Source organism: Mycobacterium sp. M23085 (assembly GCF_045343915.1).
Taxonomy (GTDB): domain Bacteria; phylum Actinomycetota; class Actinomycetes; order Mycobacteriales; family Mycobacteriaceae; genus Mycobacterium.
This window is the reverse complement of record NZ_CP174280.1, coordinates 173,015-288,357: the sequence shown is the minus strand read 5'-3', so window position 1 is coordinate 288,357 and position 115,343 is coordinate 173,015. Positions and strand designations below refer to the sequence as shown.

Annotated in this window: 95 protein-coding genes and 4 pseudogenes (2 of these 99 running past the window's edge); 66 read left to right on the top strand and 33 right to left on the bottom strand. The window is 67.5% G+C overall.

Going from position 1 to position 115,343, the window contains the following annotated elements; translation table 11 throughout:
• The 9 genes in view from ACIUM1_RS01310 to ACIUM1_RS01270 are tightly spaced (at most 32 nt apart) and all read right to left on the bottom strand, a layout consistent with a single transcriptional unit that may run on beyond the window.
• A protein-coding gene (locus ACIUM1_RS01310) for a DUF3329 domain-containing protein (protein ID WP_406815516.1) crosses the window boundary here: on the bottom strand, positions 1–635 show its 5' portion. The gene continues 109 nt to the left of window position 1, outside the view; only the first 635 of its 744 coding nucleotides appear in the window; its start codon is at positions 633–635; the stop codon falls past the left edge of the window.
• A 32-nt stretch (positions 636–667) separates the two neighbouring features.
• On the bottom strand, positions 668–1,927 hold the full coding sequence (locus ACIUM1_RS01305) for an MlaD family protein (protein ID WP_406815515.1): 1,260 nt from the start codon (positions 1,925–1,927) through the stop codon (positions 668–670).
• A complete protein-coding gene (locus ACIUM1_RS01300; protein ID WP_406815514.1) occupies positions 1,924–3,135 on the bottom strand; it encodes an MCE family protein in 1,212 nt (403 codons plus the stop codon). The genes ACIUM1_RS01305 and ACIUM1_RS01300 overlap by 4 nt, the downstream gene beginning before the upstream one ends.
• The gene (locus ACIUM1_RS01295; protein ID WP_406815513.1) at positions 3,132–4,247 is read right to left on the bottom strand and encodes an MCE family protein; all 1,116 of its coding nucleotides are present in this window, start codon (positions 4,245–4,247) and stop codon (positions 3,132–3,134) included. The genes ACIUM1_RS01300 and ACIUM1_RS01295 overlap by 4 nt, the downstream gene beginning before the upstream one ends.
• Entirely contained in the window at positions 4,244–5,299 is a 1,056-nt protein-coding gene (locus ACIUM1_RS01290) for an MCE family protein (protein WP_406815512.1), read from the bottom strand. The genes ACIUM1_RS01295 and ACIUM1_RS01290 overlap by 4 nt, the downstream gene beginning before the upstream one ends.
• Positions 5,292–6,347 (bottom strand): MlaD family protein, encoded by a 1,056-nt coding sequence (locus ACIUM1_RS01285; RefSeq protein ID WP_406815511.1) that lies wholly within the window; start codon positions 6,345–6,347, stop codon positions 5,292–5,294. The genes ACIUM1_RS01290 and ACIUM1_RS01285 overlap by 8 nt, the downstream gene beginning before the upstream one ends.
• On the bottom strand, positions 6,344–7,912 hold the full coding sequence (locus ACIUM1_RS01280; protein ID WP_406815510.1) for an MCE family protein: 1,569 nt from the start codon (positions 7,910–7,912) through the stop codon (positions 6,344–6,346). The genes ACIUM1_RS01285 and ACIUM1_RS01280 overlap by 4 nt, the downstream gene beginning before the upstream one ends.
• A 23-nt stretch (positions 7,913–7,935) precedes the next feature.
• On the bottom strand, positions 7,936–8,799 hold the full coding sequence (locus tag ACIUM1_RS01275; protein ID WP_406815509.1) for an ABC transporter permease: 864 nt from the start codon (positions 8,797–8,799) through the stop codon (positions 7,936–7,938).
• A 1-nt stretch (position 8,800) separates the two neighbouring features.
• Entirely contained in the window at positions 8,801–9,643 is an 843-nt protein-coding gene (locus tag ACIUM1_RS01270; RefSeq protein WP_406815508.1) for an MlaE family ABC transporter permease, read from the bottom strand.
• A 304-nt stretch (positions 9,644–9,947) separates the two neighbouring features.
• Between ACIUM1_RS01270 and ACIUM1_RS01265 the strand changes: the two genes are divergently transcribed.
• From ACIUM1_RS01265 to ACIUM1_RS01245, 5 genes are all read left to right on the top strand, one after another.
• Positions 9,948–10,547, top strand: a complete 600-nt coding sequence (locus ACIUM1_RS01265) for a TetR family transcriptional regulator (protein ID WP_406815507.1) — start codon at positions 9,948–9,950, stop codon at positions 10,545–10,547.
• A 53-nt stretch (positions 10,548–10,600) separates the two neighbouring features.
• On the top strand, positions 10,601–10,882 hold the full coding sequence (locus ACIUM1_RS01260; RefSeq protein WP_406815506.1) for a phosphoribosyl-ATP diphosphatase: 282 nt from the start codon (positions 10,601–10,603) through the stop codon (positions 10,880–10,882).
• Positions 10,883–10,884: 2 nt separating this feature from the next.
• Positions 10,885–11,739 (top strand): ATP phosphoribosyltransferase, encoded by an 855-nt coding sequence (hisG, locus tag ACIUM1_RS01255; RefSeq protein WP_406817891.1) that lies wholly within the window; start codon positions 10,885–10,887, stop codon positions 11,737–11,739.
• 130 nt (positions 11,740–11,869) lie between these two features.
• Positions 11,870–12,382 carry a DUF4126 domain-containing protein gene (locus ACIUM1_RS01250; RefSeq protein WP_406815505.1) on the top strand — a complete coding sequence of 171 codons (513 nt, stop codon included), beginning with the start codon at positions 11,870–11,872 and terminating at the stop codon, positions 12,380–12,382.
• Positions 12,379–13,749, top strand: coding sequence for an FAD-containing oxidoreductase (locus ACIUM1_RS01245; protein WP_406815504.1), 1,371 nt, complete (start codon positions 12,379–12,381; stop codon positions 13,747–13,749). The genes ACIUM1_RS01250 and ACIUM1_RS01245 overlap by 4 nt, the downstream gene beginning before the upstream one ends.
• 21 nt (positions 13,750–13,770) lie before the next feature.
• Here ACIUM1_RS01245 and ACIUM1_RS01240 read toward each other — a convergent pair whose 3' ends face one another.
• Positions 13,771–14,667 carry a RecB family exonuclease gene (locus ACIUM1_RS01240; RefSeq protein WP_406815503.1) on the bottom strand — a complete coding sequence of 299 codons (897 nt, stop codon included), beginning with the start codon at positions 14,665–14,667 and terminating at the stop codon, positions 13,771–13,773.
• A gap of 74 nt (positions 14,668–14,741) precedes the next feature.
• On the opposite strand from ACIUM1_RS01240, the gene trmI reads away from it, so the two are divergent.
• Positions 14,742–15,587, top strand: coding sequence for a tRNA (adenine(58)-N(1))-methyltransferase TrmI (gene trmI / locus ACIUM1_RS01235; RefSeq protein ID WP_406815502.1), 846 nt, complete (start codon positions 14,742–14,744; stop codon positions 15,585–15,587).
• A gap of 18 nt (positions 15,588–15,605) precedes the next feature.
• On the opposite strand, the gene ACIUM1_RS01230 is transcribed toward trmI, so the two are convergent.
• Together ACIUM1_RS01230 and ACIUM1_RS01225 are read right to left on the bottom strand one after the other, a co-directional pair.
• Positions 15,606–15,905: a DUF503 domain-containing protein gene (locus ACIUM1_RS01230; protein WP_406815501.1), complete on the bottom strand. Its 300-nt coding sequence runs from the start codon at positions 15,903–15,905 to the stop codon at positions 15,606–15,608.
• Positions 15,906–16,063: 158 nt separating this feature from the next.
• A pseudogene (locus ACIUM1_RS01225) lies at positions 16,064–16,636 on the bottom strand (hypothetical protein); the annotation flags it as partial.
• A gap of 318 nt (positions 16,637–16,954) precedes the next feature.
• Between ACIUM1_RS01225 and arc the strand changes: the two are divergent.
• Positions 16,955–18,784 (top strand): proteasome ATPase, encoded by a 1,830-nt coding sequence (gene arc / locus ACIUM1_RS01220; RefSeq protein ID WP_406815500.1) that lies wholly within the window; start codon positions 16,955–16,957, stop codon positions 18,782–18,784.
• A gap of 90 nt (positions 18,785–18,874) precedes the next feature.
• Here arc and ACIUM1_RS01215 read toward each other — a convergent pair whose 3' ends face one another.
• Positions 18,875–19,471, bottom strand: a complete 597-nt coding sequence (locus ACIUM1_RS01215) for a hypothetical protein (protein WP_406817890.1) — start codon at positions 19,469–19,471, stop codon at positions 18,875–18,877.
• Positions 19,472–19,711: 240 nt separating this feature from the next.
• Here ACIUM1_RS01215 and dop point away from each other — a divergent pair, with 240 nt between their 5' ends.
• The 11 genes from dop to ACIUM1_RS01160 all read left to right on the top strand — a co-directional run bounded on the left by dop (position 19,712) and on the right by ACIUM1_RS01160 (position 31,816).
• Entirely contained in the window at positions 19,712–21,220 is a 1,509-nt protein-coding gene (gene dop / locus ACIUM1_RS01210; RefSeq protein WP_406815499.1) for a pup deamidase/depupylase, read from the top strand.
• Positions 21,221–21,338: 118 nt separating this feature from the next.
• On the top strand, positions 21,339–21,533 hold the full coding sequence (locus tag ACIUM1_RS01205; protein WP_066860430.1) for a ubiquitin-like protein Pup: 195 nt from the start codon (positions 21,339–21,341) through the stop codon (positions 21,531–21,533).
• On the top strand, positions 21,530–22,420 hold the full coding sequence (prcB, locus tag ACIUM1_RS01200; RefSeq protein WP_406815498.1) for a proteasome subunit beta: 891 nt from the start codon (positions 21,530–21,532) through the stop codon (positions 22,418–22,420). Before ACIUM1_RS01205 ends, prcB begins: the two co-directional genes overlap by 4 nt.
• The gene (prcA, locus tag ACIUM1_RS01195; RefSeq protein ID WP_406815497.1) at positions 22,417–23,187 is read left to right on the top strand and encodes a proteasome subunit alpha; all 771 of its coding nucleotides are present in this window, start codon (positions 22,417–22,419) and stop codon (positions 23,185–23,187) included. The genes prcB and prcA overlap by 4 nt, the downstream gene beginning before the upstream one ends.
• Positions 23,188–23,396: 209 nt before the next feature.
• Positions 23,397–24,755 (top strand): Pup--protein ligase, encoded by a 1,359-nt coding sequence (pafA, locus tag ACIUM1_RS01190; protein WP_095577084.1) that lies wholly within the window; start codon positions 23,397–23,399, stop codon positions 24,753–24,755.
• Between the two features lie 69 nt (positions 24,756–24,824).
• Positions 24,825–25,853 carry a helix-turn-helix transcriptional regulator gene (locus tag ACIUM1_RS01185; RefSeq protein WP_406815496.1) on the top strand — a complete coding sequence of 343 codons (1,029 nt, stop codon included), beginning with the start codon at positions 24,825–24,827 and terminating at the stop codon, positions 25,851–25,853.
• Entirely contained in the window at positions 25,850–26,815 is a 966-nt protein-coding gene (locus ACIUM1_RS01180; protein WP_406815495.1) for a helix-turn-helix transcriptional regulator, read from the top strand. The genes ACIUM1_RS01185 and ACIUM1_RS01180 overlap by 4 nt, the downstream gene beginning before the upstream one ends.
• Before the next feature lie 99 nt (positions 26,816–26,914).
• Positions 26,915–27,205, top strand: coding sequence for a Sec-independent protein translocase subunit TatA (gene tatA / locus ACIUM1_RS01175; RefSeq protein ID WP_406815494.1), 291 nt, complete (start codon positions 26,915–26,917; stop codon positions 27,203–27,205).
• Between the two features lie 44 nt (positions 27,206–27,249).
• Positions 27,250–28,206 (top strand): twin-arginine translocase subunit TatC, encoded by a 957-nt coding sequence (tatC, locus tag ACIUM1_RS01170; RefSeq protein WP_406815493.1) that lies wholly within the window; start codon positions 27,250–27,252, stop codon positions 28,204–28,206.
• Positions 28,196–31,006, top strand: a complete 2,811-nt coding sequence (locus tag ACIUM1_RS01165; protein ID WP_406815492.1) for a DEAD/DEAH box helicase — start codon at positions 28,196–28,198, stop codon at positions 31,004–31,006. Before tatC ends, ACIUM1_RS01165 begins: the two co-directional genes overlap by 11 nt.
• Positions 31,007–31,069: 63 nt before the next feature.
• A complete protein-coding gene (locus ACIUM1_RS01160) occupies positions 31,070–31,816 on the top strand; it encodes a DUF4333 domain-containing protein (RefSeq protein ID WP_406815491.1) in 747 nt (248 codons plus the stop codon).
• Here the strand turns inward: ACIUM1_RS01160 and ACIUM1_RS01155 are convergent, their stop codons facing one another.
• Positions 31,817–32,797: a 5'-3' exonuclease H3TH domain-containing protein gene (locus tag ACIUM1_RS01155; RefSeq protein WP_406815490.1), complete on the bottom strand. Its 981-nt coding sequence runs from the start codon at positions 32,795–32,797 to the stop codon at positions 31,817–31,819.
• A gap of 183 nt (positions 32,798–32,980) precedes the next feature.
• Between ACIUM1_RS01155 and ACIUM1_RS01150 the strand changes: the two genes are divergently transcribed.
• From ACIUM1_RS01150 to ACIUM1_RS01130, 5 genes are all read left to right on the top strand, one after another.
• Positions 32,981–34,108, top strand: a complete 1,128-nt coding sequence (locus ACIUM1_RS01150) for a M24 family metallopeptidase (protein WP_406815489.1) — start codon at positions 32,981–32,983, stop codon at positions 34,106–34,108.
• A gap of 34 nt (positions 34,109–34,142) precedes the next feature.
• Complete coding sequence (locus tag ACIUM1_RS01145; protein WP_406815488.1) at positions 34,143–36,473, top strand: alpha/beta hydrolase-fold protein; 2,331 nt, start codon at positions 34,143–34,145, stop codon at positions 36,471–36,473.
• 127 nt (positions 36,474–36,600) lie between these two features.
• Positions 36,601–39,543, top strand: a complete 2,943-nt coding sequence (locus ACIUM1_RS01140; RefSeq protein ID WP_406815487.1) for a glycohydrolase toxin TNT-related protein — start codon at positions 36,601–36,603, stop codon at positions 39,541–39,543.
• Positions 39,540–40,067, top strand: coding sequence for an Imm61 family immunity protein (locus tag ACIUM1_RS01135; protein ID WP_406815486.1), 528 nt, complete (start codon positions 39,540–39,542; stop codon positions 40,065–40,067). The genes ACIUM1_RS01140 and ACIUM1_RS01135 overlap by 4 nt, the downstream gene beginning before the upstream one ends.
• A 368-nt stretch (positions 40,068–40,435) precedes the next feature.
• Entirely contained in the window at positions 40,436–40,729 is a 294-nt protein-coding gene (locus ACIUM1_RS01130) for a hypothetical protein (protein ID WP_406815485.1), read from the top strand.
• A 64-nt stretch (positions 40,730–40,793) separates the two neighbouring features.
• Here the strand turns inward: ACIUM1_RS01130 and ACIUM1_RS01125 are convergent, their stop codons facing one another.
• Positions 40,794–41,204, bottom strand: coding sequence for a F420-dependent biliverdin reductase (locus ACIUM1_RS01125; RefSeq protein WP_406815484.1), 411 nt, complete (start codon positions 41,202–41,204; stop codon positions 40,794–40,796).
• Positions 41,205–41,239: 35 nt separating this feature from the next.
• On the opposite strand from ACIUM1_RS01125, the gene ACIUM1_RS01120 reads away from it, so the two are divergent.
• Genes ACIUM1_RS01120 through ACIUM1_RS01105 form a run of 4 tightly spaced genes read left to right on the top strand, consistent with a single transcriptional unit; the run spans position 41,240 to position 44,685 of the window.
• Entirely contained in the window at positions 41,240–41,989 is a 750-nt protein-coding gene (locus ACIUM1_RS01120) for an SDR family NAD(P)-dependent oxidoreductase (RefSeq protein ID WP_406815483.1), read from the top strand.
• Between the two features lie 49 nt (positions 41,990–42,038).
• The gene (gene cbiE / locus ACIUM1_RS01115) at positions 42,039–43,205 is read left to right on the top strand and encodes a precorrin-6y C5,15-methyltransferase (decarboxylating) subunit CbiE (protein ID WP_406815482.1); all 1,167 of its coding nucleotides are present in this window, start codon (positions 42,039–42,041) and stop codon (positions 43,203–43,205) included.
• Complete coding sequence (gene cobM / locus ACIUM1_RS01110) at positions 43,202–43,957, top strand: precorrin-4 C(11)-methyltransferase (RefSeq protein ID WP_406815481.1); 756 nt, start codon at positions 43,202–43,204, stop codon at positions 43,955–43,957. The genes cbiE and cobM overlap by 4 nt, the downstream gene beginning before the upstream one ends.
• Positions 43,957–44,685 (top strand): cobalt-precorrin-6A reductase, encoded by a 729-nt coding sequence (locus ACIUM1_RS01105; protein ID WP_406815480.1) that lies wholly within the window; start codon positions 43,957–43,959, stop codon positions 44,683–44,685. The genes cobM and ACIUM1_RS01105 overlap by 1 nt, the downstream gene beginning before the upstream one ends.
• Before the next feature lie 2 nt (positions 44,686–44,687).
• On the opposite strand, the gene sigC is transcribed toward ACIUM1_RS01105, so the two are convergent.
• Together sigC and ACIUM1_RS01095 are read right to left on the bottom strand one after the other, a co-directional pair.
• Positions 44,688–45,242 carry an RNA polymerase sigma factor SigC gene (gene sigC, locus ACIUM1_RS01100; protein WP_406817889.1) on the bottom strand — a complete coding sequence of 185 codons (555 nt, stop codon included), beginning with the start codon at positions 45,240–45,242 and terminating at the stop codon, positions 44,688–44,690.
• A gap of 165 nt (positions 45,243–45,407) precedes the next feature.
• A pseudogene (locus ACIUM1_RS01095) lies at positions 45,408–46,049 on the bottom strand (DUF2275 domain-containing protein); the annotation flags it as partial.
• A gap of 176 nt (positions 46,050–46,225) precedes the next feature.
• Between ACIUM1_RS01095 and ACIUM1_RS01090 the strand changes: the two are divergent.
• On the top strand, positions 46,226–47,899 hold the full coding sequence (locus tag ACIUM1_RS01090) for a PPE domain-containing protein (RefSeq protein WP_406815479.1): 1,674 nt from the start codon (positions 46,226–46,228) through the stop codon (positions 47,897–47,899).
• Here ACIUM1_RS01090 and ACIUM1_RS01085 read toward each other — a convergent pair.
• From ACIUM1_RS01085 to cobG, 3 genes are read right to left on the bottom strand one after another with little or no spacing between them, the layout of a single operon-like run.
• The gene (locus ACIUM1_RS01085; RefSeq protein WP_406815478.1) at positions 47,874–49,352 is read right to left on the bottom strand and encodes a precorrin-2 C(20)-methyltransferase; all 1,479 of its coding nucleotides are present in this window, start codon (positions 49,350–49,352) and stop codon (positions 47,874–47,876) included. The genes ACIUM1_RS01090 and ACIUM1_RS01085 overlap by 26 nt on opposite strands.
• Positions 49,349–49,975, bottom strand: coding sequence for a precorrin-8X methylmutase (locus ACIUM1_RS01080; RefSeq protein ID WP_406815477.1), 627 nt, complete (start codon positions 49,973–49,975; stop codon positions 49,349–49,351). The genes ACIUM1_RS01085 and ACIUM1_RS01080 overlap by 4 nt, the downstream gene beginning before the upstream one ends.
• A gap of 45 nt (positions 49,976–50,020) precedes the next feature.
• Positions 50,021–51,115, bottom strand: coding sequence for a precorrin-3B synthase (gene cobG / locus ACIUM1_RS01075; protein WP_406815476.1), 1,095 nt, complete (start codon positions 51,113–51,115; stop codon positions 50,021–50,023).
• Positions 51,116–51,613: 498 nt separating this feature from the next.
• Here cobG and ACIUM1_RS01070 point away from each other — a divergent pair, with 498 nt between their 5' ends.
• The 9 genes from ACIUM1_RS01070 (at position 51,614) to ACIUM1_RS01030 (ending at position 61,895) form a co-directional block, all read left to right on the top strand.
• On the top strand, positions 51,614–52,429 hold the full coding sequence (locus tag ACIUM1_RS01070) for a tryptophan 2,3-dioxygenase family protein (RefSeq protein ID WP_406815475.1): 816 nt from the start codon (positions 51,614–51,616) through the stop codon (positions 52,427–52,429).
• Positions 52,430–52,554: 125 nt separating this feature from the next.
• Positions 52,555–53,382 (top strand): ABC transporter permease, encoded by an 828-nt coding sequence (locus ACIUM1_RS01065; RefSeq protein ID WP_406815474.1) that lies wholly within the window; start codon positions 52,555–52,557, stop codon positions 53,380–53,382.
• 11 nt (positions 53,383–53,393) lie between these two features.
• On the top strand, positions 53,394–54,149 hold the full coding sequence (locus ACIUM1_RS01060; protein WP_406815473.1) for an ABC transporter ATP-binding protein: 756 nt from the start codon (positions 53,394–53,396) through the stop codon (positions 54,147–54,149).
• Positions 54,149–55,156: an ABC transporter substrate-binding protein gene (locus ACIUM1_RS01055; protein ID WP_406815472.1), complete on the top strand. Its 1,008-nt coding sequence runs from the start codon at positions 54,149–54,151 to the stop codon at positions 55,154–55,156. The genes ACIUM1_RS01060 and ACIUM1_RS01055 overlap by 1 nt, the downstream gene beginning before the upstream one ends.
• 11 nt (positions 55,157–55,167) lie before the next feature.
• Positions 55,168–56,259 (top strand): LLM class flavin-dependent oxidoreductase, encoded by a 1,092-nt coding sequence (locus tag ACIUM1_RS01050; RefSeq protein WP_406815471.1) that lies wholly within the window; start codon positions 55,168–55,170, stop codon positions 56,257–56,259.
• A 41-nt stretch (positions 56,260–56,300) separates the two neighbouring features.
• Positions 56,301–56,975 carry an alpha/beta hydrolase family protein gene (locus tag ACIUM1_RS01045; RefSeq protein ID WP_406815470.1) on the top strand — a complete coding sequence of 225 codons (675 nt, stop codon included), beginning with the start codon at positions 56,301–56,303 and terminating at the stop codon, positions 56,973–56,975.
• A 47-nt stretch (positions 56,976–57,022) separates the two neighbouring features.
• A complete protein-coding gene (gene cobN, locus ACIUM1_RS01040; protein ID WP_406815469.1) occupies positions 57,023–60,598 on the top strand; it encodes a cobaltochelatase subunit CobN in 3,576 nt (1,191 codons plus the stop codon).
• 31 nt (positions 60,599–60,629) lie between these two features.
• Positions 60,630–61,019 carry a PPOX class F420-dependent oxidoreductase gene (locus ACIUM1_RS01035; RefSeq protein ID WP_406815468.1) on the top strand — a complete coding sequence of 130 codons (390 nt, stop codon included), beginning with the start codon at positions 60,630–60,632 and terminating at the stop codon, positions 61,017–61,019.
• 12 nt (positions 61,020–61,031) lie between these two features.
• Entirely contained in the window at positions 61,032–61,895 is an 864-nt protein-coding gene (locus ACIUM1_RS01030; RefSeq protein WP_406815467.1) for a type 1 glutamine amidotransferase domain-containing protein, read from the top strand.
• A 3-nt stretch (positions 61,896–61,898) separates the two neighbouring features.
• Here the strand turns inward: ACIUM1_RS01030 and ACIUM1_RS01025 are convergent, their stop codons facing one another.
• Positions 61,899–62,606 carry a dienelactone hydrolase family protein gene (locus ACIUM1_RS01025; RefSeq protein WP_406815466.1) on the bottom strand — a complete coding sequence of 236 codons (708 nt, stop codon included), beginning with the start codon at positions 62,604–62,606 and terminating at the stop codon, positions 61,899–61,901.
• A gap of 73 nt (positions 62,607–62,679) precedes the next feature.
• On the opposite strand from ACIUM1_RS01025, the gene ACIUM1_RS01020 reads away from it, so the two are divergent.
• The 3 genes and pseudogenes from ACIUM1_RS01020 to lnt all read left to right on the top strand — a co-directional run bounded on the left by ACIUM1_RS01020 (position 62,680) and on the right by lnt (position 67,870).
• On the top strand, positions 62,680–63,216 hold the full coding sequence (locus tag ACIUM1_RS01020; RefSeq protein ID WP_406815465.1) for an FxsA family protein: 537 nt from the start codon (positions 62,680–62,682) through the stop codon (positions 63,214–63,216).
• Between the two features lie 158 nt (positions 63,217–63,374).
• Entirely contained in the window at positions 63,375–64,907 is a 1,533-nt protein-coding gene (locus ACIUM1_RS01015) for an amidohydrolase (protein WP_406817888.1), read from the top strand.
• Between the two features lie 331 nt (positions 64,908–65,238).
• Positions 65,239–67,870: pseudogene (lnt, locus tag ACIUM1_RS01010) on the top strand (apolipoprotein N-acyltransferase).
• Here the strand turns inward: lnt and ACIUM1_RS01005 are convergent.
• Entirely contained in the window at positions 67,848–68,183 is a 336-nt protein-coding gene (locus ACIUM1_RS01005; protein ID WP_007770897.1) for an RNA polymerase-binding protein RbpA, read from the bottom strand. The pseudogene lnt and the gene ACIUM1_RS01005 overlap by 23 nt on opposite strands.
• Before the next feature lie 172 nt (positions 68,184–68,355).
• On the opposite strand from ACIUM1_RS01005, the gene ACIUM1_RS01000 reads away from it, so the two are divergent.
• The 3 genes from ACIUM1_RS01000 (at position 68,356) to ACIUM1_RS00990 (ending at position 84,373) form a co-directional block, all read left to right on the top strand.
• Positions 68,356–68,706 carry a hypothetical protein gene (locus ACIUM1_RS01000; protein WP_406815464.1) on the top strand — a complete coding sequence of 117 codons (351 nt, stop codon included), beginning with the start codon at positions 68,356–68,358 and terminating at the stop codon, positions 68,704–68,706.
• 406 nt (positions 68,707–69,112) lie between these two features.
• Positions 69,113–81,655, top strand: a complete 12,543-nt coding sequence (locus ACIUM1_RS00995; RefSeq protein ID WP_406815463.1) for an SDR family NAD(P)-dependent oxidoreductase — start codon at positions 69,113–69,115, stop codon at positions 81,653–81,655.
• Positions 81,656–81,727: 72 nt separating this feature from the next.
• On the top strand, positions 81,728–84,373 hold the full coding sequence (locus tag ACIUM1_RS00990) for a sugar epimerase family protein (RefSeq protein WP_406815462.1): 2,646 nt from the start codon (positions 81,728–81,730) through the stop codon (positions 84,371–84,373).
• A 6-nt stretch (positions 84,374–84,379) separates the two neighbouring features.
• On the opposite strand, the gene ACIUM1_RS00985 is transcribed toward ACIUM1_RS00990, so the two are convergent.
• The 7 genes from ACIUM1_RS00985 to ACIUM1_RS00955 form a co-directional block, all read right to left on the bottom strand.
• Positions 84,380–84,820 carry a hypothetical protein gene (locus tag ACIUM1_RS00985; protein ID WP_406815461.1) on the bottom strand — a complete coding sequence of 147 codons (441 nt, stop codon included), beginning with the start codon at positions 84,818–84,820 and terminating at the stop codon, positions 84,380–84,382.
• 14 nt (positions 84,821–84,834) lie between these two features.
• On the bottom strand, positions 84,835–85,530 hold the full coding sequence (locus ACIUM1_RS00980) for a hypothetical protein (RefSeq protein ID WP_406815460.1): 696 nt from the start codon (positions 85,528–85,530) through the stop codon (positions 84,835–84,837).
• Positions 85,527–85,655, bottom strand: a complete 129-nt coding sequence (locus ACIUM1_RS00975; protein WP_406815459.1) for a hypothetical protein — start codon at positions 85,653–85,655, stop codon at positions 85,527–85,529. Before ACIUM1_RS00975 ends, ACIUM1_RS00980 begins: the two co-directional genes overlap by 4 nt.
• A 15-nt stretch (positions 85,656–85,670) precedes the next feature.
• The gene (locus tag ACIUM1_RS00970; protein ID WP_406815458.1) at positions 85,671–86,471 is read right to left on the bottom strand and encodes a CbbQ/NirQ/NorQ/GpvN family protein; all 801 of its coding nucleotides are present in this window, start codon (positions 86,469–86,471) and stop codon (positions 85,671–85,673) included.
• Positions 86,468–87,997, bottom strand: coding sequence for a nitric oxide reductase activation protein NorD (locus tag ACIUM1_RS00965; protein WP_406815457.1), 1,530 nt, complete (start codon positions 87,995–87,997; stop codon positions 86,468–86,470). Before ACIUM1_RS00965 ends, ACIUM1_RS00970 begins: the two co-directional genes overlap by 4 nt.
• Before the next feature lie 149 nt (positions 87,998–88,146).
• Positions 88,147–88,794, bottom strand: a complete 648-nt coding sequence (locus tag ACIUM1_RS00960) for a hypothetical protein (protein WP_406817887.1) — start codon at positions 88,792–88,794, stop codon at positions 88,147–88,149.
• Positions 88,795–89,114: 320 nt separating this feature from the next.
• Positions 89,115–89,714 (bottom strand): TetR/AcrR family transcriptional regulator, encoded by a 600-nt coding sequence (locus tag ACIUM1_RS00955; protein WP_406815456.1) that lies wholly within the window; start codon positions 89,712–89,714, stop codon positions 89,115–89,117.
• Positions 89,715–90,166: 452 nt separating this feature from the next.
• Here ACIUM1_RS00955 and ACIUM1_RS00950 point away from each other — a divergent pair, with 452 nt between their 5' ends.
• Complete coding sequence (locus ACIUM1_RS00950; RefSeq protein WP_406815455.1) at positions 90,167–90,793, top strand: hypothetical protein; 627 nt, start codon at positions 90,167–90,169, stop codon at positions 90,791–90,793.
• A 50-nt stretch (positions 90,794–90,843) separates the two neighbouring features.
• Here the strand turns inward: ACIUM1_RS00950 and ACIUM1_RS00945 are convergent, their stop codons facing one another.
• Positions 90,844–91,518, bottom strand: a complete 675-nt coding sequence (locus tag ACIUM1_RS00945) for a hypothetical protein (protein WP_406815454.1) — start codon at positions 91,516–91,518, stop codon at positions 90,844–90,846.
• Between the two features lie 79 nt (positions 91,519–91,597).
• On the opposite strand from ACIUM1_RS00945, the gene ACIUM1_RS00940 reads away from it, so the two are divergent.
• The 5 genes from ACIUM1_RS00940 to ACIUM1_RS00920 all read left to right on the top strand — a co-directional run bounded on the left by ACIUM1_RS00940 (position 91,598) and on the right by ACIUM1_RS00920 (position 96,760).
• A complete protein-coding gene (locus ACIUM1_RS00940; protein WP_406815453.1) occupies positions 91,598–93,103 on the top strand; it encodes a carboxylesterase/lipase family protein in 1,506 nt (501 codons plus the stop codon).
• An 18-nt stretch (positions 93,104–93,121) separates the two neighbouring features.
• Positions 93,122–95,146, top strand: a complete 2,025-nt coding sequence (locus ACIUM1_RS00935; RefSeq protein ID WP_406815452.1) for a phosphotransferase — start codon at positions 93,122–93,124, stop codon at positions 95,144–95,146.
• Positions 95,147–95,647: a gluconokinase gene (locus ACIUM1_RS00930; protein ID WP_406815451.1), complete on the top strand. Its 501-nt coding sequence runs from the start codon at positions 95,147–95,149 to the stop codon at positions 95,645–95,647. It begins immediately after the preceding gene.
• Between the two features lie 159 nt (positions 95,648–95,806).
• Complete coding sequence (locus ACIUM1_RS00925; RefSeq protein WP_406817886.1) at positions 95,807–96,151, top strand: TA system antitoxin ParD family protein; 345 nt, start codon at positions 95,807–95,809, stop codon at positions 96,149–96,151.
• A gap of 30 nt (positions 96,152–96,181) precedes the next feature.
• Complete coding sequence (locus ACIUM1_RS00920) at positions 96,182–96,760, top strand: zeta toxin family protein (protein ID WP_406815450.1); 579 nt, start codon at positions 96,182–96,184, stop codon at positions 96,758–96,760.
• Between the two features lie 34 nt (positions 96,761–96,794).
• Here ACIUM1_RS00920 and ACIUM1_RS00915 read toward each other — a convergent pair whose 3' ends face one another.
• Positions 96,795–97,850, bottom strand: coding sequence for a DoxX family membrane protein (locus ACIUM1_RS00915; RefSeq protein WP_406815449.1), 1,056 nt, complete (start codon positions 97,848–97,850; stop codon positions 96,795–96,797).
• 101 nt (positions 97,851–97,951) lie between these two features.
• Here ACIUM1_RS00915 and pncA point away from each other — a divergent pair, with 101 nt between their 5' ends.
• Positions 97,952–98,512 (top strand): pyrazinamidase PncA, encoded by a 561-nt coding sequence (pncA, locus tag ACIUM1_RS00910; protein ID WP_406815448.1) that lies wholly within the window; start codon positions 97,952–97,954, stop codon positions 98,510–98,512.
• On the top strand, positions 98,512–99,312 hold the full coding sequence (locus tag ACIUM1_RS00905) for a ketosteroid isomerase family protein (RefSeq protein WP_406815447.1): 801 nt from the start codon (positions 98,512–98,514) through the stop codon (positions 99,310–99,312). Before pncA ends, ACIUM1_RS00905 begins: the two co-directional genes overlap by 1 nt.
• Positions 99,313–99,322: 10 nt before the next feature.
• Here the strand turns inward: ACIUM1_RS00905 and ACIUM1_RS00900 are convergent, their stop codons facing one another.
• Positions 99,323–99,673, bottom strand: a complete 351-nt coding sequence (locus tag ACIUM1_RS00900; protein WP_406815446.1) for a DoxX family protein — start codon at positions 99,671–99,673, stop codon at positions 99,323–99,325.
• 169 nt (positions 99,674–99,842) lie between these two features.
• Here ACIUM1_RS00900 and ACIUM1_RS00895 point away from each other — a divergent pair, with 169 nt between their 5' ends.
• The 5 genes and pseudogenes from ACIUM1_RS00895 (at position 99,843) to ACIUM1_RS00875 (ending at position 105,020) form a co-directional block, all read left to right on the top strand.
• Positions 99,843–100,838: a sigma-70 family RNA polymerase sigma factor gene (locus ACIUM1_RS00895; protein ID WP_406815445.1), complete on the top strand. Its 996-nt coding sequence runs from the start codon at positions 99,843–99,845 to the stop codon at positions 100,836–100,838.
• Complete coding sequence (locus ACIUM1_RS00890) at positions 100,828–102,153, top strand: ABC transporter substrate-binding protein (protein WP_406815444.1); 1,326 nt, start codon at positions 100,828–100,830, stop codon at positions 102,151–102,153. Before ACIUM1_RS00895 ends, ACIUM1_RS00890 begins: the two co-directional genes overlap by 11 nt.
• Before the next feature lie 60 nt (positions 102,154–102,213).
• Positions 102,214–103,118, top strand: a pseudogene (locus ACIUM1_RS00885) (carbohydrate ABC transporter permease); the annotation flags it as partial.
• Positions 103,119–103,125: 7 nt separating this feature from the next.
• On the top strand, positions 103,126–103,947 hold the full coding sequence (locus ACIUM1_RS00880; protein WP_406815443.1) for a carbohydrate ABC transporter permease: 822 nt from the start codon (positions 103,126–103,128) through the stop codon (positions 103,945–103,947).
• Between the two features lie 2 nt (positions 103,948–103,949).
• On the top strand, positions 103,950–105,020 hold the full coding sequence (locus ACIUM1_RS00875) for an ABC transporter ATP-binding protein (RefSeq protein ID WP_406815442.1): 1,071 nt from the start codon (positions 103,950–103,952) through the stop codon (positions 105,018–105,020).
• Between the two features lie 77 nt (positions 105,021–105,097).
• Here ACIUM1_RS00875 and ACIUM1_RS00870 read toward each other — a convergent pair whose 3' ends face one another.
• Positions 105,098–105,385: a DUF3349 domain-containing protein gene (locus tag ACIUM1_RS00870; RefSeq protein ID WP_406815441.1), complete on the bottom strand. Its 288-nt coding sequence runs from the start codon at positions 105,383–105,385 to the stop codon at positions 105,098–105,100.
• 220 nt (positions 105,386–105,605) lie between these two features.
• Here ACIUM1_RS00870 and ACIUM1_RS00865 point away from each other — a divergent pair, with 220 nt between their 5' ends.
• The 10 genes from ACIUM1_RS00865 to ACIUM1_RS00820 all read left to right on the top strand — a co-directional run.
• A complete protein-coding gene (locus ACIUM1_RS00865) occupies positions 105,606–106,439 on the top strand; it encodes a DUF3097 domain-containing protein (protein WP_406815440.1) in 834 nt (277 codons plus the stop codon).
• Between the two features lie 91 nt (positions 106,440–106,530).
• A complete protein-coding gene (gene efeU / locus ACIUM1_RS00860; RefSeq protein ID WP_406815439.1) occupies positions 106,531–108,141 on the top strand; it encodes an iron uptake transporter permease EfeU in 1,611 nt (536 codons plus the stop codon).
• Positions 108,101–109,354, top strand: coding sequence for an iron uptake system protein EfeO (gene efeO, locus ACIUM1_RS00855; RefSeq protein WP_406815438.1), 1,254 nt, complete (start codon positions 108,101–108,103; stop codon positions 109,352–109,354). Before efeU ends, efeO begins: the two co-directional genes overlap by 41 nt.
• A 104-nt stretch (positions 109,355–109,458) precedes the next feature.
• Complete coding sequence (locus ACIUM1_RS00850) at positions 109,459–110,673, top strand: Dyp-type peroxidase (protein WP_406817885.1); 1,215 nt, start codon at positions 109,459–109,461, stop codon at positions 110,671–110,673.
• Between the two features lie 163 nt (positions 110,674–110,836).
• Positions 110,837–111,370 (top strand): OsmC family protein, encoded by a 534-nt coding sequence (locus ACIUM1_RS00845; RefSeq protein ID WP_406815437.1) that lies wholly within the window; start codon positions 110,837–110,839, stop codon positions 111,368–111,370.
• A 23-nt stretch (positions 111,371–111,393) separates the two neighbouring features.
• Positions 111,394–112,449, top strand: a complete 1,056-nt coding sequence (locus ACIUM1_RS00840; RefSeq protein ID WP_406817884.1) for an acyl-CoA dehydrogenase family protein — start codon at positions 111,394–111,396, stop codon at positions 112,447–112,449.
• Between the two features lie 10 nt (positions 112,450–112,459).
• Complete coding sequence (locus ACIUM1_RS00835) at positions 112,460–113,089, top strand: RNA polymerase sigma factor (protein ID WP_406815436.1); 630 nt, start codon at positions 112,460–112,462, stop codon at positions 113,087–113,089.
• Positions 113,086–113,355 carry a hypothetical protein gene (locus ACIUM1_RS00830; protein ID WP_406815435.1) on the top strand — a complete coding sequence of 90 codons (270 nt, stop codon included), beginning with the start codon at positions 113,086–113,088 and terminating at the stop codon, positions 113,353–113,355. The genes ACIUM1_RS00835 and ACIUM1_RS00830 overlap by 4 nt, the downstream gene beginning before the upstream one ends.
• Positions 113,352–114,266 (top strand): formate/nitrite transporter family protein, encoded by a 915-nt coding sequence (locus tag ACIUM1_RS00825; protein ID WP_406815434.1) that lies wholly within the window; start codon positions 113,352–113,354, stop codon positions 114,264–114,266. Before ACIUM1_RS00830 ends, ACIUM1_RS00825 begins: the two co-directional genes overlap by 4 nt.
• Before the next feature lie 210 nt (positions 114,267–114,476).
• A protein-coding gene (locus tag ACIUM1_RS00820; protein WP_406817883.1) for a purine-cytosine permease family protein crosses the window boundary here: on the top strand, positions 114,477–115,343 show its 5' portion. The gene runs 735 nt beyond the window's last position; 867 of the gene's 1,602 nt are visible here — the first part of the coding sequence; it begins with the start codon at positions 114,477–114,479; its stop codon lies off the right edge, out of view.

Sequence of the window (115,343 nt, the reverse complement as noted above, 5' to 3'; positions counted from 1 at the left end):
GTCTGGTCGATGAAGAGCAGCACCACCACCCTGTCGGCGGATTCGGACTGGATGGCCGAGTCGACCACCACGCCGTGCGCGGTCGCCTTGTTGTCGATCAGCAGCTGCCGGAGCTTGACGCTGGACTGGGTGTACATGTCCTTGAATTCGCCCGTCGCGCCGTCGAGCACCTGCTTGAAGTTGTCGTCGACCTTGTTCGAGTCGATGCTCGTCAGCACCTGCGCGTAGCCGACGGCCGTCTGTTGGGCCTGCTCGCCCGCCACCTTCAACTGATGGTCCTGCCATTGCCGCCACCCGAGAAACACCGAAATGGTAAGCGAGGCAATAAGTAACGCCGGCAGCGCGCCGCGACGCAGATACCGTCGCCAGGGCCGCCCGGCGCGCCCGGTCTCCGGGCGCTTGCCTTTGAGCAGCACGCCGCCATCGTCCTCGTTGTCATCGTTCTGGTCGTCGTCGGCCCGCTCGCCGTCCTCGTCGGTGGCCGGGTCGTCGGCCGAGTCCCCAGCTGCGTCGGCGGATTCGTCGGCGCTCGCCACCTCGGCGTCTTCGCTTGCAACGTCCGGTGTTTCGGCGCCCGATTCCGTGTCGGTGTTTTCGGCTTTCGGGGTCTTCTTGGTAGTCACGACCACGATCATCTCCTAAAGGTCGGTTCGGCGGGTGCGGGGCCTCAGTGCGGCGGTTCGATCGGCAGCGGCGGACCGCCGTAGGGGGTGGGAATCGTGTAGCGGCCCCGCGGAGTCGGATCGGTCCGCTGGCCCAGGTTCGCGCCGGGCGGCGGTCCGGCGGTGTCGTCGCCGCCCGGTCGGGGCGCGTTCTTGGCGCCGCGGATCGAGACCGCCGGGTCGTCGTCGCGGCAGTAGGTGTACATGAACGGCTCGTAGTAGTCGGCGGCGGAGGAGGCATGCGCCGGCGTGCCGTAGTCACACACGTAGCGGGGATACAGGTCGGCCGTCGCCCAGACGCCGTTATCGTGAAAGGCGCTCGTCACCGCATCCAACACCGACCCGCGGTAGTCGGGGAACAGCGCGTTGAGCGCGGGGACGCGCAGATAGAACAGTTGCGACATGGTCGCCATGCTGCCCAGCAACTGCACCATGGTGTCGGAGTTGTCCGCGAACAGGTTGTCGACGGCCGAAAGGGTGCGCGGCGTCTGCTGCGTCAACCGTCGATAGCCGGCCTGCATTCTGGCGACGCCGGTCAGCGTTTGATTGAGTTCGGTTGCGGTGGCGCCCAATCCACTGTTCTTGTCGCTCGCCAGGGTGAGCACGACGCGACTGGTCTTGATGATGCTGGTGGTTTGGGGCAGCACCGAATCAAGCGTCGAGAGCAGGAACGTGCCGCCGTCGACGACGGCGGTCAGCTTCGCCGGACCCTCCCTGCTCAGGCTCAATTCCTTCTTGATCAACTCGATCTTGTGCGGATCCACCTGGGCCAGTAGCCCGTCGGCGTCACCGAGCAACTGCGCCAAGCTGACCGGGACGGTGGTGTGGTCTGGGGCGATGATGCTGCCGTCGTGCAGATACGGACCGGCGTCGGACGCGGCTTCGAAGTTGATGTACTGCTCACCGGCCGGCGAGAGCGCCGACACGTGCACGACGCTGTTCGCCGGGACCCGCACCGTCGAGGCGATGCTGGCGACGGCGTTCACGCCGTTGTCGGTGATCTGCAACGACTCGACGCGGCCCATGCGCACGCCGCGCAGTGCGACGTCCTGATTGGGCAGCAGGCCACCGGATTCGGCCAACTGCACGGTGACCCGGTAGGACGAGGCGAAGGGCTTCACCCGCAACGCGCCGATCAGCAGATAGGCGGTGGCCACGACCAGGACGAGTGCCAGGCCTGCCACCGACAGCCAGACCTGGTGCCGGTGACCGGTGCGCACCGCGCGGACGAGAACATTCGCGGAGTCGGCGAAGGCGCCGATCATGGTTGCGGTCCCGGTGGCGGTGCGGCCGGCGCAGGCCCGGGGGCGACGTCGATTTGACCCGGGATGTTCGGGTCCGGGATGACCGGAACCTGTGGCGAGTTCGGCCCCCGGCTGACCACGCGTTCCTGCAGCCGCCACAGGGTGTACTTGAGGGTGCCGACCAGCAGGTTCACGTTGTAGTGGTGCGGTCCGTGCAGCCCGATGTCACCGGGGAACCCGATATCCGGGAGCGATCCGAGCATGATTTTGTCCACGCTGACATTCACCGAAATCGAGTTCCCCGCAGTGGATTTGACCAACGCGGGGATCAACCGGTTTATCGATAGCCAGCTGGTATCGGGGCTCATCGCCACGTCGTTGGCGGCCCCGGCGATGGTGTTCAGGTCGCGGATCATGCTGCGGCCGCTGGTGTCGGTTCCGCCGATCGACGGGAACCTGGCCAGCAGCCGGGAGGTGTCACCCACCTGCACCGCCAGGTTGGAAAGCTGACTGGTGTTGTCAGCCAGCGCCGACGTGGCGGGGCCGGCGGCCGTCATCAGGTCAGTGATGGTCTGGTTCTTGGCGTCGAGTTGGTCGGCCAGGCGCGACAATTGGGTCAGCGCGTGCGAGATCTGATCGGAGCGGGCATCCAACGTGCCGAGCAGCTCGTTGGATTTGCGGATCATGTCGCCGAACGCCTGGCCCTGGTCACCGGTCGCCTTGCCGAAACCGTTGATGATATTGGTGAAATTGCGGACCGCCCCGCCGTTCACCAGGATCGCCGCCGAGCTCAGCACCGACTCGACGGTCGCGGCGGCCGCGGTCGAATCCAGCCCGATGGTGTCGCCGTCGCGCAGCAGCGGCGTGTCCGCGGGATCGCCGGCCGGCGGTTTCAGTGCGACGAACACGTCGCCCAGCGGTGTGGCGGTGCGCAATTCGGCGGTGCTGCCCCGCGGCAGCTGCACGCCGTCCCGGATGCGTAGCCGGGTGACCGCGGTGTAATTGCGTGCGACCATCGATTCGAGCTGCCCGACGTCGGCGCCGGCGAGTTTGACCTTGGCGTTCATCGGTAGGTTGAGCGCGTTGGAGAACACCGCATTCAGCGAATACCCGCCCGAGCCCAGCCCAGGGGCCGGAAGGGGCAGGCTGGCAAGGCCATTCGTTGCGCATCCCGCGGTGACCAGCGCCGCGGCCACCGCCATCAGCATGCCCCGCGCGCCCGTGATCATTTCTGCCCCATGGCGGCCATGCCGTCCAGCACATACGTCAACCCGAAGTCCGGACCGAAGTCCTGGATGGTCCCGGTGCTGCAGCCCAGTTGCCGAAGGCCCATCAGGTTGCAGATCTCTTTGGTGTACTGGCTGTCGAAGAGCAACCGGTCCGTGAGGAAGCGGGCGCGTACGCTGCCGTTGGCCCGGTCGATCATGTTGTAGGCGTTGTCGGCCACCAGCGGAGCCAGATCCAGCAGTTCGGCCAGGTCACGCCGCTGGTCGGTGACCGTCTTCAGCGTGTCATTGCCGTGCAGGACGGCCTGTTTGACGTTGTCCCGGTTTTCGTCGAGCAGGTCCCCGGCGCGCTGGATCAGTTGGTCGAGTTTGTGTCCGGTGCTGCCGCTGCCGAGGTCTTCGTCGGCCATGATCTGGCTGACTTGGTGGATGGTGGAGGCGAATTCGCGCAACTTGCCGTCGTTGGCCGCCACGGCATCGAACAGCGTGCTGATGTTTTTGACGATCGTGGTGATCTGCTCGCGGGTCGCCGCCCCACCGTCGCTGGACAGCCGCAGCGCCTTGGACAGCTCACCCAGCGCCGCCTTGATCCTTGCGCCGTTTCCGTTGACCACCTCGGTACCGCCGTTGAGCACGTCGGCGATCGGTCCACCGCCGTGGCCGTCACCCTCGAGCGACTTGGTCACCTTGTCCAAAACGTTGAGGACGCTGCTGAATTCGACGGGCGTCTTGGTCCGGGGCAACCCGATGGTGTCGTGGTTCTCCAGGACCGGCCCACCGCGATACGGAGGAGTGAGCTCGATCTGGCGGTCGGTGAGAATCGAGGTCGACACCGTGACGGCCTGCGCGGTGGCGGGCACCTTGACGTGCCGGTCGATGGTGAATTCGACTTCGACATAGCCGCCCTTGGCATTGATCTTGGTGATCTTGCCCACCGGCATGCCCAGCACCGCCACCTCGTTGCCTTCGTAGAGGCCTGAGGCGCTGTCGAACTGGGCGGTCACCGTGATCGCGTCCTCGTCGGAACCCAGGGTCCACCAGCCGATGCCGACCGCCGCGGCGATGACCACGACCGCGGCGACGACGGCCAGCGCCTTGGCGCCCAGCCCCCTCATTTGCAGTCCTTGAAGTACTGGATCATGCCGAACTGCTTGGCGCGGCCGCTGATTGCGCACATCCACGAGTCGATCAGTGGGACGTTGGGGGCGTTGAAGTTGATCGCGTTGCCGTCGCCGGTGAGGTTGGCCGCCTCGCGGAAGAAGATCGGGCTGGTCTGCAGCATGCTGTGCAGCAGGTCGTCGTGTTGGGACACCAAGTTGGTGAAGTCGCGCATGTCCTTGATCAGCGCGTCCAGGCCCGAGCGGTCGTCGATCACCACCTGGCTCATGGTGTCGACGAGGCTGGACAGGGACTGCATCATCGCGTGGAAAACGACCCGCCGCGCGACGAATTGGCCAAGCAGGTCCTGCCCCTGGTCGACCAGGGCGCCGATACCGGCCTGCTGGCGGCGCAGCGTGTTCGTCACCTGCTCGGTGCTGCGGAGCAGCCGCCCGAGCTGGTCGCGCCGTACCGCGATGATCGAGGAAAGCGTGTTGATGTTCGTGATCGCCTGCGGCACAACGGCGGGCAGGCCCTGCAGTTGCTTGCCCAGCACCGCCAGCGACTGGGCGAACCTGTCGGAGTCGACCTGCTCGAAAGTGGTGGTGGCGTCCTGCAACGCGGCCTGCAGGTCGTAGGGCACCTCGGTGTGCGCCAGGTCGAAGGTATTGTCGGGCAGCCGCGCCGGGCCATCGGGTTGCAGCGCGAGGTAACGCGAACCCAGGATGGTGGTGACCCTGATCTGCGCCCGTGAGTCCTTGCCCAGCTTGATGTCGTCGCGGACCTTCAGCCCGGCCTCGACATGGTCCCCGGCGAGTTTCATGCTGGTCACGTTGCCCACCGGGATGCCCGCGACCACGATCGGATTGCCGGCCCGCAGCGAGGCCGCTTGCAGGAACTCGGCGGTGTAGTGCCGATAGCCGGCGCCGATCGTATGCACCAGCAGCATGACGCCGATCACCACCGCGACCACCGCGACGGCGATGAACCCCAGCCAGGTCTTGTTGTAGCTTTCCAGCGGACGCTTCTTCAGCGCCGAAAGCCGATGCGTTACCGACGCCTCAGCCATCGACCGTGCTCCTGCAGCGCGGGGTGTGCCAGGCCCTGTTTCCCGGTGTGACCGCGTTGATGATGATGGGCACCACATCGTTGAGCCCGGGGAAGAACCCCATGAAGTTCACGTCGCACACGTAGGCGTTGCCGTAGGCGCCCTGATTGCCCACTCGCGCAAGGCCTTTCAGCAGCAACGGGATGTTGTCGCCGAAGAAGGCCACCTGGGGTTCGACGTCCATGATGTGCTTGGTGACACCGGGCTGACGATCGATGAATTCGCGCAGTGCCGGGTACACGTCGGTTGCCGAGGACGACAACCGGTTGGTCACCCGGGCCAGCGAACCGACCGAGGCGACCAGGTCCGCCCGCCGCCGGTCGAGCTCGCCGACCACGCTGCGGGTCTGGCTGATCACCCCGTCGAGATTGTCGTTCTGCTGGGCGAGGTTGCCGACCACCTTGTTCAGGTTGGTGATCACGTTGCCGAGGGCTTGGTCGCGGCCGGCGAAAGTTTCCGTCAGCGTGGAGGTTTGGCCGACCAGTGTGGTGAGTGACGAGGTGTCGCCCTGCAGCGAGGCGATGATGCCCTTGGTGAGGTTGTCGGCGTCGTGCGGGTTCAGCAAGCTGAACAACGGTTCGTAGCCGTTGAGCAGCGTGGTCACGTCGAAAGAGGGCTCGGTGCGCTCCAGCGGGATGGTACTGCCCGGCGGAAGCAGCTGCGGACTGCCCTCTTTGCCCAAGGACAGTCCGAGGTAACGCTGCCCGACGATGTTCTGGTAGGTCACCGACGCGAGAGTGTTTCCGAACAGCCGCTGCTCGGACTGCACCACGAAGGAGACCTTCGCCAGTTTGCCGTCCAGTTCCACCTTTTCGACCCGTCCCACCCGCACCCCGGCCATGCGGACGTCGTCACCTTCACGAAGCCCGTACACGTCGGTGAACACCGCCGAATACCTGGCGGTGTCGCCGGCCACGTCACGCCGCAGGCTCACATACACCAGCCACGTCAGCGTCAACGAGACGATCATGAACAGGGTCAGGGCGATGAGGGGGCCGCGAAATTTCACTTGGCCTCCCCGGGCGGGTGAGCTAATGACACGGTGGTGCCGCGGGCGACCGGTCCCAGCAGCAGCTCGGTGGCTTCGGTGGCGGGCGCTCCGGTGATCACGCTCAACATGCTTCGTTCGTATTGGCTCCCAACGGGTCCCACGTTGCCTCCGAAGGAGGCTTGTGGGATCCACGGGGCCTTGGGTGCCACCGGCGCGACCCACGGTTGGTGCTCTTGCGGCGTCGCCGGCGCACCGGGCGAGGGGTTGTCGGGATTCGCGCTGCCGGGCACCGGCGGTGACGGTGTGATCCCCGGGGCCAGCGGTGGATTGGGATCGGTCAGGTTGGGAGTGGGGTTGATCAGCGGTGGGCCCACCGCGACGAGGTTTCCGTCCGGGCCGATCACCGTGCCCGGCGGCGGTGCCAGGTCCTTGGGCGGGTGATAGTTCTGCGGCAGCAGCACCTCGGGCAGATCGGGCCGCACCGGAATCAGCGGTGCGGTAAAGCAGCTGGGGCCCTTCAGTTCCCCGTAATGCGGGCAATCGGCGCGCGTGTAGGTGGAACTGGGCGTGAAGGTCAGCATCGCGCGCATGTTGCCCAGATTCGTCCGGGGGTTCCACACCTGTTCCATGAACTGGTTGGCCAGGTTGTCCAGCTTGGCGACGGCCGGCACGAAATTATTCGACTTCTGCGCCAGGATGCCGAGCACCGGCGTGAAATCGGTGGTGATGCGCACCAGTTGGTCGATGTGGTTGTCGAAGGACTGGCGCGTGGTGCCGACCGTATAGTCGGCGCCCGACAGCAGCGAGGTCAGCTGCCCGCGGGTCTCGGCGAAGGTCCGCATCGGCTCGACGGCCTGATGCAGGGCATCGAGGAGATCGGGCGCCGTCTGGGCGAGCCCGGTCGTCGCGTCCAGCAGCGCCGACACCGTCGACGGGCCTTCGTCGGTACTGACAATCGAATTGAGTTGATCCAGAAGCCGATTCAGTTGCGCGCCGGCGTTCAACAGGGTGACGCGGCGGTGGTCGGTGGCCGCGCCCAGCGCCGCCAGGATTCCCACCGACCTGTCGTCGCGATCGCGCCCCGCGGCGGCGAGCAGGTCACGTAGCTTGCTGACCGTCGTCTGGAACAGGACGGTCGGCAGCCGCTTGTCCTCCACGATGTGGGCGCCGTCGCGGATCTTCGCGACCGGGGCCCCTGAACTGTTGGGGCCCACCAGTTGGACCGACGAGACGGCGAAGACGTTACTGGGCACCACCCGTGCGGTCACGTTGGCCGGAATCGACTTGGCGTACTGCTCTTTGAGGTCGATGTGGACATAGTTGGGCATGCCATGCGCCGCCGGCACGACGCCGTTGACCATTCCGACCAGGACGCCGTGGTATTTGACGTCGGACTTCTGCGGGAGGCCATCGCCCACGTTTACCAGGTCGGCAACCACCCGGACGTAATCGTCCAGCCTGCCAGTGGATTTGACCAACATCGCGGCGGTGACCAAGGCGCTGACCACCACGACCGCAATGCCGATGCCGAACAGCTGCCGGTCGGAGGGGCCGCGTCCGTCCAGCTCAAAGGAGTTGGGCATGTCCCACCGACCTCGCCACCGGACTACCCACCGAACCTTGCGCCGGAGTCGACGCCCCACAGCGCCATGGTGAGCAGCATGTTCACCATGATCACCACGGTGATGCTGGCCCGCATGCCGTGCCCTGCGGCGACGCCGACGCCCTCGGGCCCGCCGCCGGCGTAAAACCCGTAGTAGCACTGGATCGTGGACGCGATCCACACGAAGATGACCGCCTTGATCAACGAGTAGACGATGTCCTGGCCGGCCAGCATCAGGGTGAAGTAGTGCAGATAGGAACCTGTCGAACCGCCGCCGCCGATTTCGACCACGAGTTGTGTGCTCAGGTATCCGATCGCCAGGCATGCGGCGTACAGCGGGACGATCGCGACCACCGAAGCGATCAGCCGGGTGGTCACCAGGTAGGGGATCGGGCGGATGGCAATCGATTCCATCGCGTCGATCTCCTCGGCGATGCGCATGGATCCCAGCTGGGCGGTGAAGCGGCAGCCGCCCTGCATGGCGAACGCGAGCGACGCCATCAGAGGAGCCAGTTCGCGGGTGTTGACCAATGACGAGACAAACCCGGTGGCGGGCCCGAGCCCGAGCAGATCGAGGAAGTTGTAGCCCTCGATGCCGACGAGGGCGCCGACGGTCATGCCGAGCACCACCGCCACGCCGGCGGTGCCGCCACCGACCACGATCGAGCCGTTGCCCCAGGTGATGTTGGACAGCAGCCGCAGGAACTCGGCGCTGTACTGGCGCAAGGCGAGTGGCACCGCGACCAGCGCGCGCACGAAGAAGACGAGCAGGTGCCCGAGCCGGATGATCGGTACCCTGCCCCGACGGTAGAGCCGAAGGAGCGGCACCGAAATCGGTGCGAAGGGTTGATAAGCCGAGGCCGTCACTTCACAGCCCCGTCCTGGGCGACAACATGATGTAGAGCTGGCTGATGGCGACGTTGACGATCATCAACAGCAGGATCGCCTCGACCACAGCGGCGTTCACGGAGTTCGCGACGCCGGTCGGTCCGCCCTTGGTGGACAAGCCCTTCTGGCTCGACACGATGGCCACGATGGCGCCGAACACGATCGCTTTGAGCAGCGCCAAGACCATGTCACCGGTCGTCGCGAACGACGCGAATGTCGACACGAAGCTGCCCGGCGCCCCGTTCTGAAAGTAGACATTGAACATGTAGCTCGCGAAGAAACCGGCGAAGCACACCACGCCGGTGAGCGCCACACCGATCATCACCGCCGCGGCGAAGCGGGGGACGACCAGGCGGCGGATCACCGAGACGCCCATCACCTCCATCGCGTCGGTTTCTTCGCGCATCGTTCGCGACCCCAGGTCGGCGGTGATGGCCGAACCGACCGCCGACGCCATGAGGACCGCGGCCACCAGCGACGCACCTTGCCGGATGACGGCGAGCCCGCTGGCCGCCCCGGCCAAGGACGTGGCACCGACTTGCCCGGCCAGCAACGCGAACTGGATCGACAGCGTCACGCTGATCGGCAGCGACACCAGAATCGTCGGCAACACGGCGGTGCCGGCCATGAACGCGCCCTGCCGGACGAACTCCTGCCACTGGAATCGCCCGGTCACCAGGTCGTAGCAGAAATATTGAGCGGTTCGCACACCCAGAACGAACTGCTCGCCTACCGTCGTCAGCGAGGCAACCGGGTGACGTTTGACGTAACCGACGGACCAGTTCCGGATGGCGGTGACGCCATCAAGCTGTGTCGTCGTCATAGCGGCGTGACCTGCCGTCCGCCCAGCAAACCCACAGCATAGGTCATCGCGTACCAGCTACCGCTTTCATCGGCCCTCTTCCCACCCCTGAGTCCCGAGTGCCGAGCAGAAGACATTGTGCGGCGTCGAACCCTATTCTTATTAAAATAGTGTCAACAAGCCCAAAGATTCTGCAGCTCATCGGTGTGTGCTGCATCACATTAGCGTACTTGATAGGGACTTTCAATAGTGTAGAGTCACTCATCTGAGTTCGCCGGTAAACGGCGTCGCGGGGTTCTAATGTCGGATTGACGAAGGTGATGGCATGCCCTCAGCAAACATATCGTTGCGTGACCGACGCCGTGCTGAGCTGCTTTCACAGATTCAACAGACCGCCCACCGGCTTTTCGCGGAACGCGGCTTCGAGGCGGTGACGACCGAGGACATCGCCGCGGCCGCGGGGATCTCCATCAGCACCTATTTCCGGTACGCGCCCACCAAGGAGGGGCTGCTGGTCGATCCCGTCCGGGAGGCGGCCGCCGAAATCGTGGGTACCTACAGCGCCAGACCGCCACATGAGTCGGCGGTCGAAGCGTTGATTCAGCTAATGGTCACGCACGCCACGCATGCCAGCGAGGTTGACAACCTCGATGCGTGGCGTCACGCCGTTGCGACCGCCCCCCACCTATTGAGCAAATCCGTGCTGATCGGCGAAACGGTTCAGGACAAGCTGATCGAGCAGGTCGCGCATCGGATGGGCGTGGATCCGATGGTTGACGTTCGACCGGCGTTGTTAGTCCACACCAGTTTGGCCACAGTGCAATTCGTCCTCGACGGGTGGCTGGCCTCCGACATCACCGCGCGACCGCCATTGCACGTGCAGTTGGAAGAAGCGCTGCGAATCACGCTCGCCGGGTTCGACTGACCGGCGCCGAGAAACGTTCCGAGCTAAACCGCCGTGACTTTGCTCGCCGCCGCGTGAAACAATCGCTGGCCGTGAAGACCTTCGAGGATCTGTTCGCCGAACTAGGCGAGCGCGCCCGTACCCGGCCGGCCGGCAGCGCCACGGTCGCCGCGCTGGACGGCGGCGTGCACGGCCTGGGCAAAAAGATTCTCGAGGAAGCCGGCGAAGTCTGGTTGGCCGCCGAACACGAACCCGACGAGGCGCTGGCCGAGGAGATCAGCCAGTTGCTCTACTGGACGCAGGTGTTGATGGTGGCGCGCGGACTGACCCTCGACGACGTGTATCGGAAGCTATGACCATGCTGCGCGTTGCGGTTCCCAACAAGGGCACGCTGAGCGAGCCGGCCAGCGAGATCCTCGCTGAGGCCGGCTACCGGCGACGGACCGATACCAAAGACCTGACCGTCATCGACCCGGCCAACCAGGTCGAGTTCTTCTTCCTGCGGCCCAAGGACATTGCCATCTACGTGGGTTCAGGAGAGCTCGATTTCGGCATCACCGGCCGGGACCTGGTGGGCGATTCCGACGCGCCGGTGCGCGAACGGCTGGCGCTCGGATTCGGCTCGTCGAGTTTCCGTTACGCCGGACCGGCCGGGCGCGACTGGGAGATCGCCGATCTGGCCGGCAAGAGGATCGCCACCGCCTACCCGAACCTGGTCCGAAAAGACTTGTCGCGACGCGGTATTGAGGCAACCGTCATCAGGCTCGACGGCGCGGTGGAGATCTCGGTACAACTCGGCGTGGCCGACGCCATCGCCGACGTGGTCGGATCCGGGCGCACCCTGAGCCTGCACGACCTGGTGGCCTTCGGTGAACCGCTGTGCGATTCCGAAGCGGTGCTGATCGAGAGCGACCAGAGCAGCAAGTCCGGCACACTAGCGGCGCGCGATCAACTGGTAGCGCGGATCCAGGGCGTGGTGTTCGGCCAGCAGTACCTGATGCTCGATTACGACTGCCCCCGCTCGGTGCAGGACAGGGCCACCGCGATCACGCCGGGACTGGAATCGCCCACCATCGCACCCCTGGCCGATCCGAACTGGGTCGCAATCCGCGCGCTGGTGCCACGTCGGGGCGTCAACGAGATCATGGACGAGTTGGCCGCGATTGGCGCCAAGGCGATCCTGGCGTCCGACATCAGGTTTTGCCGGTTCTGATCCGGTTCTGATTACGCACCCGGTGCAATCCCCGCTGCTGTGTTAGCGTCCGCCTCAAGGACTGCCCAGGGTGGCGTGTGAGCCGTCCCCGGTTCGGTCGCCGGCTGTTCGTCTCCCAGGAGGGTCTACCGTGACACACGCACTTCTTGTCTTGCTGGCTCTGCTGATTGGTGTGGTGGCCGGCCTGCGGTCGCTGACCGCGCCCGCCGTCGTCGCCTGGGCCGCCTTCATCGGCTGGATCGATCTGCACGGCACCTGGGCTGGCTGGATGGCCAGCATCATCACGGTCATCGTCTTGACCGTTCTCGCCGTCGGTGAACTGGTCAACGACAAGCTGCCCAAGACGCCGGCGCGCACCGCGCCGCCGATCTTCGCGGCCCGGATCGTCACCGGTGGGCTCGCGGGTGCGGCCCTTGGCGCCTGGCCGCATTGGACGTTCACCGCGCTCGGCGCCGGCGTCATCGGCGCGGTACTGGGCACCCTCGGCGGCTACCACGCACGCAAGCGGCTGGTCGCCGCGACGGGCGGCAAGGACTTGCCGATCGCATTGCTCGAGGACGCCGTAGCGATCCTGGGCGGGTTCGCCATCCTTGCGGCGACGGGCCACGTGTTGACCGAGTACCTGCTCTCGGCCGTTAAGTGACAGAACACTTCGATGCGATCATCGTCGGCGCCGGGCAGGCCGGCCCGCCGCTGGCTGGCCGGCTGACCGCAGCCGGCCAGCGCGTCGCGATGGTGGAGCGCAAGCTGATCGGTGGCACCTGCGTCAACACCGGATGCATCCCGACCAAGACGCTGGTGGCCTCCGCGCACGCCGCGCATCTGGCGCGCCGCGGCGCGGAATACGGCGTCGGGACCGGCCCGGTCACCGTCGACATGGCCAAGGTCAAGGCCCGCAAGGACGAGATCATGCTGGGCGACCGCAAGGGCGTCGAGGATTGGCTCGAGGGCATGAAGGGCTGCACCGTTTTTCGAGGGCACGCGGTCTTCCAGGATCCGCACACGGTGCGGGTCGGCGACGCTGCGCTGCACGCCGACCGCGTCTTCCTCAACGTCGGCGGACGTGCCGTGGTGCCCGACATCCCGGGCCTGTCCGACGTCGAGTTTCTCACCAACGTGTCGATTCTCGAACTCGACACGGTGCCAGCACATCTCGTCATCCTCGGGGGCAGTTACATCGCGCTTGAGTTCGCGCAGATGTACCGGCGGTTCGGGGCGCGGGTGACCGTCGTCGAACGGGGACCGCGGCTGGCGTCGCGCGAAGACGAGGATATCTCGGCCAGCGTCGAAGAAATCCTGCGGGCCGAAGGCATCGATGTCATCGTCGGCGCCGACGATATGCGAATAACCAAGAGCAGCAACGGTTTCGAGTTGACCCCTCGCGAAGGCGCCGCAACCGTCGACGGCAGTCACCTGCTACTGGCGGTGGGCCGGCGCCCCAACACCGACGACCTGGGGCTGGAAGCGGCCGGGGTGCGGACCGACGCCCGTGGCTACATCGTGGTCGACGACCAGCTCAAGACCAGCGTCGATCACATCTGGGCGATGGGCGACTGCAACGGCAAGGGCGCATTCACCCACACCTCCTACAACGACTTCGAGATCGTCGCCGCCAATCTCCTGGACGGCGACCCGCGCCGGGTGAGCGACCGCATCACCACCTACGCGCTTTACATCGATCCGCCGCTGGGGCGTGCCGGCATGACCGTCGATCAGGTCCGCGCGTCGGGCCGCAAGGCACTGGTTGGCAAGCGTCCGATGACCAGGGTCGGCCGGGCGGTGGAAAAGGGTGAGACACAAGGCTTCATGAAAGTCGTGGTGGACGCCGACACCCGGCAGATCTTGGGCGCCGCCATCCTCGGTGTCGGTGGTGACGAGGCCATTCACGGCATCCTGGACGTCATGTCGGCCAAAGCGCCCTACACCACGCTGTCGCGCACCATGCAGATCCATCCCACCGTCAGCGAGCTGATTCCCACGATGCTGCAGGAGCTGACGCCCCTCGATTAGGAGCGAGCGCGGAGCCGGTCGTCAGGCCGCCGGTTCGCTCGGATGCGAATCGGTCTGCGCGCCAAGAGCTTCCGGCCACCCGGGGTAGGGCGGCGGGGTGCCGCCGTAAAGCGGGCAGTGCTGCTGGTGCGGACACCAGTCACACAACCGCGACTGAGTGGGGCGGAAATCGCCGGACTGCCCGGCGGATTGGATCGCCCGCCAGATCGCCATCAGGGTCTTCTCGAACCGCAGCAGCTCATCGTGGTCCGGCGTGTAGTCGAGCACCTGGCCGTCGGCCAGATAGATCAGCCGCAACCGGGTGGGCGGCACGCCGCGCGAACGCAACAGTGCCACCGCGTAGAACTTCATCTGGAACATGGCCTTGAACTCGGCCAAGGCCCGGGCGGCCGGCGGCGCCTTGCCGGTCTTGTAGTCGACCACCCGCAGCTCGCCGGTGGCGGCGACATCGATCCGGTCGATGAAGCCGCGCAACAGCGTGCCGTCGGCGAGTTCGACCTCCACCCGCTGCTCGCAACACTCCGGGTTGAAGCGGGTGGGGTCCTCGAGCCGGTAGTACCCGGCCAGTAGCGCCTGCGCCTCGGCCAGCAGCTGGGTGCGCTGCTCCGGAGCCAGCTCGGCGGTGATCTCGGGTGAAGCTTCGGTGATCTGCTCCCACGCGGGTTCCAGCAGCGACATCGCGGTGTCGGGGCCGCGCCGCTCGGCGGGCAGGCCATAAAGCTGCTGCAGGGCGGCGTGGACCAGCGAACCGCGCAGCTGCGCGGCAGACGGCGCCTCCGGCAACCGGTCGATGGCCCGGAACCGATACAGCAGCGGGCACTGCTTGAAGTCCGCGGCCCGCGACGGCGACAGGGCCGGGCGGTACACCTGTTCCGCCGGGCGCTGTGCCGACTCGGGCGCCTCCGGCTGGACGATCATGTGGGCAGCCTAGGACTGGGCACCGACAACCCCCAAACACCTGCTGCGGCGAGTCGACTGGCACGCTAGACCGCGTGTCCGTAACCGGCCCGTTCACCGAGGGCGAGCGTGTCCAACTCACCGATGCCAAGGGCCGGCACTACACGGTCGTGCTCACCGCGGGCGCCGAGTTTCACACGCACCGCGGGGCGATCCCGCACGACGCGCTGATCGGGCTGGAGCAGGGCAGCGTGGTCAAGTCCAGCAACAACGCCGTCTACTTGGTGATGCGTCCGCTGCTGATCGACTACGTCATGTCGATGCCCCGCGGGCCCCAGGTGATCTACCCCAAGGACGCCGCCCAGATCGTGCACGAGGGCGACATCTTCCCGGGCGCGCGGGTGCTGGAGGCCGGCGCCGGCTCCGGCGCGCTGACCTGTTCGCTGCTGCGCGCCGTCGGGCCCGAGGGCCGGGTGACTTCCTATGAGCAGCGCGCCGACCATGCCGAGCACGCCGAACGCAATGTGTCGGTGTTTCACGGCGGCCAGGCACCCGGCAACTGGCAGCTGATCATCAGCGACCTCGCCGACTCCGAGCTGCCCGACGGTTCCTTCGACCGCGCCGTGCTCGACATGCTCGCGCCGTGGGAGGTGCTGGAGTCCGTCGCGCGACTGCTGGTCCCCGGCGGCGTGCTGATCATCTACGTGGCCACCGTCACCCAGCTGTCGCGCGCGGTCGAGGCGCTGCGGGCGCAGCAGTGCTGGACCGAACCGCGGTCCTGGGAGACATTGCAACGCGGCTGGAACGTCGTCGGTCTCGCGGTCCGGCCGCAGCATTCGATGCGCGGGCACACCGCCTTCCTGATCTTCACCCGGCGCCTCGCGCCCGGCGTGGTCGCGCCCGTGCCGCTGGGCCGTAAGCGCGAAGGTCGCGACGGATAGCTGGTCGCCACCATCGGGCTAGGCGAGGTCCTCGCTGCGCACCAGAGAGCGTCGCACCGACAGCAGCTCGAACTCGGGATGGGCGGCCACCAGCCGCTCGGCGGCGTCCAGGACGTCGACGGCGTGGCCGCGGTCGCCGGACACCGTCGCGACGCCGATGCCCGCTCGCCGATACAGCTCATGCGAACCCGTCTCGGCGGCCGACACGCTGAACTTTCGCTGCAGCTCCGCCACGACGGGACGGATGACCGACCGCTTCTCTTTCAGTGACCGAACGTCGCCGAGTAACACGTCGAACTCGAGCCAGCCGATCCACATGCCGCGGGTCAACCCGGTGGGGTTTGCTCGGGGGCCGGCTCCGGAGCCGGGGCGGCAGGTTCCGGGGCGGGAGGCGGCGGCGGTGCGGGCGGCGGAGCCGCTGGCGGTGGCGGTGGCGCTGCGGGCGGCGCTGCGGGCGCCGGGGCGGGCTCGGGCGGTGGCGGCGCGGGCGGCGGGCCCGGTGCAGGCGGAGGCGGGGCAGCCCCCGAAGTGGGGGCCGTCGGTGACTTCCCCAGCGCCAACAGCATTTCGGCGGTGTGCCGGGACAGCTGCCAACCGCCTTGGAAAGGGGTGAATTCCATCGGGAAGGTGAAGTCGGGGTTGTTCGCCTGGGCGGTGTGCACGGCGATGGTGGCCTGCACGTTCGACGGGTTCTTGTCCGACCACGCGATGTCCCTGGCGTTGAAGGTCATGGGCAGATAGCCGTTGTCGCGCAATGCGTTGGTGAACTTGTCCAGAGTCCCCGCGCTCTCCGGCGTCGCTCCTTCCACCAGGTTCACCTTGCTGGTTCCCGGAACGTTCGGGTCGGCCAGCCTGGTGAGCACATCGGTGAGAGCTTCGGGCGGCGGCAGGGGAGCCGTGACCGGCGCAGCAACCTGGCTCGACGAGGCCGGTGGCAGCGAAGAGGTGGCCGACGAATCACTCTTCGGGTGCGGCGACGAACATGCCGCGAGCCCGGCCGCCACCAGGGCGGTGGCGGCGCCGAGCGCTACGGACAGTGGCCGGTGCATCCAGTCGGTCGGCCGGCTAGGCGGCTCTGGCCACTTCGCGAAGGAAGGGCGTCGCTAAGGTCAGGCCGATGGGTGCAACGGAAGTCACATCGACGGCTGGGGCTGCGACGGCGACGCGGGTCGAGCCCGTGGCAAGGCTTTTTGGGGTCACTCTGCCACCTCCCAAGGCCCTTTCGATCATCACGATTAGTGGCCGAGATTACCAGCGTGACGAAAATCTTAACTTTTCGTGGGTATTTGACTACGCACATCAATCGGCAATCGCCGGTAGCTTTGAAGTATCCGCCGCGCCAATTCGGTGTGGGAAAGGAGCGCAAGATGGGTAGTTCAGAGCGTTCTGAACCTTTCGGAACACCCCGCGAATCAGACATGTCCAGCGGCGACGAGGCCGAGTTGGAGCAACTACGCCGCGAGGCAGCGATGTTGCGCGAGCAGCTCGAGCACGCAGTCGGCCCGCATGGCGGCGCCCGCTCCGCGCGAGATGTGCATCAGTTGGAGGCGCGCATCGACTCCCTCGCGTCGCGGAACTCGAAGTTGATGGAGACCCTCAAAGAGGCCCGCCAGCAACTCCTGGCGTTGCGCGAGGAAGTCGATCGGCTGGGGCAGCCGCCCAGCGGCTACGGCGTCCTGCTGGCCACTCACGAGGACGACACCGTCGACGTGTTCACCTCGGGTCGCAAGATGCGGCTGACCTGCTCGCCCAACATCGACGTCCAGTTGCTGCGCAAAGGTCAGACGGTCCGGCTCAACGAGGCTCTCACCGTCGTCGAAGCCGGCACCTACGAATCGGTGGGTGAGATCTCCACGTTGCGTGAGCTTCTCGCCGACGGGCACCGGGCCCTCGTCGTCGGGCACGCCGACGAGGAACGCATCGTGTGGCTGGCCGAGCCGCTGGTTGCCGAGGACCTGCCGGAGGGGCATCCCGACGCCCTCAACGACGACACCCGGCCCCGGAGGTTGCGACCCGGTGACTCGCTGTTGGTCGACACCAAGGCCGGCTACGCCTTCGAGCGCATTCCCAAGGCCGAGGTCGAGGACCTGGTGCTGGAAGAGGTTCCGGATGTCAGCTATGAGGACATCGGTGGCCTGACTCGCCAGATCGAGCAGATCCGCGACGCCGTGGAGCTGCCGTTCCTGCACAAGGAGCTGTACCGCGAGTACGCGCTGCGCCCGCCCAAAGGTGTGCTGCTCTACGGTCCGCCCGGTTGCGGGAAAACGCTGATCGCCAAGGCCGTGGCCAACTCGTTGGCCAAGAAGATGGCCGAGGTGCGCGGCGATGACGCCCGTGAGGCCAAGTCCTACTTCTTGAACATCAAGGGACCCGAGCTGCTCAACAAGTTCGTCGGTGAGACCGAGCGGCACATCCGGCTGATCTTCCAGCGCGCCCGTGAAAAGGCGTCCGAAGGCACACCGGTGATCGTGTTCTTCGACGAGATGGACTCGATCTTCCGCACCCGCGGCACCGGGGTCTCCTCGGACGTCGAGACGACCGTGGTCCCGCAGCTGCTCAGCGAGATCGACGGCGTCGAGGGTCTGGAGAACGTCATCGTGATCGGTGCCTCCAACCGCGAGGACATGATCGACCCCGCCATCCTGCGGCCCGGACGTCTCGACGTGAAGATCAAGATCGAGCGCCCGGATGCCGAAGCGGCGCAAGACATCTTCTCGAAGTACCTGACCGACACGCTGCCCGTGCACGCCGACGATCTCGCCGAGTTCGGCGGCGACCGCTCGGCCTGCATCAGGGCGATGATCGAGAAGGTCGTCGAGCGGATGTACGCCGAGATCGACGACAACCGGTTCTTGGAGGTCACCTACGCCAACGGTGACAAGGAAGTCATGTACTTCAAGGACTTCAACTCCGGGGCGATGATCCAAAACGTCGTCGACCGCGCGAAGAAGAACGCGATCAAGTCGGTGCTGGAGACCGGTCAGCCCGGTCTGCGCATCCAGCACCTGCTGGACTCGATCGTCGACGAGTTCGCCGAGAACGAGGACCTGCCCAACACCACCAACCCCGACGACTGGGCGCGGATCTCGGGCAAGAAGGGCGAGCGGATCGTCTACATCCGCACCCTGGTCACCGGCAAGAGCTCGAGCGCATCGCGGGCCATCGACACCGAATCCAACCTGGGTCAGTACCTGTAGGGCCCAACAACCCGTTAGCACGACACATAAACCACGCACACGACACGCCGAGGCGCGTGTGCGTGGTTTATGTCTGGGTGCGCCCGGCCGTCAGTCGGTCACCAGCGAATAGCTATTGGTCAGATTGTCCTGCAGCACCTGGGCGGCGCGCTGCGTCGTGTCCACGCGCAATTCCTCGGTGAGCACCCGTGGTTGGTAGGTCCACCCCGCCGGCAGGTCGAGCCGGTCGGCGAGGCCCGGTAGGTCGGCGCGCGACAGGGTGGCGTCGGCGATCTGGCTCCAGGTCTGCATGACCCAATGCCGGTTCTGCGGATCGATGAGTTCGTACACCTCTTCGCCGGCGTCGAAGACGAACACCGTGCGGCGGTTGACCGTGTTGGGGATGTAGGGAGCCGGGTTCATCGACGACAGCAGGACGGTGGCCTGCTGGATCATGTCGATCCCCCCAAAGGATTTGGTGATCTGCGGCCCCCGGGCTTCTTTTTCGATGGCGTTCATCAGCCAATAACGGGGACCGTTGAGCAGGGCTGCGGCCGCCCCGTGTTCGGTGGCGATGGCGTGCGCGTCCAGCGCCGACCACAGCTCTTGGGGACAGTCGTTGAGCGGGAAGCTGTTGTAAACCGTCGCCTGCGGGCCCGCCTCGCCGGGCGTGACGAGGAGGACCTCGCCGTAACGCTTGCCGGACATGTCGAGTGCATGCTTACCGACGGCGCGGCCGGATTCGGGGGCGGGCACACGGTGAAATTAGTCACTGCTGTCCGCGCCGTCAACACGGCGGATACCAGCCGTGGCCTGCACCAGCTGCGAGGCGGGGACAGGCACGGTCCACCGATCGGCGGTCCGGTGTCCCGCTCGGCTGTATTGCGGCTGCGCCGCCGGGAGTCAACCCACCGCGGGCCACTTCGTCGCGCGGCCTACGCTTAGGTCATGCAACGGATTATCGGGACGGAGGTCGAATACGGCATTTCATCGCCATCGGACCCGACAGCCAATCCGATCCTCACCTCGACGCAGGCGGTTTTGGCGTATGCGGCGGCAGCCGGCATTCAGCGCGCCAAGCGCACCCGGTGGGATTACGAGGTGGAATCGCCGCTGCGGGATGCCCGCGGATTCGACCTGAGCCGCTCGGCCGGCCCGCCCCCGGTGGTCGACGCCGATGAGGTTGGCGCGGCCAACATGATCCTGACCAACGGCGCGCGGCTTTACGTCGACCACGCGCACCCCGAATACTCCGCACCCGAGTGCACCGACCCGCTCGACGCGGTGATCTGGGACAAGGCCGGCGAGCGCGTGATGGAGGCCGCCGCACGTCACGTCGCCAGCGTGCCCGGGGCCGCGAAACTGCAGCTCTACAAGAACAACGTCGACGGCAAGGGCGCCTCCTACGGGTCGCATGAGAACTACCTGATGTCCCGGCAGACGCCATTTTCGGCCATCATCGCCGGGCTCACCCCCTTTCTGGTCTCCCGGCAGGTGGTCACCGGCTCCGGCCGGGTCGGCATCGGGCCCTCCGGCGACGAACCGGGCTTTCAGCTGTCCCAGCGCTCGGACTACATCGAGGTCGAGGTCGGCCTCGAGACCACGCTCAAGCGCGGCATCATCAACACCCGCGACGAACCGCACGCCGATGCCGACCGGTATCGGCGGCTGCACGTCATCATCGGCGACGCCAACCTCGCCGAGACGTCGACATATCTGAAACTGGGTACCACGGCGCTGGTGCTGGACCTGATCGAAGAGGGCCCGGCGCACGGGATCGACCTGAGCGATTTGGCGCTGGCGCGGCCCGTGCATGCGGTCCACGCGATCAGCCGCGATCCGTCGCTGCGCACCGCCGTGGCCCTGGCCGACGGCCGCGAGCTGACCGGTCTTGCGCTGCAACGGGTTTACCTCGATCGGGTGGCCAAGCTGGTCGACAGCCGCGACCCCGATCCGCGCGCGTCGGACGTCGTCGAAACCTGGGCACACGTGCTCGATCAACTGGAGCGCGACCCGATGGAGTGCGCCGAACTGCTGGACTGGCCGGCCAAGCTGCGCCTGCTCGAAGGGTTCCGGCAACGCGAAAACCTGAGCTGGTCGGCGCCGCGGCTGCACTTGGTGGACCTGCAATATTCCGACGTCCGACTGGACAAGGGCCTGTACAACCGGCTCGTCGCGCGCGGCTCGATGAAGCGCCTGGTGACCGAGCACCAGGTGCTCGAAGCGGTGGACAAACCACCGACGGACACCCGCGCATACTTCCGCGGTGAATGCCTGCGCAGGTTCGGCGCCGACATCGCCGCGGCGAGCTGGGATTCGGTGATTTTCGATCTGGGTGGTGATTCCCTGGTCCGCATTCCGACGCTGGAGCCGCTGCGCGGCAGCAAGGCGCACGTCGGGGCGCTGCTGGACTCCGTGGACAGCGCCGCCGAACTGGTCGAGCAACTCACCAGCTAGGTGCCGGTTAACCACGGGAACGTCGGGGCCGACCGGTAGGCTAGGAAAGACCAACGGGCAGTGTGGCTTGATCGGTGAATAAGCCATTCAAAGGACCCACACAACGCAGGAGGCGGCGATGGCTCAGGAGCAGACCAAGCGTGGCGGTGGTGGCGACGACGAAGACGACGTCGCCGGCAGCACCGCCGCGGGCCAGGAACGCCGGGAGAAGCTGGCCGAGGACACCGACGACCTGCTGGATGAGATCGACGATGTGCTCGAGGAGAACGCTGAGGACTTCGTTCGCGCGTATGTCCAAAAGGGCGGACAGTGACCTGGCCTTTCTCTGATCGCCTGTCCACCAATTCCGCACTTCCGGGCCACCCACTTTCGGGAAGCCCCGCTATAGACCTCTCGTCGTTTGCTGATCTGTTGCGACGCCAGGCGCCGGATTTGCTGCCGGCGAGCCTGTCCGGCGCGCAATCGGATGCCGCCACGGGGCAGTTGCCGCACGGCACCACGATCGTCGCGCTGAAATACCCCGGCGGCGTCGTGCTGGCCGGTGACCGGCGTGCGACGCAGGGCAATATGATTGCCAGCCGCGACGTCAAGAAGGTGTACATCACCGACGACTACACCGCGACCGGGATCGCCGGCACGGCCGCCATCGCCGTCGAGTTCGCCCGCCTCTATGCGGTCGAACTCGAGCACTACGAAAAGCTCGAAGGCGTGCCACTCACGTTCGCCGGCAAGGTCAACCGGCTGGCCATCATGGTGCGCGGCAACCTCGCTGCCGCCATGCAGGGCCTGATCGCGCTACCGCTGCTGGCGGGCTACGACATCGATGCGCCCGACCCCGAAGGTGCCGGCCGCATCGTGTCTTTCGACGCCGCCGGCGGCTGGAACCTGGAAGAGGAGGGCTACCAGTCGGTGGGGTCGGGCTCGATCTTCGCCAAGTCGTCGATGAAGAAGTTGTACTCCCAGGTCACCGACGCCGATTCCGCGGTGCGGGTGGCGATCGAAGCGCTCTACGACGCGGCCGATGACGATTCCGCCACCGGCGGACCGGATCTGGTGCGCGGAATTTATCCCACCGCAGTCACCATCGGTGCCGAGGGAGCGGTCGAAGTGCCGGAGGCGCGCATTGCCGAACTGGCCCGTGAAGTGATCCAAAGCCGTTCGCGCGCTGACACTTTCGGCCCCGATGGTGGTGAGAAGTGAGCTTCCCGTATTTCATCTCGCCTGAGCAGGCGATGCGCGAGCGCAGCGAGCTCGCGCGTAAGGGCATCGCCCGGGGCAAAAGCGTGGTCGCCCTGGCCTACGCCGGCGGAGTGCTCTTCGTCGCCGAGAACCCGTCACGGTCGCTGCAGAAGATCAGCGAACTCTACGATCGCGTCGGCTTCGCGGCCGCCGGCAAGTTCAATGAATTCGACAACTTGCGCCGCGGCGGAATCCAATTCGCCGACACCCGCGGCTACGCCTACGACCGTCGCGACGTCACGGGCCGCCAGCTGGCCAACGTCTACGCCCAGACGCTGGGCACCATCTTCACCGAGCAGGCCAAGCCCTACGAGGTGGAATTGTGTGTCGCCGAGGTCGCACACTACGGCGAGAGCAAACCGCCCGAGCTGTACCGGATCACCTATGACGGATCGATCGCCGACGAGCCGCATTTCGTGGTGATGGGTGGCACCACCGAACCGATCACCACGGCGCTCAAGGAGTCCTACGCGGAGAACGCCGATCTGCGCGAGGCCACCCGCATCGCCGTGAAGGCGCTGCGGGCCGGTAGCGAGGCCTCGAATGGCGACCAGTCCACCCTTGAGGTGGGCAGCCTGGAAGTCGCCATCCTGGATGTCAACCGGCCGCGGCGGGCGTTCCGGCGGATCAATCGCGCCACCTTGGAAAACTTGCTGCGCGAGCTGGATTCCAACGGCTCGGAAGGCGATGGCGAGCCGTCGGATTCTGACGGCGGATCCTCCGACTAGACGCCACCGGATTCCCGTCGCCGCGGCAGTTCGTCGATGCTGGTGGGCCTGATGGTGTGCAAGGTGCCGGTGAGGTAGCGAGTAAACCGGCGGCGGCACGAGCGCGCGCGTGGTAGGCACGGTCGGCCCAGGGCCGCCACAAAACTTCGTTCGATTGATACGCGCGGCTTGGCCACCGTCCCGGTCGGACAGCAAGTACCCTCGATTACGTGCAGCGACGAATCATGGGGATCGAGACCGAGTTCGGCGTGACGTGCACGTTCCACGGCCACCGCCGGCTCAGCCCGGACGAGGTCGCCCGTTACCTGTTCCGCCGGGTGGTGTCCTGGGGACGCAGCTCCAACGTCTTCCTGCGCAACGGCGCCCGCCTGTATCTCGACGTCGGAAGCCACCCCGAGTACGCCACCGCCGAATGCGACAGCCTGGTGCAGCTGGTCACCCACGACCGCGCCGGGGAATGGGTGCTGGAAGACCTGCTGGTCGACGCCGAGCAGCGACTCGCCGACGAGGGTATCGGCGGCGACATCTACCTGTTCAAGAACAACACGGATTCCGCCGGCAACTCGTACGGGTGCCACGAGAACTACCTGATCGTGCGGGCCGGCGAGTTCTCCCGAATCTCCGACGTGCTGCTGCCATTCCTGGTCACCCGCCAGCTGATCTGCGGCGCGGGCAAGGTGCTGCAGACGCCCAAGGCCGCGACGTTCTGCCTTTCCCAACGCGCCGAGCACATTTGGGAGGGCGTTTCCTCGGCCACCACACGCAGCCGGCCGATCATCAACACCCGCGACGAGCCGCACGCCGACGCCGAGAAGTACCGGCGCCTGCACGTGATCGTCGGCGACTCCAATATGTGCGAGACCACCACCATGCTCAAGGTGGGCACCGCGGCGCTGGTGCTGGAGATGATCGAAGCCGGCGTCCCGTTCCGGGACTTCTCGCTGGACAACCCCATCCGCGCCATCCGCGAGGTCAGCCACGACGTCACGGGTCGCCGCCCGGTGCGGCTGGCGGGCGGGCGGCAGGCCAGCGCGCTGGACATCCAGCGTGAGTACTACAGCCGCGCCGTCGAGCATCTGCAGACCCGCGAACCCAACGCCCAGATCGAGCAGATCGTCGACCTTTGGGGCCGCCAGCTCGACGCCGTCGAGAGCCAGGACTTCGCCAAGGTGGACACCGAGATTGACTGGGTGATCAAGCGCAAGCTCTTCCAGCGCTACCAGGACCGCTACAACATGGAGCTGTCCGACCCGAAGATCGCCCAGCTGGACCTGGCCTACCACGACATCAAGCGCGGTCGCGGCGTCTTCGACCTGCTGCAGCGCAAGGGGCTGGCCGCGCGTGTCACCACCGACGAGGACATCGCCGAGGCGGTCGACAACCCGCCGCAGACGACCCGGGCGCGGTTGCGCGGCGAGTTCATCAGCGCCGCCCAGGCCGCCGGCCGCGACTTCACCGTCGACTGGGTTCACCTCAAGCTCAACGACCAGGCGCAGCGCACCGTGCTGTGCAAGGATCCGTTCCGGGCGGTCGACGAGCGGGTCAAGCGCCTGATCGCGAGCATGTAGCCGCGCTTCGGCTCATCCGCCTATGGCGGCGGAAGCGCCAGACGAGGTCCATCGAATAATCTGGTGCCAATGGCGACGTCAAAAGTCGAGCGGCTGGTAAATCTGGTCATCGCCCTGCTGTCCACCCGTGGCTACATCACCGCGGAGAAGATCAGGTCGAGCGTGGCGGGTTATTCGGATAGCGCCAGCGCCGAGGCGTTCTCGCGCATGTTCGAGCGGGACAAGAACGAGTTGCGCGACCTGGGCATCCCGCTCGAGGTCGGCCGCGCGTCGGCCTGGGATACCACCGAGGGCTACCGGATCAACCGGGACGCCTACTCGCTGGCGCCGGTCGACCTGACGCCCGACGAGGCGGCGGCGGTGGCTGTTGCAACGCAGCTGTGGGAGTCGCCCGAACTCATCACGGCGACCCAGGGCGCGCTGCTCAAACTGCGCGCGGCCGGCGTCGACGTCGATCCTGACGCGCCGGTCGCCATCGCATCGCCGGCCGGCGTGCCGGGCCTGCGTGGGTCGGAAGAAGTACTGGGAATCCTGTTGTCCGCCATCGACTCCCGGCAGGCCGTGCAGTTTCCGCACCGGCCGTCACGAGCCGAGCCGTACGCCACCCGCACTGTCGAGCCCTGGGGTGTGGTCACCGAGAAGGGCCGCTGGTACCTGGTGGGCCACGATCGCGACCGCGACGCCACCCGCACCTTCCGGCTCTCCCGGATCGGCCAGGACGTCACGCCGATCGGGCCGCCGGGCGCCGTCACCGTGCCGAAAGACGTTGACCTGCGCAAGATCGTTGCCCAAACCGTGACCGACGTTTCGGCGACGCCGACCGTCGGGCGGGCCCGGGTATGGGTGGCCGACGGACGGGCCACCGCGCTGCGGCGCGCCGGCAGGCCCGTCGACGCGCGGCAACTCGGCGGTCGCGACGGCGAGGTGATCGAACTCGAGCTCAGGTCCGCCGACCAACTGGCGCGCGACATCGCCGGCTACGGAGCCGACGCCCTGGTGCTCGAACCACAGTCGCTGCGCGACGACGTGCTGGCCCGGCTGCGCGCGCATGCGGGCGCGGATGCCGTCGGCGCGGGGCAGGCGGAGCGGCGCTCATGACGCCCGTGTCCACCCGGCTGGTCCGGCTGCTGAACATGGTGCCGTATTTCCAGGCCAATCCTCGGGTCACCCGGGCGAAGGCCGCCGCCGATCTCGGGGTATCGGCCAAGCAGCTGGAAGAGGACCTCAACCAGCTGTGGATGTGCGGTCTGCCCGGCTATTTCCCGGGCGACCTCATCGATTTCCAGTTCTCCGGGGACACCATCGAGGTCACCTTCTCCGCGGGGATCGACCGTCCGCTCAAGCTCACCTCGCCCGAGGCCACCGGGCTGCTGGTGGCGTTGCGGGCTTTGGCCGACATCCCCGGCGTCGTCGACCCCGAAGCGGCGCGCAGCGCCATCGCCAAGATCGAGCAGGCCGCGGGAGCTCTGGGACACGACGCCGCACCCGCCGCGTCGGCCGTCGAGCCCGCGGTGGTGGAGAACCGGGCGACGGCCGCGGTGCGCGCGGCCGTCCAGTCCCGGCACGCGTTGGCCATCGACTATTACTCCGCGTCCCACGACACCCTGACCAGCCGGGTCGTCGACCCCATCCGGGTGCTGCTGATCGGTGGCCACAGCTACCTGGAGGCCTGGTCACGCGAGGCGGAAGGCGTTCGGTTGTTCCGCTTCGACCGGATCGTGGACGCCAGCGAACTCGACGAGCCGGCCGCGCCACCCGAGCCGGCGCTCCACGCGCCGCCGGACACTTCGCTGTTCGACGGCGACCCGTCGCTGCCGTCGGCCACGCTGCGAGTTGCGCCCGCGGCGTCCTGGATGTTCGAGTACTACCCGATGCGCGACGTGCGGGAATTGCCGGACGGGTCGTGCGAGGCGGTGATGACCTATGCCTCCGAGGACTGGATGACGCGGCTGGTGCTGGGCTTCGGGCCCGACGTGCAGGTGCTGCAGCCCGCGTCCCTGGCGCGGCGGGTGCGGGACGCCGCGGCGGCCGCCGTGGCCTCCTACGATGCGCTGAGCTGACAAAAGGGCCGCCGACATGATCCGTCGCGTCGCGGCGCGGACCCACCGCGACATGGCGCTACTGCGGTAGCATCGGGTGAACGTCTGGAGGTAATCAAAGTGGGCAGTCTTAGTCCGTGGCACTGGGCGATCCTCGCGGTCGTGGTGATCTTGCTGTTCGGTGCCAAAAAGCTCCCCGATGCGGCGCGTTCGTTGGGTAAGTCGATGCGGATCTTCAAGTCGGAGCTCCGCGAAATGCAGACGGAGAACAAAGCGGAAACATCGGCCCTGGGAACCAACACTGGGACCCAAAGCGAGGCCCCCGCGGCGAACCCCACTCCCGTGCAGTCGCAGCGGGTCGACGCGCCGGCGCCCAGCGAGCAGGGGCACAGCCAAGCACGTCCGGCGTAGCCGCCGTCATCGTCGCGCTGCCCGAGCGCCACTGACCGAGCATCGTGAAAGTCTTCAAGGTTTCAGCGCGCACATCCGGCCTGCTCAGGCGCCTCAACCCGCGTAACCGGCGCAGCCGAACGAACCCGGATGCGACGATGTCGCTGGTCGACCATCTGACCGAGCTGCGCACCCGGCTGCTGATCTCCCTGGCCGCCATCCTGCTGACCACGATTTTCGGGTTCGTCTGGTACTCGCATTCGGTCTTCGGGCTGGAAAGCCTCGGCGAATGGTTACGTCATCCCTACTGCTCGCTGCCGCAGTCGGCGCGCGCGGAAATCAGCCCGGGCGGCCAATGCCGGCTGCTGGCCACCGCTCCGTTCGACCAGTTCATGCTGCGGCTGAAGGTCGGGCTGACGGCCGGGGTGGTGCTGGCCTGCCCGGTGTGGTTCTACCAGCTGTGGGCGTTCATCACGCCCGGCCTCTACCAGAAGGAACGCCGCTTCGCGGTCGCGTTCGTGATCCCCGCGGTGGTGCTCTTCGTGGTCGGCGCGGTGCTGGCCTACTTCGTACTGGCCAAGGCGCTGGGCTTCCTGCTGACCGTCGGCAGCGACGTCCAGGTGACCGCGCTGTCCGGCGACCGGTATTTCGGCTTCCTGATCAACCTGCTGGTGGTCTTCGGCGTCAGCTTCGAATTCCCGCTGCTCATCGTCATGCTCAACACCATCGGCGTGCTGCCCTACGACCGGCTCAAGGCGTGGCGGCGCGGCCTGATCTTCGCGATGTTCGCCTTCGCGGCGATCTTCACCCCCGGCTCCGACCCGTTCTCGATGACCGCGCTCGGGTTGGCGCTGTCGATCCTCTTGGAGTTCGCCATCCAGATCTCCCGGCTGCACGACAGACGGAAGGCCAAGCGTGAAGCACAGGCAGCGATTCCCGACGACGAAGCGTCGGTCATAGAGCCGCCCACCGCGATACCGGAGCCGTCGTTCACCGCCGGGCAACACGACGATGTCACCTGACCCGTCGCCGCCTCATGACGTAACGGAGCTCATGGAGCTCACCCGGTTCGCCGCCGAACTGCCCTTCGCGCTCGACGGCTTTCAGCATCGGGCGTGCGCGGCGCTCGAACGAGGCCACGGCGTGCTGGTCTGCGCGCCCACCGGCGCCGGCAAGACGGTGGTCGGAGAATTCGCCGTGCATCTGGCGCTGGCGTCTGGCGGCAAGTGTTTCTACACCACGCCGCTCAAGGCGCTGAGCAACCAGAAGCACACCGACCTCACGGCGCGCTACGGCCGCGACCGTATCGGCCTGCTTACCGGGGACATGTCGGTCAACGCCGATGCGCCCGTCGTAGTCATGACCACCGAAGTGCTGCGCAACATGCTCTACGCGGATTCACCTGCGCTACACGGGCTTTCGTATGTGGTGATGGACGAGGTGCATTTCCTCGCCGACCGGATGCGGGGACCGGTGTGGGAGGAGGTGATCCTGCATCTGCCCGACGAGGTGCGGTTGGTCAGCCTGTCGGCGACAGTGAGCAACGCCGAGGAATTCGGCGGCTGGATCCAGACCGTGCGCGGCGATACGACGGTCGTGGTCGACGAGCACCGGCCGGTGCCGCTCTGGCAACACGTGCTGGTGGGCAAGCGGCTGCTGGATCTGTTCGATTACGAGAACGAGAAACCCGCCGCGGATCGTCAGCCGCGCGTCAATCCCGAACTGCTGCGCCACATTGCGCACCGCCGCGAGGCCGACCGCATGACCGACTGGCAACCGCGCCGCCGCCAGCCGGGAAGGGGAGGTGCGGGACGGCCGTCGCGTCCCCGCTTCTACCGGACACCGGGGCGGCCGGACGTGATCGCCACGCTGGACTCCGAAGGGCTGCTGCCGGCGATCACGTTCGTGTTCTCCCGGGCCGGCTGTGACGCCGCCGTCCAGCAATGCCTGCGCTCGCCCCTGCAACTGACCACCCAGGAGGAGCGCGCGCAGATCGCGGAGGTGATCGACCACCGCTGCGGTGATCTCGCCGACGCCGACCTGTCCGTGCTCGGCTACTACGAGTGGCGCGAGGGGCTGTTGCGAGGCTTGGCGGCCCACCATGCGGGCATGCTGCCCGTCTTCCGGCACACGGTCGAAGAGCTGTTCACCGCCGGCCTGGTCAGGGCCGTGTTCGCCACCGAGACCCTGGCCCTGGGGATCAACATGCCCGCACGCACGGTGGTGCTCGAGCGGCTGGTGAAGTTCAACGGCGAACAGCACGTGGCGCTCACACCGGGGGAGTACACGCAGCTCACCGGCCGCGCCGGGCGGCGCGGCATCGACGTCGAGGGCCACGCGGTGGTGCTGTGGAATCCCACCGAGGAGACCACCGAGCCCGCCGCGGTGGCCGGGCTGGCCTCCACCCGCACCTTTCCGCTGCGCAGCTCGTTCGCCCCGTCCTACAACATGACGATCAACCTGGTTCAGCAGATGGGTCCCGAGCAGGCGCACCGGTTGCTGGAACAATCCTTCGCGCAGTATCAGGCCGACCGCTCGGTCGTCGGGCTGGTCCGCGGCATCGAGCGCGGCACCGCGATGCTCAACGAAATCGCCGCCGAGATGGGCGGACCTGAGGCGCCGATCCTGGAATACGCGCGGATGCGAGCACGCATCAGCGAGATGGAACGCGCGCAGTCCCGCGCGTCCCGGCTGCATCGACGGCAGGCGGCCAGCGACGCGCTGGCCGCACTGCGCCGCGGCGACATCATCAACATCACCCACGGCCGGCGCGGTGGGCTGGCCGTGGTGCTGGAATCCGCTCGCGACAGCTCCGACCCGCGACCGTTGGTGCTTACCGAAAACCGTTGGGCCGGAAGGATTTCTACCGCCGATTACCCGGGTGCGTCCGCACCCGTCGGTTCCATGCCGCTGCCCAAGCGGATCGAACACCGTCAGCCGCGGGTCCGGCGTGATCTGGCGTCGGCGCTGCGCTCGGCGGCCGCCGGGTTGACCATCCCGGCCCGGCACCGCGGCGGACGCGGGGACTCCGACGGCGCCTACGGAGCTTTCCATGATCCGGAGCTGGCGTCGCTGCGCGAACAGTTGCGCCGCCACCCGTCGCACAACACGCCCGGTGTGGAGACTCAGGTCCGGCAGGCCGAGCGCTACCTGCGGATCGAACGCGACAACGCCCAATTGGAGAAAAAGGTTGCGGCGGCCACCAATTCGCTGGCGCGGACCTTCGACCGGATCGTCGGGTTGCTCACCGAGCGCGGCTTCATCGAGGGCCGCGACGGTGATCCTCGCGTCACCGACGACGGCCGGCTGCTGGCACGCATCTACAGCGAAAGTGACCTGCTGGTCGCCGAATGCCTGCGCACCGGCGCGTGGTCGGGATTGCAGCCGGCCGAGCTGGCGGCGGTGGTCTCGTCGGTGCTGTACGAGACCCGCGGCGGTGAGGGGCCGGGGGCGGCCTTTGCCGCCGACGCGCCGACCCAACAGGTGCGGCAGGCACTGCAGCAGACGTCGAGGCTGTCGATGGCGTTGCGCGCCGATGAGCAAACGCACCGAATCGCCCCGAGCCGCGAACCCGATGACGGCTTCGTCAACGTCATCTATCGCTGGGCCAGAACCGGAGATCTGGCCGCGGCACTGGCGGCCGCCGACCCGGCCGGCACCGGATCCCCGCTGCTCGCCGGGGATTTCGTGCGTTGGTGCCGCCAGGCGCTCGACCTGCTGGACCAGGTCCGTACTGCCGCTCCGGACCCCGAGTTACGGGCCACCGCCAAGCGGGCTATCAATGACATTCGGCGCGGCGTCGTCGCAGTTGACGCCGGGTAGGCTGGGCCGGAGCTACCGTTAAGCGCCGATAGTCACGCCAAAACACCAGGGCTGAGGAGAAAGATGAGCGGACCGCAGGGATCGGACCAGCAGTGGCAACCGCCTGGTCAGGGTCAAGGTAGCGATCACTCGTCGGAGCCGACTCACGTGGCACCAAGCTGGAACGAGCAGTCGAACCAGGAGACGTCGTGGCAGGCTCCGGCCTACCCGCCGCCCGCCGACTACCCGCAATACCAGCAGCCGGCCGAACAGGCGTACCCGCAGCACTACCCCCAGCAGCAGCCGGGTTACGCGCAACCCGGACAGTACGGTCAGTACGCCCAGCCCGGGCAGTACGCCCAACCGGCGCAGTACGGTCAGTATCCGCAGCCGGGGCAGTATGGCCAGCCGGGCCAGTACCCGCCGCCCGGCCAGTACGGCCCGCCGGGTCAGTACCCGCAGCAGTACCCCGGCTATGAGCAACCCGCCAAAAAGCGGCCGGTCGGACTCATCGCCGGTGTGGGCGGTGCGATCGCGTTACTGCTCATCGCGGTGGTGCTGGTGCTCGGCTTCTGGCAGCCCGGGTTCTTCGTCACCACCAAGTTGGACGTCAACAAGGCACAGGCCGGGGTCCAGCAGGTCCTCAGCGACGAAACCAACGGCTACGGCGCGAAGAACGTGCAAAACGTCAAGTGCAACCACGGCCAGAACCCCACCGTTAAGAAGGGCGCCACCTTCGACTGCGACGTCAGCATCGACGGCGCGCCCAAGCACGTGACGGTGACGTTCCAGGACAACAAGGGCACCTACGAGGTCGGCCGGCCCCAGTAGTCAGTTCGGCAGCCCGTCGAGTGCCTTCTGCAGCCGGGCGATCGACGAGCCGACACCCAGCTCGGTCGCCAGTTTGGCGGTGCGTTGCGGATCGGCGGCGACCAGCGGTAGCTCGTCGTCGGCTGTGGAGAATGTGACCGGCGCGTCGGTGGCCACCCGCACCACCTGACCCGCCGCCTCGAGGTAATCAAGTGCCGCCAGCAGTTTCGTGCGCACGCCCTTGGCCATCTTCGACTTCGGGTCGTGGGCGGCGGCCAGGATTCGCTCCAGCGAGCCGTGTTGGGCCAGCAGCGTCGCGGCGGTCTTCTCGCCGACTCCCGGAACCCCGGGCAGGCCGTCGGACGGATCGCCGCGCAGCAGCGCCAGCTCGGCGTAGGCGGGGCCGGCCCTGTCCACCGGTACGCCATAGTGTTCGGCTACCTCGTCGGGCCCGAACAAGGTGGCCTTGCTCAGCCCGCGGCCGAGGTAGAGCACCCGAACCGGGACGGGATCGTCCGACACCACCTGCAGCAGGTCGCGGTCCCCGCTGACCACCACCACCGGATCCTTGCGTTCCCGGGCCGCCAGGGTGCCCAGCACATCGTCGGCCTCGAAACCTTCCGCCCCGGCGGTCGGAATGCCGAACGCGTCCAGAAGTTCGGCGATCATGTCGATCTGAGGCGTCAGGTCGTCCGGGACTGCCTCGATATCCGGTTCGTTCTGCGGCTCGCCCTCGCAAGCGGGAGGTGCCCCCGCCTCAGCCACCCGGTGGGCCTTGTAGGACGGGACGAGGTCCACCCGGAACTGCGGCCGCCAATCCAGGTCCAAGCAGACGGCCAGCCGGCGGGGCCGCTGCTGGGTGATCACCACAGCGACGGAGTCGATGAAACCGCGAACGGCGTTGACCGGACGGCCATCGGGCGCGGTGATCGAGGACGGCACCCCGTAATACGAGCGAAACCACATGCTGGCGCCGTCGAGCAATACCAGTGGCGATCGCAAGCGCGGCGGCGCCGCGCGCGGCGGGTCGCCACCAGTCGAGTCGCGTGGCGATCGCAAGCGCGGCGGCGCCGCGCGCGGCGGGTCGCCACCAGTCGAGTCCAGTGGCGAGCGCAAGCGCGGCATGCCGGTTATGGTCTCACGCCGCCGCGAGGCGACACGCAGCCGAGCATTAGCCTGGCTGCCATGCAGTCCCACCGCTTCGACGCAACAGTGTATGAACGCCGGCTGGCCGGGGCCGCCGGTGCGGCAGCCGACGCAGGCCTGGCTGGGCTGGTGATCACGCCGGGGTATGACCTGCGCTACCTCACCGGCTCGCGCGCGCAGACGTTGGAGCGCTTCACCGCGCTGGTCTTGCCCGCCTCGGGTGATCCGACGGTTGTGGTGCCGCGACTGGAGCTGGCCTCGCTCAAGGGGTCTGCCATCGCCGAATTGGGCCTGGCGGTGCGGGATTGGGTTGACGGTGACAATCCCTACGATCTGGTCGGCGCCGCGTTGGGCGGTGCCCCCGCCGCGACCGCCGTCACCGATGCCATGCCGGCGTTGCACCTGCTGCCCTTGGCCGGTGTGCTCGGCGTGCTGCCGGTCCTGGCCACCGACGTGTTGCGCACGCTGCGGATGGTCAAGGAGGAATGTGAAGTCGACGCGCTACGCAAAGCCGGTGCGGCTATCGACCGGGTGCACGCCCGGGTGCCGGAATTTTTGGTGCCGGGCCGCACCGAAGCCGACGTTGCCGCCGATATCGCGGATGCCATTGTGGCCGAAGGGCATTCGGAGGTGGCATTCATCATCGTCGGATCCGGGCCGCACGGCGCCGACCCGCACCACGGATATTCCGACCGCGAACTGCAGGCCGGCGACATCGTCGTCGTCGACATCGGCGGCTCCTATGAACCCGGCTACAACTCCGACTCCACCCGCACCTACAGCATCGGTGAACCGAATCCTGAAGTTGCTCAACAGTATTCTGTGTTGCAGCGCGCCCAGCGCGCGGCTTATGACGCGGTGCGTCCGGGGGTGACGGCCGAGCAGGTCGACGCCGCCGCCCGTGATGTGCTGGCCGCCGAAGGGCTCGCCGAATATTTCGTGCACCGGACCGGGCACGGCATCGGCTTGTCGGTGCACGAAGAGCCCTACATCGTCGCCGGAAACGACTTGCCGCTGGCCGAGGGCATGGCCTTTTCGATCGAGCCGGGCATCTATTTTCCGGGCCGGTGGGGAGCCCGCATCGAAGACATCGTCGTCGTGACCTCCGATGGGGCCCTGGCCGTCAACAACCGGCCGCACGAACTGATCGTGGTTCCGGTGGGCTGACCGAAGCGACGCCGGTCCGCGTAGGTTGGGCGTGATGTCAATTCTGGGTCTCTCGCTGCTTCCGCTTCGCATCGCACGTCACGTCGCCAACGCGGTTCTGCACTCCACCGCACCGGCACCGGCACCGGCACCCGCACCGCCCGCTGAGCTCGTCGTGGTCGACGGGATGCCGGAGGGCGTCCCGCCGGCCGCGCGGCGCCCCGAGCCCCGGCTTCCGGTGCCTGTGGGCTGGCCGTTCGGCGAGGAGTTCCCGCGGACGTGCGGCGCCGGACGAGTGGCCGGCGGTGCCCTGTTTTGGACCGACTTCCTCTACGACGACCATGGCGCCACAGGCATCCCGATCGGCGATCTGAAGATTCAGGCGCCGCCGCGCGGAACCTACGTCTATCCCGACGGGGCGGCGGCCGGCAACGGCGCCGACATCTTCCGCGTCGCCATCGGGCTCACCGAGACCCACACGTGGTGGCGGATCGACTGGAACACCCTGATGGACGCGTCGGTGCCCATCGCGCTGTTCACCTTTGACACCGATCCGGCGAGAACTGCGGCCGAGGAATGGCCTGCCGGAGCCGGCGTGCGCTCGAAGGGCATCGACACGGCGTTGCTGGTGTCCGGGCGCGGCGCCGCGCTGATCGACCTGACCACCCAGGCCAGAACTCCGGTCGAGCACAGCGTCGACACGCAGTCGCGGTCGTTCGTGGCGCAGGTCCCGCGGTCGCTGGCAGACCCCACGGGGAACTGGACGGTCCGCCTGGCCTCGGGGTTGGCCAACGCGGCGGGCGATGGGTTCGCCGACGTGTCTGCCCTGCACGGTGCGCTACCGGGGCAGGCCAACGTCTACAACGTGGCATTCCGCACCAACGAGCAGGAGCCGCCGCACCTCAACTTCTGGTCGGATGCCGCCCAGGCCGACGCCCTGACACATGGCGATGTCTCCGAGTTCGCCGTGACGGTGCCGTGGGCTCAGCTGGCGGCCCGCGAAACAGCGCCCGAGCCGGTGATCACCGGCCCGTCCACCCGCTGGTACGTGTCGTCGGTCGAACTCGGCCAGGGCCTGGAACAAGGTTGGGCCGCCAATGACATCTTGAGCACCAAGCCGCAATTCCTCGGTCGGGTGCAGCCGTATTCGATCTGCCTGCCGACGAGTTACGCGCCCGGTCGTGCGCTGCCGCTGACGTTGCTGCTGCACTCGCTGTCACTCGGGCAGAGCCAGTTCGCCGCGATCGACCCGCGCCTGTTGCACGAGGTATGCGAGGGCCGCGACTCGGTGGTGGTTACGCCGTTGGCCCGGGGACCGTCCACCTGGTACTTCGACACCGGCGAACTCGACGTCTGGGAAGTGTGGGCGCGAGTGGCCGAACAACTGGGCACCGACCCGAATCGCACCGTGATTGCCGGCTATTCGATGGGTGGCTATGCGACGTACAAGCTGGGGTTGAGCTACCCGCAGGTGTTCTCCCAAGCGGTGGTGCTGGCGGGCCCGCCGACGTGCGGTGTGCGGCTGCTGCCCCGCGTCGATATTCCGGCCGACCTTGACCTGGATTCGCCGTGTGCCCGGGAGGGTGACACCTGGAAGCTGCTGGTGAACGCCCGATGGCTGCCGTACGTCATCGCCCATGGGCTGCTTGATGAACTGGTGCCGTTCGCCTCGGCTGCCGAGCAGGTGCTGGAGCTGGACCGGCTGGGTTACCGGCACCGGTTCAGTGTCTACCCGCTCGAGGATCACATCGCCTGGGTGTTTCAGGACCAGTTCGAGGATCCGATCTCCCACATGGGAACCGCTCTGCGCCAAGCGGATCCGGGACACATCACGTTCGCCTGGTATCCGCAACTCGTGCGCGCCGACCTGGGTATCGGGCCGCACCAGGTGTGGTGGCTGTCGGAGCTGACCGCCGATCCAGAGGTGACCGCGCGGCGCGGGGCCGTCGCGGAAGTCGACGCGCGCTCGTACGCGCGGCCGGATCCCACGCACACCATTCGGCACCACCGCGGCGTCATTTCAACCTTCGAACCGACGCCCGGGCTTTACAGCGAGCTGGACTGGCAGGTGGGCGGCCCCGTCGCCCCGATGCCGTACCTGACGTTGCGTCTCACCGGGGTCGCCGGTCTGCGGGTCGATATCGCGCGTGCCGGGCTGGCCACGTTGCCGACGTCGACCATCACGGTGGCCACCGATGTCGCCGCCAAGATCACCCTCGGTGGCCTGCCCGCCAAGGTTGAGGTGCAGCTCGACGGGGAACCGGCCGGGCCGACCGTCGCGGTGTCGCCTGGGCGGCACCGCATCACGCTGTCGGCGACGTTGACGAATGAGTTGTCCTGCCAGGCGATCGCCGCTAGCTTGGCGAAGCGATCATTGGGTGAATAGCGGCGACGGGCGGACCTGAGCGAAAATTCCGCGCGTGGCTCCCTTGGTTGTCGATCCGGAGGCGATGTACGCCGCGGGCAGCGCCGTCGGAGCCGCCGGCGAAGGTCTAGCGGCGAGCCTGACAGTCTTGGCCGCTGGTTTCTCGGCGCACACCGGCCTGGATGCCGCCGGCGCCGTGTTTGGCTTGGCATATCAGGACGCGGCCGAGCAGCTCTTGAAGGCCGTGGCCGCGGGTATCAACGCGTGTCGGCAATGCGGGGCCATCATCCAGCAAGGCGCCGCGAACTACTCGAAGGCCGAGGCGGCCTCGACGCTGGGTGGTGGCGGCGGCGTCCTGCAGGCGCCACCCGAGCCGCACAAGACCAACCCTCCCGGGCCGCCTGGCACGTGGGGTAAAGGAGAACCACCGCCCTTGCTCTGGGCGGTAGTCGAGTCCTTCGTCGAAGATGTGTGGCCGGACGGCGACGTCGACGGATTGCATGCAGCCGCTCGGCGTTGGCGCGATTTCGGTGCGACGGCGAGCGGAATGAAAGGCGCGCTGAACGCCTCCAAGTCGCTGCTTGATGGGCAACATCTGCCCGAAGGCGACAAGATTGATGACGCTTTGTCGAAGATAGGCGATTGCCTAGCGCAGGTCGGCGATCTGTCCGGCAAGTTGGCGACGAACCTCGACGATTTCGCCAATCAGGTCAATCAAGCTCATAGCCATATTCGGGATCTGTTGAACCGGCTGGGGTCGCTGACAGATCTGGGCCATGACCTGATGCTGATCGTCAAGGGTGACGCGCTCGACGAGATCAAGAAGATTGCCGATGACATCAACGGCGTACTGCACGACTTGGGACGCGAAGCCCGTGCCGCTGAGCAGGGAATGAAAATCGGAATGCAGGTCATTGATGGCCTGGTCGTCAAATTCGAAAAGTACACGCGAAGTCAGCTCAAGGATTTCCTGGGGTACGCGGTAGGGAACCAGGTGGCTACCGTGTTCGACACGTGGCTCAACGCTAACGAAGGTGTCCTCAAAGGCGCTGTCGGCATGGCGACCAGCATGGGTGACCTTCTCCCAGTGTGGAGTGCGGTCGATCCCGAGGGTTATGCCGCGACCTGGACCGGGTTGGCCAAAAACGTTTGGAAAGGCAGCGTTTTCAACGCCCTGTTCAACCCCAAGGAGGCGGGGGAAACACAACTGCAGCAAATCAAATCCCTGTTGCACGTTGAAGATTGGAGGCACGATCGGCCGGGATTGGGATTTGGTGAAAACCTGTTCGACGTCAGCACCCTGTTTATACCGGGAGCCGGGGAGGCGGGCGCGGCGGCCGACGGTGTCGGGGCGGCCGCACGCGGCGCCGAGGCCGCCGGCGCGGCAGGACGTGCCGGACAGAGAGCGGCTGAAGGAATTGGCGAAATCGCCGGTGCTCGCGGCGCCTTGGCTGGGGTGTCCAAGACAGGCGCCGACCTGACCAAAAACCTTGAGGGAGTCACCAAGGACCTGCCGAAGATCGATGCGCCCGCCGGTGGCAGCCCGGTGGCGATGCCACCCGGCAAACCTATTGCGCCGCCGGTCGAATCGGCGCCGCGCTCGGCCGATAGCGCTCCGGGCGCACCAAACGGGTCGTCGCCTACGGCAACATCGCCGGGTTCGGCGGCCCCGGCCGATGATTCGCTGCCACCGGCCGACCGCCCGATTGGTGGTCCGCACGACCCTGGGCCCGTTCCAGCTGCGACGCCAGGTGGTTCTGGTGGTCTGCATGATCCGGCGCCTGCGCCGGCTGCTGGACCCGCGGGTCCGCCGGGCGACCCGGGCGGCTTCCATGACTCGGCCGCTGAACCCGCGCCTGCGACGGCACCGGTCGCGCCGGGCGCTCCTGCGGGCCCGCACGATCCGGTGTCCGTGCCGGCCGGTGGCCCGCACGAACCGACTGGGGTGCCCGCGGAGGCGCCGCATGAGCCGGTGTCCGTGCCGGCCGGTGGCGCCCGCGACCCAGTCGCCGAGCCGTCGGGTGGCCCGCACGCGCCGGCGTCGGCGCCGACCGCCGGATCGCGCCTTGCGTCTGTGCAGGCGAGCGACGGGTTGCCGTCGGCAACTCCGCATCTGATCGACCATTCGTCGGTGCCCGTGCCGCCAAGCGGACCTTCCGGTGAGGCGGCGGCTGTCGACGCTCGCCCACCGACGCCGTCTCCTTCAACTGCCGCGCCCCGTTTCGAGGTTCCAGGCGGGCGCCCGGCGGAATTGCCAACGCCGGGTGGCGGCGCACATGGTCTCGGCGACGGCGGTCCGCCGGGAGGGCACACGCCTGAAGCGCCACACGGCGGCGATCCCAACGGGCATGGCGATCGCGATGGGGAACCGCCGGAAGATCGGACAGACGGAAAAGATCCGGACGGGCACGACCCGTCGGGGGCTGGTCATGGCAGCTCGCCCGGCGGAGAGCGTCAGGATCCCGTCCATTCGCACGAGTCGTCCGGCGACGGATGGCATCGGTTGCCGGACGAGGAGCTCGACCCGCATTACGGCGAACCGCTTTCCGACCACTGGGATTTCACCGACAATCCGGTTGATCCTACGAAGCTCGACGGGGACGTTGCCAAGCTGATTCGTGATCCCGAAGCGCCATTCGGCCGTGATCCCGGAGGGCATCCCTACACCGCCGAGCAATACGCAGAACGTTTCAACAAGGTCGGGCCTGAAGGCGAATCTTGGTTCAACTTTCCGCTTAACGACGGTGCTGTACCGCGGACGAGAGTCGCCTACGCAGATTCTGCGTCATACCTGCGGGACTACGGGCCTCTGCTCGATCGGGTCGGCAAAACGAACGGGCAGTATTTAGCCGTTATGGAAGGGGGCCAACCCGCTTGGTGGGAGGAGCGTGCCCTCCACGTCAGTTCCCTTCGGGATCCGTATAACGCGTACAGCTTAGGGCAGCTGCCAGAGGATTGGAGTATTGAGGTGTCTCAAGTAGCGCCCGGAATGGGTCAGCCCGGCGGATCAATTCAAGTTCGCATACTCGACGATGCGGGCAATGCACGATCTGTCGACGACTTAACTAGGATAGGAGTACTGCGAAAGTGACGAGCGATGTAGACCTCAGCTCAGGGCTGCAAGCCTGGATCCGCCGGGCTGACTTGGACATGATTCAAGGCTCGCAGACGGACGACGGACGCACGATCATCTGGAATAAAGGTGGAGAGGTCCGTTACTTTATCAATTTGGTTGATGGTTGGTGCCTTGTGACATCTTCAGACCGTATGGGGCCCGAAAACTTCAACTTTGCCGGGGCGTCGATGCCCGTAACGGAGAAGTATCTTTATCAAGCTATCGGCGGTTCGGTCCGGCGCGATGATTTGCCGTCGATCAGAGTTCCTTTTGAACGTCACGAGCTACGCGCCGGATATACGATCGGCAAGCAACTTTTTGCAGGTCGCGAACGAAAAACCCTTATAAACGGGGCTGGGGATATATTAGCGATAGCGGCGATTGACCAGTTAATTACATTGTCGCATTGCTTGGATGCCCCTGTCGAAGCGATCAAATCTTCATTCGAAGCCGCGGATGGCAAACCTCTCTTTTCCGCTTGGAAAGACCTTGACGCTTGACTGCGCTAATGTTGTACCTCGAACCGGCTGAGGCCGTTGCGATCTTTTATATCACTTCTTTCGGTCGTGGCAGTGACAAGCGACGGGTTTATGGTGGCTAGAAAGATTGCGGGCAAGGTCTTTATGACAGCTGAAGAAGCAGGCGTTATTCAGCCGACGCAAGAGGAGTTGGCCCGCGCACGCGAGCTATTTGATGGCTTCCAGGAAAAGTAGATGCGGTCGCCGATGCCGATCGGCCCACGGAAGTATCGCCGAAATTTTGAGACGACATCTCGGGTACCGCGTATGACGCTCGAAGGAAAAGGACTGCGGCCCACTGACGACGGGCAGGCAGATGCTGTTTTCCGACCTATGTGAAGGAGCGGTGGATGGATTCTGCGACCATCAATGCCGCGATCGTCATAGCGCTAGGTGGTACCGCTATCCCTCACGTCGACATGCAGAAGATGCGAGAGGTATACGGGCCAACGCAAGCCGACTCGCTCGTACTGCGCGTTTTGGAACTGGTGGACGAGGCGGCGAGTATGCCAATCGAATGGGGCGACATGACGCTAGCCGAGGGCGTTAATGACATCCTGCAGCGCCTCCATGAGAAGCATCGTGACTTGTGCGAAGAAGCATTGCGCGAGATCGGCCGATGCGTCGGCTGGAACCTGCGTTAGCCGTCGAGCATTAGCGGTGAGCAGGCGCACCGAAACCGAACGGAGATCAGATCCGCGGGGAGAACTACTCGCCGCGGTCCAAAAGATCCGATGACCCGAGCACTCGCTCGATCTGAACCTCGATGACCACGCGCCGCGGGTTGGGTCGCGGCGTGCGATAGCGCTGCGCATACCGCAGCTCGGCGTCGCGCACCGCGTCGGCGTCGTTGTTGACCTTGGACCGCCCTTCCAGCGACAGCCACCGCGCGCCGTCGACCTGGCTGAGCACGGCCACCCCGCCACGGTCGGCGTTGACCGCCTTCTGCGAACCCCCGGTGGTGATCACCCGCGCGATATGCGTCTTGGGGTCGAAGGTGAAACCGACCGCCACTACGTGCGGTGAATTGTCGGCTCGCAGCGTGGTCAGCATGGCCAGATGCCGCTCCGACAGAAACGCCAGTGCGTCGTCGGTGAGCCGGGTAGTGGTATTCGCCATCACCGCCCACGCTAGCGCAGGTGATAATCGCAGCCGTGGACGACACGGGCGCAGGTCCAGTACTGATCCTGGGTGGCCGCAGCGAGATCGGGATCGAGCTGGCACGACTCCTCGCGCCGGGCGCGACGGTGGTGCTGGCCGCCCGCAATGCCGATCGGCTCGCTGACCAGGTCAACGCGCTCAAAGCCGCGGGCGCCACGGCGGTCGACACCAGGGAGTTCGACGCCGACGACCTGGCCTCGCACGGGCCGCTGGTCGCCTCGGTCATCGCCGATCACGGGCCGGTCGGCACCGCGGTGCTGGCGTTCGGAATCCTGGGCGATCAGGCCCGCGCTGAAACCGACGCCGCCCACGCGGTCACCGTCGTGCACACCGACTATCTCGCCCAGGTCAGCCTGCTCACGCACCTGGCCACCGCCATGCGCAAAGCCGGCAAAGGCCGACTGGTGGTGTTCTCCTCGATCGCGGGCGCCCGCGTGCGCCGCGCCAACTACGTCTACGGCTCCGCCAAGGCCGGCCTGGACGGCTTTGCCAGCGGCCTGGCCGACGCGCTGCACGGTACCGGGGTTCGGCTGCTGATCGCCCGGCCGGGATTCGTCATCGGGCGCATGACGGAAGGCATGACGCCCGCACCGCTGCCGAGCACCCCGGCGCAGGTGGCCGCCGCGACCGCGCGTGCGCTCGTAAAGGGCCGACGCACCGTGTGGATTCCGCGGGCGCTCGGGCCCGCAGCATTCGTCATGCGGATGCTGCCACAATTCGTCTGGCGCAGGATGCCGCGATGATCCGCGCTGGTGACGATGCAGAGCGAAGCGATGAGGAGGAGCGGCGCTCATGATCATCGTGGTCGGAATCGGCGCCGACGGCATGGCTGGGCTCAGTGCGGAGTCGCGAGCTGAACTCCGAAGGGCCGCAGCCATTTACGGGTCCAAACGACAACTCGACCTGCTCGACGACACGGTGCCCGCGCCCCGGCGGCAGTGGCCGTCGCCGATGATGCCCGCGCTGCAAACATTGCTGGACGGGCGCACCGGTGACGTGCATGTGGTGGCCAGCGGCGATCCGCTGCTGCACGGCATCGGGGGCACCCTGATCCGCCTGCACGGCCGCGACAACGTCAAGGTGCTGCCACATGTGTCGTCGGTGACGCTGGCGTGCGCGCGGATGGGCTGGACCGTCCACGACACGGAGGTGATCAGTCTGGTCACCGCGCAGCCACATACCGCGGTTCGCCGCGGGGGCCAGGCGATCGTGCTGTCGCAAAGCAAGTCCACGCCAGCCCAGCTCGCAGCACTGCTCACCGCGCATGGCCGCGGCGAGTCCGAGTTCACCGTTCTCGAACGACTCGGCGCCCCGGACGAACAGCGCCGCGACGGCACCGCCCGCGGCTGGGCGGAAACCCGAGACATCGACGATCTCAACGTGGTCGCCGTGCGCTACCTGCCCGACGAACGCGTCTCGCCCCTGCCCGACGACGCCTTCACCCACGATGGGCAGATCACCAAACAGGGGATCCGCGCGGTGACACTGGCGGCCCTGGCGCCGCGCCCGGGTGAGCGGTTATGGGACGTCGGGGCCGGCTCGGGCAGCATCAGTGTCGAGTGGTGTCTGAGCGGACAAGGTTGCAGCGCAGTGGCATTCGAAAGCAACGAAGGGCGCCGGCGCAACGTGGAACTCAATGCGGCGGCCTTCGGGGTCAGCATCGACGTGCGCGGCGAGGCCCCCGGCGCGTTCGAGGGTGCCGAGCCGCCGTCGGCGATCTTCATCGGCGGCGGCCTGACCCACCCCGGCTTGCTCGACGCCTGCTGGTGCAGGCTGCCCTCGGGCGGGCGGCTCGTCGTCAACGCGGTCACCACCGAATCGGAAGCCGTTGTGACGCAGCAACATCAACGCTTGGGCGGCCAGTTGCGACGCTTCCAGCATTATCACGGCGAGCCGCTGGGCGCCTTCACCGGCTGGCGCGCGCAGTATCCCGTCACCCAGTGGGCGGTGACCAAATGACGGTCTATTTCATTGGGGCGGGGCCGGGCGCGGTCGACCTGATTACCGTGCGTGGCCAGCGGCTACTGCAATCCTGCCGGGTCTGCCTGTACGCCGGATCGATCATGCCCGACGACCTGCTTGCGCTGTGTCCTCCGGACGCGAAAATCGTTGACACCGGCCCGCTCACGTTGGAACAGATCGTCGCCGAGCTCGCCACCGCGCACGCCGCCGGCCTGGACGTGGCGCGGCTGCATTCCGGTGATCCGTCGTTGTATAGCGCGCTGGCCGAGCAATGCCGGCAGCTCGACAGTCTGGGCATTGACTACGAAATCGTGCCCGGGGTACCGGCTTTCGCCGCTGCGGCGGCCGCGCTGAAGCGTGAGCTCACCGTTCCCGGCGTGGCGCAGACGGTGACGTTGACCCGGGTGGCAACCCTGTCGACGGCCATGCCGCCCGGTGAAGACCTGAACACCCTGGCCCAATCCGGCGGCACCCTCGTCCTGCACCTGGCCGCCGCCCAGATCGACGCCATCGTCTCACAACTTCTCGAAGGCGGCTACCGGCCCGAAACACCGGTGGCCGTCGTGGCTTTCGTGAGTTGGCCGCAAGAGACGGTGCTGCGCGGCACCCTCGCGGACATCGCCGGTCAGATGCACCAGGCCCACGTCACCAAGACCGCCGTCATCGTCGTCGGTGACGCGCTGACCGCCGGGGGATTCACCGACAGTTACCTCTATTCGACCGGGCGGGCCCGGGGGAGCAGGCATTGATGCGCGTGCTGCTGCTCGGCGGCACCGGGGAGGCGCGCGCCCTGGCGAAGGCCCTGCACCCGCGCGTCGACATCATCAGTTCCCTGGCCGGCCGGGTGCCGGATCCGGCCTTACCGGTTGGCCCCGTGCGCATCGGCGGCTTCGGCGGCGTCGACGGGTTGCGACGCTGGCTGCACGACGAACGCATCGATGCCGTCGTCGACGCCACCCACCCCTTCGCAACGACCATGACGGCGCACGCCGTCGCCGCGTGCGCCGACTTGCGGATACCTCATCTGATCCTGGCCCGCCCGGCCTGGGATGCGGGCGCGGCCACTGTCGTCGAGTCGGACATCGCGGCCGCCGAAACCATTGCACGGCAAAGGTATTCGCGAGTGTTTCTGACCACCGGGCGCTCGGGCGTACGGGCCTTCGCCGACAGCCACGCGTGGTTTTTGATCCGGGCGGTGACCGACCCGGACGCGTCCGCGCTGCCACGTCACCATCGCGTGCTGCTCTCCCGCGGGCCGTACGGCTATGAAGACGAGATCGCGCTGTTGCGCGAGCATCGCATCGACGCACTGGTCACCAAGAACAGCGGCGGAGACATGACCCGCGCGAAGCTGGATGCCGCCGCGGCACTGAACGTTCCGGTAGTGATGGTGGCGCGGCCGCCGCTACCCGCCGGGGCGTTGACCGTCGGCACCGTGGCACAGGCGGCCGAATGGGTCGGTGCGCTAACCGGTTAGCGCTAACCGGTTAGGTGGCCGCGGTCGCTATCGGCCAACAGCGCATCGCGGGCGCGGGCAACGCGGGAGCGGATGGTGCCCACCGGGCAGCCGCACACCTCGGCGGCGTCCGCATATGGCAGGCCGAGCAGCTGGGTGAGCAAAAGTGCTTCTCGCTGTTCGGCATTGAGGTTGGCGATCATCGTCGTCACCTCGACCAGGTCCTCGAATCCGCGGGCGTGACCGTCGGCGCGTACCACGTGCTCGGGATCGGCGCCGACGGCGGCGCGGGGCCGCGATTGCAGGTGGCGGATGTGGTCGGCAACGACGCGGCGTGCGATGGAGAGCAGCCAGGTGCGCGCGCTCGAGCGCCCGGAGAATCGCTCGATGGCGCCGATGGCGCGCAGGAAGGTCTCTTGGGTGAGATCGTCGGCGTTGCCCGTATCCGACAGATAGGCGACAAACCGCCACACGTCTTGCTGGGTGGCTTTGATGAACGACTCGAGCGCTCGCGCGTTTCCGCGTGCGGCTGACAACGCGAGCTCGGTTACGGCCTCGTCGTCGCTCGGCGCGGTCATGCCCACCCACCTTTGTTGTGCGAGTTGTCCGATTCTACGACGGCTCGTCGTAGAAGATGCGACGGGGTCGACGGGCGCATGGTTGATGGGTCGCAAGTGCCCGCGCCGCCGACCACTGTGCGAGTCCGCCGCCCAGCCGGGGAAGTCGACGTCGCCGGAGGCGTCGGAGCCGCGCCGCCGGTGCGAGCCCACCCGTTCCCGCGCGACGAGCAACGCGAACGCCAGGCCCAACAACAGGGGCATGTGGCTGGCGATGCGGGTGGCGGTGACTTCGCCGGCGAAGGCGTCGACGATCACGTAACCCAGCAGCGCAACGGAATAGACACCGGTGATCGCCGCCACTCCAAACGCGGAAGCGGGCCAGACGCCGGCGGCGATCATCGCCAGACCCAGCGCCAGCAACCACGCCGTGGACTCGTGCATCAGGTGTTCGCCGGACATGGCGCCGTGCATGTGTGCCGACACCATGCCGAAATCGATGCCACTGATTTGGGCGGCCGCGATCGCCACCTGGAACAGGCCGACAGCGATCAGGCCCCACCGCCGGTAATGCGACCGCAACCAGCGCATCCAGGCCCGGTGTCCGGTGGGCTGCTCGCCGATGCTGGCCATGATTTTTTCGACCAGGTCCGGTCCCTCGCCGGGGTTCACGGAGGCAAGCCGTCGCGTCTGCACGGCCGCACCGATCAGCCAAGAGCGGCAGCTTCGACAGGATTCGAGATGCGCATCGACCTGCCGTGCGAGGACCTGGGGACGCTCGCCGTCCAATCGAGCCGACAGCGCTTCGCGCGCAATCTCACACCGCATCCCTGCATCGTTGCGCATGGCCCGGCCGCGCGCAAAGACTCGCGAGATTTATCGCCAGAACGAAATTGCGGGGAACTAAACGGGATCGGCAACCGACCTCTGTCGGTAAGCATCGCCAGCCCATCCACGAGATGCACCGAAGAGGTATGCGTGTTCTTGCTTGAAGGCCCCCGACGATGACCGCCCCGATCTGGATCGCTTTTCCGCCCGAAGTGCACTCGACGATGCTCAGCAGCGGCCCCGGCCCCGCGCCGCTGCTCGCCGCCGCCACGGCATGGTCGTCGCTGAGCACCGACTATGCGACCGCGGCGGCCGAGCTCAGCGGACTGATGGGCGCGGTACAGGCAGGGTCCTGGGACGGCCCCAGCGCGGACCAGTACGTGGCCGCTCACGCCCCTTACCAGGCATGGCTGCTGGAGAGCGCGGCCAAGAGCACCGCGGCGGCAAGCCTGCACGAGACCGCGGCCACCGCGTACACCGCGGCACTGGCGGCCATGCCGACGCTGGGCGAGCTCGCCGCGAATCACGCCGTGCACGGCGCGCTGGTCGCCACGAACTTCTTTGGGATCAACACCATTCCCATCGCCGTCAACGAGGCGGATTACGCGCGCATGTGGGTGCAGGCCGCCACGACGATGAGCACCTACCAGGCCGTCAGTGCATCCGCGCTTGCCGCTGTCCCGGCGACCACCCCCGCGCCGACGATCGTCGTGCCGGGTGCGGAGGCAGGCACCGCCAGCGTCGCGGCGGTGCAGGCGGCCACCGTGGCACCGGCCGCGGACTCCGGCTCCAACCTCAACAACGCTGCTACCTCGAGCGCCCAGCAGCAGGCGGCGACGCAGACCTATCCGTCCTGGATGGACCAGCTCACCCAGTGGCTGCAGCAGTACACCCAGAACTTCGCGTGGCCGGTCTCCAAAGATCTCAACCCCGGCGGCTGGCCCTTCCCGCCGGTGCCGTTCGTCAACGGTCTCGCCTCGTTCTTCAGCCAGTTGGGCTTCTCGCCGGCCCTGTCCAGTGCGCTCGGCTGGGCCATCTTCCACACGCTGATGATCTTCTGGCCGTTCATGCAGGCCGCGATCCAGATGGCGGTGGTGCTCGCGCCTGTCGTCGTGGCCGCCATCGGCGCGGCAGCAGCGGGCGGGGCGGCGGCCGCGGTCACCGCGATCAGCGTCGCGGTTCCACTTTCGACGGCCGCGCCGTTGCCGGCCGTCGCGGCGGCGCCGGCGCCAGTGGCGGCTCCGGCGCCGACGATCGCCAGCGCGCCCGCCAGTGTGAGTCACGTGTCGACGCCGGCGACCGCCCCCGCGTCGACGGTTGCCGGATCGGCCGGCGGCGGGCCGGTCGGCGGGGGACCCGGCGTCGGCTTCGGTCCCACGGTGACCGACGGCATCGGGGCAAACCTGTCCAATTCGCTTTATGCGGTCGGGTTTTCGGGGCTGTCGGCGCGTGGCAGCGCGACCGGCCGGTCACGGCGCAAGTCGGAGGAACCCTCATCCGACGACGTCGACGCACCCGCCGCCGCCGCCGCGGCCGCCGCGGCCAAGAAGAAGGCCCGAGCCCGTCGGCGCCGCGGCGGCACCGCCACGGAGCGGGCTTACCGCTACGAATACCTGGACTCCGACGAAGGATCAACTCCTGCCGGTGACGCCGAAGATCTCGATGCCGCACGCCCTTCCGAGGGCGGTGCGGGACCGCTCGGATTCGCCGGTGCGGCAGCCAAATCCGAGGCAGCGCGAGCCGCCGGGCTGGCGACGTTGACCCGTGACGGTTTGAGCGACGGCCCCACCGTGCCGATGATGCCGAGCACCTGGGACGGTGACCCTAGGCCTGGTAGCGCCGGGGCGTGAAGACCCGGTCGGTGGAATCGTCTGAGTACCACTGGGTTTGAGACGATCCGACGATCAGCAGGCAGCGCATGTCGATCTGGCCGGGATTGAGATCGGCCAGCCTGACCACGCGGACGTCCTCGTCGGGGCCGGACACGTTGCGGCCGATCACCACCGGGGTACCGGGCTCGCGGTGGGTCAACAAGATGTCGCGCATGGCACCGACCTGCCAGGTCCGCGTCTTGGACGCGGGGTTGTAGATCGCCAGCACCAGATCAGCGGCCGCGGCGGCCTGCAATCGCGCGGCGATCACCTCCCATGGCTTGAGGCGGTCGGACAGCGAGATCACCGCATAGTCGTGTCCCAGCGGCGCGCCGACCCGACTGGCCACCGCCTGGGCGGCGGTCATCGCCGGAATCACCCGAACCTGCACGCCCGGCCATTCTTTGGCCTCTTCCAGCACCGCGGTCGCCATCGCGAACACGCCCGGGTCACCCGACGACACCACCGCCACGGCACGGCCCTGCTCGGCCAGCGTGCACGCCAGCCGTGCCCGTTCGGGCTCGTCGCGGTTGTCGCTGGGGTGGCGCTGCTGGCCGTCACGCGCCGGCACGCGGTCCAGGTAGCCGCCGTAGCCGATCAAGTCGGTCGCCGCGGCCAGCTCCCGCCGGGTCTGCGGGGTCATCCAGTCCACGTCGCCGGGACCCAGGCCTAACACGGTGACGCTGCCGGCCGCAGCGGTGCGCCCGCCGCGCTGCCCGCCCGGGAGAATGGCCAGCGAGAAATACGGGACGCCGGCCTCGTCGACGTCTGCGGCGGGCATGATGCGTTGCGTGGCTGTGCTGGCCCGCTCCACGTAGAACGCGTCGTCAAGTCGTCCAGACGTCGAAAGTGCTTCCCGCACAGCGCGATACGAGCGCCCGAGTTTGAGCACGACGGCGGCGTCGGCGTCGGCGAGCCGACGGGTCAGCTCTTCGACCGGCAAGGTGCCCGGCAGCACCGACAGCACCTCGTCGCCGGCCACCAGTGGCGTCGCGATCGCCGCCGAGGCGGCGCTCACCGACGTCACACCGGGCACGATGACGGCGTCGAACCGTTCGGTCAACCGGGTGTGCAGATGCATGTAGGAGCTGTAGAACAGCGGGTCACCCTCGGCCAACAGGGCCACATTGCGACCCGCGTCGAGATGCGCAGCGATGCGCTCGGTGGCCTCGACGTAGAAGTCCTCGATCGCGCCGGCATAGCCGCCGGGATGGTCGGTGGTCTCGGTGGTGACGGGGTAGACCAGGTGCTCTTCGATCTGGCCGGGCCGCAGGTACGGTTCGGCGATGCCGCGGGCGATGCTGCGGCCATGCCGGGCGCTGTGATAGGCCACCACGTCGGCCTCGCCGATCACCCGCGCGGCTTTGACCGTCACCAGTTCCGGGTCACCCGGCCCCAAACCGACGCCCCACAGTGTCCCCCGGCCCGTCATTCGCGGTCACTCGCGATTGCATTGACGGCGGCGGCGGCCATCGCACTGCCGCCGCGGCGGCCGCGCACTACCAGATAGGAGGTGCCGCGTGGGTTGTCGATCAGCTCCTGTTTGGACTGCGCCGACCCGACGAAACCCACCGGGCCGCCCACGACGCCGGCCGGTGGGGCAACTCCGTCGTCGATCAGCTCGAGCAGCCGGAACAGCGCGGTCGGGGCGTTGCCGATCGCCAGCACCGCACCGGGCAGCCGGTCCGCCCACAACTCCACCCCGGCCGCCGAGCGAGTGGTTTGCCGGCGTGCGGCCAGCTCGGCCGCCCGCGGATCGGCCACCAGGGAGACCACCTGATTATCGGCCGGCAGTCGGGCAGCTGTGATCCCGGCGGCAACCATCGACGAATCGCACAGCACGGGGGCGCCGCTGCGCAGAGCGGCGCCGACCCGTTTCACGACGTCGTCGGTGAATGCGACGTGCTCGGCGACGTCGACCTGCCCGCAGGTGTGAATCAACCGGACCACCACCTGTGCCACGTCGGCCGGGAACCGTGCCAGATCGGCTTCGGCACGGATCGTCGCGAACGACTGGCGATAGATCTCCGCCGCGTCGCGGATGTAGTCGAGCACCCGCCCACTTTAAGGCTCTCCCGCGTGGCGACCCGCCGCACCCGGCTACAGCCGCCGGTAGCCGTCCGGCGTAGCCACCAGCACCTCGCCGGCCAGCGGGCTGCCGCACGCCCGGTCGCAGCCGACAAAGTGCCGGTGCACCGTCGAGTCGGCGTCCAGCGCTCCCGCGGCGTCGGCCCGCACGTCCGCGGCGGAGCGCGCGCAGCCGGGGCTGCCGGTGCAGGCGCTGACGGTCAGCCAGGGGGAGTTTTCGTCGAACACCAGACCCAGCGGCGCCAGCACCCGCAGCGCGGTGTCGGCCACCCCTTCACTGAGATCACAGACCAGCACCGAACGCCACGGCGTGATCATCAGTGGCGCTTCGATCGCGGCCAGGTATTCCGCGACGCGCGCCGGCAGCACACCCAGTGGCACCGCGGCGCCCAGCGCCACCCGCCCGTCATCTTGGCTGATCCAGCCCACCGGAGGCCTGGTGACCACCGGAAACGAGGTGGCGCTCGGTTCGGCGACGGGCAACAGCCGCCGAGCCTCGTCCAATTCCTGGACACGCCAAGCGGTTCCGCGGGCGTCGACGAACCGCATAGCGAGAGTGACCAGCGTCTCGACCACCTCGCCGGCGGCCAGCCGGACACCGGTGTCGCGGCCGGCGAGCAGCAGCGCACAGCCGTCGGGGAACGCGTGGACGCCGACGTCGGCACGCAGCCCCGACACGTCGGCGCGCCCGTCGTCCAGGCTGAACCAGAACCGGCCGCCCAGCTCGGTGAGCCTGGGCTCGGCGCAGATCGCGGCGTCCAGCTCGCCGACCCAGCGACGCACGTCCAGGTTGCCGCCGGAGCGCCCGGACAGCGGTGAGGCCACGATGTTGCGGACCCGTTCATGCGTCGTCGACGGCAGCAGGCCCGCGGCCGCCAGCGCCTCGCCGACCCCGGTCACGTCGGTCAGCCCGCGCAACTGCACGTTGCCCCGGGCGGTCAGCTCGAGCGTGCCCGAACCTGACCGGCTACTGACCGCGGCCAACGCAGCCAGCTGGGCGGCCGTGATCGCGCCGCCGGGCAGCCGGACCCGGGCCAAGGCGCCATCGGCCGCCTGGTGCACCTGAAGCGCACCCGGGCAGGCGTCTTCGGTACTCGTTCTGGCCACCGGTCAACGGTACGGGGTCGGTCGATCCCCTGAACACCAGAACTGAATCTGACGCCAGTGTGAGTTTCGCCGGAGCCGTTTCACTTCAGGTTCGACGGCTGGTGGCGGGATAGCTCAGCCGGATGTTCGTCGAAGCGCGGCGTCACGACCGTCTCGTGAGGCCGCAGCCCCGCGAGCGCCTCGAACCAGGATGTATCGGCGAAAAACGCTGTTGCAGAATGTAATTCGTGCTGGTGCACTCATTTTGGATTTCGTAACTTCTGTGTCTGCCGGAGCCGCCACTCTGTTTGCTCGCAGTTTGCTGCCGCTCACCACTCTATGTGTGCGTCCCGACTACGCTACGGGCTTCATAAGCCGGACAACAGGATTGAAACCCACAACGCTCTGGGTCATGCAATCGGTCGGGACGGTTGCGGGGCCAAGCCCTAGGGCCCCGGGTCAGAACCAGTTAGTGCACCAAACGTTCGACCCATGCCAAATCGAGGCTTTGGAGGACTGATGAGTAACGACGACAATGGCAGCATTTTCGTCTTGACCAACGACGAAGATCAGCACAGCCTGTGGCCGCTGGCCATGGCTCAAAGCCTGTTGCCCCAGCAGCTGGACAAACGTGTCAGCTCGGAAGCAACTCCCGCCGTTTGCCCGTTCAGGCATCTGCAAGACCAGGCAGACGACATCGAGGCCGACGAAAAGCCGGAGGCCAAGCTACGCTACGCGGATTACCTGCACCTCGACGAGCTGCTCGGCGCGGTACAGCCTTCGTCTGGGGACGGCGACCGGTCGGTTTGGGCCGACGAGAGGTACTTTCAGATCATCCACCAAGCCTCTGAACTGTGGGTGTCGCAGATCTTGGTCGACCTTGATCTTGCACTTGAGTCCGCCCGTCGTTCGGACTTCGACAGAGCGGTCGGTCGTTTGAAGCGCGCCAACGCCCTGCTCGAACTGATCGTTACGACACAGAATGCCCTGCAACACCTTGCGGTGAATGACTTCCACCGGTTCCGGCCTGGTCTACAGGGTATGAGCGCCGGACAGTCGCATCAGTTCACGACCATACTGGCCGGCGTTCGCCACGCTCCCGTGGCGGCATTACTCGAAATCGTTTCCGACCGGCGCAACGGCGACGCGGGCAACCGCCGGCAACGCCTCCATCTCGGCGCGCAGCTCGATGTATTCATTGCCGGCCTCACGCGCTGGCGGCTGGCTCACTTAGACGTAGTCAGCCGCTTCATCGGGGACGGTCGGGGCACCGGGGGCACCGCCGGGCTCGGCTTCCTGGTCGATCGCCTTTTCGACGCTTCCTGCCCAACGTAGGAGCGGCTTCTTGTAGGCGGCGCTCCTACTCCTAACGGCCACCGCCGCACCCGGTGTTCTTCGATTGCCTTCAGCCAGACGTAAACCCTTACCCAGGTGCCCGGCAGCGCCCTAGCGTCGGCACAGTGAGCATTGCCACCGCGCTCGACGCTGCGTCCAGCAAGCCGGGCAGCGCCCCAGCCGGCGGGCCGAGCGGATTATGGTCGCGCCGCAAATGGGAGATCGTGCGCGTCGCGTCGCCGCTAGCGCTGCTGGTGTTGTGGCAGCTGGGCAGCGCGCTCGGCGTGATTCCCGCCGATGTGCTGCCGGCCCCTTCGTTGATCGTCGAGGCCGGAGTCGAGCTGGCTCGCAACGGTCAGCTCGCCGACGCGCTGCACATCTCCACCGTCCGCGTTGTTGAGGGGCTGCTGCTGGGCGGGATCATCGGGATCGTGGCGGGCGCGGCGGTCGGCCTGTCCCGCTGGGTCGAATCGACCGTGGACCCGCCGATGCAGATGATCCGCGCACTGCCGCATTTGGGGCTGATTCCGCTGTTCATCCTCTGGTTCGGCATCGGCGAGCTGCCCAAGGTGTTGCTCGTCGCGCTGGGGGTGATCTTCCCGCTTTACCTGAACACGTTCTCGGCGATCCGCCAGGTCGACCCCAAGATGCTGGAAACCGCTCAGGTGCTGGGTTTTTCGTTCTCTCAGCGGTTCACCCGGATCATCGTGCCCAGTACCGCCCCGCAGGTGTTGGTGGGCTTGCGGCAGTCGCTGGCAATCGCGTGGCTGACGTTGATCGTCGCCGAGCAGATCAACGCCGACAAGGGAATTGGCTATCTGATCAACAATGCCCGCGACTTTTTGCGAATCGACGTCATCATCTTCGGGCTGACGATCTATGCGCTGCTGGGCATCGTCACCGATGCGATCGTCCGGCTCATCGAGCGCCACACGCTGCGCTACCGACACTGAAAGGTCCGGGCTTGACACTCATCGCAGAATCGGACGCCGCCACCCCCGGACTCACCGACATCGCCGGCGAGTTGCGCCACGTCGACAAGTTTTACGGCAGCCGCAAGGTGCTCGACGACGTTTCGGTGCGGGTGCGTAGCGGCGAGATCGTCGCGCTGGTCGGGCGTAGCGGATCGGGCAAATCGACGGTGTTGCGGGTGCTCGCCGGCCTGTCGGATGACCACAGTGGGCAGCGCGTGGTGGCCGGCGCGCCGGCTCTGGCATTCCAGGAGCCGCGGCTGTTCCCGTGGCGCGACGTGCGGACGAACGTGGGTTACGGGCTTACCCGCAGCCGCCTGCCGCGGGCGCAAGTCCGGGACCGCGCCGACCGGGCGCTGGCCGACGTCGGGCTGACCGACCATGCCGGCGCGTGGCCCCTGACCCTGTCCGGTGGTCAGGCGCAACGGGTTTCGTTGGCCCGCGCGCTGGTGGCCGAACCCCGACTGCTGCTGCTCGACGAGCCGTTCGGTGCGTTGGACGCGCTGACCCGGTTGACCATGCACACCCTGCTGCTGGATCTGTGGCGCCGGCATCGGTTCGGGGTATTCCTGATCACCCATGACGTCGACGAGGCGGTGGCGCTGGCCGATCGTGTGCTGATGCTCGAGGAAGGTCGCGTCGTCCACACGCTGGCCATCGACGAGCCACGCCGCGCGCCAGGTGATCCCGGACCGCATACCGAGCGGCATCGTGCGGAGCTGCTGGATCGTCTTGGTGTGCGACTTTGATGCGTGGCTTCATCACTCTGGTCGCGGCGCTCGCACTGCTGTCGACCGGATGTGTTTCGCGCGCCGCCAGTTTGGGGCCCAAGCCGGCGCCGGCCGCGGTGCCGTTATCGGAGTTGTCCGGCCTGACCTTGCAGGTGGGGGATCAGAAGGGTGGCACCGAAGCGCTGCTGCGCGCCGCGGGGCAGCTGGATAACCTGCCCTATCGGGTCGCGTTTTCGACGTTCACGTCCGGGCCGCCGCAAGTGGAGGCGGCTACCGCGGGCAAGATCGACTTCGCGATCACCGGTAATACGCCGCCGATCTTCGGGGCCGCCAGCAACGCCAAGATCAAGGCGGTCGCCGCATACGGCGGCGGCGGCGCGGGCAATCGCGTTCTGGTGCACGCCGATTCGCCGATCGTATCGGTCTCCGACTTGCGCGGTAAGGCGATCGCCGTCGCGAAGGGCAGCTCGTCGCACGCCAACCTGCTGGCCCAGTTGGACAGGGCCGGGCTCAAACCCGCCGAGGTGAAGTTCGTCTTCCTACAGCCGGCCGATGCGCTGTCCGCGTTCAGTCAGCGTCAGGCCGACGCGTGGGCCATCTGGGATCCCTACACGGCCCAGGCCGAGCAGCAAATCCCGGTGCGAAGCATCGCCGAGGCGCAGGGCGTCACCAATGGCGACTGGGTGGGTGTCGCGTCCGACCAGGCGCTGGACGACCCCAGACGCAACACCGCGCTGTCCGACCTACTGGTACGTTTCGAGAGAGCCGTGCAGTGGGCCAGGTCTCATCCGCAGGAGTGGGCCCAAGACTATTCCGCCGCAGTGGGATTGGACCCCAAAGTGGCTGCGGTCGCGGCGACGCGTAGCCTGCGGTTACCGACCGAGCTCGGTGACGACGTGGTCGCGTCGGAACAGAAACTGGCCGACTTGTTCGCGGGCGCAGGCCAGCTCGCGTCGGCGCCCAGGTTTGCCAACTGGGTCGATCGTCGATTCAACGAGGCGTTGCGACCAGGCCTCGCCAGCTGATCTGAGGAGTTATGGCGGCAAAGTTTTTCTGGTTTCTGCCGACCACCGGCGACAGTCGATCCATCGTTGGCGGGTCGCACGCGTCGTCGCACCACGTGGTTCCGGCGAGTCATCGCAAGCCCACCCGCCGCTATCTGGCCGAGGTGGCGCGCGCCGCCGATCGGCTCGGCTACGAAGGCGTGCTGACGCCCACCGGAACCTGGTGTGAGGACGCGTGGTTGACGGCGGCGGCCCTGCTGGCCGAGACCGAGAGGTTGAAGTTCCTGGTCGCGTTCCGGCCGGGCCTGGTGCCGCCGACGCTGGCGGCGCAGCAAACCGCGACGCTGCAGCGGTTTTCGGAGGGCCGCGTGCTGCTCAACGTCGTCAGCGGCAGCGACGACCGTGAGCAGCGCCGCTTCGGGGACTGGCTGGGACACGACGAGCGCTACGCCCGCACCGGCGAGTTCCTGCATATCGTCAGTTCCGTGTGGCGGCAGGAATCGGTCGACTTCGACGGCAAGTACTACCACGTCGAAGACGCGCGGGTGTCCGAGCCGCCGGATCCCTTGCCGCAGATCTATTTCGGCGGATCCTCACCACCTGCGCTGGCCATCGCGGCCGAGTACGTGGACGTGTACCTCACCTGGGGTGAGCCGCCGCAGGCGGCAGCCGACAAGATCGCCAAGGTGCGGACGTTGGCGCACGAGCGCGACCGTGACGTTCGGTTCGGGATCCGGCTGCACACGATCAGCCGCGACAGCTCGGCGGCCGCGTGGGCGGTGGCCGAGGACCTGGTCAGCGAACTGAGCCCCGAACAGATCGCGAATGCGACTGAGCAGCATGCCCGTTCGGAATCCGAAGGGCAGCGCCGGATGACCGCGCTGCACGGCGGCCGCCTCGACAAGCTGGAGATCTACCCGAACCTGTGGGCCGGGGTCGGGCTGGTGCGCGGCGGTGCCGGTACGGCGCTGGTCGGCAGCCACGAAGAGGTCGCCAACCTGATAGCCGAATACCACGCGCTGGGCTTCGACGAATTCATCCTGTCGGGCTACCCCCATCTGGAAGAGGCCTACTGGTTTGCCGAGGGGGTGCTGCCGATCCTGCGCAATAACGGCATTGCCTGATTAAGGATTGAACACTTGTCAGTGCGGGCATTCTGGTGCCCGTGAGGACGGTGGAGTATGCGCCCGGCCGGTTGGTCGACGTCTTCGGCGAGCCGGCACCCTCCACCATCTTGCTGTGGCACGGCGCGCAGACCGATGCCCGCGCCGCCGTCGGCCCGCTGGCCGGCATGCTCGCCGGGCGCGCCGCGGTGGTGGTGGCACCGGACTGGAACTCACATGCAGATGACGGCGGGCGTGGTGATCTGTTGCGTTCGCTGGACTTTGCCCGCAACCTCGCCACCGACGCCGAGCGCATCCTGCTGGTCGGGTGGTCGATGGGCGGTGCCGCGGCGGCCGGCGTGACGCTGCACGCGACGCAATTCGGCCTCATGCCCGCGCACACGATCTGCCTCGCCGGAGCGTTCATGGTCCCCGATCCGATTACCGGTGCGACGCTGACCGACGGGCTTGGCGCCGCCGATATCGGTGCGCCCTTCACATTGCTGCACGGCGTCGACGATGACGTCGTGCCGGTAGCCGCCAGTCAAGACTTCGCCGCCAGCCTCGAACGTATCGGCTGGCCGGTGAAATTGGTCGAACTCAAAGCCGACCACGGCTCGATCGCCGGCGCCGACTACGACGCCGTTGCGGACCGCTACGAACCGGCGAAGAACGGAGCGGCCCGGGCGGTGGCCCAACAGGTCGCCGACCGGATCGCGGCGCTGCTGGGCGGTTGACCGGTCCCCGTCGGCGCGATGGTGTCTCGCTGCGGTACGAATGATGGGTGGCTGAGCCGACCATCCTGCTGCTGTCGACGTCCGATACGGACCTGATCAGCGCCCGTTCCAGCGGAAAGAACTATCGGTGGGCCAACCCGTCCCGGCTGTCAGAAGACGAGTTGCCCGACCTGCTGGCCGACGTCGCCATCGTGGTGGTGCGGATTCTCGGCGGCTACCGCGCGTGGCAGAGCGGCATCGACATGGTGATCGCGAGCGGTGTGCCCACGGTGTTGGTCAGCGGCGAGCAGGCGGCCGACGCCGAGCTGACCGGTCTGTCGACGCTGGCGGCCGGCATTGCGGTGCAGGCGCACATCTACCTGGCCCACGGCGGCGTCGACAACCTGCGCCAGCTGCACGCCTTCCTCTCGGACACCGTGCTGATGACCGGGTTCGGGTTCACTCCGCCGGTGGTGACGCCGACCTGGGGAGAGCTGCCGCGGCCGAACCCCATCGATATCGACGGCCCGACGATCGCCGTGCTGTATTACCGCGCGCAGCACCTGGCCGGAAACACCGGCTATGTCGAGGCGCTGTGTGGGGCCATCGAGGACGCCGGCGCACGGCCGATGCCGGTCTACTGCGCGTCGCTGCGCACCGCCGAACCCGAACTGCTGCAACGGCTAAGCGACGCCGACGCCATGGTGGTAACCGTCCTGGCGGCCGGTGGACTGAGACCGGCGGAGGCCGCGGCTGGTGGTTCCGATGACAGCTGGAACGTCGAACACCTCGCCGCCCTGGACATTCCGATCCTGCAGGGGCTGTGCCTGACCAGCCCGCGCGCCCAGTGGCGCGCAAACGATGACGGCCTGAGCCCCCTCGATGTGGCCAGTCAGGTGGCGGTGCCCGAGTTCGACGGCCGCATCATCACGGTGCCGTTCTCGTTCAAAGAGATTGACGAAGACGGCCTGATCTCCTATGTCGCGGATCCCGAACGCTGCGCCCGGGTCGCGGGACTGGCGGTGCGCCACGCTCAGCTGCGCCAGGTATCCCCGGCGGACAAGCGGGTGGCCCTGGTGTTCTCGGCCTATCCGACCAAGCACGCCCGGATTGGTAACGCGGTCGGGTTGGATACACCGGCGAGCGCCGTCGCGCTGCTGCAGGCGATGCGCGAACACGGCTACCGGGTGGGTGAGCTGCCCGGGGTTGAGGCCAACGACGGCGACGCCCTGATCCACGCGCTGATCGAGCGGGGTGGACAGGACCCGGACTGGCTCACCGAAGGCCAGCTCGCCGGCAACCCGATCCGCGTGTCCGCCAAGGACTACCGCGAATGGTTCGCGACCCTGCCCGCCGAATTCACCGACGCGGTCACCGAGCACTGGGGCCCGGCGCCCGGGAATCTTTTTGTGGACCGCAGCAACGATCCCGACGGCGAAATCGTGATCGCCGCAATGCAATCGGGCAACTTGGTGTTGATGGTGCAGCCGCCCCGAGGCTTTGGGGAAAATCCGGTGGCCATCTATCATGACCCGGACCTGCCGCCCAGCCACCACTACCTGGCCGCGTATCACTGGCTGGACGCCGGGTTCGGCTCGCACGCGGTGGTGCATCTGGGCAAGCACGGCAACCTGGAATGGCTGCCCGGCAAGACGCTGGGCATGTCGGCGGCCTGCGGCCCCGACGCCGCGCTGGGCAACCTGCCGATGATCTATCCGTTCCTGGTCAACGACCCCGGGGAGGGCACCCAGGCCAAGAGGCGCGCACACGCCGTTCTGGTCGACCATCTGATCCCGCCGATGGCTCGGGCCGAATCCTATGGCGACATCGCGCGTTTGGAGCAACTGCTCGATGAGCACGCCAACGTCGCCGCCCTGGATCCCGGCAAGCTGCCCGCCATCCGTCAGCAGATCTGGACACTGATGCGGGCCGCGAAGATGGACCACGATCTGGGCCTGACCGAACGACCCGAAGAAGATTCGTTCGACGACATGCTGCTGCACGTCGATGGCTGGCTGTGCGAGATCAAGGACGTCCAGATTCGTGACGGCCTGCACATCCTCGGGCAAAAGCCCACTGGGGAAGCCGAACTGGACCTGGTGTTGGCGATCTTGCGGGCCCGCCAACTGTTCGGCGGCGAGCACACCCTGCCCGGGTTGCGGCAGGCCCTGGGTTTGGCCGAGGACGGCACCGACGACCGGACCACGGTCGACCAAACCGAGGCCGCGGCCCGCGAGCTCATCGCCGCGCTGCAGGCGAGCGGCTGGGACGCTGACGCCGCCGAACGGATCACCGACAACCCCGGCGTCGCCGCGGTGCTACGGTTCGCCGCGACCGAAGTGGTGCCTCGGTTGGCCGGCACCGCCGCTGAAATCGAGCAGGTATTGCGCGCCCTGGACGGCCGATTCATCCCGGCCGGGCCGTCGGGATCGCCGCTGCGCGGGCTGGTCAACGTCTTGCCCACCGGCCGCAACTTTTATTCCGTCGACCCCAAGGCCGTCCCGTCCCGGCTGGCCTGGGAAGCCGGTGTGGCGCTGGCGGATTCGTTGCTCAGCCGGTACCGCGACGACCACGGGCGGTGGCCGCAATCGGTCGGCCTGTCGGTGTGGGGCACCTCGGCCATGCGCACCGCCGGTGACGACATCGCCGAAGTCCTTGCCCTGCTGGGTGTCCGGCCGGTGTGGGACGACGCGTCGCGACGCGTCGTGGACCTGGCGCCGATTCCGCTTGACGAGCTTGGCCGGCCGCGCATTGACGTGACGGTGCGGATCTCCGGGTTTTTCCGTGACGCCTTCCCGCACGTCGTGACGATGCTCGACGACGCCGTGCGGCTCGTCGCCGACCTGGACGAGCCCGCGGAGGACAACTACGTCCGCGCCCACGCCCAGGCGGATATGGCTCATCATGGTGATCAACGCCGTTCCACAACAAGGATTTTCGGGTCCAAGCCGGGTACTTACGGCGCCGGGTTGCTGCAGCTGATCGACAGCCGCAACTGGCGCGACGATGCCGACCTCGCCGCGGTATACACCGCGTGGGGCGGCTTCGCCTACGGCCGAGACCTGGACGGTCGCGAGGCCGTCGACGACATGAACCGGCAGTACCGGCGCATCGCGGTGGCCGCCAAGAACACCGACACCCGCGAGCACGACATCGCCGACTCCGACGACTATTTCCAGTACCACGGTGGCATGGTGGCGACGGTGCGGGCACTGACCGGGCAGGCGCCCGCCGCCTACATCGGCGACAACACCCGCCCCGACTCGATCCGCACCCGCACCCTCTCGGAAGAGACCACCCGGGTATTCCGGGCACGCGTGGTCAACCCGCGCTGGATGTCGGCGATGCGGCGGCACGGCTACAAGGGTGCGTTCGAGATGGCGGCGACCGTCGACTACCTGTTCGGCTACGACGCGACGGCCGGGGTAATGGCCGACTGGATGTACGAACAACTCACCGAGCGCTACGTGCTGGACCCGGAGAACCGGAAGTTCATGACCGAGTCCAATCCGTGGGCGCTGCACGGCATGGCCGAACGGCTGCTGGAGGCGGCCGGGCGCGGGATGTGGGAGCAGCCCCAACCGGAAACCCTTGACGGGCTGCGGCAGGCGCTGCTGGAAACCGAGGGCGATCTCGAAGGCTGACTTCCGGCCCTGCTCGGCGTAGGTTGACACCGTGACACCAACCTTCGATGACCTTGCCAAGGCGCAGTACATCCTGCTGACCACCTTCACCAAGGACGGCAAGCCCAAGCCGACGCCGATCTGGGCGGCCCTGGACAAGCAGCGCGGGGACCGCCTTCTGGTCATCACCGGAGAAAAGTCCTGGAAGGTCAAGCGAATCCGTAACACGCCGCGGGTCACGCTGGCCACCTGCACCATGGGGGGGCGACCGACCAGCGAGGCCGTCGAGGGAACCGCGGCCATCCTGGACAAGTCGGAAACGGCCGCCGTCTACGACGCGATCGGCAAGCGCTACGGCGTCGTCGGCAAGGTGTTCAACTTCGTCAGCAAGCTGCGCGGCGGCATGCACAACAACGTCGGACTGGAACTGAAAGTGGCTTGAAACCAAGGCGTCATGGCCACCGTGCTCATTCCGATTCCGGACCGCGACTTCGACCCGACCGAGGTCGCGGTCAGCTGGCGGGTGTTGACGAGAAGCGGCCACCGCGTGATCTTTGCGACCGAGTCCGGCACGCCCGGGGTGGCCGACGACATCATGGTGACCGGCCGTGGATTGGACGTCTGGTCGGCGTTGCCCCTGATGGGAGCCGTCCCGCTGATCGGGCTCGCGCTGCGGGCCGACAAGGCCGGGCGCAATGCCTATCGGGACATGGTGTATTCCAAGGAGTTTCAGCATCCGGTTGCCTGGGCGCGGGCCACCCTCGACGGCGTCGACGCGCTGTTGTTACCGGGCGGACACCGTGCCCGCGGGATGCGCAGCTACATCGACAGCGACATCCTGCACCGGCTGGTCGTGCAGGCCTTCGCTCGCGGGCTGGTGGTGGCCGCCATCTGTCACGGGGTGCTACTCGCCGCGCGCAGCGTCGATCCCGGCACCGGCCGTTCCGTCCTGTACGGGCGCAAGACCACGGCGTTGACCTGGGCGATGGAGCGGTTGGCCTGGCGCCTCACCCGATTCACCCGGTTCTGGGACCGCGACTACTACCGGACCTATACCGAGCAACCGGGCCAACCCGGTGGGTACATGTCGGTGCAGTCGGAAGTCACACGCGCGCTTGAGGATCCCGCCGATTTCCGTGATGTCGCCCGCGGATCACCGCACTGGCTGCTGAAAACGTCGGGTGTGGTTCGTGATACGCCGACGGATTCGCGGCCGGCATTCGTCGTCGAAGACGGCAATTATGTGTCGGCGCGCTGGCCCGGCGATACCCACACATTCGCAACGGTGTTGTCACAGAAGCTGAACACGGCGCACTAACCCCTACGTCGCGGCGCCCGTTCCCAGATGCTCGCCGAAGAACGCGAACACCCGCCGCCACGCGTCCTCGGTGGCGTCCCGGTCGTAGCCGAAACCGGCAATGCGAAGCAGCGGTTGGGCGGGCAGCTCGTTGGCGAAGCTGTGCCCGACACCGGGGTAGACCTTGACGTCAGCGGTGATGTTCTTCGCGGCGATCGTCGCGTTCAGCTTCTCGGGCGCCCCCCGGCCCAGCGGGTCACGGCCGCCGAAGCTGGCCACCAGCGGGCACGCGCCGTCGAGCGTCTTGTCGAGGTTGCGGGGCAGGGGAGTGCCGTAGAACGGCGCGGCCGCACCAAAACCCTTGGGCGACATCACAAGCGCGAACTGCCCGCCCATGCAGAAACCCGCGATGCCAACCTGGCCCGAACATTGCGGCATGGCCTTCAAGTGGTCGCGGGCGCCCAAGATGTCGCCGAAGGCACGGCCGCGCTGCGTCTGCAGCTCCTTCATGACCCGGGTGATGCAGCGGATGCGGCCGCCGCGGGCATACAGGTTCGGGGTGAGCGCCAGATAACCCGCCGCCGCGATGCGGTCGTTGATCGACTGCTTGTCCTGCCGGTAGCCGAGCGCATCGTGGATGACCACCACCCCCGGCCATGGGCCTTCTCCAGGAGGCGTGCTCAGTAACGCATCGATCGGTCCGTCGGGGGTGTCGATCTGAATCGTCGTCATAGCGTCATCTAACTGCAATCCCGCGGGTGAGCACCACGGGAACTCGGCTGCGGCATGCGGACGTTGGTCTGACATGGTGTCGCGGCTGTTGCTGATCTACGCCGTCGTCGAACTCGCGGTGATCTTCGCGTTGGTGTCGACGATCGGATGGGGCTGGACCCTGCTGGCGCTGTTGGCGACCTTCCTGCTGGGCTGGGGCATCCTGGCCCCGCTGGCGGGTTCGCACCTCATCCGCCGGCTCGGGCAGCTGCGCTCGGGCCCGGCCGGACAGCGCGCGGCGGCCGGCGATGGTGCGCTGGTGAGCCTGGCGGCGCTCCTGGTCCTGGTGCCCGGTCTGGTCAGCACGGCGCTGGGCTTACTACTCCTCATCCGGCCGGTACGGTCGGCCGTCGGCCCCGGGTTGACGGCCATGGCGCTGCGCACGTTGCAGCGGCGGATGCCGGGACTCGGCTACGCGAGCGCTTTCCGCGTGCAGTCGCACCCGGCGCAGCATCCCAGCGGGTCCTACCCGGATGCCGGCCGTGGTCACGGCGACTACATCGAGGGTGAGGTCATCGATGTCCGCGATGTCGAGGCGCCGGTGCGGCCGCAACGATTCGACGGACGCTGACGTCGCACGGGGGTCCGCATCGTCCGTCCGGCGTTATCGCCATCCGAACCGTTGCACGTAGTTTTGGCCTGTGACCGATAGTGACCGTTAATCCCGCACCGGTGACCCTGCTGGTCAACGGCCGCGTGTACAGCCCGGCCCAACCCGACGCGACCGCGATGGCGGTCCGCGACGGCGTGGTGGCCTGGCTGGGCAGCGACGAGGTCGGTCGCCGAATGTTCCCGGATGCCCGCATCGACGACCTCCATGGCGATTTCGTGGCGCCGGGGTTCGTCGACAGCCACATTCATCTCACCGCCACCGGGCTGACCCTCAGCGGGCTGGACCTGCGTCCGGCGGCCTCGCGCGCCCACTGCCTGCAGATGGTCGCCGACTACGCCGCCGCACACCCGGGCCGGCCGGTCTGGGGGCACGGCTGGGACGAAACATCCTGGCCGGAGAACCGCCCGCCCAGCACCGACGACCTGGACGCGGTTCTCGATGGCCGGCCCGCCTACCTGGCGCGGGTGGACGTGCACTCCGCGCTCGCGTCGGCGGGCCTGCGGCGGCTGGTTGCGGAGCTTCCGGCGGCTGCCGGTTTCAGCGCCGAGGGGCCGTTGGTCGGCGACGCCCACCATCTGGTGCGAGCCGTCGCCCGGGACCTGCTGACGACCGAACAGCTCGCCGAGGCCCGTACCGCCGCGCTGCGGGCGGCCGCGGCGGCCGGCGTCGTCGCGGTACACGAATGCGCCGGACCCGACATCGGCGGGCTCGACGACTGGCTGCAGTTGCGGGCCCTCGATCAGGGCGTCGAGGTGATCGGCTACTGGGGTGAGCCGGTGAGCACCCCCGCCCAGGCGCGGGAGCTGATGTCGGCGACCGGGGCCCACGGGTTGGCCGGTGACCTGTTCATCGACGGGGCTTTGGGGTCGCGCACCGCCTGGCTGCGCGAGCCGTACACCGATGCGCCGGACCGCACCGGCACCTGTTATCTGGATGCCGGCGCCGTCGAGGCGCACCTGCGGGCATGCACGCAGGCCGAAGTGACCGCCGGATTCCACGTCATCGGGGACGCCGCGGTCGCGACGGCGGTGGATGCCATCGAGCGCGTGGTCGCCGACCTCGGGCCGGTCGCCGTCGCCGGCTGCGGGCATCGACTCGAGCACGTCGAGATGGTCACCGCAGAGCAGGCCGCCAAGCTCGGCCAGTGGGGGGTCATCGCCAGCGTGCAGCCGAATTTCGACGCCCTCTGGGGCGGCGCCGACGGCATGTACGCGCGGCGGCTCGGTACCCAGCGAGGCAGTCGGCTCAACCCCTTTGCGCTGTTAGCATCCCAAGGCGTGCCCCTCGCGCTAGGTTCCGACGCTCCGGTCACCGGCTTCGACCCGTGGGTGAGCGTGCGCGCGGCGGTCAACCATCGCACCGCGGGAAGCGGGATCTCGGCCCGTGCCGCGTTTGCCGCCGCCACCCGCGGTGGTTGGCGGGCGGCCGGCGTCCGCGACGGCAAGACCGGCATCCTGGTGCCCGGAGCGCCGGCCTCGTACGTCATCTGGGATGCCGGAGACCTGGAGGTGCACGCCCCGCGCGACACCGTCCAGCGCTGGTCGACCGACCCGCGTTCCCGGGTGCCCGCGCTGCCGCGATTGGGGCGCGACGACGCCCTACCGCGGTGCCGGCGAACGGTGCATCGGGGTGCTGTCATCCATGGCTAGGCATGGGTTGGGCGACGACGAACCCGCCGACCACACCGACGCGGTGAACGAGGACCCGCCGGTGCGGCCTGACACCGACCCCATCGGCGATGAGGCCGAATCGGACCGCGACGACGGGCCCGCCGACAACCGCGAGGAACCCAGCGACGTCCGCGTCGAGCCCGACTCCCGAAACCACGCGCATGACGGCGAATCCGGCCGGGACGACAGCGCAGCGGAACCGGCGGCGGCCGGCGCGAGTCCGGCCGATCGGCTGGCGACCGCGGCGCGCGGCGCGGTAACCGGGTTGGTGGCTGCGATCGTCGCGCGGCTGCCCGCCGCCCAGGCCGCGATGCTGCCCCGCCTGACCCGGTTGAGCTGCGCGGTGATGGGCGGCTTACTGTTCTGCGCCAGTTTCCCGTCGCTGAATTGGTGGTGGGCTGCCGTGGTGGCCGCCGCGCTGCTGGCGTGGGTGCTGACCCACCCCGCGACAACGCCGGCGGGCGGGCTGGGTTATGCCTTCCTGTTCGGGCTGGCGTTCTACCTGCCGCTGCTGCCGTGGGTCGGCCTACTGGTCGGCCCGGTCCCGTGGATCGCGCTGGCGTCGGTATCGGCGCTGTTTCCCGCCCTGTTCGGCCTGTGCGCCGTAACCGTGCGCCGGCTGCCCGGCTGGCCCATCTGGTTCGCGCTGGTATGGGCGGCCCAGGAGTGGCTCAAGTCGATAGTCCCGTTCGGCGGCTTCCCCTGGGGCTCGGTGGCGTTCGGTCAGACACACGGTCCGTTCCTGCCGCTGGCCCAGCTCGGTGGCGTTGCCCTGGTGTCCATGGCGATCATGCTGCTGGGCTTCAGCGCGACGGCCATCGCGCTGGAGATCGTGAAGTGGTGGCATTCGGGTCAGCCGGCGGCCGGCGACGCCGGCAGCGAGGATCATGCGCAGCCCGGCCAGGCGCCGCCCGCGGTGGTGCTGCCCGGCATCTGCATCTGCCTGGTGCTGTTCGCGTCGCTCATCGTCTGGCCGCAGGTGCGCCACGCCGGTACCGGGTCGGGTGGCGAGCCGTCGGTTACCGTCGCGGCCATCCAGGGCAACGTGCCGCGGCTGGGCTTCGAGTTCAACGAACAGCGGCGCGCGGTGCTGGACAACCACGTCCAGGAAACCCTGCGGCTGGCCGACGACGTGCACTCCGGGGCCGCCCCGCAACCGCAATTCGTGATCTGGCCGGAGGATTCGTCAGACATCGACCCGCTGGTCAACCACGACGCCGAGTTGGAAATCTCACAGGCCGCGGCGGCGATCGGCGCCCCGATCCTGATCGGCAGCGTGCTCGAAGTCCCGGGGCGCCCGCCGCAGGACCCCAATTACACGAACACCATGATCGTGTGGAATCCGGCCACCGGACCGGCCGATCGCCACGATAAGGAGATCGTGCAGCCGTTCGGCGAGTATCTGCCGATGCCGTGGCTGTTCAGACACCTGTCCGGCTACGCGGGTCGCGCCGGGAGCTTTGTGCCCCGGCGTGGCTCGGATGTGGTGCACATCGCGGGGGTGCCGCTCGGCGTCGCCACGTGTTGGGAAGTGATCTTCGACCGGGTGCCGCGACAGGCGGTGCTCGGCGGTGCCCAGCTGTTAGCCGTGCCCGCCAACAACGCCACTTTCAACAAGAGGATGAGTGAGCAGCAGCTGGCATTCGCCAAGGTCCGGGCCGTCGAGCACGACCGATACGTGGTGGTCGCCGGCACCACGGGGATCAGTGCGGTGGTGGCCCCCGACGGCGGCGAGCTCGCCCGCACCGACTTCTTCCAGCCCGCCTATCTGGACATGCAGGTGCGTCTCAAGACCAGGCTGACGCCGGCGACCCGCTGGGGGCCGCTGCTGCAGTGGGTCATGGTCCTGGCGGCCGGAGCGGTGATCCTGGCCGGGATACGGCACAATGGATGGTTCCCGCGTCCGGTACGTCTGCGATCCACACGTCAATCGAAGGCGGCCGGTGCGGCCGCGGGCACACCCCCGCCCGATGACGAGCACGACTCAGGCGCTGTGCCCGACTCTCGGGACCGCACGCCGGCAGACGGCGCCGCCGACCACACTCCGTCCGACGAGGACGGCCGACACTCTTTCGATTTCGGGTGACACAGAGGAGCTACATGACCACCGGCCAGCCGGCGCCCCACGTCCCAGGTAATCGTCCCAGCCAGCGCGTCTTGGTGATCATCCCGACCTACAACGAGCTGGAGAATCTCCCGGTGATCCACCGGCGCCTCAAAGAGGCGTGCCCGCATGTGCACCTGCTGGTGGTGGACGACAGCAGCCCCGACGGCACCGGCCGGCTGGCCGAGGAGCTGGCGTCGGCCGACGCCGGTCGCACGCACGTCATGCACCGCACCGCCAAGGACGGCCTGGGTGCGGCGTATCTGGCGGGTTTCGCGTGGGGGTTGAGCCGTGACTATTCGGTCCTGGTCGAAATGGACGCGGACGGCAGCCACGCGCCCGAACAGCTGCACCGCCTGCTGGACGCCGTCGACGCCGGCGCCGACCTGGCCATCGGGTCGCGCTACGTCGAGGGCGGCGCGGTGCGGAACTGGCCGAAGCGGCGCTGGGCCCTGTCGTGGACGGCCAACACCTACGCTCGGCTGGCGCTCGGTATCGGCGTGCACGACATCACCGCCGGCTACCGCGCCTACCGCCGCGAGGTGCTCGAAGCGATCGATCTGGACGGCGTCGACTCCAAGGGCTACTGCTTCCAGATCGATCTGACCTGGCGGACCATCTGCAACGGGTTCACCATCGTCGAAGTGCCCATCACCTTCACCGAGCGTGAACTCGGCGTGTCCAAAATGAGCGGGTCGAACATCCGCGAGGCCCTGGTGAAAGTCACCCGCTGGGGTGTCCAGGGCCGGCGGTCCGGCGTGCGGGCCACCAGGGCCGACAACCGCACCTAGTCGCGGGCCGGGCCGGCGCGGTGGTTAGCCGCGGCGGCGGGTCTTGATGATCTCGAGGCGCTCCTTGAGCAGCTCTTCGAGCTCCTCGACCGAGCGGCGCTCCAGCAACATGTCCCAGTGGGTCCGCGGCGGCTTCACCTTCTTCGGCTCGGGCAGGTCGCCCTCGATCAGGGTGCCTTCCAGGCCGTTGCGGCACAGCCAGGTGCCGGGGATCTCGGCGTCATCGGCGAAGGGAACCTCGAATTCCTCGCCGTTCTCGGTCCGGTACTTCGCGAGCTGACGCGGTGCAAGGTCGTGGTTGCGGTCCGTCTCGTAGCTCACGGCCCCGAGGCGACTGCCTCTCAGTACGCGATCAGCCATGGCTGCTACTCCTTTAGTCTTCTCGGAGCTCTCCGGCTCCGTACTGCTCTGCAAACTCTCATCTAGCAAACGCTGCGGCGATCTGCGCAGTTCCCCGGCCGAGGCAGGCCTACGCGACGCGACCTTCAATGATACCGGGATCGCCGGGAAATCCCGACTAAAGTCGGCAGGCGTGAGCCGCCGTACCCACCCGCAGCCCTGTCGCTGGTGCGGCCGAGACGTTACCGATGCGGGGCTGGGCCGTCGCCGCCAGTACTGCCGCCAATCGTGCCGGCAACGCGCGTACGAACAGCGCGCCTCGCTGAACCGGAACGGCGCGGCAGCCGTCCCCGACGACGCGGTGGTGCTGTCGGCCGAGGACGCAGCCGACCTGTCGGACCGCGTCTACCAGGTGCGGTGCGCGGCCGAGGACGTTGCCACCGCGGTCGACGAAGGCGCCGGGGCCAACGAGCTACGCCAGTTATGCGACGCGTTGATCCAAGCCGCCAGGGCCGCCGACGGTTGGCGCCGGGCGGGTGTGTGACCGCGCCGCCCGCACCGGACCGGCCGGACCCGCCGTCGCGCCGGACTCCCCACCACATCCACCTGATCACCAGGTATGGCTAGCCGGGTACAGTCGCGCCATGGACGTCGGGCCATGTCCACAGCGCACCGCTGTCCAGCGAACACGCCGGGCACCCGGCGTCACGGCTACTTTGCGCGGCGCGGCGCACCTGTCCATGCCGGTCCTCCCGTAGCAGCCGGGAGCAGCGGACGTTTTGAAATCCTGCCGGAGTTGGCCATACTCACCAGCAATATTCTTGGTTCGGAGAGCAGCACGACGCTGGTCGAACGGGAACCGGCGTCGCCTCGTGCAGCAAATTCCGTCACTGGGCGAAAACCGCATCCGGCGGTGAAAGACGGCCGAACGTCGTTAGGTGAGGTTTGTAATGGTTGATCAACTCCAGCATGCGACCGAAGCGCTGCGCAAGGCGCTGGTCCAGGTTGAGCGCCTGAAGCGCACCAACCGTGCGCTGCTGGAGCGGTCCAACGAGCCGATCGCGATCGTCGGTATGTCGTGCCGATTCCCGGGCGGCGTGGACAGCCCCGAGGCGCTGTGGCAAATGGTCGCCGACGGCCGCGACGTGATCTCGGAGTTCCCCACCGACCGCGGCTGGGACGTGGCGAGCCTGTACGACCCGGACCCCGACGCGCGCCACAAGTGCTACGTGAACACCGGGGGCTTCGTCGACGGCGTCGCGGACTTCGATCCGGCCTTTTTCGGGATCGCGCCGAGCGAGGCGCTCGCCATGGATCCTCAGCATCGGATGCTGCTCGAATTGTCGTGGGAAGCGCTGGAGCGGGCCGGGATTGACCCCAGCGGGTTGCGGGGCAGCGCCACCGGCGTGTTCGCCGGGCTCATCGTCCAGGGCTACGGCATGCTCGCCGAGGAAATCGAGGGCTACCGGCTGACCGGCATGACCTCCAGCGTCGCCTCGGGTCGGGTGTCTTACGTGCTGGGCCTGGAAGGCCCCGCGGTGTCGGTGGACACCGCGTGCTCGTCGTCGCTGGTGGCCCTGCACATGGCCGTGCAGTCGCTGCGCTCGGGCGAGTGCGATCTGGCCCTGGCCGGTGGCGCCACCGTGAACGCCACCCCGACGGTCTTCGTGGAGTTCAGCCGGCACCGCGGACTGGCGCCGGACGGCCGGTGCAAGGCCTACGCCGGCGCAGCCGACGGGGTCGGCTGGTCCGAGGGTGGCGCCATCCTGGTGGTGGAGCGCCTGTCGGACGCGCAGCGGCTGGGGCACCCGGTGCTGGCCGTGGTGCGCGGCTCGGCGGTCAATCAGGACGGCGCGTCCAACGGGCTGACCGCGCCCAACGGCCCCTCGCAGCAGCGGGTGGTGCGTGCCGCGCTGGCCAATGCCGGTTTGTCCGCGGCCGACGTGGATGCCGTCGAGGGCCATGGCACCGGCACCACCCTGGGTGACCCGATCGAGGCGCAGGCCCTGCTGGCGACCTACGGACAGGATCGCAGCCAGCCGCTGTGGCTGGGCTCGATCAAGTCGAACATGGGGCACACGCAGGCCGCCGCGGGGGTGGCCGGGGTGATCAAGATGGTGCAGGCGATGCGCCACGAGACGCTGCCGGCGACGCTGCACGTGGACGCGCCGAGCCCGCACGTCGACTGGTCGGCGGGCTCGGTGTCGCTGCTGACGGAAGCTCAGCCCTGGAAGGCGGAGCAGGTGGAGCGCCCGCGCCGCGCCGGGGTGTCGTCGTTCGGCATCAGCGGCACCAACGCGCACGTCATCGTGGAGGCCGCCCCGGTTTCGGTTCCGGAAGCCCCGCCTCGGGAGGCCGGACCGGTGCGGCCGGTGGTGCCGTGGCCGGTGTCGGCGAAGACGCCGTCGGCGTTGGCGGCGCAGGCCGCTCGGCTCGCCGAACACGTTCGCGCGCACGGTGATCTGGACATCGCCGACATCGGATGGTCGTTGGCGGGCCGCGCGGCTTTCGAGCACCGCGCCGTGGTGGTCGGCGGTGACCGTGATCGGCTGCTCGCCGGGCTGGACGAGCTGGCCACCGATGACCCCACCGGATCGGTCATTCGGGGCACCGCGACGCCGGCGGGCAAGACCGTGTTCGTCTTCCCCGGCCAGGGTTCGCAATGGCAGGGTATGGCCGTCGAATTGCTCGACACCGCACCGGTATTCGCTCAACAGATCCAGGAATGCGAAGAGGCGTTCGCCGAATTCGTCGACTGGTCGCTGACCGGCGTGCTGCGTGGCGCCCCCGACGCTCCGGGACTGGACCGCGTCGATGTCGTGCAGCCGGTGCTCTTTGCGGTGATGGTGTCACTGGCCGAACTGTGGAAGTCGGTCGGGGTGCACCCGGACGCGGTGATCGGCCACTCGCAAGGTGAAATCGCCGCCGCCTACGTGGCCGGTGCGCTGTCGCTGCACGACGCCGCCCGGGTGGTCACGTTGCGCAGCAAGCTGCTGACGTCACTGACCGGCCCTGGCGGCATGCTGTCCATCGCCTGCAGCACCGAACGGGCCCGAGAGCTGTTGGCGCCGTATGGGAATCGAGTCAGCATCGCCGCTGTCAACGGCCGGTCGGCCGTTGTGGTGTCGGGTGAGGGCACCGCGCTCGACGAGCTCGTCGGCTTCTGCGCCGACCTCGAGCTGCGGACCCGGCGGATCGATGTGGACTATGCCTCGCACTCGGTTGAAGTGGAAGCGATCCGCGCCGATCTCGCGGAGCTGTTGTCCGGTATCGAGCCGCGCTCCTCGCGCATCGCGTTCTTTTCCACGGTGACCGGAAACCGCTTGGACACAGCTGGATTGGACGCCGACTACTGGTATCGCAACATCCGTCAGACCGTGCAGCTCGACCGGGCCGTCCGCAGCGCCGGCGAGCATGGCTACCGGACGTTCATCGAATCCAGTCCGCACCCGGCTCTGGTGGCGGGCATCGAGGACACCGCCAACGACAGCCTTCCGGGCGACACCGAGGCCATCGTCATCCCCACCCTGGGTCGCGACGACGGCGGGCTGGACCGATTCCTGACTTCGGCCGCCACCGCGTTCGTCGCGGGGGTGGGCGTGCATTGGCGTGGCGCGCTGGACGGCGCCGGCTTCGTCGAGCTGCCGACGTATGCCTTTGACCGGCGCCGGTTTTGGCTGTCCGGGGAGGGCGTCGCGGCGGACGCCTCGGGCTTGGGCCTGGGCACCAGCGAGCACCCGCTGCTGAGCGCGGTCGTCGAGCTGCCGGCTTCGGGCGGGGTGGTGCTGACCGGCCGCCTGTCGCCGAGTCTGCAGGGCTGGCTGACCGATCACGCCGTGTCCGGCACGGTCGTGTTTCCCGGATCCGGCTTCGTGGAGTTGGCTATTCGCGCCGGCGACGAGGTCGGTTGCTCGACGGTCGACGAACTGACACTGCAGGCGCCGTTGATGTTGCCGGGCAAGAATTCCGGGTCGGCGTCGGTTGCCGTGCAAGTGGTAGTCGGCCCCGCCGAAGAATCCGGCCGGCGCGAAGTGTCGATCTTCTCTCGCCCCGACGCCGGCTCCGGTTGGGTGTGTCACGCCGAAGGAACGCTGAGCACCGGCTCCGTCGAGCCGGGTGCGGACCTGTCGGCATGGCCGCCGGCGGGAGCCGTCAAGGTCGACGCCGCCGACGGCTACGACAAGTTGGCGGAGCGCGGTTACGGCTACGGCCCGGCGTTCCAGGGCCTGACCGCGACGTGGGTGCGCGACGACGAGGTGTTCGCCGAGGTGCGGCTACCCGACGCCGCCGGCGGCGTGAACGGTTTCGGTGTCCACCCGGCGTTGCTGGACGCGGCCATGCACGCGCTGATCGTCGGCCACCACATCGCCGGGCAGGCCGACGAAGTGGTACTGCCGTTCTCGTGGCAGGGGGTGTCGTTGCACGCCGCGGGCGCGTCCGCGGTGCGTGCGCGCATCGCGCCGGCATCGGGGCCGGAGGCGGCCTCCAGGGCGGTTTCGATCGAGTTGGCCGACGGACTCGGGTTGCCGGTGCTGTCGGTGCGCGCGATGGTCGCGCGCCCGGTGAGCGAGCGGCAGCTGCGTGCGGCGGTGTCGGCCTCGGGCCCGGACCGGCTGTTCGAGGTGGTGTGGTCACCGGTAGCGGCGCCGGCCGCCGACACCGAGCTGCCCGGGCACGAATTATTCGAATCCGTTGCGGACGTCCAAGATCCGGTCTCCGGATCGTATGAGCGTACGCATCAAGCGTTGGCCGCCGTGCAGTCGTGGCTGACCGAGCACGACTCCGGCGTGCTGCTGGTCGCGACTCGGGGCGCGATGGGATTGGCGGGGGAGGACGTCCCCGATCTGGCCGGCGCGGCGGTGTGGGGGCTGGTCCGCTCGGCGCAAACCGAGCACCCCGGCCGGATCGTGCTGGTGGATTCCGATGCGGCACTTGACGATAACGCGATTGCCACCGTCCTTGCGGTGGGTGAGCCTGCGGTGTTGTTGCGTGCGGGTACGGCTTACGCCGCGCGAGTGCGCGGCAGCCGCGCGGTCGACGGCATCATGACGCCCCCGGCGGATGGGCCCTGGCGGCTCGGAATCAGCAGCGCGGGCACCTTCGAAAACCTGCAACTGGAGCCGGTTCCGAATGCCGCCGCTGCACTGGAGCCGGGCCAGGTTCGGGTGGCCCTGCGCGCCATCGCCACCAACTTCCGCGACGTCATGATCACCCTGGGCATGTTCACCCACGACGCGCTGCTGGGTGGCGAAGGCGCCGGCGTGGTGGTCGAAGTGGGGCCCGGAGTCTCCGAGTTCGCGGTCGGCGACTCGGTCTACGGCTTCTTCCCCGACGGCAGTGGAACGCTGGTTCCCGGTGACGTACGCCTGCTGCAACACAAGCCCGCCGACTGGTCTTACGCCGAAGCCGCCGGCATCTCAGCGGTTTTCACCACCGCCTACATGGCCTTCATTCATCTGGCAGACGTCAAGCCGGGGCAGCGGGTGCTGGTGCACGCCGCGGCCGGTGGCGTCGGGATGGCCGCGGTGCAGCTGGGCAGGCATCTCGGGCTGGAGGTGTTCGCGACGGCCAGCCGTGGCAAGTGGGACACGTTGCGGGCCATGGGCTTCGATGACGACCACATCTCGGATTCGCGCAGCCTGGAGTTCGAGGAGAAATTCCGCGCGGGCACCGGTGGCCGGGGGATGGACGTGGTGCTGGACTCGCTGGCCGGCGAGTTCGTCGATGCCTCACTGCGGCTTGTCGCTCCCGGCGGCGTGTTCCTGGAGATGGGCAAGACCGACATCCGCGACCCGGGCGTGGTCGCCCAGGAGTATCCGGGCGTCCGCTACCGGGCCTTCGACCTGTTCGAGCCCGGCCGCCCCCGAATGCACCAGTGGATGCAGGAGCTCGCCGGGCTGTTCGACGCCGGGGTGCTGGAACCGTTGCCGGTAACCACCTTTGACGTGCGACGCGCCCGTACCGCGCTGCGGTACTTGAGCCAGGCTCGCCACATCGGCAAGGTCGTCATGACAGTGCCTTTTGGGCCAGGTGGGCTGTCGGCAGGCACGGTGCTCATCACCGGCGGAACCGGCATGGCGGGTTCGGCGCTGGCCCGGCACCTGGTGGCGCACCACGGCGTCGAGGACCTGGTGCTGCTGAGCCGCCGCGGTCCGGACGCACCGGGCTGCGCCGAGCTGATGGCCGAGTTGCAGGCCGCCGGAGTACGGGCGCGTGTGGTGGCGTGCGACGCGGCCGACCGGGCAGCCCTGGCGCAGGTGATCGACGACATTTCTGCGCAGCGTCCGCTGTCCGGCGTGATCCACGCGACCGGCGCGCTGGACGACGCGATGGTCACCTCGCTGACCCCCGAGCGGATCGACGCGGTATTGCGGGCCAAGGTCGACGCGGCCTGGAATTTGCACGAGTTGACCCGCGACCTGAATCTGTCTGCCTTCGTGATGTTTTCGTCGATGGCCGGGCTGGTCGGCTCGTCGGGTCAGGGCAACTACGCGGCGGCGAACTCGTTCCTGGACGGGTTGGCCGCGCACCGGCGGGCGCTCGGGCTGCCGGCCATCTCGCTGGCCTGGGGGCTGTGGGATCAGGCCAGCGCCATGACCGGCGGACTGGACGCCGCCGACCTCGCCCGGCTGGGCCGCGACGGGATATTGGCCCTGTCGTCGGACGAGGCCATGGAGCTGTTCGACACCGCTTTGATCGTCGACGAGCCGTTCCTGGCGCCGGCCCGCATCGATCTCGGTGCGCTGCGCGCCCACGCGGTCGCGGTGCCCCCGATGTTCACCGATCTGGTCAACGCGCCGACGCGCCGCCGGGTCGACGACTCGCTGGCTGCCGCGAAATCGAAATCGGCGCTGGCGCACCGCCTGGACGGGTTGTCCGAAGCCGAGCAGCACGCCGTGCTCCTGGACCTGGTGCGATCGCACATCGCCACCGTGCTGGGGAACACCACCGCGGAGGCGATCGACCCGGATAAGGCGTTCCAGGAGTTGGGCTTCGACTCGCTGACCGCGGTCGAGATGCGCAACCGGCTCAAAACCGCTACCGGGCTGGCGCTTTCGCCGACCCTGATCTTCGACTACCCGACGCCCAACGGCCTGGCCGGCTACATTCGCACCCAACTGGCCGGGGTCCCGCAGGAAATCAAGCACGCCCCGGTCGCTCGCGCCACCGACGACGATCCGATCGTCATCGTCGGCATGGCGTGCCGCTATCCGGGCGGGGTGAATTCGCCCGACGACCTGTGGGAGATGCTGACCGAGGGCCGCGACGTGCTCTCCGATTTCCCGACCGATCGCGGCTGGGACCTGGCCGGCGTGTACAACCCGGATCCCGATGTTCCCGGGACCTGCTACACCCGCACCGGCGGCTTCGTGGACGGGGTCGCAGACTTTGACCCCGCCTTCTTCGGCATCGCGCCCAGCGAGGCGCTGTCCATGGACCCGCAGCAGCGCATGTTCCTGGAGCTGTCCTGGGAAGCGTTGGAGCGGGCCGGAATTGAGCCCGGCAAGCTGCGCGGCAGCGCCACCGGAATGTTCGCCGGGGTGTACACGCAGGGCTACGGCATGGGCGCGAAACCGACCGCGGAGGGCTTCCGGCTGACCGGCCAGTCCTCGAGCGTGGCGTCGGGCCGGGTGTCCTATGTGCTGGGCCTGGAAGGCCCGGCGGTGTCGGTGGACACGGCGTGCTCGTCGTCATTGGTGGCGCTGCACATGGCGGCGCAGTCGCTGCGTTCGGGCGAGTGTGATCTGGCGCTGGCCGGTGGGGTCACCGTCAACGCCACGCCCGACATCTTTGTGGAGTTCAGCCGGATGCGCGGGTTGTCGGAGGACGGCCGGTGCAAGGCCTACGCCGGCGCGGCCGACGGCACCGGGTTCTCCGAAGGCGGCGGCATGCTCGTGGTGGAGCGCCTGTCGGACGCGCAACGGCTGGGGCACCCGGTGCTGGCCGTGGTGCGCGGCTCCGCCATCAATCAGGACGGCGCGTCCAATGGGCTGACCGCGCCCAACGGTCCATCCCAGCAGCGGGTGGTCCGCGCGGCGCTGGCCAACGCCGGGTTGACGCCGGCGGAGGTGGACGTCGTCGAAGGGCACGGCACCGGAACCACGTTGGGCGACCCGATCGAGGCGCAGGCCCTGCTGGCCACCTACGGGCAGGACCGCAGCGAGCCGCTGTGGCTGGGTTCGATCAAGTCGAACATGGGCCACACGCAGGCGGCCGCCGGGGTGGCCGGGGTGATCAAGATGGTCCTGGCGATGCGCCACGAGATGTTGCCCGCGACACTGCATGTCGATGAGCCCAGCCCGCACGTCGACTGGTCGACGGGTTCGGTGTCGTTGTTGACCGAGGCCCGGGCCTGGCCCGGCAACCGCCCGCGCCGCGCCGGTGTGTCGTCGTTCGGGATCAGCGGCACCAACGCGCACGTCATCGTCGAGGCGGTGCCGGCCGAGTCGGCGCGCGTCCTGGACGGTCCCAAGGTGCCGGTGGTGCCGTGGCCGGTGTCGGCGAAATCGCTGTCCGCGTTGAACTCTCAGGCCAGCAGGTTGGCGGCCCACCTGCGCGCCCACCCGAACCTGAGCATTGCCGATGTGGGATGGTCGCTGGCGGGGCGGTCGGCCTTCGAACAGCGGGCGGTCATCGTCGGCAGCGACCGCGACCAGCTACTGGCGGGGCTGGACGAGCTGGCCGGTGACGACCTGGGCGGCTCGGTCATTCGTGGCACGGTAACCGCCGGCAAGACGGTGTTCGTGTTCCCGGGTCAGGGATCGCAGATCTTGGGCATGGGAATGGGATTGCACGCCGGCTATCCGGTGTTCGCGGAGGCGTTCAACACCGTGGTAGCCGAACTGGACCGGCACCTTCTTCGCCCGCTGCGCGAGGTGATGTGGGGGCACGACGAAAAGCTCTTGAATAACACTGAATTCGCGCAGCCCGCGCTGTTCGCGGTGGAAGTCGCATTGTTCCGGCTGCTCGAATCCTGGGGTGTGCGGCCCGACTTCGTGATGGGCCACTCGATCGGGGAGTTGGCGGCCGCGCACGTCGCCGGAGTGCTGTCCCTGGAGAACGCCGCGGTGCTGGTGGCTGCCAGGGGCCGATTCATGCAGGCGCTGCCCGAGGGGGGCGCGATGGTGGCGGTACAGGCCACCGAAGAAGAGGTGCGGCCGCTCCTGGTGCCCGGCGTAGGCATTGCCGCGGTCAACGGGCCGACCTCGGTGGTGATTTCGGGCGCCGAAGATGCGGTGATCGCAATCGCGGACCGGCTCCGCACCGACGGCCACCGTGTGCATCGGCTCTCGGTGTCGCACGCCTTCCACTCGCCGTTGATGGATCCGATGATCGACGAATTCGGAACCGTCGCTGCCGGATTGACCGTCGGCAAGCCGACCGTTCCGATCGTGTCCAACCTGACCGGCCAACTGGCCGGTGACGACTTCGCGTCGGCGGCGTACTGGAAGCGACACGTGCGCGAAGCGGTGCGATTCGCCGACAGCGTGCGATTCGTGCACGCCGCCGGCGCAAGCCGGTTCCTCGAAGTCGGGCCAAGCGGCGGCCTGACGGCATCGATCGAAGAAACCCTGGCCACTGATCCGGTGGCGGCCCCGGTGGCCACCATGTCCGCGCTGCGCAAGGACCGCCCGGAACCGGTCACCCTGGTCAACGCCGTCGCGCAGGGGTTCGTCGCCGGGATGGATGTGGACTGGCGTGGCGCCGTGGGCGACGCCAATCTCGTCGAACTGCCCACGTATGCCTTTGACCGGCGCCGCTTTTGGCTTTCCGCCGACGGCGGCCCAGCCGATGCTGCGGGCCTGGGCCTGGCCGCCGGTGAACACGCCCTGCTGGGCGCCGTGGTGGAACTGCCGGCCACCGGCGGGGTGGTGCTGACCGGCCGGTTGTCGCCCGGCACGCAGGGCTGGTTGACCGATCATGCCGTCGGCGGTGTCGTGCTGTTCCCCGGCGCGGGATTCGTCGAGTTGGCGATCCGCGCCGGTGACGAAGTGGGCTGCGGAGTCGTCGACGAGCTCAATCTCGCGGCGCCGCTGGTGTTGCCGCCCGGTGGATCGGTCGCCGTTCAGGTCGTGGTTGGCGGCCCGGACGATTCCGGTGCTCGTGCCGTCTCGGTGTTCTCGCGGGCCGAAGCCGGCTCGGGCTGGTCGCTGCATGCCGAAGGTGTGCTGCGGGCGGGCTCGGTGCAGCCGAGCGCGGACCTCTCGGCGTGGCCGCCGGTGGGAGCGGTCGCGCTGGATGTCGGCGACGGGTACGAGCAACTGGCAGAGCGTGGTTACGGGTACGGGCCGGCATTCCGCGGCCTGACGTCGATGTGGCGCCGCGGCGACGAAGTTTTCGCCGAAGTGACGCTGCCCGCCGGCGCCGGGGTTTCGCCGGCCGGGTTCGGCGTCCACCCGGCGATGCTCGACGCGGCCTTGCACGCGGTCATGTTGGCCTCCGACAGCGACGAACTGCCCGCGGGTTCGATGTTGGTCCCCTTCTCCTGGCAGCAGGTGTCGTTGCACGCCGCGGGGGCGAGCGCGGTGCGCGCGCGGATCGTACCGGTCAGCCCTTCCACCGTGTCGATCGAATTGGCCGACGGGCTGGGGCTGCCGGTCCTCTCGGTGGCGTCAATGGTGGCCCGCCCGGTCACCGACAAGCAGCTGCTGGCCGCGGTGTCGAATTCGGGACCGGACCGGCTCTTCGAGGTGATCTGGTCCGCTCAGCCGGCGGTGGCGGTGCAGCCGGTATCGGTATCCGCTTGGGGCACAACGGAATTAATCGACGCCGAGACCGACCGGTCCGCTGTCCTGTTCGAATCGCGGCCAGTGTCCGGCGACGTGATCACCGAGGTGTACGCGGCGACGCGAGCGGTGCTGCCGGTGCTGCAGTCGTGGCTGTCCCGGGACGACGCCGGAACCCTGGTGGTGGCGACCCGGGGCGCGATGACGCTGCCGGGTGAGGACGTCACCGATTTGGCCGGCGCCGCGGTCTGGGGGCTGGTGCGGTCGGCGCAGACCGAGCATCCCGGACGGATCGTGCTCGTCGACACGGATGCGCCGCTGGATTCCGACGCGATAGCAGCGGTTCTGGCGCTCAGCGAGCCGCAGGCGATACTGCGCAAGGGATCGGTCTACACCGCGCGGGTGCTCGGCAGCCGCGCCGTCGGCGGTCTCCTGCTGCCACCCGACGAGGGACCGTGGCGGCTCGGCATGAGCAGCCACGGCACGATCGAAAACCTGCGGATAGAGCGCATTCCCGACGCCGACGCGCCGTTGGGTCCGGGCCAGGTGCGGGTTGCGCTGTCGGCCATCGCGGCCAACTTCCGCGACGTCATGATCGCGTTGGGCCTCTATCCCGACCCCGAGGCGGTCATGGGTATCGAGGCCTCCGGAGTCGTGATCGAGACCGCCTCGCAGGATGGGCGTTTCGCCGTCGGTGACCGCGTGATGGGGCTGTTCCCGGACGGCACCGGAACCATCGCCAGGACCGACCAGCGTCTGCTCGTCAAGGTGCCGACCGGATGGTCACACACCGCCGCCGCGACAGCCTCGGTGGTGTTCGCCACGGCGAACTACGCGCTGGTGGACCTGGCCGCCGCCAAGCCCGGTCAGCGGGTGCTGGTGCACGCCGCCGCCGGCGGGGTCGGGATGGCCGCGGTCCAACTGGCCCGCCAGATCGGTCTCGAGGTGTTCGCGACCGCCAGTCGCGGCAAGTGGGACACGCTGCGGGCCATGGGCTTTGACGACGATCACATCGCCGACTCGCGGAGCCTGGAATTCGAGGAGAAGTTCCGGACGGTCACCGGCATGGCCGGGATGGATATCGTCCTCGACTCGCTGTCCGGTGATTTCGTCGACGCATCCCTGCGCCTGACGGCCCCCGGCGGGGTCTTCCTGGAGATGGGTAAGACCGACATCCGCGACCCCGAGGTGGTCGCCCGGGACCACTCGGGCGTGCGCTACCGTGCCTTCGATCTCTTCGAAGCCGGACCGGATCGCATCGCACAGATGCTCGACGAGTTGGCCGCCATGTTCGGCGAAGACGTGCTGCGGCCGTTGCCGGTCACCAGGTTCGATGTGCGACGCGCACCCGCCGCGCTGCGCTACCTGAGCCAGGCCCGCCACGTCGGCAAGGTGGTGATGACCATGCCCGACGCGTGGACGGCCGGCACGGTGTTGATCACCGGCGCCACCGGCATGGCCGGTTCAGCGGTCGCCCGGCACGTCGTAACCCGGCATGGCGCAAGGAATCTGGTGTTGGTCAGCCGGCGCGGCCTGGACGCGCCGGGTGCCGCGGAGCTGGTCGCCGAACTGAGTGCGGCCGGTGCGCACGTGGAGGCGGTAGCCTGCGACGCCGCCGATCGCGAGGCCTTGGCCAAGGTGATCGCCGACATCCCGATGCAGCGTCCACTGACCGGGGTGATCCACGCCGCCGGGGTCTTGCACGACGCGGTGGTGACGTCTCTGACGCCCGACCGGATCGAAGCCGTGTTGCGGTCCAAGGTCGACGCGGCATGGAATCTGCACGAACTGACCCGCGAGCTCGACGTGTCTGCGTTCGTGATGTTTTCGTCGATCGCCGGGCTCGCCGGTGCGTCGGGACAGGCCAACTACGCCGCCGGTAACTCCTTCCTGGACGCGCTGGCCGCACATCGGCGGGCGCACGGGCTGCCGGCGATCTCGCTGGGCTGGGGCCTGTGGGATCAAGCCAGCGCCATGACCGGTGGGCTGGGCGCCGCCGATCGCGCCCGGTTCGGCCGGGACGGCATCGTCGCCATGTCCTCGGACCAGGCGCTGGAGCTGATGGACACCGCGCTGATTGTCGATGAGCCGTTCATGTTGCCCGCCCACATCGACCTCGCGGCGTTGCGGGTCAAGTTCGACGGCGGCACGCTGCCGCCGATGTTCGTCGATCTGATCAACGCGCCGTCGCGGCGCCAGGTCGACGACTCGCTGGCCGCAGCCAAGTCGAAATCCGCGCTGCTGCAACGCCTCGAAGGGCTTCCCGAGGATGAGCAGCAGGCGATCCTGCTGGACCTGGTGCGCGCCAACATCGCCACCGTGCTGGGCAGCGCCAGCCCGGAGGCGATCCACCCGGACCGGGCGTTCCAAGAACTCGGCTTCGACTCGCTGACGGCCGTCGAGATGCGCAACCGGCTCAAAGCCGCGACCGGGCTGGCGCTTTCACCGACACTGATCTTCGACTACCCGAACTCCGCGGCGCTGGCCGGCTACATGTATCGCGAATTGGTCGGATCGTCGGATCAGCCCGCTGCGGCGGCCGCACCCGGTGAAGCCGAGATCCAGCGGGTGGTCGGATCCATTCCGGTCAAGCGCCTGCGTCAGGCCGGCGTGCTGGAGCTGTTGCTGGCCTTGGCCAACGAATCGTCCAGCGGCAACGGCCAGTCCGCGGCGCCCGCGGCGACTTCTATCGCTGCGGAGAAGGACATCGCCGATATGGATCTCGACGACCTGGTCAACGCCGCGCTGCTGGACGACGACGAATAGCCATGAGCCGCGCCGACGACGATGCAGAGCGCAGCGATGAGGAGGAGCGGCGCAATTGAGTGAGGACTCTTTGTGAGAATCGCGGTCACCGGGGCCAGCGGTGTGCTCGGGCGCGGCCTGGCAGCCCGGCTGCTCAGCGCGGGCCACGATGTCGTCGGCCTCGCGCGCCATCGGCCCGACAGCTGGGCGAGCGCGGCGGACTTCGTCGCCGCCGACATCCGTGACGCAGCTGCGGTCACGCGCGCCCTGGCCGGCGCCGATGTTGTCGCACATTGCGCGTGGGTGCGGGCAACCGGTCGGGACGGCCGGATCAGCTCCCAGGTCAACCTCGACGGGACGGCCAACGTCCTTGCGGCCACGGCAGATTCGGGCGCCGCCCGAATCGTCTTTCCGTCGTCCGCGCACGTATACGGCGGCGGAGACACCACGCGGTCCGAAAGCGACGCGGTGGCCCCCGTTTCGGTTGGGGGTCTGCACGCGGCCCGCGTCGAGGACATGCTGGCCGCCGCGGACGTCGAGTCGGTGGTGATCCGCTCGGCGCTGGTCGTCGGTCGCGGCGTGGACAACTGGGTGCGCCGGGTGTTGGCGGCGCCGGCCTTCCCCCGTGGCGCCGACGATCGGCCGCTGCAAGTCATCCACCTCGACGATGCGCTGCGCGCCCTACTGCGTGCCGTCGTGGATCCCGCAACGGTCACCGGCCCAGTCAATCTCGCGGCTTCGGCGACGACGACGTTTCGTCAGATCGCCGCCGTCCTGCGGCGCCGGATCGTGCCGTTCGCCGCACCGTCGGGACCAGGCGCGGCGGCCGAACTGGAGCTCATCCGAACCGCGCCGTTACTGGACACCGCGCGATTACGCGATGTCTGGGCATTCGAGCCCGCATGGCAAGCCGACGAGGCGATCGAGGACCTGGCCCTGGCGGTGCGTGGCCGCGTGGCCCTGGGGAAGCGGGTGATCTCGGTGCCCTGGCGGCTGGCCACAATCCAGGACCTGCCTGCCGTCGACGCCGCCGCCGACGATGTGTTGCCCAGACCCGCAGGGCCAGAAGGACTTAACGGCGAATTCGACACACCGATCGATCCGCGCTTTCCCACGTTCCTGGCCACTAACTTGTCGGAGGCGCTACCCGGCCCGTTTTCGCCGGCGTCGGCCTCGGCGACGGTTCGCGGACTGCGAGCCAGCGCCGTGTGCGTAGCCGAGCGGCTGCGGCCCGGGGGAATAATCCAGCGCGAAATCGCCATGCGAATGGTCGCGGTGTTCGGCCACCGGCTGTACGGCGCCATCACGACCGCGCATTTCATGGCCGAAACCGTACCGTTCGTCAAGCCGGCGACGGTGGTGAGCAACAGCGGGTTCTTCGGTCCGAGTATGGCCGCACTGCCGATCTTCGGCGAGGAACGTCCGCACTCCGACACCAGCCGAGTCCGCAAGCAACTGCGGACCGTCCGCAACATCGGGGTGTTCGGCGCCAACCTGATCGGTCTGTCCGCCGGCGCATCCCTGGACACCCGCGAGTTCGTTGCCGACGTCGATCGCCTGGAACGCTTGTCCGACGGCGACCTCACTCGGCTCGACGATCGTCGGCTGCTGAGCCTGATCTCGTTGGCGCGTGATCAGGTGGTGCACGGCTGGGTGCTGGCCGCGGGCTCGTTCCTGTTATGCGCGGCGTTCAACGTGCTGTTGCGCGGGTTGTGCGGGCGAGAAGTCGCCGCGCCCGGCGGGCCGGAATTGGTCAGCGCGCGCTCTGTCGAGGCGATGCAGCGGTTGGTGATTGCCGCACAGCGTGATCCGAAAGTAATGGCGCTGCTGGCCGAGCCGGGGGATCGGCTGGACAAGCTGGCCGTCGAGACACCGGAATTCCATGCGGCGCTGCTGGCCGAGCTGGCGCTGATCGGACACCGCGGTCCGGCCGAGCTGGAGATGATGTCATCCAGCTACGCCGACGACCCTGAGCTACTCGTCCGGATGGTGACCCGGGCGATGAGCGCCCCGTCCGCGCCGCCGCCGCAGCGGACCCGGATTCCACTGCACGCCAAGCCCATTGCGGCTCTGGCCACGCAGCAACTGCGCGACCGCGAAGTCCGCCGAGACAAGGTCGTGCGGGCCAACTGGGTGTTGCGCACACTGCTGCGCGAGTACGGCCGCCGCTTGACCGATGCCGGGGTCTTCACCACGGCCGACGACGTGTTCTATCTCCTGGTCGACGAACTCGACCCGCTGCCCCCAGACGTCGCAGGATTGGTAGCGCGGCGCCGCGCCGAACAGCGCAGGCTGGTCGGCGTCGTGCCGCCGACGGTATTCAGCGGAAGCTGGCAGCCATCCGTCACCACCGTGCCGGCGCTGGCCGGTGGGGGCACCCTGCGCGGGGTGGGGGTCTGCGGCGGACGGGTTCGCGGTCGGGTGCGCATCGTGCGACCTGACACCATCGACGACCTACAGCCCGGTGAGATCCTGGTGGCGGAGGTCACCGACGTCGGCTATACCGCCGCGTTCTGTTATGCCGCGGCGGTGGTGACCGAATTGGGTGGCCCGATGTCGCACGCCGCCGTGGTCGCCCGTGAATTCGGCTTTCCCTGTGTGGTCGACGTGCGGGGTGCCACGCAGGCGTTGCCGCCGGGCGCGCTGGTCGAGGTCGACGGCAGCACGGGCGAAATCAGCGTGCTGGAACTGGCTTCCGAGGATCAGCCCTCGTCCCGGGCCGGTGGCCGCAGCGCCTAGCCCCTGTCATGGGTGGGACGCCGCCCGCTGTTGGGCCGCTTGGCGGGCCAGCCTGTCGTTGTGGATCCTGACGAGTTCGCGGAACCCCAGCCGGTGGTACTTCGGTATCGGCTGGATGCCCCACACGTCCTGCGCGGTCGCCTTGCCCTCGGCGCCCTCGGGCGGCCCGAACGGTGGATAGGGGTATTTGCACTCCAGCATGTCGTTGGAGTACCGAATCTTGAGCAGCTCACTGCAGATCTGGGTGAGGCTCAGGGTCGGGTATCCGTAGTAGACGGCCATGAACGGCAATGTGAAGGCACCTTCGATCACCAGCGCCACCAGGCACACCAACACGGCGCGCTTGATCCATCTGTGCATCCGCGCGTAGTACGGCGTCGTCCCCGGCTCGAGACCGGTGCTCGGGCCGTTATCTTCGATGGTCGACGGTTCAGCTGGGTTGGTCATTGCGCTGCTCCTTGCTAGTCGGAGAAGATTTCGCGATTGACGGTGTGCAGGTAGGGGATGGCGAGGAACGGAGTGATGTAGAAGATGTCGTAGAGCCACCAGCCGATGACCGGGAAGACCACACCGGCGTAGCGCACGTCGGCGAACATGGTCATGTTGAACACGTAGGCCGACCAGATCACCACGCCCATCCAGCACGTGACGACCATCCACTGGTGGCCCCAGCGCTTCATCTGTAAGAAGCCGATCGCCGCCGCCACCCGCATCGAGAAGACCGTCAGAATCAGGCCGGCGACATAGGCTTTCTCGCCCGGTCCCGCGGCGCCCCCGACCCACAGCTCGTTGTAATGCCAGAAATACCCGGCGTCGAACATGTTGCCCCACCCGACCATCAGCACGCGGTTGATCAACGTATGGTTGGCCACCAGGTCCAAAGCCCAGCCGAGGCTGTTAAGCATCCCATCGATCAGCACCAGGTAACCGATCAGCGTGACGATCATGGGCCGGACCGACAAGCCGGCCCGCAGGGCCTGGCGCTGCAGCCACACCCCGCGCATGAATATGGGAAATCCGATCAGGCCGGGCGCCCACATGCCCATCAGCGCGGCGCCGACGATCATCCACTTATCGGCGCGGCGCTGAGCCAGTCGCGACTCCTCGTGGTGATCCTCAAGGCCGATCGAATTCGCCTGCGCAGCAGACAGACTCATAGATCCCACCACCCTCGGGCGAACGACATGTACAGCTGTACGCCGAACATCACCAGCAGGTAGCCGTAGATGAAGATCTGGAAGACGATTAGCGCCCTCTTGCGCTTCTGCTCTTGGCGGTCCATGCCTACTGCTCCTTTCTAACGACTGCTTTCAGGCATTCGTGGGGCCAGGCTGGCCGCCGCGACTTCACGTAGGCCGTCGGTGACGGCGCCGTCGGTGCTCAGCGGTGCGAGAATGCACGCGTCGGCCGCATCGAATTCCGTTGCGCCAGCGGCGATCAGCTGGGCGGCGGTGACCAGCACCCTGGTAGACGGCGGCTCGAAGTGGAAGGCCTCGTCGGCGGTGCGGATTGCGACCGCGCATCCGACCAGCCGCTGTGCCGTGGCAAGGGGAATTCCGGATTCCGCGACGATTACCTCCGCCTCGCGCTCGGGGGGCAAATAGTGCATCGCCAGCGTGGCGAACCGCTGTCGGAACGAGGGTTTGAGCTCCTTGAGCGAGCTGCGGTAGGCCGGGTTGTACGAACACACCAGCATGAACTCCTGCGGCGCCTTCACCACCTCGCCTGCCCGGTCGAGGTAGAGCGAGCGTCGGTGGTCGGTGAGCGAATGCAGGATCGCTAGCGAGTCGTGTCGGGCCTCGACGACCTCGTCGAGGTAGCAGATCGCGCCGGCCTTGACCGCCCGGGTCAGCGGGCCGTCGGTCCACACCACGTCTCCACCGGTCACCATGAAGCGGCCGACCAGATCGGAGCTGGTGAGATCGTCGTGGCAGCTGATGGTGACCACGGGCCGTTGCAGCAGTGAGCCCATGTGTTCGACGAACCGGGTCTTACCGCATCCGGTCGGACCGGTCAACATCACCGGAATACGTTGGTGAAACGCCTGTTCGAACAGCCGGACTTCGTTGCCGTTGACAAAATATGCCTCGGTGGTCATGCGGCGACCAATTCACGATGGACATGAGCCAGCACTCGCGGGAGTTCCTCGATGCGGCGGATACGTTGCGAACGACGGGGACCGAACACCTCGGGCAGGGGATCGACCCGGGTCGGCCCCACGCCGACGTAGTACATCGAGACGCCCGCGTCGTTGGCCTCCTCGCCGGCGTGCGCCGCGTCGGCCCAGGCGTAGCGTCCCTCGTAGCCCTCGTCGGAGATCAGCCCGTCGCCGATGACGATCAGCAGGCGTCGCTCCGAGGACCGCGCCAGCAGCCGGCTTGTCAGATGGCGAAGCGGCGCCCCGAGTCTGGTGTAACCCCGGGTCGATAGGCCCAGCCCGCTGGGCGGCACGAAGCGGCGGTCCTCGAAGTCCTTCAGGCATCGCACCTCGACGCGATGGCGGGTGTTGCCGGTGAACACGAAAACACCGTGGGGCTCGCGCGCCAGTGTCATGGCACGCGAAAGCGCGTCAGCACAGGCCAATTCGAGCTGGAAAACTCGACCGCCGTGCACGCCCAACGACGAACTGCCGTCGAGCAGCAACGCCGTGGTCACATCCCGGCTGCTGGGCCGCAGCTCGCGAAAGAGCCTCGGCTCATTGGCTTCGCCGGTAAAGAGGTCGATGTAGTGGTTGACGTATTGGTCGACGTCCAGGTCCGAGCCGTCCTCAAGGCGGTTGGTCATCGCACGGTGCGTATGTTCCTCGAACCACTTGCGCACGTCGATGGCCACCGGTACCGGATGGAGGGTGGACCCGCCGTCGGCATGCTCGACGACGGCGACGTGGTCTCGCATGAATCGCTGCGTCCACATGTTCCATTCGGGATAGGGGATGCCGGGCCGGTGTTCCGGTGTGACGTCGAGGTCGTTGTCCTGCGGCCGGCTCGGTGGTGGCAGGTTGGGATTGCGGACCCCGCCATCGCCTCCGACGGGAACCGAGTAAGGCCGGGGGATGCGCTTCTGCGTTGTCGTCCAGGGCATCCGGCCGAAGCTGCGCCGCAACTTGTCGGTCAACCCTTGCGGTACCGTGTAGGCCAGCGGCAAGCTGCCCAGCAACGGATGAATCGTCAGCTCCTGGCCGGCGGCCGCCAAAGCGATTGCCCGGTCGAGCATCTCGGCGGCATCCATGTCGCCGGCGAGCGCGCGCAGGTCGGGGAGTAACCGCTGGACGTCGGGCAGCAGGCCCGGCCACCGCGACGCTATCCAACCCATGGCGACGCCAGCTTCGACGAGCGTGAGCGCGCGCAGCTGGCGCGCCGTCAGCTCGTTGAGGCGATATGCGGTGACGCGGTCCTTCGACGGCGAACATTGCAGGGCCACACCGCAAGTCAGGGTCCGGCGCGTCCAGTCCGGTGCCGCGGGATAGGGGACATGGACAAAGGTGAGCGTGGCGTTGAGCCCGAAGGTCCGCCGTTCGCCGGTGACGAGCCGGACGCCGTGACGGCGGTGCTCGCTGAGCGCCACCGCCGTCACGGCGCAACAGCGTTCAAGCTCCATCGCACGGGGATAGGAATGCTCGGCCATTCAGAACGTGCCGATGTTAGAGAACAGCCAGTACCAGAACCAGATGATCAGGCCGGTGCCGCCCCACGCGGCGACATAGCGAAGGATCTCCCACAAATAACCCACGATATGACTTCCTCTGTGTCGTAAGGGATTGCAACTCGCGTACTTCAGTCGGAGAACAGTTCGCGGTTGACGGTGTGCAGATAGGGAATGGCCAGGAACGGGGTGATGTAGAAGATGTCGTAGAGCCACCAACCGACGACCGGCAGCACGACTCCGGCGAAGCGCACATCGGCGAACATCGTCATGTTGAAGACGTAGGTGATCCAGATGACGACGCCCATCCAACAGGTGATGACCATCCACTGATGGCCCCACCGTTTCATCTGCAAAAAACCGATGGCCGCGGCGATGCGCATGGTGAAGACGGTGAGAATAAGGCCGACTTCCATGGCTTTTTCGCCCGGGCCCGCCGCGCCGCCGACCCACAGCTCGTTGTAGTGCCAGAAGTACCCGGCATCGAACATGTTGCCCCACCCGTTGAGCAGCACGCGGGCCAGCAGCGTGTGGTTCGCCACCAGGTCGAGCGCCCATCCGACGGTGTTGATCGCGGCGTCGATGATGACGAGATAGCCCAGCAACGTGACCAGCATCGGCCGAACCGACAGGCCGTCGCGTTGAGCCCGGCGCAGCAACCGCACCCCCCAGAGAAACAGCGGCAAGCCGAAGATGCCGAGCGCCGCAGTGCCGATCAGCAGACTGCCCGAGATGAGCCACTTGTCAGCCTGGCGCTGCGCGAGTTGCGAGCGTTCCATGTGCTCGTCGATGGTCAAACTTGCCTGCGCGGCGCCGCTGGAGTTTGCGACGGTGCTCGCGCTGCCGGCGGTGCGCTGGCGCAGCTTCGGCAGATTCACAAACCCCTCCCTAGGTCGGATCGGCTTGTGCACTATAACAGGCTGACTTAAGTCAGCAGAAGATGGAAACGCTGTCGTAGCACGATGAGCGCAGGGCTCCAGCGTTCGACGTCGCTTGTTCTGGTATGAAACTGCATAACGGCATGATTGGCTTCTATACGGGATGGCTGAGGCCGTGCTGCCGCGCTGCAAATACTGATAAGAGTCAGCTTGCCAATCGCTCAGGGCTTTAGGCTGCGCAATGTCCTGGCGACGTAGTCCTCCAGCAGCGTGTGCCCGGTCGGCCAGTGGTTGGTAGTGATCAGCAGGGCATAGAGGCCCAGCAAGAAGAACACCGCGCTGTTCATGGGATTGACGTCTTGGTCCGTCTCGCCGCGTTGTTGGGCCTGCTCGATCTCCCGGGCGACCAAAACGATCAACGGGTGATCGCGGCCGTCTTCGGTCTGCGGACGGGTTTGGGAGAAGTGTAGCGCGAGAAAGTCATTGAAGAGCAGGTCGCCCAGCCGGCGTTCCAATCCGACCACCAAGCGGACCGCCTCATGCAATGCGGAATCAAGACCGTGCTTGGACTTGAGGAATTGAGCGAACTGCTTGGCTATCCGGGCCTCTTCGCGGCGCTCCAGCTCCAGCAGCACATGCTCCTTGGTGGGGAAGTGGAAGAAGAAGGTGCCGTGGGCGACTCCCGCGGCGGCCACGATGGCACTGACGTCGGCCTCGGCCATGCCGGCGCGGGCGAACTCCGCGATCGCCGCGCCCATCAAGCGCTCCCGGGTCTGCAGACGCTTGGCCTCTCGCGCCGACAGCCGGTCCGTCACAGCCATTACTTTTTCCTCACGGTTGACCCGACTCATGTCAAGGCTTCGCGGCTTACTGAACCAATTATGCCGTGCCGCGGTCAAAAAGGCTTGCACGGCTTAACGATTGTCCGGCTGATCGCGCGATCGCGGATATGCGTCGCTCGTCGTCGATGACTTTAGTCAGCAAGTGCCTGACGCAGTGACCGCGCAATCGGAGGAACCCGGCATCGGAATAGAGCAATTCAATGACGCTCGCCCCAGGAGCTCATCGCTGTCGAGCACATTCCGCTTTCGGCGACCATGCGCGGTGTGATGTGGAAACAGCGCCTGGCTAGCCGCCGCCCTTACTGATATCGCCGCATGCCCGAAGGCCGGGCTGTCAGATGAACAATGAATCGGCGGCCGAATTTGGCGTGTTCGCCCTGCCGGCGCCCGCGGTAAGGGATACAAATAGCTGACTTCTACAAGGAGACCCTATGAATACGGTGCGGACGTCCGCGCTCGGCTTGACGGCTGCCGCGGTGTTGATCGGTGCGACGGTGGTGGGCTGCGGCGGGAACAAGAGCTCCACGGAGTCGTCGGGTTCGGCCTCGTCGGCTACCTCGCCGGGCTCCTCGACCAGCGCCACCCCGGCCTCACCGGGAGCCCCGGCGGACTACAGCAACCTGCTGATCAAACCCAGCGACGTCGGCCCCAACGCCACTGCCGACGGGCCGCCGAGCCAGAACCCCAGCGGCATCACCGGCGTGGGACAGGTTTTCAAGAACCCCGACGGCAAGCGCACCATCGTCGACACGATCGCGGTCTTTCCCGATGCGGCCACGGCCACCCAGACCGCCGCCAACATGCGCGACGTCGTCGGTAAAAAGGTCAACGGTCAGCAGCAGCCCATCGACGTTGGCGCCGACGGGTTCATGGTGATCGGCCAGGGATCCGACCCGGCGAACCCGATGGAAATCTCCGAGGCGGTGTTCGTCGAGGGCAGGGCGATGGTCGACCTGGAATCCGACTGTGCCATCGGCAATCCCACGCCGGCCGACATCATGCTCGATCTCGCCCGTAAGCAGGACGCCGCGGTCAAAGCGGGGCTGCCCGCCAGCTGAGCGGGAACTCGTTCACGAGATAAGCGAGCCCGGAACGACCATGCCCGGCCTCAGCAGCTGAACGCCGTGCCGACACCGTCCGGGGGTGGCGCCGGCTTCAGGCAGCCGAACGGCTCGATTCCGGCGGGGCTGAATTTGGCCGCCGACTGGTGCGCGTAGTTCACGCAATACAGACCCGCCTGGTCGGCGCGGCATCGGTAGTCACCGAACGACAGCGAATCCCCGTCCGCCAGTTCCGGTCCATTGCCGTTGATGAACGGACCGGGATCGGCGCGGGCAGCTCCCACCTGCAGGTTCATCCCGTCGAAGCTGACCCAGCCGCCTTGCCATTGGCCATAGGCCGTGGCGGGCGCCGGCGGCGGGTTGGTCAGCCTCACCAGGCAGGCCAGCGCGCCGCCGAGGTGTTTGGCGTCGGTCATGCAGGACACCTTGCCCGCCATCACCGTCAGTGCGATGTCATTGCCCAGCGGCGTGACCGCGCCGTCGCGGGTAGCCGTGTGAAACCGGCCAGGGTCGGCGGGGTGACCGGACTCGATCCACGCGATGACCTCGGAGATCGGCGCACCGGCTGCCGGTGCTGCGGCCGGTCCCGGCGATTTGCTGCCCGGCATGCCGGCGCCGGTCGACGTCGCGGTGGTGCTGCCGGTGGGTTCTGAATTGCCGCCCGTGGCGTGTGAACACCCGGCGACCAGTAATGACGCGGCGATCATCGCAGCAATCCGCATTCAGTCAGGCTAACCGCCGCGCCGGGCAATTAAGGCGCTGCGCGCGCGTTACCACCGTCATGTCGGTTACCGTCGGGTTATGCATGACCGCACTGTCCGCGCACGCACGGCCATCGGCACCGTCGAAGGCTTCACCCGCGACGGGGTCACGCGGTGGCGGTCGATCCCGTATGCCCGTCCGCCGGTGGGGAATCTGCGCTTCCGGGCACCGCAGCCCGCGCAGCCGTGGTCGGGGGTTCGGCACTGCCATGGCTTCGGCAACTGCGCGCCCCAGCAGCGCCGCTACACCCTGCTCGGGCTCGGCCGCTACCAACCGATGAGCGAGGACTGCCTCACCCTCAACGTCGTGGCGCCCGAGGGCGCGGCCGAGGGACCACTACCCGTCATGGTGTTCATCCACGGCGGCGGCTATTTCCTGGGCAGCTCGGCGACGCCGCTGTACGACGGCGCTGCCCTGGCACGCCGCGGATGCGTGTACGTGTCGGTGAACTACCGGCTGGGCGCGCTGGGGTGCATTGACTTCTCGTCGCTGTCGACGCCGGAGATCACCATCGACAGCAATCTGTATCTGCGCGACCTGGTGCTGGCGCTGCAGTGGATTCGCGTCAATATCGGGGGATTCGGCGGTGACCCGGACAACGTCACCATCTTCGGCGAGAGCGCCGGCGCGTGCATCACCGCCTCATTGCTGGCGGTCCCCGCCGCCAAAGGCCTTTTCGCCCGGGCGATCTCGGAAAGCCCGGCATCCGGGCTGGTGCGGTCGAAGGAGGTTGCCGCTGAGTTCGCGAACCGCTTCGCCAACCTGCTCGGGGTGCGACGGCAGGACGCCGCCAACGCGTTGATGCAGGTCTCCGCGGCCCATTTGGTGGAAACCCAACACCGGTTGATCGACGAGGGCATGCGGAACAGGCTGGGCGCCTTCCCAATTGGGCCCGTCTTCGGTGACGACATCCTGCCGCTGGATCCGGTCGAAGCGATGCGGCGCGGCGAGGCCCACCGGGTCCCGCTGATCGTGGGCACCAATGCCGAAGAGGGGCGGTTGTTCACCCGGTTCCTGGCGATGCTGCCGACCAACGAGACGATGGTCGAGGAACTGCTCGCCGAGGCAGAACCCGCTATCCGCGAACGCATTACCGCCGCTTATCCCGACTATCCGCAGCGGGCGGCGTGCATCCAGCTCGGCGGTGACTTCGCCTTCGCCTCGGCCGCCTGGCAGATCGCGGAGGCGCATGGTGCGCACGCGCCGACGTACCTCTACCGGTATGACTACGCTCCGCGCACGCTGCGCTGGTCGGGTTTCGGAGCCACCCATGCCACCGAGTTGCTGGCCGTCTTCGACGTCTACCGCACCAGATTCGGCGCGCTGTTGACCGCGGCGGCCGACCGGCGGGCCGCGTTGCGGGTGAGCAACCAGGTGCAGCGGCGCTGGCGTGCCTTCAGCCGTACCGGGGTGCCGGGGGAGGATTGGCCTCTGTACACCGCCGACGATCGCGCCGTGATGGTCTTCGACCGCAAGTCGCGCGTCGAGTTCGATCCACACCCACATCGCCGAATGGCCTGGGACGGCTTCTCACTGGCGCGTTGAGCTGGCACGCTGACCCACATGCATGCCGAGACCGAGCAAGTCATCGAACGACCCGGTGATCTCACCGCCTCCTGGCTGGCCGCGGTCATCGGCACCGGACCCATCGCGGACTTCTCGGTGGAGCGCATCGGTACCGGCCAGATGAGCGAGTGCTACCGCGTTCGGCTCCGTTATGCCGAAGGCCCCTCGGAGGCCCCCGAGTCGGTGGTACTGAAGGTCGCGGCCACCGATCCGGTCAGCCGGCAGACCGGCCTGGCGCTGGGGCTCTACGAGCGCGAGGTGCGCTTCTACGGCGACATCGCGCCGCGGCTGGGCGGACCCATCGCACCGTGCTACCACGCGGCGGTCGACACCTCGGCGGGCGTGTTCGATCTGCTGCTCGGCGATGCCGGACCGGCCGTCGTCGGCGACGAAATCGCCGGCGCCACAGTCGAACAGGCCCGCCTCGGCATCGTCGAACTGGGACGGCTGCAGGGGCCGCTGCTCGGCGACACCTCGCTGGCCGCGGCGCCGTGGCTCAACCGCGAGCCCCCGCTGAACCAGGCCATGATCACCCCGCTGTACGCGGGCTTCGTCGACCGCTACGGCGACCAGATCGCGCCGGAGCACCGCGTGGTGTGCGAACGCCTGGTGGCCGCGTTCGACGGCTACCTGGCCTCGGGAACCAGCGGGGACGGGGAGGCGTCCGGGCGGGGTGGCATGCAGGGTCTGGTGCACGGCGACTACCGGCTGGACAATATGCTGTTCGGCACCGACGGCGCCGATCGCGCACTGACGGTGGTCGATTGGCAGACCGTGTCCTGGGGTCCGGCCCTGACCGACCTGGCCTACTTCCTCGGTGGCGCGCTGCCCACCGAGGACCGCAGGCGGCACTACGACGCGCTGCTGCGGGCCTACCATGAGGCGCTGGGGCCGCAGGCGCCGCTCAGCCTGGCCGACGTCGCCGACGGCGCGCGCCGGCAGAGCTTCTTCGGGGTGATGATGGCGATGGTGTCGCCGATGCTGGTCGAGCGCACCGATCGGGGCGACCAGATGTTCATGACGATGCTGCGGCGGCACTGCGACCACGTCCTCGACACGGACGCGCTGTCGACGTTGCCCGAAGCGGTCGCGCCCGAGCCGTTGCGACCGTCGGCCGAGGACGAACTCGCTCACGATCCCACCGCCGAACCGCTGTGGAGTGAGAGCTGGTACGCCGACTTCGCTGACGCGGCACAGGGATTGGGCGGCTGGTTCCGGCTCGGCAGGGTCGCCAACGAGCAGACCGCCTGGGTGCACGTGTTGTTGTGTGGCCCCGACATGCCGACCGTCGCCTTCGACGCGCAAGTGCCACTGCCGCCGGACCCGTGGGCCCTGCAGACCGATGACATCGAGCTCGCCCATTCCGCCGACGCGCCCTTGCAGGCTTATCGGGTGGACGTGCGGGCGCGGGGCCAGGCCCACGCCGATCCGTCGGCGTTGCTGCGTGGGGAGCCGGGAACCCCGGCCGAGATGACCATGAACCTGGTCTGGACCACCGATGGCACGCCGTACAAGTACGGGCTTACGACGCGATATGAAATCCCGTGCACGGTCTCGGGCGTCGTCACGATCGACGACCGCAGCTACCGCCTGGAATCCGTTCCCGGCCAACGGGATCACTCCTGGGGTGTGCGCGATTGGTGGGGCATGGATTGGATCTGGAGCGCGCTGCACCTCGACGACGGCACCCACCTGCATGGCGTGAACATCCGGATTCCCGGCGCGCCCGCGTTCAGCATCGGTTACCAACAGGGCGCCGACGGTAAGGTCGCCGAGCTGCAGAGCGTTGACTCGCGAGAGTCCTTCGCCGGCAACGGGTTACCGCTTGAGGCGACGCTGGTGCTCAAGCCGGCGGAGATCACCGCGGAGGTGGATGTGCGCGGTCAGGCGCCGGTCCGGCTGGTCGCGACGGACGGACGGGTCAGCCAGTTTCCCCGTGTCTGGGCCACGATCAGCGCCGCCGACGGGCGTAGCGGTGTCGGTTGGCTGGAATGGAACCGCAACCTCGGCGAACAAATCTAAGTGAGCGGATCGGTCGCCATCGTGGTGATGGGCGTCTCCGGATCGGGTAAGTCGACGGTGGGGGCGGCGCTCGCACACCGCTTGGGGGTCCCCTTTGTCGACGCCGACACCCTGCACCCGGCGGCCAACGTCGCCAAGATGGCGGCCGGTGAACCGCTCGACGACGATGACCGCTATCCATGGTTGGAGCGCGTCGGCGAATGGTTGGCCGCCCACCCTGACGGCGCCGTGGTCAGTTGCTCGGCGCTGAAAAGGAAATACCGCGACCAGCTGCGCGCGCACTGCCCGGCCGTGAAGTTCCTGCATCTCTCCGGTTCGGCGGAGCTGATTGCCAACCGCCTCGCGGCCCGGACCGACCACTTCATGCCGGTCACGCTGCTGCGCTCGCAACTGGACACCTTGGAGCCCCTCGGGCCGGACGAGGCCGGCATGACCATCGACGTCAGCCTCGACGTCGACGCGATCGTGGACACCGTCGTGAAGACCCTGGACCATCGCTAGGGCCACATTGCTCGACGTTCCCGGACCTGCGAGGGACCTCGACATCGGATACAACCAGCCCCCGTGTAGCATTGTGCTACAACTTGTCACGAAGTGTTGCATCGGGAGGACATGGTGGGCGAGGCTGTTGATCGGGTCACGCGGGTGGCGTCCGATCTGATGGACAGCGCGGCGGCTGAGGGCGCCCGGCAGAGCCGCTCGGCCAAGCAGCAACTCGACCACTGGGCGCGGGTTGGGCGAGCGGTGTCGAGCCAGCACACCGCCTCGCGGCGACGAGTGGAAGCTGCGCTCGCCGGCCAGTTGCCGACCGGCGAACTCACCGTCGAGGAGGGCGTGGTGTTCAACGCGGAGATCTCCGCGGCCATCGAAGAAAGCCTGGCGCGCACCAACTACGGGGCCACGCTGGCCGGGCAAGGGGTCACCACGGTCGCGCTCAACGATGACGGCGAGATCGTCGAGCACCGCCCGGACGGCGCCGCGGTGGTGCTCGGGGGCGGGCGCTGATCCGGAGTTCACCGGCGATTCGGCGGTCCGATGGATCGTCTTGACTTGGTGGTCGGGCCGGACGGTGCCGGTAAGTCGACGTTCATCGCCTTCACCCTGGCGCCGCTGCTGCCGGGCAGCCTGGTGGTCAACGCAGACGAGATCGCGAGGCAACGCTGGCCGCAGGATCCCGCCGCGCACTCCTACGACGCCGCGCGCATCGCCGCCGACACCCGCGCCAAGCTGATCGAACTAGGCCGGTCCTTCATTGCCGAGACGGTGTTTTCCCATCCCTCGAAGCTCGACCTCATCCACTCCGCGCGCCGCGCGGGCTACACCGTCGTGCTGCACGCGCTACTCATCCCGGAAGACCTTGCGGTGCAACGTGTCCGGCACCGCGTGCAGGCCGGCGGTCACGACGTTCCGGAAGACAAGATCCGCCGGCGCCATCGCCGACTCTGGACGCCGGTCGCCGACGCCATCGCCTTGGCTGACCTCGCGACCGTCTACGACAACACCCGGCTGCGCGGCCCGTGCATCGTCGCGCGGCTCAGCGGGGGTCTGATGGTCGGAAAACCCGGCTGGCCCGCGTGGACCCCGGACGCGCTGCGGGTCCGCTGGCCCGACTAACTCTCGCGCCGTGACGGGACTGCAGCGCGCGTCACTACCAGGGCAGCTTGCGGCGGCCGGTCTCGACTTGGCTACCGACACGGTCGCGCGCGGTGTCGGCCAGTTCGCTGCCGCGCTGACGGGCGGTTTCGGCCAATTCCTCGCCGCGTGCCCGCGCCGTGCCGGCCAGCTTCTCACTGCGCTTGCGCGCCTTCTTGGCCAGCTTCTCGCTGCGCTTGCGCGCCTTCTTGGCCAGCGGCGCGGCCTCGTCGGCAAGTTCTTCGCTGCGCTTGCGCGTCTTCTCGGCCAGATACGCGGCACGTTCGGCGGCTTCGTCGGCCCATTCCTCCCCGCGCTTGCGGGCCTTCTTCGCCAGCGGCCTACCGCGCTCGGCGGCGGTGCTGGCGAGTTCGCGGCCGCGTTCGAGTGCCGCCTCGGCGTAGGGCGCGCCACGTTCCGCTGCGGTGCTGGCCAGTTCGCGGCCGCGTTCGAGTGCCGCCTCGGCGTAGGGCGCGCCGCGCTCGGCCGCGGTGCTGGCCAGTTCGCGGCCCCGTTCGGCGCCGATCTGCAAGCCGTGCGCGATCCGATCACCCAGTTCGGAAAAATCGGCATCGAAGGCCGAGGTGTCGGAACCGGGCAAGGCCGAGGACACCCGCTCAGAGAGCCGTTCCGCCGCTCGCCGGCCACGCCACCCGAGCGAGGGCTTACCGGCGGTGTCGGCGGAGGCGATCAACAGTCCGCCCACCAAGCTCAGGTCGGTGAGGAATTGTTGGCGTTTCTGGGCTTTGGCCACCGGGTCGCTTTCGTTCCAGAACGAATGCGAGCCAAGGTTGGCCGGTAACACCGTCACCGCGAGGGCCGCCGACGCGATCCGCGGGAGTTTGCCGGTGGCGAGCAGCAGGCCGCCGCCGATTTGAACGGCCGCGGTGATCTGCGCGACCGTCTCGGGGTCTCTGGGAATGCTGCCGCTGACCGCATCCGGCAACGCCTGAAGTCCGTCGACGGCCGGCGCCGCGGCCTCGGCCGCGGATTTGGGATTGAGCAGCGAGTTGACTCCTTGCCCGATGAATGCAACTGATAACAGGGGTCGCGCGATTCTCCTGAGCACCATGGCCGGTGTATTACCCGGCTGCCTGTCGAGCAAACCGTGGCGCCGATATGCCCAGCTAGACCGGCATGGACATAGACGTACACACCGATAGGGTGGAGCGCGTGCGAGCGTTGGTCGTCGTCGATGTGCAAAACGACTTCTGCGAGGGAGGCTCCGTGCCGACGGCCCGCGGCGCCGCCCTGGCCCCCGCGATCAACGCCTATCTGTCGGGTGACCCGGGCTACCACCACGTCGTGGCCACCCAGGACTTCCACATCGACCCGGGTGATCATTTCTCCGACCGGCCCGACTATTCGTCTTCCTGGCCCGTGCACTGCGTTGCCGGAAGCCCGGGCGCGAATTTTCGCCCGGATCTGGACATTCGGAATATCGATGCGGTCTTTCGCAAAGGCGCCCACGCCGCGGCGTACAGCGGTTTCGAGGGCGTCGACGAGAACGGGACGACGCTACTCGGGTGGTTGCGGCAGCGGGGAGTCGACGAGGTCGACGTGGTCGGCATCGCCACCGACTTCTGCGTGCGGCGGACCGCCGAGGACGCGGCCGCGGCCGGCCTGACGACCAGGGTGCTGGTCGACCTGACCGCGGCTGCGGGCGTGGACTCGGCCGCCGAAGCGCTGGCGGAAATGCGGTCCGCCGGCATCGAGTTGGTAGGGGGACCGTAGTGGTGGTGCCGCTGGATCGGGAACATCTGCTCGCCGCCGTGGAACGCTCGCCGCAGGCGGCCGCCGCGCACGATCGTGCGGGGTGGGTGGGACTGTTCACCGGCGACGGCCGGATCGAGGACCCGGTGGGCTCGCGACCGCATCAGGGCCATGAGCAAATCGGCCGCTTCTATGACACGTTCATCGGTCCGCGTGACATCAAGTTCCATCGCGATCTCGACATCGTCGTCGGCACGGCAGTGCTACGTGATCTCGAGCTCGAGGTGGCGATGGGCTCGGCCGTGACGATGTACATTCCCGCGTTCCTGCGCTATGACCTCCGAGACATCAACGGTGAGTGGAAGATTGGCGAACTACGCGCCTACTGGGAGCTTCCCGCCATGATGCTGCAGTTCCTGCGCACCGGCTCGGGGGCGGTGGGGCCGGCGCTGAACCTGTCCAGGGGGCTGTTGAGCAACCAAGGCTGGCGTGGGACCGCGGGGTTCATGTCCGGGTTCCGGCGGGTGGGAGCGCGCCACCAGCGGTTGGTGACGACGTTCCTGGACGCCGTCGCGCGGCAAGACAAATTCTCCGCTGCGCAGGCTCTGTCATCAGACGCCGCAATAACTTTGGGTGATCGCGACCCGCTCGATCTGGCCGAGCTGATGGAGCAGCTGGACGGCGCCGGCTCCACCAAGATGATCAGCGCGGGCCGCACCGTCGCGGCCTCGCTCAACTCGGGTCATGGGCGCGCCATTGTGTTCGCCGATGTCGCCTGGCGTGCCAACGCGATCGACCGGATCAGCTACTTTCCCGCCTGATCCACCGCCTTCACCGGGCGACCATCAGCGCCAGCGATGCCGTCGACAGGCACAAGTACGCGCCGGGAAACGCGATATTGTACAGCACACGTGCCCTCAGGTGTGTTGCCACCGCACCGACGAAGAACGCAACCAGCCCGGCGGCGGCGGCGACGCCCAGCTCCCGCAGGCCGAGCAGGCCGCCAACGATGCCGGCGGCTCCGGCCAGCTTCACCGCGCCCAGCGCCGGCAACCAGGACCGTGGCACTCCCACCTGGGCAGAGTTCGCCAGAACGAATCGCGCCGGAACGAAGTCGGCTATGGCGATCGCGGCGGTGATGGCGGCGGTAATCAGCGTGACCAGGACAAGTGCAGTGTTCATCTAGATCAATCCCTTGTCGCGCAGCAATTTCCACAGCGGCGAGTCGCGATGCGCGCACTGCGCACCGCGGCGCACAATCGGTAAGGTCATGGTGCTTGTCTCCTTTGCCACAGGAAGTCCGTTAAGCGCGGTCATCTCCTTGACGACTTCCACCGGGAAAAGGTGACCTATGAGCGCAACAAAACACATGGCGGATCTGGCGCAGCGCTTCGATGCAGATCGACGGCACCTGAGGTCGGTCGCATTCCAGCTGCTGGGCTCGATGGCCGACGCGGACGACGCCGTGCAGTCGGCGTGGCTCAAGGCCAGCCGTGCGGACTTCGACGCAGTCGACAACCTTTCCGGCTGGTTCACGACGATCACCGCGCGGGAGGCGTTCGACCAGCTTCGGGCACGCAATCGTCGCGCCGAGCAACCGCTGGCCGGGGCCGACGAACTGGACCGGCTGGCCCAGACGGCGGCGGCGCCGGCCGACGAGGATGCGCTGCTGGCGGAGTCGGTGAGCGCAGCGCTGCTCGTCGTGCTCGACCGGCTCTCCCCGGCGCAACGCGCCGCGTTCGTGCTGCACGACGTCTTCGCCATGCCGTTCGAGCAGATCGCCGAAGTGATGAATCGGTCACCGGACGCCACCAAGAAGCTGGCCAGCAGGGCGCGGGCGCGTCTGCACGCCGGTTCGCCCGCCCCACCCCGTCGCACGGCCGCCCACGTGCAGGTGGTGGAAGCGTTTTTGGCTGCCTCACGCGGGGGAGATATCGCCGGTCTGCTCGAACTGCTGGCTCCCGAGGTGGTGCGCACGGTCGATCCGGCCCTCGTCCCGGCGGACGTGCCGACCACGTTGCACGGCGCCCGCGAGGTCGCCGAGGAGACTCGCCGGTTCGCTCAGCGGGCGCGCGCCGGTGCTGTCATGCTCATCGACGGGACACCGGGCATCGTGCTCGCGGCGCGCGGGCGCGCTCACGTCCTGCTGATGATTGGCATCGGCCCCGACGACCGCATCCACACGATCGACATCACCGGCAGTGCCGACCGAATCCGTCGGGCCGCGCTGACACTGCCCCGGTGGCCAATCCAGGAACATCACAACCTCATCGGGTACCAAGGACGTCAGACACAGCCGGCCGGGCAGCCGGCCACGGGGCAAGACCAGGAGAGCCATGCTCGATAAGCCGTTCGGACGGCGCAACCTGCTGCGGGGCGCCGGCGCGCTTTCTGCGGCGGCGCTGGCACCGTGGTCGGCCGGGTGCGCCCCGGAGGACGACGCGCTCACCTTCTTCTTCGCGGCCAACCCGGATGAGCGTGACGCCAGGATGCGCATCGTGGACGAGTTCGAGCGCCGTCATCCCGACATCAAGGTCCGCCCGGTGCAGTCCGGCCCGGGCGTCATGCAACAGCTTTCGACGTTTTGTGTCGGCGGCAAATGCCCCGACGTCCTGATGACGTGGGAACTGTCCTACGCCGAGCTCGCCGACCGCGGTGTGCTGCTGGACATGAACACGCTATTGGCGCGGGACAAGACGTTTGCCGACCAGCTCAAGGCGGACAGCATCCCGGCGCTGTACGAAACCTTCACCTTCAACGACAAGCAGTACGCGCTGCCCGAACAGTGGTCGGGCAACTACATGTGCTACAACAAGCGGCTCTTCGCCGAAGCCGGCGTGCCTGCGCCGCCCAAGACGTGGGAACAACCGTGGGATTTCGCCGAATTCCTGGACACCGCGCGCGCTTTGACCAAGCGTGACGCATCCGGGCGGGCCGCCCAGTACGGCTTCGTCAACACCTGGGGTTCCTACTACTCGGCCGGCCTGTTCGCGATGAACAACGGCGTTGCCTGGTCCAACCCGCGGTTGAATCCGACCCACTTCAACTTCGACAGGGCGGCGTTCCAGGAAGCGGTGCAGTTCTACGCCGATCTGGCCAACCAGTACCGGGTTGCGCCCAACGCATCCGAGACACAGTCGATGTCGACGCCTAACCTCTTTGCGGTGGGACGGGCGGCGATCGCGCTCGGTGGGCATTGGCGCTACCAGACTTACATCCGAGCCGAGGACCTCGATTTCGATGTCGCGCCGTTGCCGGTCGGCCCGGCGCTGGGCAAGGGTCACGCCGCGTGTTCTGACATCGGCGCCACCGGACTGGCAATCTCGGCGAGCAGCCCCCGCAAGGAGCAGGCGTGGGAGTTCGTGAAGTTCGCGACCGGGCCCATCGGGCAAGCGTTGATCGGTGAGTCTTGTCTGTTCGTTCCCGTGCTGCGGTCGGCGCTGCAATCCGAGGGATTCGCCAAAGCCCATCAACGGCTCGGCAATCTCAGCGTCCTCACCGAAGGGCCGGCCTTTTCGCAGGGCTTGCCCATCACGCCGGCCTGGGAAAAGGTGAATGCGTTGATGGACCGCAACTTTGGGCCCGTCCTGCGCGGGCGCCAACCGGCCACCTCGTTGAGCGGACTGTCCCGCTCCGTCGACGAAGTGTTGCGCAGCCCATGACCTCGATGGACGTGACGGGCGTGGCCGCCCCGGCCGGAAGGGCGACGCGCAAGACCCCGAAGGACCCGAGCCCGTGGCGCCGGCACGCCTGGGCGGGTCGGTTGTTCGTGGCCCCCAACATGGCGGCGGTCGCGGTGTTCATGCTCTTTCCGCTGGGCTTCTCGCTGTACATGAGCTTTCAGCAATGGGATGTCTTCACCCCACCCAAATTCGTGGGTGCGAAGAACTTCTCTGACCTGTTCACTTCCGATCCCCTGTTCCTGATCGCGATCCGCAACACGGTGATTTTCACCCTCGGAACGGTCGTGCCGACGGTCCTCATCAGCCTGGCCGTCGCCGGGGTGCTGAATCAAAAGGTCAGGGGCATCGGCATATTCCGGACGATTGTCTTTCTGCCGCTGGCGATCTCGTCGGTCGTGATGGCGGTGGTGTGGCAATTCGTCTTCAACACCGACAACGGCCTGCTCAACATCATGCTCGGCTGGGTCGGGATCGGGCCCGTCCCGTGGTTGGTCGATCCGCACTGGGCGATGGTCTCGCTGTGCATCGTCAGCGTCTGGCGCAGCGTGCCGTTCGCCACCGTTGTCCTGCTGGCCGCGATGCAAGGGGTTCCGGGAACGGTCTACGAGGCGGCCAAGATCGACGGTGCCAGCGAGATAAGGCAATTCGTCTCCATCACCGTCCCGCTGATCCGAGGGTCGATATCGTTTGTGGTGATCATCTCGGTCATCCACGCCTTCCAGGCGTTTGACATGGTCTATGTCCTCACCGGCCCCACCGGCGGGCCCGAATCGGCGACCTACGTGCTGGGCATCATGCTGTTCCAGCATGCGTTCTCGTTCCTCGAATTCGGATACGCCTCCGCGCTGGCGTGGGTGATGTTCGCCGTCTTGCTGGTGCTGACCGTGGTGCAGTTGCGGGTCAGCCATCGACGATCTTTGGAGAATTCGCGTGGGCTTAAGTGAGGGTGTCATGAAGCACACCGTCGTCCGCGGCGCCATCGTCTACGGCGCGCTGCTTGCCGTCGCCTGGTGCGCGCTGTTCCCGGTGGCGTGGGCGGTGTCGGGTTCACTGAAAACGGAAGGCGAGGTCAGCGAGCCCAAGCTGTTGCCGGCCCACCCGCGGTGGTCCAACTACACCGAGGTGTTCGCGCTGATGCCGTTCGGGCGAATGTTCTTCAACACCGTGTTGTACGCGGGATGCGTCACCGCGGGGCACGTCTTCTTCTGCTCGCTGGCCGGATACGCCTTTGCGCGACTGGATTTCCGCGGCCGCGATGCGCTGTTCGTCGTCTATCTCGGCACGTTGATGGTGCCCCTGACGGTGACGGTGATCCCGCAATTCCTGGTGATGCGAACCCTGGGCTGGGTGGACACCCCGTGGGCGATGATCGCGCCGGGTTTCTTCGGCAGCGCGTTCGGCACGTACCTGATGCGGCAGTTCTTCCGTACCTTGCCCACCGATCTCGAGGAGGCCGCGATACTCGACGGTTGCTCACCGTGGCAGGTCTATTGGCGCATCCTGCTGCCCCACGCACGACCGGCTGTGATGGTGCTCGCCGTGCTCACCTGGGTCAACGTCTGGAACGATTTCCTGTGGCCGCTGCTGATGATTCAGCGCAACAGCCTGGCCACCCTGACCCTGGGTCTGGTCCGGATGAAGGGCGAATATGTTGCCCGATGGCCAATTCTGATGGCAACCTCGATGCTTATCATGCTGCCCCTGGTCATCATCTACGCGATCGCGCAACGCTCGTTTGTCCGCGGAATCGCGGTCACCGGGATGGGCGGCTAGCCATGGCCTCGGTGACGTTCGAGAAGGCGACCCGCCGCTACCCGGGAGCGGACCGCCCGGCACTGGACAACCTGGACCTCGTCGTCGGCGACGGTGAATTCGTCGTCCTGGTCGGACCGTCGGGGTGCGGCAAGACCACATCGCTGCGCATGGTGGCCGGGCTGGAAGTCGTGGACTCCGGCCGTATCCGGATCGGCGACCGAGACGTCACCAACGTCGATCCCAAGGATCGCGACGTCGCAATGGTGTTCCAGAACTATGCGCTCTACCCGCACATGACGGTGGCCCAGAACATGGGCTTTGCCATGAAGATCGCCAAGACGCCGAAGGACCAGATTCGTCAGCGCGTGCTGGACGCCGCGAAACTGCTTGACCTGCAACCCTATCTCGATCGCAAACCGAAAGACCTTTCCGGTGGACAACGCCAGCGGGTGGCGATGGGCCGCGCGATCGTGCGTCGGCCGCAGGTATTCCTGATGGATGAGCCGCTGTCCAATCTGGACGCCAAACTCCGGGTACAGACCCGTAACCAGATCGCCGCATTGCAACGGCGGCTGGGCACCACCACCGTCTACGTCACCCACGACCAGGTTGAGGCCATGACCATGGGCGACCGCGTCGCCGTCCTCCGCGACGGCGTGCTGCAGCAGTTCGCGCCGCCCCGCGAACTCTACCGAAACCCGGGCAACGTCTTCGTGGCGGGTTTCATCGGATCGCCCGCGATGAATCTATTCACCCTTCCTATCGTGGATTCCGCTGTGTGGCTGGGTGATTGGCCCATAAAGCTGCCCCGCGAGGTCACCGGCACCACGGGCGAGGTTGTGGTCGGGGTCCGTCCCGAACACTTCGAGCTGGGTGGCCTCGGGGTCGAGATGGAGGTCGACGTGGTGGAGGAGTTAGGCGCAGACGCCTACCTGTATGGGCGAATCACCGGCTCCGGCAAGGTAATCGATGCGCCCATCGTCGCGCGGGCCGACGGGCGCAACCCACCGCAGAAGGGCAGCAGGGTGCGTCTGCATCCGGAACCGGGGCACTTGCACTTCTTCGGCGTGGATGGCGGCCGAATCTGTTGATCGTGCGCGGCCTACCTGGCGGCCTGCGGCCCCCGGGGCGTAAATCACCGTAACGGTACTGAATCGCTGGGCGGTGCCTATCCGCGAGAGCAGCGCAGCGCATGAACGCGACGCTGGATGCGCGCGACGTCGTCGGGGGATGGCAGCTGGTTGGTGATCCGGGTGATTTCCACGCCGACATCGATGGGACCGATCGGCCATAGCCGATGTGCGATGAGATCCCTTGCGATGGAAGTGATGTCATCGTCGCACAGTCGACGGCGCGTCAATGCCACCAGCGGCACGTAGCCGGTGGCCGGCATGCCCGCGGGGTAGCCGGCCCGCACAAACGCCACGATGCTCGTCACCCAATGCGACAGGTCCATTCGTCCACCTCGCTAGCCGCCGCAGGTTGCGCGTACGCGGCAGTGCTTGTCTCAGCCAGCAACGTACCATCGGCGAGCCCATCAGCTGAGTAACGCCACACAGTTAAAACGCTCTTTTTCGGCCGCAGGTGCCGGCGTGCCGAGAGTGACTTCGGTGACGATTCGTCGAACGTGGCGCGCCGTAACACTGTTCGGCCGCAGGGCTTCCTAGTATTGCCGCGTGGTGGATCGTTATGGAACCGATGTCCTCGCCGCGGGGCGACGCAAACCGCGCTCGACCGAGCACCCGGCCGAACTGGGTCTGGTGGTCGAGGATGCCCAGACCGGTTACGTCGGCGCTGTGGTGCGCGTCGAATACGGTCGCGTGGACCTGGAGGACCGACGCGGTCACGTGCGTGGCTTCCCTTTAGGCCCTGGGTATTTGCTCGAGGGGCGTCCCGTTATCCTCACCGCGCCGCGTCGGCCGGCACCGACCGGCGGGGGCAGGACCGCGTCCGGTTCGGTCGCCGTGTCGGGTGTCCGGGCCCGCGTCGCCCGGGCCAGCCGCATCTACGTCGAGGGTCGCCACGACGCCGAGCTCATCGCGCAGGTGTGGGGTGAGGACCTGCGCATCGAAGGCGTCGTCGTCGAGCAGCTCGGTGGCGTCGACGATCTGGTGGACATCGTCGCCGAGTTCGGCCCGGGTCCGGGGCGCCGGCTGGGGGTGCTCGTCGATCACCTCGTCGCGGGATCCAAAGAGGCGCGGATCGCCGATGCGGTGCGGCGGGGACCGGGCGGCACCGACACCTTGGTCGTCGGCCATCCCTACGTCGACATTTGGCAGGCCGTGAAACCGCAGCGGCTGGGCCTGGGGGCCTGGCCGAAGGTGCCGCGCCAGGTGGAGTGGAAACACGGCGTCTGCCAGGCGCTCGGTTTGCCGCACAAGGATCAGGCGGACATCGCGAGGGCCTGGCGGCACATCCGTTCGCGGGTGCGCGACTGGAACGATCTGGAGCCGGCACTGATCAGTCGGGTCGAAGAACTCATCGACTTCGTGACCGCGCCGGCCTCCTGACGCGGCACCCGGCGGACCAGGACTAAAGCCCCGCGCTTGGTTAGGCTACGCTAAGCCGACGGTCCCGATCGGCGGGACGGAAATAGGGCATATGCAGGGCGTATTCGGCGTATTCATCGGCACGTTCCTCATCGGTCTCCGGGAAGGCCTAGAGGCGTCGCTCATCGTGAGCATCGTCGCTGCCTTCCTCAAGCGAAACGGCCAGTCCATCCGGCCGATGTTCGCCGGTGTCGCCCTGGCCGTCCTGCTCAGCGTCGGCGTGGGTGTCGGCCTCGACCTGTTCGCCGCCAGCCTGCCGCAGGCCCAGCAAGAGATGATGGAGACCGTCATCAACGCCATCGCGGTGGTGTTCGTGACGTCGATGATCATCTGGATGAACGGCAACGCCGCCCAGCTCAAGGGGGAACTCGAGCGCGAAGCCCGGCAGGCCGTCAACCGTGGTGGCGCGGTTGCCCTGGCCGTGATGGCCTTCCTGGCCGTGCTCAAGGAGGGCTTCGAGACATCGGTGTTCTTGCTGGCGGCCGCCGAGACGTCGCACGGCAACCGGTGGTTTGCCGTGCTGGGCGGCACCGTTGGCATCGTCGTGGCGGTCGGCCTCGGAGTGGGCCTGTACTACGGCGGCCTGCGGATCAACCTCGGCCGGTTCTTCCGGGTCACCGGGGTGTTTCTGGTGCTGATCGCCGCCGGCCTGGTGCTGGGTGCACTGCGCACCGCGCACGAGGCCGGCTGGGTGACCGTCGGCCAGCAACAGGTGCTCGACCTGTCCGGCTGGATACCCAGCAATTCGGTGTTGGGCGCGGCAACGACCGGAGTGTTCGGCATCCCCGCCGACCCTCGCCTCGTCGAGGTGCTGGGCTGGCTGCTGTATGCGGTGCCGGTACTGACCGTCTTTCTGTGGCCCGCCCGGCTCGCTGCCACGCCGCGGGCCCGCAGCAGGCTGCTGGCGGCGACGTCGGCGGTGCTCGTCGTCGCCGGGGCGGGGCTGGTGATCACGACGCCCGCTGATAGCTCGACGTCGCCGCGGCGGGAGCGCGCCGTTTCGGACCATTCCGGCCACACCGCCGCGGTGTCGATAGGGACCGGGCCGCACGGACGCGAGCTGACCATCGCCCCGCAGGGCGCCTCGACCGTCCGCAGCATCGTGTTGGTCCCCGCGGACGACCAGACGGTGGACGGCGTGCCGGTACAGGTATGGCAGGCTTCCGAGGTCGCCGGGGCCGACGGTGCGCCGGAAGTCACGCTGGATCAGTTGCTGAGCATGACGGGGGGCCGGCTGCCGGTCGGTCTCGCGGCCGGCCGCACTCCGGGACCGTTTCAGGGTCAATGGTCGACGACCACCGTATATACCGTGCTCGCGCGCGGTGATTCCGTGGTAAGTGCTCACGCGACCAGCAACCGCACGGCGCTTTTGACCGGCGGCGGACTGGCGGGAGCCAAGACCGTCAGTCTCGGCGGGCTGGCGACGGACTGGTCCACGTCCAGCGCCGACGACCATTCGACAGCGGCCGAGATCGCTGCGAGCGATCGCAACCGCAGGGAGCGGCAGCTCTGGAGTGTCTGGCTTCCGCTGGTATTAGCCGGTTTTGCGTTGGCCTGCGCGCTGTCGGCGATAGCCGCGATGCGCACCGACCGCAGGCAAGAGGATGAGAGGAAATCCATTGATGGTGAGTCACATCGCCCGGGCAAAGTGCCGGTCGCGTGATTTATGGTTTGCCGCAACGCTTCTCGCCGCCACGGCGGTATTGCCGGTGGCCGCATGCAGCCACGCGAATGACAATTCGAATCCTGCCCAGCAGGCGAAGCCGGGAGCTACCAACGCGGTCAAGGTCACCATGGCCAACACCGGCGGCAAGGATGGCTGCGCGCTGGACACCACCAGCGTGCCCGCCGGGCCGGTGACCTTCACGGTCGCCAATACGAACGCACCCGGAATCAGTGAGGTCGAATTGCTCAGGGAACAGCGGATCGTCGGCGAGAAGGAGAATCTGGCACCCGGCCTGGACCCGGTCTCGTTCACGGTTTCGCTGGACGGCGGCGCATACCAGCTTTACTGCCCGGGGGCGAGCACCGAGTACCAGACCCTGACGGTGACGGGTAAGGCGCCGGCGACGCCGACCGGCACCGTCGCCAGCATCCTCAGTCAGGGAACCAAGGACTACGCCGCCTACATCGTCAACCAGATCGGTCAGCTCAACGACGGCGTGAAGGCACTCGATGCCGCCGTGCAGTCGGGCAAGGTCGACGCCGCGAAGGCGGCCTACGCCAAAGCCCGGTTGTATTGGGAGCGTTCGGAATCCACCGTGGAGGGCTTCGTTCTGCCGGGCTTCGCGGTCGGCGACAATGCCGGCAGCCTCGATTATCTGATCGACATGCGTGAATCCACGCCGGTCGACGCGAAGGTGGGATGGAAGGGATTCCACGCCATCGAACGCGATCTGTGGCAGGGCGGCGCGATCACACCCGGGACCAAGGCGCTCAGCACCGAATTGGTCGGCAACGTCGGCAAATTGAACGGCATCGTCGCGGGCCTGCAGTACAAGCCCGAGGACCTGGCCAACGGAGCCAGCGACCTGATAGAGGAGATTCAAAACACCAAGATCACCGGCGAGGAAGAGGCCTTCAGTCACATTGACCTGGTGGATTTTTCAGGCAACGTCGAAGGCGCTCAGCAGGCGTACGCCTCGCTACGGCCGGGTCTGGACAAAATCGACGCCAACCTCGTGCACCAGATCGACCAGCAGTTCCAAAGCGTATTGACGACGTTGGACGGATATCGCGACCCGGCCGCACTGGGCGGCTACCAGACCTATACGCCGGCGCTGAAGGCAAGCGATGCGACGAAGCTGACCGCAGTCATCCAGCCGCTGCACCAGAGTCTGTCCACCGTCGCCCAAAAAGTCGTGACGGCGGGCTGATCGTGACAGACGAAATCACCGAATCCTCCGACGGCGGTCCGAACAGCGCCGGCGCACCGGCAGACTCGAGCGCGGTGTCGCGCCGTCGAGCGCTCGGCGGCGCCATGCTGGCCGGGCTCGGCGGTGCCGCCATCGGCGCCGTCGGCGGTGGCTTCGCCGGTCACGCCATGGCGGCGGGGCAACGCGGCGGTGACGACGACACCGTCGATCTACGCCGCAGTTACCCCTTTTACGGCCAGCCCCACCAAGGCGGAATCGACACGCCCCCACAGCGATACGCCATGTTCATGTCGTTCTCGGTGGCCGGCGGTGCGGGCCGCGCCGAGCTGCAGACCCTGTTGGCACGCTGGTCGGCTGCCGCCGCGATTCTGCAGCAGGGAAAGCCGGTCGGGACGGTTCAGCCACAGGTCGACGTGCAACCGCCCGCCGACACCGGGGAGGCCTACGGGCTGAGCCCCGCCAGTCTGACCGTCACCATCGGGTTGGGCCCATCGCTGTTCGGCGATCGGTTCGGACTGGCCCCCCGCCGACCCGCCGTGTTCACCGACCTGCCGCCGCTGAACGGGGACAACCTCGATCCACGCCTGCACGGCGGCGACCTGTCCGTGCAGGCGTGCGCCGACGACCCCCAGGTCTGCTACCACGCCGTCCGCAACCTGGCCCGGCTGGGCCGCAACATCGTGTCGCCGTACTGGGCCGTCTTGGGTTTCGGCCGAGCCTCCGCCGGCCCCGGCCAGCACACGCCACGAAACCTGCTGGGGTTCAAGGACGGTACCCGCAACATCGCCACCGATGCCGAATACGCCAAATTCGTCTGGGTCGACAACAGCGACCAGCCGTGGATGAACGGCGGGACGTACCAAGTCGTCCGCAAGATCCGGATGTTGATGGAGACATGGGACGTCGACCGGATCGGCAACCAGCAGAGGATTTTCGGACGCACCAAGGAAGAAGGGGCGCCGCTGAGCGGCAAGCACGAATTCGACACACCGGATTTCGCCGCCAAAGGCGCCGACGGCAATCCGCTCATCGATCCGATGTCGCACGTCGGGCTTGCCGCCCGGGAGAACAACGACGGCATCATGATCCGGCGACGGTCCTACAACTACACCGACGGTCTCGACGCCAACGGCCAACTCAACGCCGGTCTGCTGTTCATCTCGTATCAAAAAGATCCCCAAGATTTTATTCGCCTACAGAACCGCCTGGGTGCCCACGACCTGCTCAACGAATACGTCCGCCACATCGGGTCAGCAATCTTTGCGGTGCCGCCGCCGCCCGCTGAAGGCCACTACATCGGCCAAAGTTTGTTCGGCTGAGCAAATCTCGCAGCTAGGTTGCGGCCCGGCGGCGGCGGTGCGTTTCGCTCCCGTGATATTTCGTTTCGGGCCGGTAAATCAATCGCACCCGCCGTCACGCATCGGCGCCCGGCGCGCACTAACTCCGTGAACCCGCACAATCAGCGAGAAACGGAGAACTCACATGACCGACGCGCTCGTCATCGACGCCGAAGGCCTGGACCGGCTGTCGTGTAACGCGAAGTCCAACCCCGAGACAGGCAGGAAGACGCTGAAAGCCAAGACGGTGTGTGAAACAGGCTTCCGCAACATGACTTACGTCCGCGATTTGGCGCCGATGCTGGTGGGCGAACCGCCCGCGCTGCTGGGCGACGACTCGGCCCCGAATCCCTCGGAGACCGCGCTGGCCGCCCTTGGCTCGTGCGTGTCCGTGGGCCTACTGGCCAACGCGACGCATCGCGGCGTGACGCTGACCAAGATCGAGGTCGAGATGGAAGGCGACATCGACATCTCCGCGGTGTGGGGCGTGGGGGACACCCCGCCCAACAAGTACTTGGGATTCAGCGCCGTTCGCTGCACGGTGAGCCTTGCCGGTGACGCCGACGAAGCCACGCTGCAGGAGATCCACGACAACGCCATCGCCTGGTCACCGGTGGTGAACACGTTTCGCAACCCGGTAACCGTCGACTCGGCCCTGATCACCGACCAAGCAACGTGACGCAACACCCGACCACGGCGACGATGAATCCTGCGGCCGGCCAGTTGGATGTCGCAGTCCTGGAGGACATTCGGGCTCACGCCGCTGACTTGGACCGCGGCGAAGGTCATTCCCGGCGCAGCTTCACCGCGCTGGGCGAGGCCGGCCTACTCGGCATCGGCGCGCCGGGCAATGTCGACGGCCGGCTCCCGGAGATGGCCGAGGTGATCCGATCAGTCTCCGGGGCATGCATGAGTACCGGATTCTCGATGTGGGCGCACCGCATGACTGTCGAGTATTTACTCACGGCCGCAACCCAATTCGGTGCCGGAGCCGTCGCGCCGCTGGTTGCGGGAACGACGCTCGGGGTTACCGGAATGGCCGCGGCGTTCAAGGAGGCGGCGGGCTGCGGCAGCGTGGAGTTGACCGCCACATCGGTGGCCGGCGGCTACCAGGTCTCCGGCCCGATCAGGTGGGCCAGCAACCTGCACCCGGACTCAACCATGGTGACCGCCGCGCGCACCGATACCGGCGAGAAGCTGATCGTCGCGTTGCCACTGGCGACGCCCGGGGTAACCGTGGGTGAGCATTTCGATCTGCTGGCCATGGGCAGCACCGCCTCGTCCTACCTCAACCTGGACGGCGCTTACGTTCCTGCCGACCAAGTGTTGTCCCGTGACTTCGACGGTTTTCTGCAGGCGGTGCGCCCGACTTTCCTTGTCCTGCAGTCGGCCATGTGCCTGGGGCTGACCCGGACGGCCCTGGACCAAGCCCGGCTGGGACTCGGCGGCGTCAACGCAGTGTTCACCGACGATGTCGACCGCACCACGGAAAAGCTGGTTGGCGCCGAAGCCACGCTGGTGACGCTGGCCGCGGCCGTCGGAGGAGCCGAGCCGCCCACCAAGAAGGAACTGTTGTCCCTGCGGCTCGCCGCTGCCGAATTGTCCAGCGCCGGCGCCGACTTGGAGATCCGTACTGCCGGCGGTAAGGGGTATGCGAGCAGAACGCCGGCGAGCAGGCGCTATCGGGAGGCTGCATTCATCCCCGTCCAGTCGCCGTCAGAAGCGCAGCTGCGCTGGGAACTGGCCCGATGCGTCTGAGCGCGAGCCTATGGTGACTCCGGTGGCGGTGCCGCCGGAGGGCGCCGAATCCGAACGCCTGGTCGGCGGGATTCCGCTGACCAGCTTGGTGCGCGACTTTCACCGGCCGATGGTGAATTTCGCTCGCACCATGGTCGATTCAGCGACGGTTGCCGAAGAAGCCGTGCAGGAGGCGTGGCTGCAGGTCCTGAAGTCGTCGGATTCTTTTCAGGGGCGCTCCTCGGTGAGCACCTGGCTGTTCGGCATCGTCAAGCATACCGCGGCCCGGCACCGGCGCCGCGAATCGCGGATCCGCCACCACGAGGTCCTGGCCCCCGCCGACGGTGACGCCGACGACCCGCTGTCCGGCCGCCTGCACCCCGCCGGTCACCCCGATGCCGGGCATTGGCGCGTGCCGCCGTCGCGGCGCTTTCTCCCCGAAGATCATTCCGTCGAAAGCGAACTCCTCGGCTACGTGCGTGCGGCGCTAGACGCTTTGCCCGAACGGCAGCGACAACTGGTCATCTTGCGCGACATCGTCGGCACCTCGGCCGACGATGCGGCCGCGCTTCTCGAATTGTCCGCCGAGGCGCAACGGGCACTGCTCTACCGCGCCCGGGGAAATCTCCGAACCGAATTGGAAAAGCGGTATCAACGATGACCGTTCATGACAACACGATTCCCGCCATCGATTGCGTCGACTTCGTCCGCCTGGTCGACGATCTCGTCGACTCCGACCCGCAGCAGTGGGGACCGATCGTGGCCAAGCACCTCGACGAGTGCCCGCCCTGCCTGATCTACCTGCAACAGATGCTGGACCTCAAGATTCTGCTCAGCCACGTCTTCGACGGGGCGCAGCTCGGCGAGGACCACATTGCCGGTGTCATCAACGCCATCAACACCTTGAGGAAAGGCGAACACGGATGACGATCAACGCTGAAGCACCGCGGCTTTCAAGCGATGCCGTCGTTGCGCAGGACGTGACGGCGCTCCCTGCTGCCGTCGCGGCAGGCGGAGCGCCCGAGGACCCGTTCGAGCCGCTGTCGGTGGGCGCCATGGTGGATCGGGTGGCGGCCATGGCTGTGGAAAAGGCCGCCCATCCGTGGGCGTTCCTGATGCGCTCCTTGGTAGGCGGTGCGATGGTGGCGTTCGGGGTGCTGCTGGCCCTCGTGGTGAGCACCGGTGTCAAAACACCGGGTGTGGCAAGCCTTTTGATGGGCCTGGCCTTCGGCATGTCCTTCGTCCTCATCCTGGTGTCGGGCATGTCCTTGATCACCGCGGACATGGCCGCCGGCTTCCTCGCGGTGCTCAAGCGCACGCTGAACGTCCGCGGCTACGTCGGGTTGGTGAGCCTCGGGCTGATCGGCAACGTCCTCGGCGCGCTGGTATTCGTCTCGGTGTGCGCCGCGGCGGGCGGCCCTTACCTGGGTGCGTTTGCCGAGCGGGCGGCGACCGTGGGCACGCAGAAGGCCGGCCAGCCCTTCTGGACGGCACTGCTGCTCGCCGTGGTGTGCACCTGGTTCCTGCAGACCTCGATGTGCATGTTCTTCAAGGCCCGCAGTGACGTCGCCCGCATGGCGTTCGCGTTCTACGGTCCGTTCGCGTTCGTCATCGGCGGCACCCAGCATGTGATCGCGAATGTCGGATTTCTCGGTCTTCCCTTGCTGCTCAATGTCTTCCATCCGGCCGCGCCGCGAGGCGTGATCAGCTGGGGTTTCGGCCAACACGGTCTGCTCACCAACATCGGTGTCACCACAATGGGCAATCTCATCGGCGGCACGGTGTTCGTGGCGTTGCCATTCTGGATCATCGCGCAACTGCACCGGCGCAAGGTCTAGCCTGCGTTGCTGGGGCCGGTGCCCGGTTGCTCAGCGCGGATGCCGTCGAGCCCGCCGATGTCGCGGCGGCGGACGCGACGATCTTCTCTTCACCTGATGGCAACCCTGGTCGGTTATCTTGCAGGCCGAACACGTACGGGAGGGTGGATGACGCAGGAAACAGAACGAGAATTCGAGAACCAGTCGGTGGCTGCGGTCGACCTCGACACCATGACCGCCACCAAGGAGACACTCGAGGACTACACGCTGCGCTTCGCACCGCGCAGTTACCGGCGGTGGTCCACTGCGGTCGTCGGCATCTCGGCACTCGGCGGTATCGCGTATCTGGCCGACTTCGCGATCGGCGCCAATGTCGGCATCTCCTACGGCACCGGCAACGCCCTGTGCGGAATCGGGATCTTCGCCGCGGTGATCTTTGCGACCGGGCTGCCGTTGGCCTATTACGCGGCGCGCTACAACCTCGACTTGGATCTGATCACCCGTGGTAGTGGTTTCGGCTACTACGGTTCGGTGGTCACCAACGTCATCTTCGCGACGTTCACGTTCATCTTCTTCGCCCTCGAGGGCTCCATCATGGCGCAGGGCCTCAAGCTCGGCCTGCACATTCCACTGTGGGCGGGCTACGCCTGCTCGACGCTGATCATTTTCCCGTTGGTGATCTACGGCATGAAAGTGCTGTCCCAGCTGCAACTCTGGACGACGCCGTTGTGGTTGATCCTGATGGTCATCCCGTTCATCTACCTCGTGGTGAGCCATCCGCACTCGATCCACCAGTTCTTCGCCTACCGCGGCCACGGTGGCAACGGCGCGGAGAACGTCGGCTCTAGCCTGTTGGCAGCGGGGGTGTGCCTGTCGTTGATCGCTCAAATCGCCGAGCAAATCGACTATCTGCGGTTCATGCCGCCGCGGACACCCGCGAACTCCCGGAGTTGGTGGACCTGGATGCTGCTCGCGGGACCCGGCTGGGTGGTGTTCGGTGCGATCAAGCAGATCATCGGACTGTTCCTGGCGGTCTACCTGATTTCAGAGGTCGCCGGCTCTACGTCGGTTGCCAACCAGCCCGTGCATCAATTCCTG

What these genes read in the sequence shown, in the direction of transcription:
- ACIUM1_RS01025 (WP_406815466.1), bottom strand. Translation starts at nt 62,606, where the DNA reads ATGACGACGATTCAGATCGACACCCCCGACGGACCGATCGATGCGTTA.
- ACIUM1_RS01305 (WP_406815515.1), bottom strand. Translation starts at nt 1,927, where the DNA reads ATGATCGGCGCCTTCGCCGACTCCGCGAATGTTCTCGTCCGCGCGGTG.
- ACIUM1_RS00965 (WP_406815457.1), bottom strand. Translation starts at nt 87,997, where the DNA reads ATGGCCGAGCATTCCTATCCCCGTGCGATGGAGCTTGAACGCTGTTGC.
- ACIUM1_RS00935 (WP_406815452.1), top strand. Translation starts at nt 93,122, where the DNA reads ATGCATGCCGAGACCGAGCAAGTCATCGAACGACCCGGTGATCTCACC.
- ACIUM1_RS00835 (WP_406815436.1), top strand. Translation starts at nt 112,460, where the DNA reads ATGGTGACTCCGGTGGCGGTGCCGCCGGAGGGCGCCGAATCCGAACGC.
- efeO (WP_406815438.1), top strand. Translation starts at nt 108,101, where the DNA reads ATGGTGAGTCACATCGCCCGGGCAAAGTGCCGGTCGCGTGATTTATGG.
- efeU (WP_406815439.1), top strand. Translation starts at nt 106,531, where the DNA reads ATGCAGGGCGTATTCGGCGTATTCATCGGCACGTTCCTCATCGGTCTC.
- ACIUM1_RS00895 (WP_406815445.1), top strand. Translation starts at nt 99,843, where the DNA reads ATGAGCGCAACAAAACACATGGCGGATCTGGCGCAGCGCTTCGATGCA.
- ACIUM1_RS01205 (WP_066860430.1), top strand. Translation starts at nt 21,339, where the DNA reads ATGGCTCAGGAGCAGACCAAGCGTGGCGGTGGTGGCGACGACGAAGAC.
- ACIUM1_RS00975 (WP_406815459.1), bottom strand. Translation starts at nt 85,655, where the DNA reads ATGGACCGCCAAGAGCAGAAGCGCAAGAGGGCGCTAATCGTCTTCCAG.
- ACIUM1_RS00900 (WP_406815446.1), bottom strand. Translation starts at nt 99,673, where the DNA reads ATGAACACTGCACTTGTCCTGGTCACGCTGATTACCGCCGCCATCACC.
- ACIUM1_RS00995 (WP_406815463.1), top strand. Translation starts at nt 69,113, where the DNA reads ATGGTTGATCAACTCCAGCATGCGACCGAAGCGCTGCGCAAGGCGCTG.
- ACIUM1_RS00825 (WP_406815434.1), top strand. Translation starts at nt 113,352, where the DNA reads ATGACGATCAACGCTGAAGCACCGCGGCTTTCAAGCGATGCCGTCGTT.
- ACIUM1_RS00980 (WP_406815460.1), bottom strand. Translation starts at nt 85,530, where the DNA reads ATGAGTCTGTCTGCTGCGCAGGCGAATTCGATCGGCCTTGAGGATCAC.
- ACIUM1_RS01160 (WP_406815491.1), top strand. Translation starts at nt 31,070, where the DNA reads ATGAGCGGACCGCAGGGATCGGACCAGCAGTGGCAACCGCCTGGTCAG.
- ACIUM1_RS00875 (WP_406815442.1), top strand. Translation starts at nt 103,950, where the DNA reads ATGGCCTCGGTGACGTTCGAGAAGGCGACCCGCCGCTACCCGGGAGCG.
- ACIUM1_RS01265 (WP_406815507.1), top strand. Translation starts at nt 9,948, where the DNA reads ATGCCCTCAGCAAACATATCGTTGCGTGACCGACGCCGTGCTGAGCTG.
- ACIUM1_RS01185 (WP_406815496.1), top strand. Translation starts at nt 24,825, where the DNA reads ATGGCGACGTCAAAAGTCGAGCGGCTGGTAAATCTGGTCATCGCCCTG.
- ACIUM1_RS01165 (WP_406815492.1), top strand. Translation starts at nt 28,196, where the DNA reads ATGTCACCTGACCCGTCGCCGCCTCATGACGTAACGGAGCTCATGGAG.
- ACIUM1_RS01015 (WP_406817888.1), top strand. Translation starts at nt 63,375, where the DNA reads ATGGCGGTCCGCGACGGCGTGGTGGCCTGGCTGGGCAGCGACGAGGTC.
- ACIUM1_RS00845 (WP_406815437.1), top strand. Translation starts at nt 110,837, where the DNA reads ATGACCGACGCGCTCGTCATCGACGCCGAAGGCCTGGACCGGCTGTCG.
- ACIUM1_RS00870 (WP_406815441.1), bottom strand. Translation starts at nt 105,385, where the DNA reads ATGGACCTGTCGCATTGGGTGACGAGCATCGTGGCGTTTGTGCGGGCC.
- cobM (WP_406815481.1), top strand. Translation starts at nt 43,202, where the DNA reads ATGACGGTCTATTTCATTGGGGCGGGGCCGGGCGCGGTCGACCTGATT.
- ACIUM1_RS01130 (WP_406815485.1), top strand. Translation starts at nt 40,436, where the DNA reads ATGGATTCTGCGACCATCAATGCCGCGATCGTCATAGCGCTAGGTGGT.
- ACIUM1_RS01055 (WP_406815472.1), top strand. Translation starts at nt 54,149, where the DNA reads ATGCGTGGCTTCATCACTCTGGTCGCGGCGCTCGCACTGCTGTCGACC.
- sigC (WP_406817889.1), bottom strand. Translation starts at nt 45,242, where the DNA reads ATGACCGCGCCGAGCGACGACGAGGCCGTAACCGAGCTCGCGTTGTCA.
- ACIUM1_RS01300 (WP_406815514.1), bottom strand. Translation starts at nt 3,135, where the DNA reads ATGATCACGGGCGCGCGGGGCATGCTGATGGCGGTGGCCGCGGCGCTG.
- cbiE (WP_406815482.1), top strand. Translation starts at nt 42,039, where the DNA reads ATGATCATCGTGGTCGGAATCGGCGCCGACGGCATGGCTGGGCTCAGT.
- ACIUM1_RS00950 (WP_406815455.1), top strand. Translation starts at nt 90,167, where the DNA reads ATGAATACGGTGCGGACGTCCGCGCTCGGCTTGACGGCTGCCGCGGTG.
- ACIUM1_RS00880 (WP_406815443.1), top strand. Translation starts at nt 103,126, where the DNA reads ATGAAGCACACCGTCGTCCGCGGCGCCATCGTCTACGGCGCGCTGCTT.
- ACIUM1_RS01125 (WP_406815484.1), bottom strand. Translation starts at nt 41,204, where the DNA reads ATGGCGAATACCACTACCCGGCTCACCGACGACGCACTGGCGTTTCTG.
- ACIUM1_RS00940 (WP_406815453.1), top strand. Translation starts at nt 91,598, where the DNA reads ATGCATGACCGCACTGTCCGCGCACGCACGGCCATCGGCACCGTCGAA.
- ACIUM1_RS01215 (WP_406817890.1), bottom strand. Translation starts at nt 19,471, where the DNA reads ATGTCCGGCAAGCGTTACGGCGAGGTCCTCCTCGTCACGCCCGGCGAG.
- ACIUM1_RS00985 (WP_406815461.1), bottom strand. Translation starts at nt 84,820, where the DNA reads ATGACCAACCCAGCTGAACCGTCGACCATCGAAGATAACGGCCCGAGC.
- ACIUM1_RS00915 (WP_406815449.1), bottom strand. Translation starts at nt 97,850, where the DNA reads ATGGTGCTCAGGAGAATCGCGCGACCCCTGTTATCAGTTGCATTCATC.
- ACIUM1_RS00960 (WP_406817887.1), bottom strand. Translation starts at nt 88,794, where the DNA reads ATGGAACGCTCGCAACTCGCGCAGCGCCAGGCTGACAAGTGGCTCATC.
- ACIUM1_RS01090 (WP_406815479.1), top strand. Translation starts at nt 46,226, where the DNA reads ATGACCGCCCCGATCTGGATCGCTTTTCCGCCCGAAGTGCACTCGACG.
- hisG (WP_406817891.1), top strand. Translation starts at nt 10,885, where the DNA reads ATGCTGCGCGTTGCGGTTCCCAACAAGGGCACGCTGAGCGAGCCGGCC.
- ACIUM1_RS01050 (WP_406815471.1), top strand. Translation starts at nt 55,168, where the DNA reads ATGGCGGCAAAGTTTTTCTGGTTTCTGCCGACCACCGGCGACAGTCGA.
- ACIUM1_RS01270 (WP_406815508.1), bottom strand. Translation starts at nt 9,643, where the DNA reads ATGACGACGACACAGCTTGATGGCGTCACCGCCATCCGGAACTGGTCC.
- ACIUM1_RS00840 (WP_406817884.1), top strand. Translation starts at nt 111,394, where the DNA reads ATGAATCCTGCGGCCGGCCAGTTGGATGTCGCAGTCCTGGAGGACATT.
- ACIUM1_RS00925 (WP_406817886.1), top strand. Translation starts at nt 95,807, where the DNA reads ATGGACAGCGCGGCGGCTGAGGGCGCCCGGCAGAGCCGCTCGGCCAAG.
- ACIUM1_RS01280 (WP_406815510.1), bottom strand. Translation starts at nt 7,912, where the DNA reads ATGCCCAACTCCTTTGAGCTGGACGGACGCGGCCCCTCCGACCGGCAG.
- ACIUM1_RS00955 (WP_406815456.1), bottom strand. Translation starts at nt 89,714, where the DNA reads ATGGCTGTGACGGACCGGCTGTCGGCGCGAGAGGCCAAGCGTCTGCAG.
- ACIUM1_RS01030 (WP_406815467.1), top strand. Translation starts at nt 61,032, where the DNA reads ATGGCCACCGTGCTCATTCCGATTCCGGACCGCGACTTCGACCCGACC.
- ACIUM1_RS01230 (WP_406815501.1), bottom strand. Translation starts at nt 15,905, where the DNA reads ATGTGGATCGGCTGGCTCGAGTTCGACGTGTTACTCGGCGACGTTCGG.
- ACIUM1_RS01085 (WP_406815478.1), bottom strand. Translation starts at nt 49,352, where the DNA reads ATGACGGGCCGGGGGACACTGTGGGGCGTCGGTTTGGGGCCGGGTGAC.
- ACIUM1_RS01295 (WP_406815513.1), bottom strand. Translation starts at nt 4,247, where the DNA reads ATGAGGGGGCTGGGCGCCAAGGCGCTGGCCGTCGTCGCCGCGGTCGTG.
- dop (WP_406815499.1), top strand. Translation starts at nt 19,712, where the DNA reads ATGCAACGGATTATCGGGACGGAGGTCGAATACGGCATTTCATCGCCA.
- ACIUM1_RS01290 (WP_406815512.1), bottom strand. Translation starts at nt 5,299, where the DNA reads ATGGCTGAGGCGTCGGTAACGCATCGGCTTTCGGCGCTGAAGAAGCGT.
- ACIUM1_RS01150 (WP_406815489.1), top strand. Translation starts at nt 32,981, where the DNA reads ATGCAGTCCCACCGCTTCGACGCAACAGTGTATGAACGCCGGCTGGCC.
- ACIUM1_RS01145 (WP_406815488.1), top strand. Translation starts at nt 34,143, where the DNA reads ATGTCAATTCTGGGTCTCTCGCTGCTTCCGCTTCGCATCGCACGTCAC.
- ACIUM1_RS00920 (WP_406815450.1), top strand. Translation starts at nt 96,182, where the DNA reads ATGGATCGTCTTGACTTGGTGGTCGGGCCGGACGGTGCCGGTAAGTCG.
- arc (WP_406815500.1), top strand. Translation starts at nt 16,955, where the DNA reads ATGGGTAGTTCAGAGCGTTCTGAACCTTTCGGAACACCCCGCGAATCA.
- ACIUM1_RS01020 (WP_406815465.1), top strand. Translation starts at nt 62,680, where the DNA reads ATGGTGTCGCGGCTGTTGCTGATCTACGCCGTCGTCGAACTCGCGGTG.
- ACIUM1_RS00890 (WP_406815444.1), top strand. Translation starts at nt 100,828, where the DNA reads ATGCTCGATAAGCCGTTCGGACGGCGCAACCTGCTGCGGGGCGCCGGC.
- ACIUM1_RS00830 (WP_406815435.1), top strand. Translation starts at nt 113,086, where the DNA reads ATGACCGTTCATGACAACACGATTCCCGCCATCGATTGCGTCGACTTC.
- ACIUM1_RS00850 (WP_406817885.1), top strand. Translation starts at nt 109,459, where the DNA reads ATGCTGGCCGGGCTCGGCGGTGCCGCCATCGGCGCCGTCGGCGGTGGC.
- ACIUM1_RS01240 (WP_406815503.1), bottom strand. Translation starts at nt 14,667, where the DNA reads ATGATCGTCCAGCCGGAGGCGCCCGAGTCGGCACAGCGCCCGGCGGAA.
- ACIUM1_RS01070 (WP_406815475.1), top strand. Translation starts at nt 51,614, where the DNA reads ATGAGTAACGACGACAATGGCAGCATTTTCGTCTTGACCAACGACGAA.
- ACIUM1_RS00970 (WP_406815458.1), bottom strand. Translation starts at nt 86,471, where the DNA reads ATGACCACCGAGGCATATTTTGTCAACGGCAACGAAGTCCGGCTGTTC.
- ACIUM1_RS00945 (WP_406815454.1), bottom strand. Translation starts at nt 91,518, where the DNA reads ATGCGGATTGCTGCGATGATCGCCGCGTCATTACTGGTCGCCGGGTGT.
- ACIUM1_RS01105 (WP_406815480.1), top strand. Translation starts at nt 43,957, where the DNA reads ATGCGCGTGCTGCTGCTCGGCGGCACCGGGGAGGCGCGCGCCCTGGCG.
- ACIUM1_RS01005 (WP_007770897.1), bottom strand. Translation starts at nt 68,183, where the DNA reads ATGGCTGATCGCGTACTGAGAGGCAGTCGCCTCGGGGCCGTGAGCTAC.
- ACIUM1_RS01180 (WP_406815495.1), top strand. Translation starts at nt 25,850, where the DNA reads ATGACGCCCGTGTCCACCCGGCTGGTCCGGCTGCTGAACATGGTGCCG.